The organism is Sediminicoccus sp. BL-A-41-H5 (assembly GCF_050632405.1).
Classification (GTDB): domain Bacteria; phylum Pseudomonadota; class Alphaproteobacteria; order Acetobacterales; family Acetobacteraceae; genus Roseococcus.
The window spans coordinates 2,392,318-2,503,001 of record NZ_CP192601.1 but is presented as its reverse complement, the minus strand read 5'-3'; the positions used below and the strand labels follow the sequence as shown (position 1 = coordinate 2,503,001).

Here is a 110,684-nt window from a genome sequence, read left to right as displayed (position 1 = left end):
GCCGCATCGGCGGGCGCGTGGCGCGGCTGGCGGCGGCGTTCGGCATGGATGTGGTGGTGCACGACCCCTATGTGGCCATGAACACGGTGAAGGGCGCCGGCTTCCGCTACGCCAGGACCATGCAGGAAGGCCTGGCCCAGGCGGATTGGGTGACGATGCATTGCCCCTCCAATGCCGAGAATCGCGGCATGGTGAATGCGGAATTCCTCGCCGCCATGAAGCCCGGCGCGCGCTTCGTGAACACGGCGCGCGGCACGCTGGTGCAGGAGCAGGCGCTGGCCGCCGCCCTGCGCAGCGGGCATGTCGCGGCGGCAGGGCTCGACGTGTTCTGGGATGAGCCGGTCACGAAGGACAACCCGCTGCTGGGCGTGCCCAATGTGGTGATGACGCCGCACACGGCGGCGGCCACGGTGCAGGGCATGCGGCGCATGGGCCTCTCCTGCGTGGATTCCATCATCCGCCACTTCAAGGGCGAGATCGACGTGGACATGGTCATCAACAAGGAAGTGCTGCGGAGCAACCGTTGAACCCGCTTCCCATCCTGGCCGAACACGCGGCCTCCTGGCGGACGGCGCCGCTCTCGGCCGAGGTGGAGCATGCGGCGCGCCGCGCGCTGATCGACTGGTTCGCGGCCCTGCTGCCCGGCTGCCGCCTGCCGCCCGCCACGCTGATGGCGCGCGCGCTGGGCGATGAGCGGGGGGCCGGCCGCGCCGTCTCCTATGTGGATGGCGCGCGGACGGGGCTGCGCCACGCCGCGCTGATCAACGGCACGGCGAGCCATATCGTCGAGTTCGACGACATCTGGCGCTGGGGCGTCTATCACCCGGGCTGCCCGACGGTGGCGGCCGCACTCGCCGCCGCGCAGGCGCGGGGGCGGGACATGGCGGCGCTGCTGCGCGCGCTGGTCGCGGGCTATGAGGTGTCCTGCCGGATCGCGCAGGCGGTGCAGCCCTCGCATTACGATTACTGGCACACCACCGGCACGGTCGGCACCTTTGGTGCTGCGGCGGCGGTGGCTGTCCTGCTGGATTGCGACGCGGATCAGACCGCCCATGCCATCGCCACCGCGGCCACCATGGCGGGCGGGTTGCAGCAGGCTTTCCGCGGCGATGGCATGAGCAAGCCGCTGCATCCGGGCCATGCGGCGGAGGCGGGTGCCTTGGCCGCCATGGCCGCGCGCGAGGGGATGACCGGCGCGCTCGACGTGCTGCACGGCCCGGCCGGCTTCGCGGCGGCGACGAGCGCGGATACGGGCCAGTGGGAGAAGGCGATCGCCGCCCTCGGCCAGCCGCTGACGATCACGCAGATGACGGTGAAGAATCACGGCTGCTGCGGCCATATCTTCGCCGCGCTGGACGCCACGCGCGACCTGCAGCGCGAGCACGGCTTCACCGCCGAGGATGTGGAAAGCCTGCATGTCGGCGGCTATGCGGCCACGAAGAACGTGTGTGACCGCCCGCACGCCCAGACGGAGCAGGAGGCGCGCTTCTCCACGCAGTTCACCATCGCGAGCATCATGCTCTATGGCGGCGTGCGGCTCGATGCCTTCCAGCCCGCGCGGCTGACCGACCCCGCGATCCGCGCCGTGATGCCGCGCATCACCGTCAGCCTGGATGCGGAATGCGAGGCCGCCTTCCCCGGCCGGCGCAGCGCCAAGGTGACGATCCGGCTGCGGGACGGGCGGGAGCTCTATCGCCACCAGCCGACGCGCAAGGGTGATCCGGACGCGCCACTCTCGGATGTCGAACTGGACGAGAAGTTTCTGGAGCTGGCCGGCCCGGTGCTGGGCGCGGCCGAGGCCAAGGCGTTCCTGGCGCAACTGCGCGGCAGCGCGGAACTGCCGGGCGAGCTGCGGATCAGGTAGAGCCTGATCCGCGGAGGCGGCACGCTGGAGCGGCGAATCAGTCTCTCCGCAGGAGCGAGACCGCGATCCCGCAGCGCGGGTCGCGGTCTGGGCGCTACTGCCGCGCCTGTATCTGCTGCAGCTGGCCGCGCATCGCCGTCAGCAGGGCGGAGACCTGGTTGCCGCCGCGCTGCACCACCGCGCTGTATTCGCTGCGCTGGGTGAGGCGGAGCGAGGTGCCCTCCGCCACCAGATCCACCACGCGCGGCTGGCCGTTCACATCGGCCACGCGCCAGTCGAGATTCACCGCCGGCGTGCCGGGGCGTTCCACGATGGTGGTGACCAGCACGTCTTCCTCGGTGCGCTGCTGGCTGCGGCCGAGCGTGAAGCGGACACCCTGGTACTCGCCGAGGCGCGTGGCGAGGTTGCGGATCAGCGTCTCCTCGAAGAGGCGCAGATATTCCTGCTGCTCGGCCGGCGTGGCCACGCGCCACCAGCGCCCGAGGATGAAGCGGCCCGTGCCTTCCATGTCCACCGCCTGGCGCAGGATGTTGCCCACGCGCTCGCGCCGCTGGGCGGCGTTCAGCGTGGTGCTGTTCAGCGCCTCGACCAGCGCGTTGCCGGTGGTCTGGATGAAGGCGACGGCCCGCGTCGCGTCCATCTGGGCGGCGGCGGGGCGGGGCAGGGCGAAGGGGGTGGCCAGCGCAAGGGCGGCCAGGAGGGCGGCGCGGCGACCGGCGGAGGGGGTGTTCATCGTGGGATCACTCAGCGGGAGGGTTGGGTTTCGGCCGGCGGCAGCCTCACGCCGAGGCCCACGCCGAAGCCCGTGCTGCCGGCGGCGTCGGGCGCCACCTGGCCGGTATTGGCGATTTCGCTCTGGCGGCGCTGGCGATAGGCGCTGCGCAGCGTCGAATAGGGATCGAGCGAGGTGGCGTAGAGCGTGTCCAGCGTGTCCAGCACACCCTCGCGCGCGTCGAGCACGGTCATGCCGGCGCGGACCCAGCGCAGCGCCTCGACCACCTCGCCCTGGCCGAACCAGAACCAGGGGCTCGCCACCGCATCCACGCCCGCGCCCGTCAGGTCACGGACATTGGAGGGGCCGAGGACGGGGATGAAGAGGTAGGGGCCTTCGCCCACGCCCCAGCTCGCCATGGTCTGGCCGAAATCCTCGCCATGGCCGGGGATGCCGAATTGCCAGGCGGCGACATCCACGAGGCCGCCGATGCCCAGCGTGGAGTTGATCAGGAAGCGCGCGGCGGTGCGGCCGGCGCGATCCATCTCGCCCTGCAGGATGTCATTCATCAGGATGGTGGGGGCGCGCAGGTTGCCCAGGGCGTTGCGCACGCCCTCGCGCACCGGCGGCGGCACGGCGGCGCGATAGACCACGGCGGCGGGGCGCAGCACGGCCGCGTCAATGACGTTGTTCACGTCATACATGCCGCGGTTCCACGGCTCGAGCGGATCGTTATTGGCCTCGAACTCGGCGACGGCTTCCGGATCGGAGGCATCGGGCCGGGTGGCACAGCCCGCGAGCCCGATCACGATCAGGGCGGAAGCCAGGAGAGGGCCGAAGCGCATGGGTTGAACCGGACCTTTCTTGACGGAACCGAAGGCGGGGGCCGAAAGCGGCGAAGGCCACATATCCCGGCGCACCGGCAATGGAGACCTAAAAAGCACAACCTGCCCCCTTCGGGCAAGTTGCTGGCGTGTCACGAAAAGTCACCAGGGGCGTGGCAAGACCCTTGCGAAAACCCGCCCTCGACGCCAAACCCTGCGGCATGGACACCGCCCCGAACAACACGCTGGAACGCTGGCTGACCGGCCCCCGCTTCGGCACCCTGCCCTCGCCCGCCAGCCTGCCGGCGCCGAAACTCTCCTTCGAGTTCTTCCCGCCGAAGAACGAGAAGCTGGAGGCGGACCTCTGGACCTGCATTCGCCGGCTTGAGCCGCTGGGCCCGCGCTTCGTGTCCGTCACCTATGGCGCGGGTGGTTCCACGCGCGCCCGCACGCATGACACGGTGGCGCGCCTGGCGCGGGAGACGAGCCTGACGCCCGCCGCCCACCTCACCTGCGTGGGCGCCACGCGCGAGGAGGTGGACGAGGTGGCCCGCGCCTATTGGGAGGCCGGCGTCCGCCACATCGTGGCGCTGCGCGGCGACCCGCCGGCGGGCGCCAGCCAGTACACCCCCCATCCGGGCGGCTATGCCCAGGCCGAGGATCTGGTGCGCGGCCTGCGCCGCATCGCTGATTTCGACATCAGCGTGGGCGCCTATCCCGAGGTGCACCCTGCCGCGCTCTCGGCCGATGCCGACCTCGACTATTTCAAGCGAAAGATGGATGCGGGCGCCAACCGCGCCATCACGCAGTATTTCTTCGACACGGATGTGTATCTGCGCTTCCTCGACCGCTGCCACGCGGCCGGCATCACCCTGCCCATCGTGCCGGGCATCATGCCGGTGACGAATTTCGCCAGCGTGAAGCGCTTCTCCGCCATGTGCGGCGCCTCGGTCCCGGCCTGGCTGGAAAAGCTCTTCGAGGGGCTGGACGAGGATGAGGGCACGCGGCGCATGGTGGCCGCGACGGTGGCGGCCGAGCAGGTGCGCATCCTGCAGGCCAATGGCGTGGACGAGTTCCACTTCTACACCCTGAACCGGCCGGACCTGACCTACGCCATCGCGCATATCCTGGGCGCGCGGCCGGTGGCGGCGGGCTGAAGCCGCCCGCCGGAGGGCGGCCTCAGAACTTGAGGCCGGCCAGCCAGAAGACGAACATCAGGAAGCTGAGGCAGGCGATGCCCGTCCCCCAGTAGGAAAGGGCCGATTGCGGCTCGTCCTGGATGCGCTGGCGGTGGGCGGCGTTGTAGGTCTGAGACATGATCGAACTCCTCTTCGGTTCGGGTCGTGCTCCATCCTTGCAGCCGCCGTGCCAGCGGCCGCACCCGCCGCGCCAGCGCCGATTCAGCCCCGCGCGGCGGCGATCAGCCCCTTCATGCGCGCGATGGCGCTGGGCAGCCCCTCGAAGACCGAGGTGGAAATCAGGAAATGGCCGATCGAGACCTCGCTGATTTCGGGGATCGCGGCGATGGGCGTGATGGTCTCGTAGCTCAGTCCATGTCCGGCATGGCACTGAAGATCCATGGTTTTCGCATATCGCGCCGCCTCGGCCAGCTTCGCCGCCAGCGCCGCTCGGGCCTCGGCCGGCGCCTCGGCATAGGTGCCGGTGTGCAGCTCGATGGCCTGGGCGCCCAGCTCGGCGGTCCTTGCAATTTGCAATGCATCGGGTTCGACAAAAAGCGAGACCTCGATGCCGAGCCCGGCGAGCCGCCGGATCGCCTCGGCCAGGAAGGGGCCGGCGCGCAGCACGTCGAGCCCGCCCTCGGTGGTCAGCTCGGCCCGCTTCTCGGGGACGATGCAGATGGCGGGCGGACGCAGCCGTTCGGCCAGCGCCACCATCTCCTCCGTCGCGGCCATCTCGAAATTGAGGCGGGTCTCCACCTCGGTCGCCACGCGCTCCAGGTCGCGGTCGCGGATGTGGCGGCGATCCTCGCGCAGATGCATGGTCACGCCGTCGGCGCCCGAGGCCATGGCGAGGCGCGCGGCCTCGACCGGGCAGGGGAAATGGCCGCCGCGGGCGTTCCGCAGCGTCGCCACATGGTCCACATTGACGGAGAGGCGCATCAGCGGCGGTTCCTTCGATGATCGGCAAGTTGGGCGGCGAGGCGGATGGCCGCGATCAGGCTCTCCGCGCCCGCGATCCCCTGCCCCGCGATGTCGAGCGCGGTGCCATGGTCGGGGCTGGTGCGGATGATGGAGAGGCCAAGGGTGACGTTCACGCCGCCCGCCATGTCCAGCGTCTTGATCGGGATGAGGGCCTGGTCGTGATAGAGGCAGATGGCGGCGTCATAGCGCGGCCGGGCCTGCGCCGTGAACATCGTATCCGGCGGCCAGGGGCCGGTGGCGGCGATGCCCAGCGCCTTCAGTCGCGCGACCGCGGGGGCGACGATGGCGTCATCCTCATGGCCCAGCGTGCCGGCCTCGCCCGCATGCGGGTTCAGGCCGGCCACGGCGAGGCGCGGGGCGGCGATGCCGAAATCCCGCACCAGCGCGTCATGCGTGATGCGCGCGTGTTCCACGATGAGATCCGGCGTCAGCCGCGCGATGGCGCGGGCCAGCGGCTCATGCACCGTGACGGGGACGACGCGCAGTTCCGGGCAGGCCAGCATCATCACGGGTGGCACGCCGGTGCCGGCCAGCTCGCCCAGGAATTCGGTGTGGCCGGGATGGGCGAAGCCGGCGGCGGTGAGGACGGATTTCTGGATCGGATTGGTGACGATGCCCGTGACCGCGCCGGATCGCGCCAGCGCCACCGCCTCGCGGATCGCGGCGAGGACGGCGGGCGCGGTGGCGGTGCTGGGCTTGCCCGGCGTGGCCGGCGTGGGCAGCGGGCGGTGCAGGACGGGCAGGGCCTCCGCGAAACGCGCCTCGGCCGGGTGCGTGATGCGCTGGATGGGGGCGCCGGTGAGCCGGTCGGCGTCGTCGATCAGCAGGAATTCGGGGCCGCTGGCGCGCAGCGCGTGCCAGGCCTTCACGGCGATCTCGGCGCCGATGCCGGCGGGTTCGCCCATGGTGAGTGCGAGCATTGCGCCGCTGTAGCAGAGCGCCGCGCTGGGCACGAGGGGCGCGGCTGCCGCATGATGCCTTTGCGGCGGCGCAAGGCCAGCCGACGCGGCAGGGGATAGACCGGGCACGTGCTCGCCAATTGCCTTCATGATCTGGCCGCCCTCGGGCCAGCCGGGATGCCCGCGCTGATGGGCGCGCTGTTCCTCGCCGGGTTGGCGGGGGGGCTCGCGCATTGCGCGGTGATGTGCGGGCCCTTCGTGCTGGCCCAGGCGGCGGCGACGGCGGATCAGAGCCTCGGCGGCGGCATGCTGCGGCGGCTCTCCGGCGCGGCGCTGCTGCCCTATCATCTGGGGCGCGGCCTTGGTTACGCGGCTTTGGGCGCGGTGGCGGGCGGCGCGGGGGCGCTGCTGGCGCAGGCGAGTGGGCTGCGCTGGCTGGCCGCGGCGCTGCTGGGGCTGGCGGCCCTGCTGATGCTGGCCCAGGCCTCGGCGCGATTGGCCGCGCTGCTGCCGAAGCTGCCCGCGCCGCGCCTGCCGCGCGTGCTGGAGGCGCAGCTTGGCGGGCTGCTCGCGGCACCCACCGGCTGGCGCGGCGTGCGGCTTGGGCTGCTGCTCTCGGCCCTGCCCTGCGGGCTGCTCTATGCGGCGCTGGCGGCGGCGGCGGGCTCGGGCAGCGCGCTGGCGGGCGGGCTGGCCATGCTGGCCTTCGTGCTGGGCACCGTGCCGGCGCTGGCGGGGGTCGCGCTGCTCGGCCGCTTCTTCGGGCATGCCGTGGGGCCGCGCTGGCGGGCGGTGGGGGGCCTGCTCTTCCTGCTGAACGCGGCCGTGCTGGCGGGCCTCGCGGTGCAGATGCTGGCCTAGCGGGCCGCGTCGGGGCGGCATCGCCGAAGCGCTCGATCATTCTCGCAGCACAGCCCAGGCCCTGATCCGCCGGCGGGGCGATTGATCCTCGCGGCAAACCCCCGATCGCGCTCGGGCCCGCTTCACGCTTGCTTCACCATGGGCGGGGCATCCTCCGGACGGGGCCGGACTGGCGCGGCCTGAAGCTGGAGGCAGGGACAGGATGTCGCGCATCACGGTCACGGGTTCGCTGCCCGGCTCGATCAACGAGGACACGCCCCTCTGGGACTGGATCGGCCAGCTGCAGATCAGCATTGATCCGGCATTGATCCGCTTCGTCGAGGTGGCCGGCTTCGGCGCGAATTTCTTCGACGTCTCCCTCAACCGCAGCACGGGCGCGCTCACCATCACGCCGCTCTCGCGGATCGACTTCGAATGGTTCGTGGCGAACAATATCTCGCCCAACATCAGCTTCTGGCTGCGGTTCTTCATGATGGACGGCAGCATCATGGACAGCGCCGGCACGTGGTCCGTCGGCTTGCTCAACCTGGATGACACGCCGCCGCAGGGGCTGCGCTTCCTCACCGGGGGCACGGTCGCCGCGGGCGCGGCGGGGGCCACCATCGGCCGCCTTCAGGTGGTGGACCCGGATTCCATCACGGGCTTCAGCTTCACCATCCGCGAGGATGACGACTGGCTCTTCATGATCGTGGGGGACACGCTGCGCCTGCGCCCCGGCCTGTCCATCCCGCTGGCCGACGGGCCGGAGCGCGAGGTGGTGATCACCGTCTCGGACGGGCGGCAATCCGCCGCGCTGACCGTCTCGATCGGCGTCACCGCGCTCGGCCTCAACAATGGCGGGACGGTGGACCTGCTGGAGAGCCATGAGGCGGCCAACGGCTTCCGCTGGGCCGGGCCGGGCAACCTCTTCTCCATGCGGATGAGCCACGAGATCTCCACGATCCGCGACTTCGGCTCGATCATCCACCTGCAGATGCGCGACGGCAGCGGCGTGACGGTGGAGCAGCCCTCGGTGATCGACCTGATGGACGGCTACATCACCTTCGCGGGGGATGGCCTGCCGGCCCGCGTCTGGGCGATCTACGAGACGGTGCTGAACCGCGACCCGCGGCATGGCGAGATGGCGGCCGGTGTCGCGCGGCTCGCCGCCGGCGGCACCACCCAGGCCCTGGCCAATGACCTGCTGGCGAGCGCGGAATTCGCCAGCCGCTTCGGTGGGCGCAGCAACACCGGCTTCGCGGAACTGATGTACACCAACAGCGTGGGCTGGACCGATGCCGGCGGCATCGGCTTCCATGCCGGGCGCCTCGACCAGGGGCGCAGCCGCGCCGCCCTGGTGGAGGATTTCGTGACCTGGCGCCTCGACTCGCTCGGCCATGGGCGGCAGCGGGCCGAGAATGGCGGCATCTTCGTCCCGCGCGACTGGGTGGATCGCCTGGATGACCTGTCACCCCGGCAGCTTGACGCCATGAGCTTCGGGAACTGGTGGGCGATCCAGATCCTCTCGGGTGACACCCGGATGCGCGAGATGCCGGATGTCTTCCACCAGGTGCAGGGCCCGCTGCCGCAGTTCACGCTGTTCAGCACCCTGCTGGAGCGCCTCTTCATGACCACCACCGCCGCGCCGGTCGCCTCGCGCTGGGCCGAGGCGCTGGGGGAGGAGCTCCTGAAGCGCGGCGCCTCCTCCTCGGAATACCTGCTCGACCTCGTCAAGGATCTCGATCTGGACGAGACGCAGGTGCACATGCTGCCGGGCGGGATCGCCTTCCAGGCGGGCTGGTAGACGCGCCGAACCTGCCGCGCTGCGTGAACGCGGCGCGGTCTAGGCTCGAGACTCATTCAGCACCAGCAGATGATTGCGGCTGCGATGGCGACGGCCGAGGCGCAGTTGTTGGCGAGCTTGTCGTATCTGGTGTGGATGCGGCGCCAGTCCTTCAGCCGGCTAAAGGTTCGCTCGATGGCGTTTCGCGCTCGGTAGGCAGTCTTGTCGAAGGGATGGAACCGCCTGCGGGTGGGGTTGTTCGGGATGACCGGCAGGGTGCCCCGCTCGGCGAGAAACGCACGCAGGCCGTTGCTGTCATAGGCCGCGTCGGCCAGGAGCTTGGCTGACGGGGGCAGGCGGGCGAGTAGGTCGTGAGCGGGGCGCATGTCGCCCATCTGGCCGGGCGTCACGACGAAGGTGAGAACGCGGCCCGTGCCATCGGTTACGAGGTGGATCTTGGTCCCGCGACCGCCGCGGGAGCGGCCAATGGCCTGGAACTCGGCCCCCCTTTTCCGCCCGCCGCCGCGCGCTGTGCCTTGGCTGTCGTGCTGTCGATCAACTGCAGACCACCTGGCGTCGCCTGTACCAGCGCGGTCAACATCTGCGTCCAGATGCCGCGCTGCGACCAGCGGTGATAGCGATTGTAGATCGTGGTGGGCGGGCCATAGATCCGAGGGCAATCCTGCCAGCGGCCGCCATGCTTGAGCATGTGCACGATCCCGCTGAGCACACGCCGGTCGTCCACCCGACGTGCCCCGGGCTGGTTCTGCGGCAGGAGCGGCGCGATCGCTTCCCACTGCCGATCCGTCAGCCAAAACCCATGCGCCATCCGCGTCGCCCCCCTGAACGAAGGCAGCGAATCACATCGCAACGTGTCGAAGCCAGACCTGATTGGGTTTGGAGCCTAGATGTTTGATCCCGGGTTTTGATGGTGCAGTCTTCTCCAAGGAATGGAAGGATGCGCTATGGGTCAAATTCTCCATGGGTGCGCCACAACGACAGAGGCGGTCCGTCGCGCGATCCAGCATAGTCAAGCGAGCCTGAGAGAACTCGCCAGGCGTTACGGCGTGAACCCCAAGACCATCGCCAAGTGGCGCAAGCGCACCTCGGTCACCGATCTGCCCACCGGGCCGCGAGACGCCCGCTCCTCCACGCTGTCACCCGAGCAGGAGGCCATCGTCGTCGCCTTCCGCCGTCACACCCTGCTGCCGCTGGACGACTGCCTCTACGCCCTGCAGGCCACTATCCCGCAGCTCACCCGCTCCGCCCTGCACCGCTGCCTGCAGCGTCACGGCATCTCGCGCCTGCCCGAGGTCGAGGGCGACAAGAAGTCCAAGGCCAAGTTCAAGACTTACGCCATCGGCTTCTTCCACATCGACATCGCCGAGGTGCAGACCGAAGAAGGCAAGCTCTATCTGTTTGTGGCCATCGACCGCACCAGCAAGTTCGCCTTCGTCCAACTAGTCGAGAGCGCCACGCGCGTCACGGCATCCGCCTTCCTAGAGGCCCTCATCGCCGCCGTGCCCTACCGCATCCATACGGTACTCACCGACAACGGAATCCAATTCCGCTTTGCCCCGCGCTACGCCGACGGCCCGACGGCGCGCTACATGACCCACATGTTCGCCATGCGGTGCCAGGAAAACGGCATCGAGCACCGCTTCACCAAGATCAATCATCCTTGGACGAATGGTCAGGTCGAGCGGATGAACCGCACCATCAAGGACGCCACAGTCAAGCGCTTCCACTACGACAACCACGAGCAGTTGCGACGACACCTCGACGACTTCGTCGCCGCCTACAACTTCGCCCGCCGCCTTAAGCGCCTCCGCGGCCTCACACCCTACGAGTTCATCTGCAGGACGTGGGCAGAAACGCCCGAACGATTCAACAAAAATCCGCACCACCAAATGCCGGGACTAAACACCTAGAGCGTGCTGCGTTCACTTCGCTCGCTCTAGGTTTTGCTGAGAGGATGATTCAGCGTTACGGCGATTCCGCCTCAACGCATCATGCTCTAGCGGGCCACCAGATCCTGGTAGGCGTGCCAGGTGGCATGGCCGATCAGCGGAAGCGCGATGACGAGGCCGAGGAAGAAGGGCACGAGCGCGAGGCCGGTGAAGACCACGATCAGCCCGGCCCAGAGCGCCATGGCGCGCCAGTTCTCCATCACCGCCTGGATCGAGACCGTCACGGCTTCCAGGAAGCTGCAACCCGGCCGGTCGAGCAGCATGGGCACCGAGATGGCGGCCACCGAGAAGGTGACGCAGGCGAGCACGAAGCCGAGGCCGGTGCCGATCACCAGGAAGGGGAACAGATCATCGCTGCGGAGCAGGGCGATGGGCAGCTCGGCGAGCGAGGGGGCGAAGTTGATCCCGAAGAAGAGCGCGAAGAGCAGCCCCGCCACCCGCACCCAGAAGAGGTGCAGCACCAGCAGCAGCACGCCGATCATGGCGATCTGCGTCGGGTTGCGGCGGAAGCCGCCCATCGCCTCGGCCAGCGTCGTGTGTTCGCCGAGCGCGCGGCGGCGGCTCGTCTCGTAGAGGCCGGTGGCGAGCAGGGGGGCGAGGATGAAGAAGCCCGCGGTGGCGGGCAGGATGGCCCAGGCGGTGCCGACCTCGAACATGAGCCAGGCGAAGATCCAGCCGCCAAGCGCCAGGACCGCGCCGTAGGAGAGGCTGACGGCCTTGTTCGCCATCATGTCCTGCCAGCCGAGCGTGAGCCAGGTCCAGGGCCGGTCGGTGCTGACATGGCGGATGCGGCTCACGGTGATGCCCGTGCCCTCGCCGATCGTTTCGCTGTTCATGCGTTCCCTCCCGTGCGGGTTTTGGGCGACCTTAACACCGCCCGATGCGGCGCGCGCAACTGAGCCTCGCTTTCCCGGCAACGCGCATTGATCCTGATCAAAGACGTTCCCCACTTGGGATGCTTCCGTCCGACCGTGGATTGGCGGGGCGTGGTGCGCCCGCTTGAGGAAGGACAAAGACCGATGGCCCTGGCAGGCGTCGCCCCATCTGGAGGAATGGCTGTACGCAGCCCCCCTGACTTCGTGGAGGCGCCGATCCGCGCCTTTGCCATCGCCACCATGTTCTGGGGCGTGGTGGGCTTCCTGGTGGGTGTGGTCATCGCCTCCCAGCTCGCCTTCCCGTTGCTGAACCTGGATCTGGAATGGACCAGCTTCGGCCGCCTGCGCCCCGTGCACACCAGCGCGGTGATCTTCGCCTTCGGCGGCAATGCGCTGATCGGCACCAGCCTCTATATCGTGCAGCGCACCTGCCGCGCGCGGCTGTTCGGCGGCGAGGAGATGGGCTGGTTCATCTTCTGGGGCTATCAGTTCTTCATCGTCACCGCCGCACTCGGCTACGTGCTCGGCGTCACGCAGGGCAAGGAATACGCGGAGCCCGAGTGGTTCGCCGACCTGTTCCTGACGGTGCTCTGGGTGATCTACCTGGTGGCCTTCGGCGGCACGCTGGTGCGGCGCGAGGAGCCGCACATCTATGTCGCCAACTGGTTCCTGCTGGCCTTCATCATCACCGTCGCCGTGCTCCACATCGGCAACAACATCTCCCTGCCGCTGAGCTGGGGCAGCACCTTCTCCTATGCCGCGCCCGCGGGCGTGCAGGGGGCGATGATCCAGTGGTGGTACGGCCACAACGCGGTGGGCTTCTTCCTGACCGCGGGCTTCCTGGGCATGATGTACTACTTCATCCCCAAGCAGGCGGACCGGCCGGTCTATTCCTACCGGCTGTCCATCGTGCACTTCTGGTCCATCATCTTCCTCTACATCTGGGCGGGGCCGCACCACCTGCACTACACCGCGCTGCCCGACTGGGCGCAGACGCTCGGCATGGTGTTCTCGGTGATGCTGTGGATGCCGAGCTGGGGCGGCATGATCAACGGAATCATGACGCTGAGCGGTGCGTGGGACAAGCTGCGGACCGACCCCGGCCTGCGCTTCTCGGTCACCGCCGTCGCCTTCTACGGCATGTCCACCTTCGAGGGGCCGGTCATGTCCATCAAGGCGGTGAACAGCCTCTCGCACTACACCGACTGGACGATCGGCCACGTGCATTCGGGCGCGCTCGGCTGGAACGGCTTCATCACCTTCGGCGCGCTCTACTGGCTGGTGCCGGTGCTGTGGAAGAAGCGCGCGATGTTCAGCGCGCGCCTCATCGAGTGGCACTTCTGGTTGGCGACGCTCGGCATCGTTCTCTACATCACGGCGATGTGGGTCTCGGGCATCATGCAGGGCCTCATGTGGCGCGCCTATGACGAGCTGGGCTTCCTGCAATACAGCTTCGTCGAGACGGTGGCGGCCATGCACCCGTACTACGTGATCCGCATGCTGGGCGGCCTGCTCTACCTGACGGGCGCGATCCTCATGGCCTGGAACATGTTCAAGACCATCACGAGCGAAGAGCTGCGCGTGCCCGCCCCGGCGAGCGTGCCGGCCGGCGCCGTGGCGGCCGAGTGAAGGAGGCTCCCATGCTCAAGAAATTCTCCCATGGCATGATCGAGCGGAACGTCGTCCTGCTCGGCGTGCTGACCCTCATCACCATCTCCATCGGCGGTCTTGCGCAGGTGGTGCCGCTCTTCACGGTGGAGAGCACGATCGAGCGCGTGCAGGGGGTGCGCCCCTACACGCCGCTCGAACTCATGGGCCGCAACATCTATGTGCGCGAGGGCTGCTACGCCTGCCACAGCCAGATGGTGCGCCCCTTCCGCGACGAGGCGGAGCGCTATGGCCATTTCAGCCTGGCGGCCGAGAGCATGTATGACCGCCCCTTCCAATGGGGCAGCAAGCGCACCGGGCCGGACCTGGCGCGCGTCGGCGGCAAGTATTCGGATGACTGGCAGGCCCAGCACCTGCGTGACCCGCGCTCGCTGGTGCCCGAGAGCATCATGCCGCCCTACAGCTTCCTCGACCGTCCGCTCGACTACCGGAACATCCAGTCGCACCTCAGGGCACAGCGCGCGCTGGGCGTGCCCTATAGCGAGGAGATGATCGCGAACGCGCGCGCCGACCTGGAAGCCCAGGCGCGGCCCGATGCGGATGCGGCGGGCTTCTCCTCCCGCTACGCCCGGGCGCGCCAGGGCGCCTTCGACGGCAACCCGGCCGTGGTCACCGAGATGGATGCGCTGGTCGCCTACATGCAGATGCTGGGCACGCTCGTGCAGTTCCGCGACGTGACGCCCGAACAGCTGCGGCAGCAGTGAGGAGGATGCGTCATGCATGACCTGCAATCCCTCTTCAACTCGCTCTGGGTCGCCTGGTTCTTCCTGCTCTTCGGCGGAATCCTGATCTGGACGCTGCGCCCCTCCAAGCGCGCGGAATGGCAACAACGCGGAAGCATGATCTTCCAGGACGATGAGAGCAGGAGGCGCTGAGACATGCCCACCAAGATCGAAAAGGACAGCGTCTCCGGCCAGATGACCACGGGCCATGAGTGGGACGGGCTGAAGGAGCTGAACACGCCGCTGCCCAAGTGGTGGCTGTACACCTTCTATGCCTGCATCGCCTTCTCGCTGGTCTGGGTCGTGCTCTATCCGGCGCTGCCCATCACGGGCGCCACCGGTCTGCTCGGCTGGACGGCGCGCGGGGCGCTGCCGGCCCAGCAGGCCGCCGAACGCGCGCGGATCGAGCCGATGATGGCGCGCCTGCGTGCCGCGACGCCCGAGCAGATCGCGGCCGACCCGGAGCTGCGCGCCTTCGCGCTGGCCGGCGGGCGCGTCGCCTTCGCCAACAACTGCGCCGGCTGCCATGGCGCGGGCGGGCAGGGGGCCCCGGGCGGCTTCCCGAGCCTCGCGGATGATGACTGGATCTATGGCGGCAGCTTCGACGCCATCCAGCACACCATCCAGCATGGCGTGCGCGCGAATGAGAGCGACGAGCAGCGCGGCGTGGCGATGCCGGCCTTCCAGGCGACGGGCATGCTGAACGCGGCGCAGGTGAGCGACACGGCGGAATTCGTGCTGAGCCTGACCAACCGCAGCACCGATCCGGCGGCCGTCACGCGCGGCGAGGCGCTCTATGCCGAGAACTGCGCGAGCTGCCACGGCGATCGCGGCGAGGGCAATCGGGACCTCGGCGCGCCTCGGCTGAATGACCGCATCTGGCTCTATGGCGGCGAGAAGGCGGACATCATGCGCAGCATCGCCAATAGCCGCGCGGGCGTCATGCCCTCCTGGCAGGGCCGGCTCGATCCCGCCACGGTCAACATGCTCACCGTTTATGTGCATGCGCTGGGCGGGGGGGAGTAGGCTTCCGTCATGTCCGTGATCCCGCCGCGCGCGCCCCAGATCGAGGAAGGCTCGCTCTACGCCTCGCACCAGAAGGTCTATCCGCGCGCGGTGCAGGGGGTGGTGCGGCGGGTGAAATGGGCCGTGCTCATCCTGCTGCTGGGGCTCTACTACATCGTGCCCTGGCTGCGCTGGGATCGCGGCCCGAACGCCCCGGATCAGGCGGTGCTGGTGGATATGGGCAATGCCCGCCTCTTCTTCTTCTGGTTCGAGCTCTGGCCGCAGGAGATCTACTTCCTGACGGGCATCCTCGTGCTCGGCGCCATCGGCCTCTTTGCCGTGACCTCGCTCTTCGGCCGCATCTGGTGTGGCTTCACCTGCCCGCAGACGGTCTGGACCGACCTGTTCCTATGGATCGAGCGGAAGGTCGAGGGCGACCGCAATGCCCGCATCAAGCTCGACCAGGGCCCGCGCAATTCCGCCTGGTGGCGCGCGAAGCTCAGCAAGCATGCCGCCTGGCTCGCCATCGCGATGGCGACCGGCGGCGCCTGGATCATGTATTTCAACGATGCGCCGACCGTCACCTGGGCCATGCTGACGGGCCAGGCGAGCCTCACCGTCTATGGCTTCTTCGCGCTCTTCACCGCGACGACCTATGTGCTGGCGGGTGCGGCGCGCGAGCAGGTCTGCACCTACATGTGCCCCTGGCCGCGCTTCCAGGGTGCCATGCTGGATGAGAACAGCCTGGTCGTGACCTATCGCGACTGGCGGGGTGAGCCGCGCGGCAAGCCGACCGACCCGGGCGCGGGCGATTGCGTGGATTGCAAGGCCTGCGTGCATGTCTGCCCGACGGGCATCGACATCCGCGACGGTCAGCAGCTCGAATGCATCGGCTGCGGGCTCTGCGTGGATGCCTGCGACGACGTGATGAAGAAGCTCGATCGCCCCACCGGGCTGATCGCCTTCGAGACCCTGAAGAACCTCGCCGCCAGCGAGGCCGCGACGAAGGGCATGGCGCCCGGGCCTGAGCGCCTGGCCCGCGGCATGGCGGTGCGGACGCGACAGAAGGTCGTCCGCCCGCGCACGCTGGTCTATGCCGGCGTGCTGACCTCCGTGATCGTCGTGATGCTGGGCGCCTGGCTGCTGCGCGAGACGCTGACGCTGACCGTGCTGCGCGACCGTGCGCCGCTCTATGTGCAGCTCTCCGACGGCGGCTTGCGCAACGGCTATACGCTGAAGCTCGCCAACAAGCTGCGGGGCGAGCTTTCGCTGCCGATGGTGCTGGAGGGGCCGGCCGGCCTGCGCCTCACCGTGCAGGATGCGGCGCTGGATGCCGAAGGGCGCCCGCTGCTGACGACGCGCGATGACGGCATCACGCAATGGCGCGCCTTCGTGACCGCGCCCGAGGGGATGCGGCTGCGCGGCAGCACGCCCATCACCTTCCGTCTGCTCGACGCGCAGGGCCGCACAATCCTTCGCCATTCCACCGTTTTCCTGGGACCCGACCGATGAGAGACATCCAAGCGCATGATCCCAATCGCGGCCGCTGGATCCCCTGGATCTTCGTCGGCGGCATGGCGGTGGTCGTGGCGGTGAACGCGGTGCTGATCACCCAGGCCATCGGCACCTTCACGGGCGTCACCGTGGGGCAGGCCTATGATCGCGGCCGCACCTACAACCACGTGCTGGCCGAGGCGGCGCGGCAGGATGCGCTGGGCTGGACGCTGAACACGCGGATGGAAGGCGGGCGCCTCGTCGTCAATGCGCGCGACCGCGGCGGCGCGCCGGTGCGGGGCGTGCTGGAAGGCCATATGCTGCGTCCGCTGGATGGGGAGCGGGTGGCGCTGACCGAAGCCGCCGGCGGCGGCCGCTTCACCCTGGAACTGCCCGAGCTGCGCGCGGGCCTCTGGGAGTTCCGCGGAATGCTCGTCTCCGAGCAGGGCGAGCGGCACGACATCCGGCAGCGCTTCACGCTTCCATGAGCCATATCGGCCGCCCTGTCTGCGCGCATTGTGGCGCGCCCAGCGCCACCCGCTTCTGCTGCACGGGGTGCGAAGGCGCGCATGCGCTGGTGCAGGGGCTCGGCCTCGATGCCTTCTATCGTCGGCGTGAGGGCGCGGAGGGGCAGCTCAAGCCGCTCGATCCGCCGAGCGCGGACTTTACCGGCCTCGCGCATCTGAACCGGGACGGCACCCGCACGCTGGAGCTGATGGTGGCGGGGCTGACCTGCGGCGCCTGCATCTGGTTGGTGGAGCAGGCACTGGCCGCCGAGCCGGATGTGACGCGGGCGCGGGCCAATCTCTCGACGCGCCGGCTTTCCGTGACGTGGCGCGGCGAGGCCACGCGCGGCAATGAGCTGGCGGCGCTGGTGGCGCGGCTGGGCTTCCGCGTCGCGCCCTTCTCGCCCGCCTGCCTGCGCGCCAGCGAGGACGCCGAGGGGCGCGAGCTGACGCGGGCGCTGGGCATCGCGAGCTTCGGCGCGATGAACGTCATGCTCGTCTCCGTCGCCGTCTGGGCGGGCAGCGACATGGGCCCCGACACGCGGCACATGATGCATTGGCTGGCGGCGCTGATCGGCATGCCGACCGTGGCTTATGCGGGGATGCCGCTGTTCCGCTCGGCCTGGCGGGGCTTGCGCGCCGGGCGGCTCAACATGGATTGCGCCGTCTCGCTCGGCATCCTCGCCACCACGGCCATGTCGCTCAGCGAGACGATGCGCAATGGCGACTTCACCTGGTTCGATGGCGCGACGGCGCTGCTGGCGCTGATGCTGGCCGGCCGCGTGCTGGACCGCGCGGCGCGGCGGCGGGCGCGGCAGAGTGCGGCCGAATTGCTCGCGCTGCAGGAAGGCAGCGTGACCGTGCTGGGCGAGGCGCATGCTGCCCCCTTGGCCGTGCCCATGGAGCGCGTGCCGGTCGGCGCGCGCATCCTGGTGGCGAGCGGCGAGCGGCTGCGCCTGGATGCGGTGCTGGAGGATGAGACGGCGCTGCTCGACACCGCCGCCACCACGGGCGAAAGCCTGCCGCGATCCTTCGCGCGCGGCGAAGCGCTGGCGGCGGGCGGGGTGAACATGGGCGCGCCCTTCACCGCGCGCGTGACGGCCGCGGCGAGCGATGGTTCCCTGGCCGCCATGGCGCGCATGCTGGAGCGGGCCGAACAGGCGCGCGGGCGCTACACCTCGCTCGCCGATCGGGCGGCGCGGATCTATGTGCCCATCGCGCATGTGGTCGCACTCTGCACCTTTCTGGGCTGGTGGTTTCTGGCCGGCGTGTCCTGGCAGGCGGCGCTGGTGCCGGCGGTGGCGGCGCTGATCATCACCTGCCCCTGCGGCCTGGCGATCGCCGTGCCGGCGGTGCAGGTCGTGGCCTCCGGCGCGCTGTTCCGGCGCGGCGTGCTGCTCTCCTCGCCCACGGGGCTGGAGCGGTTGGCGAGCGCCGATCATGTGGTGCTGGACAAGACCGGCACACTGACGGAAGGCCGCCCGCGCCTGCTGCCGGGTGGGTGGAATGACGCGGATCTGCACGTGGCGTCGAGCCTCGCCGCCACCAGCCGGCATCCGCTGGCGCGCGCGCTGACGCGCGCCTGCCCGGAGGTGGCGCCGGCCTCGGGGGTGGTGGAGGTGCCGGGCTCGGGGCTCATGCAGGGCGAGACGCGGCTGGGTTCGGCCGCCTTTCTGGGCCTGCCGGAGGATGCGGGCATGGCGCTGCATCTGGCGCGGCCGGGGCATGCGCCCGTCACCTTCCGCTTCGAGGATTCGCTGCGCGCCGACGCGGCCGCCGCCGTGCAGGCCTTCCAGCGCGCGGGCCTCGGCGTCGAACTGCTCTCGGGCGATGCGCCCGAGGTGGTGGAGCGCCTGGCGCGGGAAGCCGGCATCAGCGTCTTCACCGCGCGCGCGACGCCCGAGGCCAAGGCCGCGCGCATCGCGGCCCTCGCCGCGCAGGGCCGACGCGTGCTGATGGTGGGCGATGGCATCAATGACGCGGCGGCGCTGGCGGCGGCGCATGTCTCGGCGGCGCCGGCCGAGGGGACGGACCTCGCCCAGGCGGCGAGCGACTTCGTGCTGATGGGCGGCGGGCTGCTGCCGCTGGCCGAGGCGGTCACGCGCGCGCGGCGGGCGCAGCTTGCGGCACGTCAAAACATCGCACTGGCGTTTGGCTATAACCTCATCGCGGTGCCGGTGGCGGTGGCGGGCTTCGCCACGCCGCTCATCGCGGCCCTGGTGATGGCGACCTCCTCGCTCGCGGTCATCGGCAATGCTCTTCGGGTGGGACGATAGATGGACACGCTGGTCTGGCTGATTCCGCTGGCGCTCTTCCTGGGCGGGCTCGCGCTCTTCGCCTTCATCTGGGCGATGCGCTCCGGCCAATACGAGGATCTGGACGGCGCCGCCGCCCGCATCCTCTTCGACGACGACCTCAAGAAAGGAGGCTGACCCGATGCCGATCTCTTCCGGCTTTTTCATCGCCCTGTATCTGGTCTTCGCGCTGGTCGGCCTGTTCGGCGCGGCGCGGGCAGAGGGGTATCTCTACACCTTCTCGCTGCTGCTGCTGGCCTTCGGGCTGTGGATGGCGTTCAGCGTGGTGAAGCGCCATTACGACGCGAAGCACTCCCACTGATTCGCTGCGCGGTGATTCACCGCTTCGGCTGCGCCTCAGCGGATCAGGCTCTGGACCCCGCTGCGTTCACATGCGTTCACTTCGCCGGGTCCAGCCTTGGCCGAGAGGCTGATTCACCGCTTCGGCTGCGCCTCAGCGGATCAGGCTCTGGGTCACGCCGCCTTCGCCGGCTGCACGATGCGTCCATCCTCCATCGCGACGATGCGGTCGGCGATGTCGAGGATGCGGGGGTCATGCGTGACGAGCAGGATGGGCACGCCGCGCGTCTTGGCGAGGTCGCGCAGCAGGCGCACGACTTCCTGGCCGCTCACCTTGTCGAGGGCCGCGGTGGGTTCATCGGCCAGGATCAGGCCGGGTTCGCCGGCCAGGGCGCGCGCCACGGCCACGCGCTGCCGCTGACCGCCGGAGAGGCGTGAGGGCGGCTTTTCCGCGTGATCGGCGAGACCCACGGCGGAGAGCATCTCGCCCGCGCGGGTGAGGCGTTCGCCCTCGCTCATGCCGCCATGCAGTTCGAGCGACATGGCGACATTCTGCCGCGCCGTCAGGAAGCCCAGGAGGTTGTGGTTCTGGAAGATGAACCCGATGCGCCCGCGCAGCTTCACGCGGTCGCTTTCGGAGGCGCCCGAAAGTTCCTGCCCCAGCACCCGCGCCTGGCCGTCCTGCATCGCCCGAAGCGCGCCGATCAGCGTCAGCAGCGTGGTCTTGCCCGAGCCCGAGGGGCCGGTCAGCAGCACGATTTCCCCTGGCGCGATGGACAGGTCCACCTCCCGCAGCACCTCCCGCCGCAGCGCGCCTTCGCCGTAAGCGAAGGTGATGCCCGACAACTCGACAGGATTCACGACTCACCTCGCAGCGATCGAGACAAGAAAGAGAGGCCTGTGCCCTGCCCACTGGCCGCCCCCCGATCGGCGGCGTGGCTTAGCCACGCCAACCAGCCGACGCTTCCAGGACAAGCCCCAACCGGGGCCCTCGCGGCGACGCGAAGCGGCGTCGTGGGGAGAAAAATCAAAACATATCCGCCGGATTGGCGTCCCTCAGCTTGCGCATGGCGAGCAGGCCGGCCGCCGCGCACATGGTGAAGATCATCAGGAAGACGGTCAGCGCGCGCTCCGGATACATGGCGAGCGGCAGGAAGGTCGCCGCCCCCACCCAGTCGTAGAGCCAGGCGGAGAGCAGCAGGCCGGGGATGAAGCCGATGATGGCCAGGATGAAGGCCTCGCTCATCACGACGCGCGAGAGATAGCCGTTGGAATAGCCCATGGCCTTGAGCGTGGCGTATTCCGAGATGTGGCTCGCGATGTCGGAGAAGAGGATCTGGTAGACGATCACCATGCCGACCACGAGGCCCATCAGGCTGCCGAAGACGAAGATGAAGCCGATGGGCGTGCCGTTCTCCCAATAGCTGCGCTCATGCGCCACCAGTTCCGTGTGCGTCATCACCATCACGTCGCCCGGCAGCAATTCGCGCAGGCGGGCCTGGACGGCGCGCGGGTCGGCGCCCTCGTGCAGCTTCAGCGCCACGAGGTCGGTGTTGGAGACGCGGCGCTCGAAGACGCGGCGGAAATTGGTCTCGCTGAGAACCACGTTGCCGTCGGCGCCGAAGCTGGGGCCGATCTCGACGAGGCCGACGAGGCGCATCTCGCGATGGCCCACCTGCACCTGGAAAGGGCCGCGCTCGGCGAAGAGCTGGCCGATGGGGCCGAACTCAGGTCGGGAGCGCACGTCGAAGGCGACGGTGTCCGGCTGCTTCAGCGCCTCGACGAGCGGGGCGAGGCCCGTGAAGCCGACCGCGCCCGCCTCGGCATCGAGGCCGATGAGCTGGACGGCGCGGCGGCGGCCCGTCTCCGGATTCCGCCAGCTCGCCTGGGCCAGGTAGATCGGCACGGCGACGGCGACATCGGGGTCGGCCAGGGTCTGGAAGGCGCGGGCGCGGGGCAGGGGCTCGGGGCGGAAGCTCGCATCCGTCATGGGGTGCATGAGGAAGAGGTCGGCCCGCATCGCGCCCAGCATGTTGGTCGCGCTGTCGAAAAGCGCGCCGCGGAAGCCCAGCTGCATGAAGACCAGCACGCAGGCGAACATGACGCCGGCCATGGCGGCGAGCAGGCGGGACTTCTCCGCGCGGAGCTGCCGCCAGGCGAGGCGCAGCGGCAGCAGCAGGAAGGCGGCGGGGCCCGGGGCCACGCGCGGGCGGGGCGGGATGGGCTCGCCGGTGAGCTCCGGCGCCCAGGGGAGCAGGTTCTCGGTGCCGAGGGGGCTGATCTGGTTCATCGGGCGGCCACCGCGGGGTCCTGCGCGCGGATCGCGACCTGCACCTGCATGCCGGTGCGGCGGCGCAGCAGGGCGGCCCCTTCCTCGGAGAGGGCGAGGCGGACTTCGACGGTGCGGCTGTCCACCGCGGCCACCGGGTCGGTGCCCGCCTGGGTGGTGCGGCGTACCTGCCAGCCGATGTCGCGCAGCGTGGCGGTGACGCGCTGGCGCTCGCCAGGGACGAGGATCTCGGCCGTCATGCCGGGGCGGAGGCGGCCGAGATCGGTCTCGAAGACATCGGCCACCACATCCATGCGTGTCAGGTCGGCCAGTTCCATGAGGCCATCATTGCCCACCTGGTCGCCCGGGCGGGCGAAGATGCGCAGGATGGTGCCGGCGATGGGGGCGCGGACACGGGCCAGCTCGGCATCGGCGCGGGCCTTGGCGAGCGCGGCCTCGGCGCCGGCCACGCGCGCCTCGGCGAGGCGGAGATCCTCCTCGCGCGGGGTGGAGAGGGTCTGGAGGTCGGCCTCGGCCTGGGCGCGCTCGGCGGAGAGGCGGAGCAGCAGGAAGCGGTTGCGCTCGGCGGCCGCCTCGGAGCCGGCGCCGGAGGGGACCAGCCGGTCGGTGCGGGCGGCGTCGCGCCGGGCGATCTCCTCCTGCGCGGCCAGGGCGGCGATGCGGGCGCGCTGGGCGGCGACCTCGGTCGGGCGGCCGGCCTCGCGGACGCGGGCGAGCGCGGCGCGGAGTTCGGCGAGGCTCGCCTCGGCCTGCTGGGCGGCGGCGTCCTTCATCTCGGCATCGGCGAATTCGGCCAGAAGCTGCCCCTCGGTGACGAGGTCGCCCTCGGTGACGAAGACGCGGGCGAGGCGGGTCACGGCCATGCCACCCGGCTGGTTCAGCTTGCGGATGCGCGAGGCGGGCTCGACGCGGCCCAGCGCGCCGACGCCGAGCGGCACGGCGGGGGTGGCGATGACGGGCGCGGGCGGCGGGGGCGCGGCCTGGTTGGCGTAGACATAGTATCCGGCGCCGGCGGCGAGCATGGCGACGCCCAGGAGAAGCTTGCGGTTCATGCGCCGCCCTCCTGCACGAGGTATTCGAGCGCGGTGCGGATCGCCCGCTGGTCCTCCTCGGTCTGCTCGTACATGCCGAAGAGGCGGCCGAAGAAGAGGCCGTCGCTGCAGGCCATCAGGGCGAGCGCCCGGCCGGGAGGCAGCCTGTCGGCGCGCAGATGGTCGCGGATGCGGGCGAAGACGCCGCGGATGGGCGCCAGCATCGCGGGGTCATGGTGAAAGACGGCGAGGAAGACGGCGCCGGCGCGTTCATGTTCTTCGCAGACCTGCTCCGGGTGATCGAAGATCCAGGAGAGGATGGCGCGGCTGGCGGGCGCGGGGCCGGACTGGGCGGCGAGGATCGCCTGGAAATCCTGCTCCACGGATTCCGCGAGGCGGGCGACGAGGCCATTCAGCATCGCCTCCTTGGAGGCGAAGTGATAGAGCAGCCCGCCCTTGGAAATGCCGGCGGCGCGGGCCGCGGCCTCCAGCGTCAGGGCGGGGACGCCCTTCTCCTGCACGATCCGTTCGGCGGCATCGAGGATGCGGGTGCGGACATCGGGAATGGGTGGCGCATCAAGCATGCGCCAGAACTATACCGTCTGGACGGTTTGTCAAGAAATGACTGTACCGTCTGGACGGTTGGTGGCGTCACGGCCCCTCAGGGACCTTGGTCGAGCCCCGCGCGCAGCGCGCGGCCTTCCGCGCCATCCGGATCAATCAGGCCCTCGCGGAGAAACAGGTCGATCAGCACCAGGTTCACGTTGAACTTGATGCTCTCGGTCTCGCGCAGCGCCTCCAGCAGGCGGGGGGCGGGCCAGAGCTCGAAGGCCTCCACCTCGTCGTCATTGGGCCGGGGGGTGAAGCTCTCGGGCAGCTCCAGGTCGAAGACGTGCAGCACATCCCGCCGCAGCCCCTCCTCGGCGGTGAGGATATAGGAGATGCGCCCGCTGCGGCGGGCCCGGGCCACCAGCGCGGCGGGCAGGGAGGCCTCTTCACCGGCCTCCTTCATCAGGCATTGCTCGGCGTCCAGCCCGGCCGGGATGCCGCCGGCGACGAGGTTGTCGAGCCGGCCGGGGGCCACGGCCTTGTTGCGGGCGCGGATGCCGACCCAGACATGCAGCCCATCGGCCCGGCGCACCAGGCCGTTCAGGTGCACGCCCTGCCCGATCACGCCGAATTGCGGGATCATCCCGCGGTCCAGCGTGCCGAGCGCCGGGCCTTCCGCGGCGGCGCGGATGTCGAAGAGCTCGCCGCGGACGCGGCCGAAGCCCTGTTTCGCCAGCACGCGGGCGGCGGCGGCCAGCGCATCGCTGCGCTGGGCGGCGCCGCGCAGGCGCCCGGTCATGGCGACGCCCTTGCCGTCGAAATGGAAGTCGCGCGGCAGGAAGGTGAGCGCCTGGGCGAGGTCGGGCGTCACCCAGCCCACCTGTTCCTCCCCGAAGCGGAAGGGCAGGAGATGCGCGGGGGAGGGCGTGTTGTTGCAGGCCTCGATGTGGCGGAACAGCGGTTTGCTCATCGCTGGCATGTGGCAGGGACCGGGCCGGGCGGGAAGGCCCGTGGTTCCCAAAACCCTTGGCGCGGGCCACATGTTGCATCATGAGCGCGAAGCAGCCGACGAACCACCTCCGCACCGTGCGGAGCATCCTTCCCTATCTCTGGCCGGAGGGGGAGCGCGAACTGAAGATCCGTGTGGTGCTGGCGGTGCTCTGCCTCATCGCGGCCAAGGCGGCCAATGTGCTGGTCCCCATCATCTACGCGCGGGCGGTGGATGCGCTGGCGCCGAAGGAAGGCGTGGGGGCGATGCTCGCCATCCCCGTGGCGTTGGTCATCGGCTACGGGCTCCTGCGCGTCATGTCCTCGGCGCTGGCGGAATTGCGCAACGCCGTCTTCGCCAAGGTGCAGGCGCGGGCGGCGCGGCGTGTGGCGCTGAGCGTCTTCCGGCACATGCATGCGCTCTCGATGCGGTTTCACATGGACCGCGCGACGGGCGGGCTGTCGCGCGTGATCGAGCGCGGCACGCGCGGCATCGCGGTCGTGCTGAACTTCATGCTGTTCAACATCCTGCCGACCATCGTGGAGATCTTCCTGGTCGCCGCCATCCTGTGGTGGATGTTCGCGCTCAGCTTCGCGCTGACCATCCTGCTGACGATCGGCTCCTACATCACCTTCACGCTGCTGTTCACCAACTGGCGCCTCGCCTTCCGGCGGGTGATGAACGACACGGACCAGGAGGCGAACACCAAGGCGGTGGACAGCCTGCTGAACTACGAGACGGTGAAGTACTTCAACAATGAGCGGCACGAGGCGCGGCGCTACGATGAGAGCCTGACGCGCTACGAGGGCGCCTATGTGCGCTCCGAGACCACGCTGAACATGCTGAACGCCGGCCAGGCGACCATCATGGCGGCCGGCCTCACCATCGTCATGCTGCTGGCCGGGCGCGGGATCGCGGCGGGCGAGATGACGGTGGGCGATTTCGTGATGGTCAACGCCTATCTGATCCAGCTCTATCTGCCGCTGAACATCCTCGGTTTCGCCTATCGCGAGATCAAGCAGGGCCTGACCGACATGGAGGAGATGTTTCTCCTGCTCGACGTGCCCGCCGAGATCGCGGATGCGCCCGATGCGCCCGACCTCGTGGTGAGCCAGGGGACGGTGCGCTTCGAGGATGTGCGCTTCGCCTACCGGCCGGACCGCGAGATCCTGAAGGGCGTCAGCTTCGAGGTGCCGCCGGGGCGCATGCTCGCCATCGTCGGGCCAACGGGGGCGGGGAAATCCACCATCTCCCGCCTGTTGTTCCGCTTCTATGACGTGACGGGCGGCGCGGTGCGGATCGATGGTCAGGATGTGCGCAGCGTGACGCAGGACAGCGTGCGGCGGGCCATCGGCGTCGTGCCGCAGGACACGGTGCTGTTCAATGACACCATCCGCTACAACATCGCCTATGGCCGGCCGGCCGCCACGGATGAAGAGGTGGAGGAGGCCGCGAAGCTCGCCCAGGTGCATGACTTCGTGCTGAAGATGCCGGACGGCTACAGGACGCGCGTGGGCGAGCGTGGCCTCAAGCTCTCGGGCGGCGAGAAGCAGCGCGTGGCCATCGCGCGCACCATCCTGAAGGACCCGCGCATCCTCATCCTGGATGAGGCGACGAGCGCGCTGGACACGCGCACCGAGCAGGAGATCCAGGCCGCGCTGCGCGATGTCTCGCGCGGGCGGACCACGCTGGTCATCGCGCACCGGCTTTCCACCGTGGTGGAGGCGGATGAGATCATCGTGCTGGAGGAGGGGCGCATCGCCGAGCGCGGGACCCATGCGGCGCTGATCGCGGCCGATGGCCTCTATGCCGAGATGTGGCGCCGCCAGTCGGAGGCGGTGGCGGCGGCGGAAGCGGCCGCGCTGGCCCAGGCCCAGGCGGAGTTCGGCACCGGCGTGAGTGCGCGCGCCGCGGGCGAGAGAGCCTGATCGCCTCCGGTGGACTCACCGGAGGCGTGAATCAGTCTCGGGGTGGTGCGCCTGATCGGCTCCGGTCGACTCACCGGAGGCGTGAATCGGTCTCGGGGCGGTGAGCCTGATCGGCTCCGGTGGACTCACCGGAGGCGTGAATCAGTCTCGGGGTGGTGCGCCTGATCGCCCGCTCCCCGCATGCATGACAAAGCCTTAATCTTGATGCTCTTCCCTGGCTGGGCTTCAGGCCCCATCTGTCTGGAAAGACTGGAGTTGCCGGACAATGCAAGCTGCGCACGGGGATGCCCCCGAGGATCTGAGCCACGCGGGCTCGGTGGTCGACAAGGCCATCGAGTACATGCTGGAGCAGCAGATCGCCCCGATTTCCGCCGCCTCGGCCCTGCTGGGCGGGGCGCTTGGGCTGCTCGCGCGCAGCATGGATGACCGCTCGATCGCCGGCGTGCTGCGCCAGGCGCTGGCGAGCGTGGAGGCGGGCGAGCTCAGGCAGTTGCCGACGCTGCCGAAGGGCTGACGTCCGCGGCGTGCATGGCGCGTGCGCTTGACTCGCGCGCTGACCTGCCGCAAAAGCCGCGCTCCGATTTACCGCCGCGCCGGGGGAACCCTTGCGCGCCCAGTTTGCAGGATCATCACCATGGCTCGCCGCTGCGGCATCACCGGCAAGGGCGTTCAGTCTGGCAACAATGTCAGCCACGCGAACAACAAGACCCGCCGGCGCTTCCTGCCCAACCTGCAGGAAACCTCCTTCTACTCCGACGTGCTGGCGACCTCGATCCAGCTGCGGCTGACGACGGCGGGCATCCGCACCATCGAGCACAATGGCGGCATTGACGCCTTCCTGCTCACCACCAAGCCGCGCAACCTGCCGCCCGAGGCGGCGGTGCTGAAGCGCCGCATCCTGCGCGCCCAGGCCAAGAAGGCCGCCGCGGCCTGAGAAGGCCCGCCCGGGGCATCGCCCCGTGCTGCATCCACAATGCCGCGAATCGGGCAAATGCCCGATTCGCGGCATTTGTGTTTCTGGGGGCCGACGCGGGATCTGCGACGTGAGACGCCGGTAAATCGTTATGTTTCCGGACCATAAAGGCCGAGAACCAACGTCAGGCAAGCTTTTCGGGATTCGTCGCCGGGTCATTTTAACCGGGCGTTAACCGAATCGGCGCGAGAATCATTCGCATGATGACCGACGCCCTCCCCGAAGCTTTCACCTCCGCCCTTCCTGCTGTCCTGGTCGTGCTCGCGGCCGCGGGTGGCCTCGCCGCCCTCGCCGGGCTTGGCCGGGCATCGCGCCTCGCGGCGGAACTGGCCACGCTGCGCGGCCTGGCCGAGGGAAGGCGCCGCAGCTTCGGCCTGCTCTCGCGCGACCTCAACAGCCTGGGCCTGGCCCTGCTCGGCCGCGCCCAGCTTCTGAGCGCACAGTCCGGGGGAGAGGAAGCCGGCCGCGCCTTCGAGGGGGAGGCGCGGCACCTCCTCGCCCTGGCGGACGCCGCCGCCGAGGAGGCGGGCGGCGCCGTGCCGGCGCGCGGTCTTCAGGAGGAACGCTTCCCGCTGGCTCCCATCCTGCGCGAGGCGGTGGCGATCGCCAGCGCGCAGCTGGGGCCGGGCAAGCGGCATTGGCGCATCGCGCCCGCCATCGAGAACCTGGCCGTGACGGCGGACCGGCGGGCGCTGCGCGGTGCGCTGGTGCAGGTGCTGGGGCGTGCCGCCCGCGCCACGGCCGAGGCGGATGTGATCGAGATCCGCGCCGACCTGCGGCCGCATGCGGCCTCCATCATCGTCGAGGATGAGGGGGTGGGGCTCGCGATCGAGGATCTCGCGCCCATCGCCCATGATGGCGGCGCCGATCGCTCGCGCGGGCTGGGCTTCGGGCTTTCGCTGGCGCGCTCGCTGCTGCGCGCGCATGGCGGTGAACTGGTGATCGAGGCGGCGCCGGGGATCGGGGCGCGCGCCTTCCTGTCCTTGCCGCCGGAGCGGATGGCGGCGGTCGCCTGAGGTCAGGCTACCAGTGGCGGTGCGGTCCGCCGCGCCAGGGCCGCCCGTGATAGCCGCGCGGCGGGCCGTAATAGACCGGCGGCGCGTAGTAGCGCGGCCGGGGTGGCGGCACGAAGACCACCGGCGGCGGCACGAAGAGCGGACGGGGCGGCGCGTAATAGACCGGGGGCGGCGGGGCATAAACATAGCCCGGCTTGTCCCAGTACTGCGCCTGGGCGCCGCCCGGGAGCAACGCGCCCAGGGCCAGGGCGCCGGCGATGATCAGCTTGTGGAACGAACGCATCGGAGAGACCTCCTTCACTCGTCACAGGGAACTCCGCCAGCATGGCCGAAGCATGGCGGCATCAAGGCGTGATCTTCAGCGCCAGCCGCCATAGGGGCCGCGATAAGGGCCACGATAGGGCCCGCGATAAGGGCCGCCATAATAGCGTGGCGGGCCGTAGTAGCGGGGCGGCGGCACATAGACGCGCGGCGGCGGCGGGGCCACGTAGTAGCGCGGGACCGGCGCGTAGTAGCGCGGCGCGGGGGCCACATAGGCGGGGCCGACATAGCCGCCGCCATAGACCGGGGCGCAGGCGGCGAGCGATGCCGCCGCCCCCAGGATCACGCCCGGCTTGAGCCAACGCATGGCAGGTTCCTCCGCCGTGGCGGGGGCCACGGCCAACATCTGATGTGGGGCGACCGGTCTGCCAACGAGCGATGCTGCGTCCGGTTGCGGCCTCGCGCCATGAGGCGCCCGGCTCGTGGCGGAAGCAAGGCGAAAGCGGGGTGATTTGAGGCCGGCTCAGAACCCGCCAGGCGGGACGATGAGGCGCGGCGGCTCGGGCCGCATCGCCGCGCGCAGCAGCGTGTCCAGTTCGGAGAGGAAGCGCGAGCGGTCCTGCTGGGTCATCCCCGAAGGGCCGCCCGTGCGCGCGCCGGTGGAGCGCAGATGCTCGGCCACGGCGCGGCCGGCCAGGGCATGGCCGATATTCTCCGTCGTCCAGCGATGGCCCTTGGCGTTCAGTGCGCGCGCGCCCTTCTCCAGGCAGCGCGCGGCGAGCGGGATGTCCTGCGTCACGCAGACATCCTGCGCGGTGATGCGCTCGGCGATCCAGTCATCCGCCACATCCGCGCCCTCGGTGACGATGACGCGGTGGATCAGCGGGCTTTCCGGCAGCAGGATGCCGCGCGCGCCGTTGGAGACGACATGCGTGTGCACCTGCAGCCGCGCGGCCACCCGGAACGCCTCCTCGCGCACCGGGCAGGCATCGGCGTCGATGTAGAGCGCCGTCACGCGGTTCCGAAGACGCGGGCGAAGATGGTCTCGACATGGCGGAAGTCGAGCTGCGGGTCCATCACGCGCGAGAGTGTGGCCGCATCCATCACCGCCGCCACCTCGGGCCGCGCCAGCAGGTTTTCCGCGAAGCTCTTCACATCCGGCTGGCCGAGCTTCAGCCAGGTCGCCATCGCGGCCTGCTGGACCGCGGCGTAGCTGTCCTCGCGCGAGAGGCCGGCCTGGGTGAGCGCCAGCAGCACCTTCTGCGAATGCACGACGCCGCCGAGGCCTTCCAGGTTCTCCGTCATGCGGACGGGATAGACCGTCAGCTTCTCCATCATGCCGGCGAGACGCATCAGCGCGAAGTCGAGCGCGATGGTGGCATCCGGGCCGATCACGCGCTCCACGCTGGAATGGCTGATGTCGCGCTCATGCCAGAGGGTGATGTTCTCGAGCGCCGGCATGGCATAGCCGCGCACGAGGCGGGCGAGGCCGGTGATGTTCTCGGAGAGCACCGGGTTGCGCTTGTGCGGCATGGAGCTGCTGCCCTTCTGCCCGGCGTGGAAGAACTCCTCCGCCTCGCGCACCTCGGAGCGCTGCAAATGGCGCACTTCGGTGGCCAGCCGCTCGATGGCGCCGGCGACGACGGCCAGCGTGGCGAAGAAGGCGGCGTGGCGGTCGCGCGGGATGACCTGCGTGCTGACGGGCTCGATGGCGAGGCCGAGGGACTTCGCCACATGCGCTTCCACGCGCGGGTCCACGCTGGCGAAGGTGCCGACGGGGCCGGAGATGGCGCAGGTGGCGACTTCGGCGCGGGCGGCGATCAGGCGCTCGCGGTTGCGGGCGAATTCGCAGTAGTGGCCGGCGAGCTTCAGGCCGAAGCTGGTGGGTTCGGCATGGATGCCGTGGCTGCGGCCGATGGTGGGGGTGAACTTGTGCTCCATGGCGCGCATGCGCAACGCGGCCATGACGGCTTCGACATCCGCGATGAGCAAATCTGCCGCGCGTGTCATCTGGACGGCGAGGCAGGTGTCCAGAACGTCACTGCTCGTCAGGCCCTGGTGCATGTAGCGCGCATCCTCGCCGATGCCCTCGCCGAGCCAGGTGAGGAAGGCGATCACGTCATGCCGCGTGACGCGCTCGATCTCATCAATCCGCTCGACATCGGCGGGGCCCATCGCGGCGACGCGAGGCGCGCCGCCCTGGCGGATGGAAACGGCCGCGGAGGCAGGGATGGTGCCGATCTCGGCCATGGCCTCGGCGGCCAGCGCCTCGATTTCGAACCAGATGCGATACCGCGTCTCGGGGGACCAGATCTCGGCCATGGCGGGGCGGGAATAACGGGGGACCATCGGAGCCTCTCAACAACGCTGGGCGGTGGTTTGCCGCCTGCGGCAAATCCGGACAAGCGGGCTTGGCGCGCGCCGCGTCCTCTGTCAAAGAAGCATGGATGCCAAGAAAGTCCTTGGATTACAAATAGTTTATTTAGAAGGGCGCGCCCATGCCGGATTGGTTCGTACCACTCATGCAGGTCCTGATGATCGACATCGTCCTCGCGGGGGACAATGCGATCGTGGTCGGCATGGCCGCCGCCGGCCTCCCGCCGGACCAGCGCAAGAAGGCCGTGCTCTGGGGCATCGCCGCCGCGACGGTGATGCGCATCGCCTTCGCCAGCGTGACGGTGCAGCTGCTCGCCATCACCGGCATCACGCTGGCCGGCGGCGTGCTGCTCGCCTGGGTCTGCTGGAAGATGTATCGCGAGCTGCGTGAGGGTGGCAGCCATGAGGCGCCGGCCGAGGGCTTCGACGAGTCGACGACCAACCCCGACGGCTCGCCGAAGAAGACCATGCGCCAGGCCATCACGCAGATCCTGATCGCCGACGTCTCGATGAGCCTGGACAACGTGCTGGCCGTGGCGGGTGCCGCGAAGGACCATCCCTATGTGCTGATCGTGGGCCTCGCCATCTCGGTCATCCTGATGGGCGTCGCCGCCACCTTCATCGCGAACCTGCTGAACAAGCATCGCTGGATCGCCTGGGTCGGCCTGCTGATCATCGTCTATGTCGCGGGCGACATGATCTGGTCGGGCACGCATGAGGTCGCGGACAAGGTGCCCGGCTCCTACGCCTTCCTGCTGCTGCCGCTGGGCTATCTGGCCCTGCCGGGCGTCTTCCCCGCCTGGATCTGGGCCGGCGCCACGCTGCTGCAGGTCGCGGTGATCACCGCGCTCGCCGCGCTGATCGTCGAGGCGGTTCTGCGTGCCCGCCGCGGCGGCGCCGAGGCCGAGAGCCACGGGCAGCACCACAAGACGAAATGACCGGGCGTCCATCCCGGCGCGCTGAATGACGCAGGCGGAATGACAGGCGAATGACCATTCCGCAAAGACAGGTGAGGGCGGCGCAGTCTAGTTTTCGAGCAATCCCCGTTGAGGAAAGCACGAAAACATGGATCTCGCCGCCTTCATGGCCGATTGGAACTGGGTCGTCCTGACCGAGATCCTCGGCGTCAATCTCATCCTCTCCGGCGACAACGCCGTGCTCATTGCGCTCGCCGCGGCGGGGCTTCCCGCCGAGCAGCGCTCCAAGGCCATCCTCTTCGGCATGGTGCTGGCGGTGGTGCTGCGCATCGTGCTCAGCCTCGGCGCCGTCTATCTGCTGGCCATTCCCGGCATCATGCTGGTGGGCGGGCTCGTGCTGCTCTGGATCGCCTATGGCTTCTTCAAGGAGCTGCGGCAGAAGGACAAGGACGAAGCCGCCGGCCACGAGGTCGAGGTCGAGGCCAAGACCATGGCCGTGGCGCTGCGGCAGATCGTCATCGCCGATGTCTCCATGAGCCTCGACAACGTGCTGGCCGTGGCGGGTGCCGCGCATGGCAACATGTCCATGCTGATGATCGGCCTGCTGGTCTCGATCCTGCTGATGGGTGTGGCCGCCACGCTGATCGCGCGGCTGCTCGAGAGCTTTCCGGTCGTCGCCTATATCGGCGTCGCGCTCATCGTCTACATCGGCGTCGAGATGGTCTATGAGGATGTCCATCGCTTCATGAGCGGGGGCGCCGCGCATGGTGAATATCGCGAGGCGCCCACGCCGCTGATACGGATGGGTTGATGCGCAAACTTTCTCTCCTGATGTTGGCGGGCCTCGCGGCTTGCGCGACCGAAGGCGCCGATGCGCCGGCGACGGCACCCGCGGTGCCCGTCGTCTCCGCGCCGCAACGCCTGGCGGAGCGGCTGCCGGCCCAGGCGGGCGCCTTCCAGCGCGGCACGACGGCGAATATCGACCAGCCGCTGCCGGGCGTCGAAGTGCCCTACGCGACGGCCGGGCGCACGGCGGCCGGCTTCGTGCAGGTGCTGCGGCCGCCTTCCGTCGCGCCGCCGGACGGGCCGAACAGCCTTGTCGTGCAGGATGAGTACCAGCGCGTTTTGGCGGCGGCGCAACGCGGCGCGGGCCCGCATCGCCGCCTGCGCCTGGTGCAGGAGAGCGACCAGCCGCAGGGCGCGCCGCTGTTCCGCTGCGCCGACCTCGAAGGCGCCTATGGCCGGACGGCGGTTACGAGCACCACCTGCGTGGGTGCGGCGGGGGGGCAGTTGCTGCGGCTGCGCGTCTCCATGCCCCGGCGCGACCCGCCGGTGGCCGATCCGCGCGCCTTCATCCGCGACATCAGCGAGGCGCTGCGGCGCGGAGGCTGAGGAGGGCGACCTCCCCAACCTTTCCGGCCGCACAGCGGCCGGCGCCGCCAAACCGGGCGCGGAGCGCGCGCCCGGCGCTTGAGGGCGGACCTATCACCAGCTCCTGATCCGCTCGTAGAGCGGCTTCAGGAGGAAGGGGCTGAGAAACAGCGGGAACTGGCAGAGCACGCAGAAGAGCAGGATGCCGGGATCGGTGTTCGCGGGCAGCACGGCGAGATACAGCGCCATGTTGCGGTTGCCAGCCAGCAGCCCGGCGGAGAGCGCGAGCCTCTGCCCGAAGCCGGTGAAGGCCAGCGCCGTCATCGCGTTCATCGCCAGCATGCCGCCGAAGGCCATGGCGACGCCGGTGAGGATGAAGCCCGGCTCGCGCAGCAGGCGGTCCAGCACGCCATCCATCACGCCGAAGCCGTAGAACACCACCAGCAGCACCACCGCGCCATCCACCGCGCGGCCCCAGTGGTTCAGCTGCGCGGGCGCCACCACGCGGCGGATCACCATGGAAATCAGCAACGGCAGCAGCACGACGAGGCCGAGCCGCAGCATCAGCCCCGTCATGGAGATGGCGAGGTCGATGCCGAGCAGGCCGAGCGCCAGCGGCGGCGCCGTGAGCGGGATCAGCAGGATGGAGAGCACGGCGACGACGAAGGCGATCTCGCCATCGAGCCCCACCATGCGCGCGAAGGCGGGCGAGGAGGTGGCGGCGCAGCCGGTGGCGACGATGACGAGGCCATTCGCCAGCGGCCCGGTGATGCCGAGCGCCGTCAGCAGCGCCCAGGCCAGCAGCGGTGTCGCGATCAGCAGCCAGGCGAGCAGGGCCGCCACCAGCAGCGGGCGGCGCAGATAGGCGATGACCTGCGCGGGGTCCACCCGCAGCAGCACCAGCACCATCAGGATGAACACCACGGGCGTGATCACGTCCCGGAACAGGGCGGCGAGCGGGGGGATGAACAGCCCCGCGAAGATGCTGCCGGCCAGCAGCGCCGCCCCATGCAGGGCGGACCATTCCAGAAAGCGGCGCAGGGCGTTCAAGGGGCAGGCCGTGGTTGGTGGCGTTCGCCGGATGTTCTATAGGCCTTGGCGTGTCCGCACCATACGCCCCCCCTCCCGAATACCTCGCCCGGCTGAACCCGGAGCAACGCGCCGCCGTGGAGACGCTGGACGGGCCGCTGCTGGTCCTGGCCGGCGCCGGCACCGGCAAGACGCGCGTGCTGACCACGCGATTCGCGCATCTGCTGATGACGGGCCGCGCGCAGCCGCACCAGGTGCTGGCCGTGACCTTCACCAACAAGGCGGCGCGCGAGATGCGCGAGCGGCTGGGCGCCATCCTGAACCGCCCGGTGGAGGGGCTCTGGCTCGGCACCTTCCACGCGCTGGCCGCGCGCATGCTGCGGCGCCATGCGGAGCTGGTGGGCCTGACCTCGAGCTTCACCATCCTCGACACGGATGACCAGACGCGGCTGCTGAAGCAGGTGATGGAAGCGGAGGGCGTGGACCTGAAGCGCTGGCCGCCGAACGGCCTCATGGGCATCATCCAGCGCTGGAAGGATCGCGGGCTGACGCCGGATCGCATTCCGGTGGCGGAGACCTCGGACTATGCGAACAACCGGGCCGAGAAGCTCTACGCGGCCTATCAGGCGCGGCTGATTGCGCTGAACGCCTGCGACTTCGGCGACCTGCTGCTGCATGTGACGGAGATCCTGCGCACCAACCCCGAGGTGCTGGCGAGCTACCACCGCCTGTTCCGCTACATCCTGGTGGACGAGTACCAGGACACGAACCTCGTTCAGTATCTCTGGCTGCGGCTTCTCGCGCAGGCGCACAGGAACATCTGCTGCGTGGGCGATGATGACCAGTCCATCTACTCCTGGCGCGGCGCCGAGATCGAGAACATCCTGCGCTTCGAGCGCGACTTCCCGGGCGCCGTGGTGGTGCGGCTGGAGAGCAATTACCGCTCCACGCGGCCCATCCTCGCCGCGGCCGCGGGGCTGATCGCGCGCAATGAAGGCCGCCTGGGCAAGACATTGCGACCGGGGCGCGCGGATGCGTCCGGCGAGCGCGTGCGCGTCGTCTCGCTCTGGGACAGCGAGGAGGAGGCGCGCATGGTGGGCGGCCGCATCGAGGAGGCGCGGCGGGACGGCGTGCAGCTCGGTGAGATCGCCATCCTGGTGCGTGCCGGCTTTCAGACCCGCGCCTTCGAGGAGCGGCTGATCACGCTCGCCATTCCCTATCGCGTCTTCGGCGGCGCCAAATTCTACGAGCGGGCCGAGATTCGCGACGCCATCGCCTATTTCCGCGCGATGTCGCAGCCGGCGGATGACCTCGCTTTCGAGCGAATCGTGAACACGCCCAAGCGCGGCCTGGGCGATACGGCGCTGGCCGCGCTGCACGGGCTCGCGCGCGAACAGCAGATGCCGCTGCGGGTCGCGGCCGAACGCCTCTGTCAGACCGATGCGCTGCGGCCCCGCCCGCGCGCGGCGCTGCGCGAATTGCTGGAGAACCTGACGCGCTGGAATGCGGGGCTGGAGAGGGAGGGCCACGTCGTCATCGCCGCGCAGGTGCTGGAGGAGAGCGGCTATATCGAGATGTGGAAGAACGACCGCAGCATCGAATCCGCCGGCCGCCTCGACAACCTGAAGGAGCTGGTGCGCGCGATGGGCGATTTCGCGACACTCGGCGCCTTCCTGGAACACATCGCCCTCGTCATGGAGAATGACGACAATTCCGAGGGGCAGAAGGTCAGCATCATGACCCTGCACGCGGCCAAGGGCCTGGAATTCGACATGGTCTTCCTGCCGGGCTGGGAGGAGGGCCTCTTCCCCTCGCAGCGCAGCCTGGATGAGGGCGGGGCGAAGTCGCTGGAGGAGGAGCGGCGCCTCGCCTATGTCGGCATCACGCGGGCGCGCAGGCATTGCATCATCAGCCATGCCGCCAACCGGCGCATCTACGGCAATTGGGTCAGCTCCATCCCCTCGCGCTTCCTGGATGAGCTGCCGGAGGGCGAGGTGCTGCGCGAGGGCGGCGTCACGCAGGCCCCGCGCATGCCCGCCAGCGTGTTCTCGGCCGGGCTGCCGCTGAGTTCGCAGCGCCGGCCGCGCGTGATCGAGGCCGGCGCCTGGGAGGTGGACCAGCGGCCGGAGCGGGAGCGCGCCTTCGCGCGCGGCGCGCGCGTCTTCCACCAGAAATTCGGCTATGGCCGCGTGCTGGACGTGGATGACGACAAGCTGGAGATCCAGTTCGAGAAGGCGGGCGTGAAGCGCGTGCTGGATCGCTTCGTCGAACCGGCCTGAGCTCGCTTCTGCGCGGATGCTTCACCGCCTCGGCCCTGCGGCCTCGGCGGATCATGCGCGGGGCGTCACCCGAACTTCTTCTCGCCGTTCACCCAGGTCTCGCTCACCTTGATGGCGGCGATCTTGGTCGGATCCACCGTCAGCGGGTTGTCCTCCAGGATGGTGAAATCGGCCCATTTGCCGCGCTCCACCGTGCCCACGCGATCCTCGAGGCCAAGCTGGCGTGCGGCATCCACCGTCACCGCCTCCAGCGCGCGGCGCACCGGCACGGCCTGGTCGGCGTTGATGACGGAATTGTCCACCGTGCAGATGCGCGTCACCGCCGTCTGCACCAGGCGCAGGCTACCGATGGGCGAGCACGGGCTGTCCGTGTGGAGCGTGAAGCGTACGCCCTCGCGCATGCAGTCGCCGGCGGGGTCGGCGATGGCGGTGCGCTGCGGGCCGAAGATCTGGTCGCGATAGGCGGCGCCATAGAGCGTCACGTGGTTCATCAGGAAGCTCGGCTCGACGTTGAGCCGCTTCATGCGCTGGATCTGGTCCCGCCGCAGGATGGTCGCATGCTCGATGCGGTTGATGCCGCTGGCGGTGGAATTGCCGTAGGCGGCCTCGATCGCGTCGAGCGCGAAATCGATCGTCTTGTCGCCATTGCAATGGATCAGCACGGGCATGCCGGCGGCCTTCACGGTCGCCACCATCTCCTTCATCTGATCGGCGTTGAAATTGGGCGTGCCCGCATCGGTCCCGCCCAGATAGGGCTGGGTCTGGCCGCCGGTGCGGGTCTGGTTGGAGCCGTCGCCCACGATCTTCACGCCGTAGAGCATGAGCAGCGTGTCGGGCAGCTGCAGCGCGCGTGCCCCCATGCCGAGGCTGCGATAGGTCGCGAAGCCCGCCATGTCCTCGTACATCATGCTGGCGCTGAGGCGCAGCGGCGCCGTGGCCGCGATCTGCCGGAAGCCCTCGATCCATTCCGCCTTCATCGTGCCGGGCTCGTGCAGCAGCGTGTTGCCGGTGGCCGCCGCGGCCTGCATGAAGCGGTTGACCGCCTGGATCGCGATCTGCGGGGTGATGCGCGGAAGGCCGGCCTGCACGATGCGCAGCAGGGCGCTCATCTCATAGACGCGGCCATCCAGCCTCCCATCCGGCCCGCGCCCGAAACGGCCGCCGCCGGGCAGGGTGCCGATGTCTTCCGGGATGTTAGCCGCGCGCAGCGCCGGGCTGTTCACCGCCGCGTCATGCCCGTTGGTGTACCAGACGAAGATGGGCCGCGTGGTGGAGATGGCGTCCAGCTCGGTGCGCGAGAGGTCGCCGCCCTGGAGCAGGTTGTCGAAGTTCGACACCAGCACCCACTGGCCTTCCGGCGTATTGGCGACGAGCTGGCGGAGATTGGCCAGCAGGTCCGCCCGGGTGCGGTTCTTCATGTAGCCGATATCGGTCAGCAGCTCGAGATAGAGCGAGGAGAGGGCGGTGTGGTTGTGCGGATCGATCAGGCCCGGCAGCAGCGTCCGGCCCTGCAGGTTCACGATCCGCGTCGCGGGCGTGGCGAGCGCCATGACATCCGCCGTGCTGCCCAGCGCGGTGATCCGGCCCCCGGTGACGGCGACGGCCTCGGCCGTCGTGTCGCCGGCCATGGTGACGATGTTGCCGCCGCGGAAGATGGTCTCGGGGCCGCTGGGGGCGGGCGCGTTGGCCGGCGCATTGGCCCAGGGCATGGTCTGCGCCCGGGCGGCGCCGGTGCCGGCGAGCGGGGCCGCGGCGGCGGCCGAGACGGCGGTCGCCATGAAGGCGCGCCGGGTGGGCGGCTTGAACAGGCCGGCGAGGCCACCCGGCTGCGTGAAGAGCGAGGGATGGGCGATCAGCGGGCTGACGCAGGCGCGACACATGGCAGTGGCTTTCCTTTGGCGGGCCTGTGGACAGCCCGCTCCGCGGGCAACCTAGGTGCCGCGGCATAGGGCGCGCAACACTTGCCTGACATCCAATGTGTCCGCGTTTTGTGACAGGTTCGTCACGAAGCGCCGCGCCCCGTGCGAAACCAAGGCATGGCGCATGTCCGGATCGCCCGGCGCACACAAAATTCTACAAACGGCGCGCGGTTTGGGGCTGGCGGCGAATGGGTGTAGCGAGGACGCTTCTGCCCCCTGGAATGCCCGATGAAGAAACAGCCCGCGCCGCTCGAAACCCTGGTGCTGGACCAGCTGCCGGATGATGCCATGCCGGCCTATGAGGCCGCGCTGGTCTCGGTCAGCGCCACCGTCGCCCTCTTCCTGGACGAGGAGACGGGCAACTGGCGCATCGAGGCGGTGCGCGAGGCGTTGGCCGACCAGGATGCCTTGCAGGCGGCGCTGGCGCTCGCCGCCGGCCTGACGGGGCATGAGGCGGAGTTGACGCGCCACGCGACGGAATCCGAGGGCTGGCTCGCCCGCACGGTGGAGGCCTTCCCCGAGCAGGAGATCGGCCGCCGCTTCCTGATCCGGCCGACCCATGTGGAACCGCGCCCGACCTATGGGCGCGTCGCGCTGACGCTGGATGCGGGGCTGGCTTTCGGCTCGGGCGAACATGCCTCGACCCAGGGCTGCCTGATGGCGCTCGAAGGCTTGCCGCGCAAGGCGCGGCGCGTGCTGGATGTGGGGACGGGCAGCGGCATCCTCGCCATGGGCGCGGCCAAGCTCTGGCATGTCGGCGCGCTGGCGAGCGACATTGATCCGTGGTCCGTGCGCGTGACGCGGGAGAATGCGGAGCTGAACGGGCTGAAGCCCCGGCTGCGCGCGGTGCTGGCGACGGGCTACGCGCACCATGCCATCACGCGCGGCGCGCCCTATGACCTGATCTTCGCCAACATCCTGGCGCGGCCGCTCTGCGCCATGGCGAAGGACCTGGCCGCGCATCTGCGCCCCGGCGGGCGGGCGATCCTGGCCGGGCTGCTCGGCCGGCAGGTGCGGATGGTGCTGGCCGCGCATCGCCATGCCGGGCTGGTGCTGGAGCGGCGGATCAGCCTCGATCCCTGGGCCACGCTGGTGCTGCGGAAGCCGGGTTGAGGGAGACGCGCGCATGACGACCCACACCCACACCGTCACCTGGGAAAGCCTGGACGGCCCCTCCCCTTACGCCGGCCTGCCGGGGCTGGAGGCGATGCAACGCTCCATCGCGGATGGCGTGCAGCGCAGCCCGATGTTCGCGCTGATGGGCATCCGCCTGGTGCGCGCGGAGGAGGGCCTCGCCGTGATGGAGGGCGAGATCGGCGAGCAGTTCTACAACGGCATCGGCATCGCCCATGGCGGCTATGCGGCCACCATCCTCGATGCGGCGCTGTGGAACGCGGTGCGGACGGTGATGGAGGCAGGCAAGGCGCACACCACGCTGGACCTCAAGGTCAACTACGCCCGTCCGCTGACGGTGGCCTCGGGCCGCGTCTCCTGCGAGGGGCGCGTGGTGCATCGCGGCGGCCGCACCGCCATCGCGGAGGCGCGGCTGACGGGGGATGGAGGCGCCAGGCTCTACGCCCATGGCACCTCCACGCTGATGATCCTCTAGCGAGGGCGGCTCACGCCTTCGTCAGCCATTTCTTCGCGATGCGGCAGGCCACCGTATAGGCCGGGTTGAACACGTTCCCGACATCGTAGCGCACCACCATGCCCATCAGATGCGCGGCGGCGCGGGGATCGAGGCCGTAATCCTCGCCCAGCCAGGCCTGCATCTCCGTCGTCGCGTGCTGCAAGGCCTGGTCCAGCGGGCGCGCATTGCCGAGGGTGATGATCTCCTCGGCCGTCTCGGCGCGCGGCCACTTGATCCGGCGCTTCAGCACCGAAAGCCGCACCTCCATCTCGAAGGAGGTCTCGATGCCGGTGCCGGTGATCTCGCCATCGCCCTGCGCGGCATGGCCGTCGCCCAGGTAGAAGAGCGCGCCGGGGACGGCCACGGGGAACCAGGCGGTCGTGCCGGGCGCGAAGCGGCGATAATCCATGTTGCCGCCATGCGGGCCGCTGGTGGCGGTGGAGATCGCCTCGCCGCCCGCGGGTGCGACGCCGAAACAGCCGATCATCGGCGCCAGCGGCGGCGTGAAGCCGGCCAGCGCGGCGGGCGCGTCCTGCAGGCGGACGGTGCCTTCGTTGGCGTTGATCTCCCAGATGGCGCGCTCCTGCTTCGGGCGCTCCAGGATGGCGGCGGGGTCGAGCACGGTCAGCGCCAGGGGCGAATAGGTCCAGCCCGTGCGGCGGTTGGGGGTGAGGCGGAGGATTTCCACGGCCAGCGTGTCGCCGGGCTCGGCGCCCTCCACGAAGAAGGGGCCGGTCATCGGGTTGGGGCGGCTCGCCACCGGCTTTTCATGGGCATCCAGGCCGGAGGCGTCCACCGTCTCGGCGACGATGATGTCGCCATCGGCCACGCGCAGGCAGGGTTCGGCGGTGCCGAGGGTGTTGTGGTAGCGGGTCGGGCGGAAGATGTGGCGGGCCATGCTGTCCTCGGGCGATGTGCCGGGAGAGGCTAGGCGCACATCGCGCCGGAGGGAACGGCGGCCCGGAGGGGACGCCTTCCCGCGGCGGGACTCAGAAATGCTCGGCGCGGAGCACCTGGCAATCGGTGATGTTCACGATGGCCGGACGCGCGCCCAGCAGTTCCTCGCGCGCCTCGATCACGCGCTCGGCGACGGTCGCGCCGCAGATGCAGATGATCACCACATTGTCGAGCACGCCCGAGAGGTCGCCGCCGCGGCGCACGCCCTGGCGGCCGCGCCCGGCGAGGACGGGAAGCTGCGTCCACCCCGTCGCACCGAGGCGGTCCAGCAGGTCCGTCACCTCGGCGGCGCGGACGGCCTCCACCACGATTTCGATGCGCTTGCGCTGATGCGTCATGTTCCCACCCCGGCGAGGCGAATCCACAGCGGGATGCCCACCAGGATATTGAAGGGGAAGGAGATGGCGACGGAAAGGGTGACGTAGATGCCCGCGTCGGCGCGCGGCAGGGCGAGGCGCATGGCGGCCGGCACGGCGATGTAGCTGGCCGAGCCGGCGAGGACCGCCAGCAGCGCGACGCCGCCGGTGGAGAGCCCGATGAACTGGCCGGTGACGAGGCCCGCCGCGCCGCCGATCAGCGGCATGAGAAGCCCGAAGATGATGAGCGCCACCGGCAGCCCCTTGCCGCTGGCGCGAAGCTGCCGCACCGCCATCAGCCCCATCTCCAGCAGGAAGAGGCAGAGCGCGCCCGGGAACAGCGCCTCGGTGAAGGGGGCGAGCTGGCGGCGGCCCGGCTCGCCCGCCAGGTAGCCGATCAGGAAGCTGCCCATGAGCAGCACGACGGGGCCGTTCAGCAGCACCTCGCGCGCCAGCTTGCGGGCGTTGAGCTTGGGCGCGTCGGCGCTGCCGCCCAGGCGTGCCAGCAGCAGCGCGGTCAGGATCGCGGGCGTCTCCATCACGGCCAGCACGGCGGGCATGAACCCCTCCTGCGGCACGCCGAGCGTGACCAGCGTGCCCGAGGCGGCGGCGAAGGTGACGACGCTGACCGAGCCGTAATGGCCGGAGACGGCGGCGGCCGTCTCGCGGTCGAGCTTCGTGCCCAGGCGCAGCAGCAGGAAGGCCGGCAGCGGCAGCAGGAAGGAGAGCAGGATGCCGGCGGTGAGCGCGGCCCAGAGCCCTTCCGAGGCGCCGGGCATCGCCAGCGCCGCGCCGCCCTTCAGGCCGATCGCGACCATGAGGTAGAGCGAGAGGCTGCGCGCCAGCGCCTCGGGCACGGAGAGTTCGGCGCGGACGGCCCCGGCCCCGAAGCCGAGGGCGAAGAACATGACGGGGGGCGGGATCAGGGAGAGGAAGCTCGACACGCGCTGCGTCTAGAGCAGGACAGGCCGGGGTGGAAACGCCGGGCGTTGATTTCTTGCATTTTCTTCATCTTGATGCATATCGAGTCGGATGCGAAAAGGTTGACCCTGGAGCAAGGCGCGGCAGAGCATGCTGCCCGGGCCCCATGGTCAAGTTACGTGGGTCCGCCACGACACCGGAGGAAACCATGCCCGATGCGGGCCTGACGCTCTCACCTGAAGCCATGCGCCAGCAGGCGCTGGAGACCCTCGCCTCGCTCGTGGGGGGCACCTTCTGGGAGAAGATGCGGATCGAGGCCGCGGCGCGGATCATCGTCACCGCCCGGCGCGTGGCGCTGCTGGCCGAGGGCGGGGCGTTGGAGGGGCCGCCGCCGGCGGGCGTGATCCTGCCCATCGCCGCGCGCTGGGATGCGGTGGCGATGACCGCCAATGAATATGCCGAGACGCTGGAGACGGCGGAGGTCGTCGCCATCCTGGAGGAGGCGCCGGCCTGGTCCGAGGGGGTCTGGTCGCAGACCGGGCTCTCCGAGCGGGAGAAATCGCGCCTGCTGCAGCGGGTCTAGGGCATGATGCGTTGAGCCGGAATCGCCGAAGCGGTGGATCATCCTCTCAACGAGGCCAGACCGTGATCCAGCGATAGCGGATCACGGTCCAGGCCGGGTCAGCCCGCCGGCAGCACGCGCCCCCGGCATTCGCCGAAGCCGATGGGCACGAACCCTTCGCGCCGGGCGATGGCGCGCAGAATCACCTCGTCCCCATCCTCCAGGAAGCCGCGCTCCTCGCCGGAGGCGAGCTTCAAGGGCTCGCGCCCGCCCTGGGTCGCTTCCAGCAGGCTGGCATAGCCCTCGCGCCCGGGGCCGGAGATGGTGCCGGAGCCGAAGAGGTCGCCCGGGTTCAGGTTGCAGCCGTTCGAGCTGTGATGCGCCACCATCTGCGCGACGGTCCAGTACATGTGGCGCGCATGGCTGTCGGCGATGCGGTGCGGCGGCAGGCCCTGCGCCGCGAGGCCGGGTGTGACCAGCCAGGCCTCGAGCGCGAGGCCGAGGCCGCCTGAAGCCTGGTCGGCCGCGTCCCACAGATAGGGCAGGGGGGGAGGGTCGCCCGCCGGGCGGGGCGGCTGGGGAATGCGGAAGGGTTCCAGCGCCTCGGGCGTCACGATCCAGGGGCTGATGCTGGTGGCGAAGCTCTTGCCCAGGAAGGGGCCGAGCGGCTGGTACTCCCAGGCCTGGATGTCGCGGGCCGACCAGTCGTTCAGCAGGCAGAAGCCCGCGATGTGATCGGCGGCGTGCGCGATGGGGATGGGCGCGCCCTGGGCGTTGCCCGGGCCGATCCAGATGCCGAGCTCCAGCTCGTAGTCCAGCTTCTCGCAGGGGCCGAAGACCGGGCCGTCGGGCCGGGGCAGCTGGCCCGTGGGGCGGCGGAAGGGCGTGCCCGAGGGCAGGATGGAGGAGGCGCGGCCGTGATAGGCGATGGGGACGTGCCGGTAGTTGGGCAGCAGCGGGTTGTCCGGCCGGAAGAGCTTGCCCACCGCCGTCGCGTGATGGATGCCCACGTAGAAATCCGTGTAGTCGCCGATGCGGGCGGGCAGGTGCAGGGTGCAGGCGGCGGCCTCATGCAGGCGGGGGGCGAGGCGGGATTGCGCGGCGCTGCCCTCGGCCAGCTCCTCCGAAAGGCGGGCGCGCAGCGCGCGGCGGAAGGCGGCCCCCTGGGCCAGCAGCGCGTTCAGCGTGCCGTCGGGCGGCGCCTCCTCCAGCTCCAGGATGGCGTCGCCGATGGCGACCCCGGCGCGCGGCGCGCCCCCGCCCGGGGGCGTGAAGAGGCCGAGCGGCAGGTTCTGGATGGGGAAGTCGGGATGGCCATTGGCGGAGGCGACCCAGCTCCGGCGGGCGGGGTCATGCGTGGCATCGGGCATGGGCGTCTCCTCTGGCCAGGGCCATTTCGCGCAAGCGGGCGCGGGCCTGGGGATGTGTCGTCACACATGGTCCGGCGCGCCAGGCGAAGCCGCCTCGCCTGAAGCACGCCGGCGGCGAGTCTGGCCCGCTTCGTGCGTCGCGCCAATGGCGCGCGGGTGGATATGCGCCAATGGCGCGCGGGTGGATATGCGCCAATGGCGCGCGGGTGGATATGCGCCAATGGCGCGCGGGCGGATACGCGCCAATGGCGCGCGGGTGGATATGCGCCAATGGCGCGCGGGTGGATATGCGCCAATGGCGCGCGGGCGGATACGCGCCAATGGCGCGCGGGCCGATATGCGCCAATGGCGCGCGGTCAGGCGGGCGCCGGCGCCGCCACCACCGCCACCGGCAGGCGGATCTCCGCCTCGGCGCCGCCCTCCGGGTGGTTCCCCAGGGTCACGGTGCCGCCGAAGCCCGTTACCGTGCCATGGATGATGGAAAGGCCGAGGCCGGTCCCCTTGCCGACCGGCTTGGTGGTGAAGAAGGGCTCGAAGCCGCGCTCCTGCGCCTCGCGCGCCAGGCCCATGCCGTTGTCGCGGACGCGCAGCACGACGAAGGCGCCATCCTCCGTCACCTCGGCGGAGATGCGGACCCGGCGCTCCTCCGCGGGGATTTCCTCCATGGCATCGCGCGCATTGACCAGCAGGTTGACCAGCACCTGTTCCAGCGCGATCAGGCTGCCACGCACCGGCGGCAGGAGGGAGGGCAGCGCCGTCTCGACCCGCACCTCCGAGGCCGCCATGGTGCCGCCCGCGATGGTCAGCGCGCCGGCCAACGCCTGGGCCCAGTCCACCGCCGTCTCGCCGCCCTGGTCCACCCGCGCGAAGAGACGGAAGTGATCGATCACGCTGCGCATCCGGAGCGTCTGGCGGGCGATCTCGTCCAGCCGCCGCGCGGCGGAGGTGGTCCGCTCCTCGCCACCCTGTGCCAGCTCGAGCGCCGCGAGGTCGGCCGCGAGGGTGATGGCGGCGCAGGGCTGGTTCAGCTCATGCGCGACGCCGGCCGCCATCTCGCCCAGGGTCGCCAGCCGCGCGGCGGAAAGCGCCTGCGCCTTGAGCTGCCGCTCGGCCGTGATGTCGGTGATGAGGCCCACCACCTCGACGCAGCCATCGGGCAGGGCGCTGATCACGCGGCAATCGTCACGCACCCAGATCGGGCCGGCGGCGCCGTAGAGGCGGTATTCCATCGTGCCGTGCCCCGCCTGCCGCACCGCGAGGAAGAAGCCGTGGAGTCCGTGGCGGAACTCCGGCTCGATGATCGCGTTGTAGGAGCCGGCGGGGGCGAAGCGCTCCAGCGGCCAGCCGGTGATGCGGGCGATGGCGGGCGAGAGATGCAGCCGCCTCAGCTCGCCCTCCGGGGAGAGAAGGCTGCGATAGGCCGCGCCCGGCAGGCCGTTCAGCAGGCGGCTGATCTCGGCGCGCGAGGCCTCCACCGCCGCCATCGTCTCGCGGGCGGCGCGGCGGGCGCGCAGCTCGATCAGCAGCAGGCCGCCGATCGCCACGGCGGCGAGCGCCACCACCAGAAGGACGTAGAGATCCTGCGCGTGGCGGGCAGAATCCTGCATCGCCGAAGCGGAATCGATCGCGAAGGTGACGGCGAGCGGCCAGCCGGCGATCTGCCGCCAGGCGAGGAAGATGGCCCGGCCGGAGATCGGCCCCTGGGTGATCTTCTGCCCGACGGGCTCTTCCTGGATGCGCGGCAGGTCCGGCCCCGCGCGCAGCACGCCCAGCATCTCGGCCGTCTGCTGGCTGCGCGCCAGCACGATGCCGTCCCGGCGCAGCAGGTTCACGGTGACGCCGGCGGCGAATTGCAGCTCCCCCATGCTGGCCGAGAGCAGCATCGGGTCCACCGAGACCACGGCCACGCCCACGAAGCCGCCATCCGCATCGCGGATCCCGCTGGTGATGTTGAGGCTCCAGCGTCCCGAGGCGCGGCCGATGAGCGGCACGCTGACGAAGGCGCCTTGCCAGCCATCCAAATGGACGCGGAAATGCTCGCGGTCGGCCAGGTCCACGCCCACGAAGCCCGCTGCGGTGGACCAGGCGAGGTATCCGTCCCGGTCGATCAGCGCGACCTGCAGGATGCCGAAGCGGCCCTGTGTCGCGACATCGCGCAGCAGGCCCTCGATCACGCGCCGCTCCGGTGCGCCCGGCTCGGCGTAGCTGAGGGCGAGCGAGGCGGCGAGGCTCTGCATGGAGCTCACCGCCTCCAGCGTCTGGCGCAGGCCATGCGTGGCGGCCTGGGCACCGACGGCGACGAGGCGGAGATTCTCGGCCTCGGCCGTGTGCTGCAGCCGCATCGCCTCGCTGCGCACCAGCAGGAAGCCGCCGACGCCCAGCATCATCAGCACGCCCAACAGGACCGCATAGGCCCCGCCGCGCAGCCGGCGCCCCTCGGCGCGGGCCTCCGTCACAGCCTCAATGCGAGGCGGATCGCCATGCGGCCCGGACCGCCATTCCAGGAGGTGAGCCGCCCGCCATGCTGCTCGGCGATGCGGCGCGCGATGGCGAAATGCAGCGATTCCTGCGTGCGCGCATGGGCCGAGCCGGTGACGGGGAGGGCGATGCCGGGGGGCGGCGGTTCCAGCCCGTCGGCCGGGCCGGCCAGCAGCGTGACCAGTGCCCAGGCCGCGCCCGCTTCCTCGTGCCGCTCGAGCTGGGCGAGCACGTCGCCGCCCTCGGCGCACCAATCCACCGCGGCGACCACGCATTGCTCGACCGCGCGGCGCAGGCGGGAGGGGATGCCGCCGGCGGAAAGCTCCGGCAGGACGGGCGCGGCGCCGAAGCGCAGGCGCTTCGCATCGGCCATGGGCCGCGCCGCTTCCACCGCCGCGCGAAGCACGGCGGCGAGGGGCACGGCGGCGGGGGCCTCGCCGGTCGTCGGGCGCTCCATGCGGTGCAGCTCCTCGACCAGCTCCACGGCCTGGACCACGCGCTGCACGCCGCCGCGCAGCATGTCATGATACTCGGCCTCATGGGTGGGCGAGAGGCCGCCATGGGCCAGCAGCTCCGCGCCGCCCGAGATGGCGATGAGCGGCGTGCGCAGCGCGTGGGAGATGGCGGCCATGTCGCGCTCGATCGCGGCGGTCGCGGCGGCGGGGGCGGATTGCGCGGCCAGGCGCTCGCCCAGTTCGCGCATGCGCTCCAGCAGGGCGGCGCGTTCCTGCTCCATGCTGGCCAGGCGGTCGCTCACCGCGGCGCGCTCGCTCGCCTGCGCGCGATGCGCGACGACCCGCGCCATGGCCTTGGTCACGGCCTGCACGGCCTCGGCCAGGCGGAAGGGCTTGCGGAGGAAATCGGCCACGCCGGTGCGGACGGCGGCCGTCGCGTCGTCGATCGTCGCGTGGCCGGTGATGATGATCACCTCCACCGCCGCGCTGGCCGGGCGCTGGGAGAGGATCTTCTGCGCGAGGCCGAGGCCGTCGCCGCCGGGCATGCGGATGTCGGTCACCACCACGCCGATTCCGGGGTCGGCATCCAGGCGGGCCAGGGCGTCGGTCGCGTTGTGGACGAAGCCGGTCCGCAGGCCGTGCGCGGCGAGGCCTTGGGCGAGCTGCTCGGCCACCACCGGCTCGTCATCCACGACGAGCACGCCGATCGCCGCGCCATTGGCCCAGGTGATGGAGCCCGGGCTGGTGGCTTGCGACATGCTGCTCCTCCTCCGGCGGGATCGTCTGGCAGCCGCGGGATGCGGTCTTCCCGGTGGTGCAATCAACCACAAAGGGCGGGCGAAGTCACGCCGGGCCAGGGGAAGTCCGGGGCGTGCCAGGCCGGGCCGAGTGATGCTAGAATGTTCCATCACGAGGGATGGTCCCGCCGCGTGCCAGTCCGATCGCCCGAGACGCCGAGCGCCCGAGCCCGCCCCGCCGGGCGGCGGAGCATGGGCATGGCGCTGCTGGCCCTGCTGCCGCTGCTGCTTCTCGCGGGCTTCGCCGTCACCGAGGCGGTCCGCGCCTATCGCGAGGCAGAGAATGAGCGCATGCGCGACACTGCGGCCCTGGTGGCGGCGGCGGTGGATGCGCGCCTGGGCGCCTATGTGGCGGCGATGACCACGCTCTCCCTCGCGCCCTCCCTGCTGCGGGACGACAACCACGCGAGCTTCCATGCCCGCGCCCGGGCGGCGGCGCAGCTGATGGGCGGGGATGTGCTTCTGCTGGGCCCGCCGCCCGCCTTCGATCTCCATGCCGCGAGCGACGTGCCGCTGACCGCGCCGCTGCCGGTGCACCCGCGGCCCGATGAGCGCCAGACCTTGCTGCGCGCGGCAGCGCGGGCGGCGGCGGAGCGGCGGCCGGTGATCTCCGACCTCTTCCTCGACTATTCCAGCGAGCAGAGCATCGCCGTGGTGGCGCCGGTGATGAGCGGGGACCAGCCGGTGTTCATGGTGGTGTTCCGCTTCCCGCCCGAGAACCTGCTGCAGGCCATCGTGCCGCTCGGCAGCGGCCAGGCCGAGTTCGTGGCCGTCACGGACAGCCGGGGGCACATCGCGATGCACACGCGGGGTGCGGCGGGCCCGCCGCTCGGCACGCCGAGCCCGCCCGATGTTCTGGCCAGCACGCAGGGGCGGCAGCGCGGCATCATCGTTGCCGCGCGGGTGGACTGGCAGGTGACCACCTTCGCCTTCGAGCGGCTGACCCAGGTGCCGGACTGGATGGTCTTCGTCGGCCGCACCCGGGTGGGGCAGGCGATCGCCGCCAGCGTCATCATCGGCTGGTCCCTGGCCGCCGTCGTGGCGCTGGCCGTCGCCATCGGCCTGCTCGCCCTCGCGCACCGGCGCGAGGCGCTGCGCGTGGCGCGGCAGGAGGCGGCGGCGCTGCGCGCGGGGCGGGATGAGATCGAGCGCCTTCTGGGCGGCCTGCCGGCCGTGATCTTCCTGCGCGATGTGGCGGCGGATGGGCGCTCCCGCCTGCTCTATCGCGCGGGCGACATCGCGGTGGTGACCGGCTGGCCGACCGCGCAGCTGCGCGACCATGATGACCGGAGCCCGCTCTACGCGCCCGGCGTGACGGCCGAGAGCTTCTTCGCCGCCGTGATGCGCGACGGCAGCGGGACGACCGACTGGCAGATGATCCAGCCCGATGGCCACCACCGCGCCATGCGCACGCATGCGCGACGCCTGACGCTGCGCGCCGATGGCGGGGGCGAGATGGTGGGCTATGTGCTGAACGTGGAGGCCGAGCTGCGCGCGGCCGCGCGGGCGGCGGCGGCGGGGCGGCTCTCCTCGCTGGGCGAGATGGCGGCGGGCATCGCGCATGAACTCAAGCAGCCGCTGCAATCCGTCTCGCTGCTGGCCGAGAACGCGCTGATCTCGGCCGCGCATGGCGCGCCGGTGGCGGAGCGGCTGGACCGCATCATCGAGCAGGTGGCCCATGCGGCCGACATCATCGAGAACCTGCGGCGCTTCGCGCGTGGCACGCCCGAGGGGGCGGCGCCGCGGCCAGTGGACCTCGGCCATGTGGTGCGGCAGACGTTGGCGCTGGCCGATGCCGCGCTGCGCGATGCCGCGGTGCGCGTGGAGGTGGATCTCGGCCAGCCGGCGCCGGTGGTGATGGGCCATGCGGTCGGCATCGAACAGGCGCTGCTGAACCTCGTGATCAATGCGCGTGACGCGATGCGGGCCCTGCCCGCGGGTGCCACGCGGCGCATCCGCATCACGGCGGAGCCGCTGGAGGGCGAGCGCGTGGCGCTCACCCTCGCCGATACCGGCGGCGGCATCCCGGCCGAGGTGCTGGCCCGGATCTTCGAACCCTTCGTGACCACCAAGGGGCCGGAAACCGGCACGGGCCTCGGCCTGTCCATCTCGCACGGGCTGATCCAGGCGATGGGCGGGACGATCGAGGCGCGGAACTCGTGCGACGGCGCGGTCTTCACGCTATGTCTGCCGGCCGCGGCGCCGGCGCTGCGGCCGGTGAACCTGGTTTAGCCCCCTCAGGCGCCGGGCGCCGGCTCCGGCCGCTTGGCTTCGCCGCGCCACGGTCGCGCCGGGCCCAGAGCCCTGTTGGGCGGCGCCGCGCGCCTTGCGCGCGGAGGAGTCTGGTGGGCTGCCCCTCAGGGCCCCCCCCCTCAGGGCTTCGTCGGGTCGAAGTTGCGCTTCAGCGCCGCGCCGTAGCTCGGGTAGTCCTGCTGCAATTGCGCCACGCCCGCCGCGAAGGCGGTGACGCGCTGCGGGAAGCGGGTTTCGAACATGAAGGCGAGCGTGCCGGTGAGCTTGTGCGGCTTGAGTTCCGCGCGGCTCGCCGCCTCGAAGGCGTCCATGTCCGGGCCGTGCGGCAGCATGGTGTTGTGCAGCGAGAAGCCGCCAGGCGCGAAACCGCCGCCGGTCTTGGCGTCATAGATGCCGTAGATCAGGCCCATGAACTCGCTCATCACGTTCATGTGGTACCAGGGCGGGCGGAAGGTGTTCTCCGCCACCATCCAGCGCTCGGGGAAGATCACGAAGTCGATGTTCGCCGTGCCCGGCGTCTCGGAGGCCGAGGTCAGCACGGTGAAGATGCTGGGGTCCGCGTGATCAAACAGCAGCGGGCCGACGGGCGAATAGCGCCGCAGGTCGTATTTGTAGGGCGCGTAATTGCCGTGCCAGGCGACGACGTCGAGCGGCGAATGGCCGATCTCCGTCGCCCAGAGGCTGCCGCCCCATTTCACCATCAGCTTCGTGGGCGCGTCGCGGTCCTCATAGGCGGCGACGGGGGTGAGGAAGTCGCGCGGATTGGCCAGGCAATTGGCGCCGATCGGGCCGCGCTCGGGCAGGGTCAGGCCGCCGCCGTAATTCTCGCAGATATAGCCGCGGGCGGGGCCGTCGGGCAGCTCCGCGCGGAACTTCACGCCGCGCGGGAGGACGGCGATCTCGCCCGGGGCCGCGTCGATCACGCCGAATTCGGTGACGAGACGGAGCGCGCCCTGCTGGGGCACGATGAGCATCTCGCCATCGGCATTGTAGAACACCTCATCCGCCATGGAGCGCGTGGCGAGGTAGATGTGGGCCGCCATGCCCGCCATCGCGCCCGCATCGCCGGCGGTGGTGATGGTGTGGATGCCCTCGATGAAGGAGAGGCTCTCGCCGGGCAGGGGCAGCGGGTCCCAGCGCAGCGGCGCGGGGGCCATCGCGACCTCGGCGCAGGGCGCGGTGCGCCAATGGCGCGTGTCCATCGGCTGGAAGCGGCCCCAATGGGCCACGGTGGGGCGGATGCGGTAGAGCCAGGAGCGCTCGTTCGTCGCGCGCGGCGCGGTGAAGGGCGAGCCCGAAAGCTGCTCGGCATAGAGGCCATAGGCGCAGCGCTGGGGCGAGTTGCGGCCGATGGGAAGTGCGCCGGGCAGGGCCTCCGTCTCGAAGCCATTGCCGAAGCCGCTCATGTAGCCTTGGTTCATGCGGTCAGCTCCGCTGCGCGGCCGTCAGCCGCTGAAGGGTGGCGAGGTCCACGGCGCCGGGGATGAGCGTGGTGCCGGCGATGAGCGCCGGCGTCCCCTGGATGCCGAGGGCGCGGGCCAGCTCCAGGTTGCGCTCGATGCGGGTTGTGGTGGCGGTGTCGTCCATGTCGCGGCGCAGCCGGGCCCAGTCGAGGCGCAGGCGCTCGGCCTCGCGGCGCAGCACGGGCTCGGTCGGTTCCTCGCGCAGGCGCATCAGCGCGTCATAGAGCGCGCCATACTGGTTCTGGCGCTGGGCCGCGATCAGCGCGCGGGAGGCGGCGATGGAATTGGGGCCGAGGATCGGCATGTCCTTCATCACCACCCGCACGTCGCGCTCGCGCTGGAGGAGCTGCTCCATGGTCGGGTGCAGCTGCTTGCAGAAGCCGCAGCGCGCGTCGAAGAACTCGACGATGGTGACGCGGCCCTGCGGGTTGCCCTTCACCGCGTCCCGCGGGTCACGGAAGAGGGCCTCGGCGCGGCTCGCAATGGCGCGGGTCTGGGCCGCGGCGCGCTCCGTCTCCTCGGCCAGTTCGAGGCCGGAGAGGGCGTCGCGCAGGATGGAGGGGTCCTGGCGGAGCGAATCGCGCAGGATCTGCACCACCTCGGCCCGCTGCTCGGCCGTGAGGGGTTGCGCCAGGGCCGTGCCCGGGACCAGCGCGGCGAGCGCCAGGAGGCCGCGCCGCTTCACTGTTGTCTTCATGCCCTGTCAGGCTCCTCTTCCGGGGCATGTTATAGCCGATCCGGGCGGCGGCGTCGCGCCCAGGGTCGGGAAGCCAGGGGCAAAAAACGGGTGCGGCGTTGCTTGGGGGGGCGAAGGCGTCTATCCCAGGTGACCCGCCGGGAGGGTCCGGCCGCTTGAGGAACAGAGCGTCGAACGCATGAGCAACACCCCGCGGCACATGAAGAGTCCGATCCGCCTGATGGCCCTGGTGCTGGGCGGCCTCACGCTGGCCGGCTGCGACGCCACGCGGAACGCCACCAATTCGCTGCTGGGTGCCCCCGCCGTGCCCGCGGGCACGCCGGGCCATGTGCGCGGCTTCCTGGGCGGTGTGGCGGCCGAGGAACCCGTCGCGGCCGCCGTGGCGCGGGACATCCTCTCGGCCGGCGGCAATGCGGCGGATGCGGCGGTGGCGGCGGCCTTCACCATGACGGTGACGCTGCCCTCGCGCGTCGGCCTCGGCGGCGGCGGGGCGTGCATCCTCTATGACGTGCGCCGCAACGACCCGGAGGCGCTGGTCTTCCTGCCCGGGCCGCGCGCCGGCATCCCGCCCAACGCGGACCGCCCGGCCGCCGTGCCGCTGATGGCGCGCGGGCTGTTCGCCGTGCAGGCGCGCATGCCGCGCGGCCGGCCCTTCGAGGAGCTGATCGCGCCGGCCGAGCAGCTGGCCCGCTTCGGCGCGCCCATGTCGCGCGCGCTCTACAATGACCTGGTGGCGGTGCAGGCGCCGCTCTTCGCCGACCCGCAGGCGCGGGCGGTGTTCGGCACGCCCGATGGGCGGGCCATCGCGGTGGGGGACCGCTTCCAGAACCCGGCGCTGGGCGGCACGCTGACGGCGCTGCGCGTGGCCGGCGTGGGCGATCTGCACCAGGGTGCCCTGGCGCGGCGCATCGAGGAGGCGACGGGCCAGATCGGCGCCGGGACCATCAGCGTGGGCGAGATGCGCGCGGCCCTGCCCGAGGTGGTGCGCCCGGTCTTCATCAATGCGCGGGGTGGCGACCGGATCGCCTTCCTGCCGCCGCCGGCCGATGGCGGCCTGGCCGCCGCCGCCGCCTTCCAGGCGCTGCAGGCGAACGAGCGGCTGGAGGAGGCGGAGGCCCGCGCGCTGGCCGTGGCCGCCGCCTGGCGCCAGCGCGGGGGCGACCCGCAGGCCCTGCTGAGCGAGGCCGGGCTGCCGGGCGGGCTGCCGGGCAATCTGCCGGCCAGCGCGGGCCTCATGGTCTATGACAAGGACGGCAACGCGGTGACCTGCGCCTTCACCATGAACAACCTTTTCGGCACGGGGCGCATCGCGCCGGGCATGGGCTTCCTGATGGCGGCGGCACCCAATATCGGCCGTGTGCAGCCGCCGTTGCTGGCCGCCGCCGTGGGCTGGAACCCCAATCTGCGCGCCTTCCGCATGGCGGCCGCGGGCTCGGGCCAGGAGGGGGCGGCGATGGCGGTCGCCGGGCCGATGGCGGCCCAGATGCTGCGCGATGCGGGGGCCGAGGCGGCGGTGCAGATCGTCCCGGAGCCGGGACGCTCGCAGCTGGGGATGTGCCCGCGCTACCTGCCGGGCTGGCCCTCGCTCTGCACCACGCTGTCGGATCCGCGCGGCACGGGTGTCGCCATGGGCGCCACCGACAGGTGAGCCTGAAGCCAATGGGGCTCAAGGTTGGCCGGGGGGCGGAGGCGCCGCCCTTCCTGGTGATGGATGTGATCGCCGCCGCCAATGCGCGCGCCGCGAGCCTGCCCCCGGGCGCGCCCGGCATCCTGCGCATGGAGGTGGGACAGCCGGGGACGGCCGCACCCGCTGGCGCGGTCGAGGCCGCCATGGAAGCCCTGCGATCGGGCGCGCCGCTGGGCTATACCGAGGCCTTCGGCCTGCCGGGGCTGCGCGAGCGGATTTCGCGCCATTACGCGGAGCATTACGGGCTTTCCGTGCCGGCCGCGCGCATCGCGGTGACGGTGGGGGCGTCCGGCGCCTTTCCGCTGGCCTTCCTGGCGGCCTTCGACCGGGGCGACCGGGTGGCGATGGCCGCCCCCTTCTACCCGCCCTATGCGAATATCCTGACGGCGCTCGGCATGGAGCCGGTGTTGCTGGAATGCGGGCCCGAGACACGCTTCCAGCCGAGCCTCGCCATGCTGGAGAAGCTCGACCCGCTGCCGGAGGGCCTCGTGATCGCGAGCCCGTGCAACCCGGCCGGCACCATGCTTTCGCCCGAGGAACTGGCGGCGATCGCGGCCTGGTGCCACGCGAAGGGGGTGCGGCTGATCTCGGATGAGATCTATCACGGGCTTTCCTGGGGCAGCGTGGCGGAGAGCAGTGCCGCGGCGTTTTCCGAGAGTGCGGTCATCGTCAACAGCTTCAGCAAATACTGGTGCATGACGGGCTGGCGCATCGGCTGGCTGGTGCTGCCGGAGGATCTGGTGCGGCCGGTGGAGTGCCTGGCGCAGAACATGTTCATCTCGGCCCCGCATGTGGCGCAGGTGGCGGCCCAGGCGGCGATGGATTGCGTCGAGGAACTGGAAGGCAAGAAGGCCGCCTATGCCCGCAGCCGGGCGCGCCTGCTGGAGGGGCTGCCGCGCGCCGGGTTCGACCGGATCGCGGCGGCGGATGGGGCGTTCTATCTGTGGTGCGACGTCTCGCACCTGACCAATGACAGCGTGGAATTCGCGGCGCGGATGCTGGGGGGCGCCGGCATCGCGGCCACGCCCGGCGTGGATTTCGACCGCACGCGCGGCGCGCGCTTCCTGCGCTTCAGCTATTGCGGGGATGAAGCCGCGATGGCGGAGGCGCCGGGGCGGCTCAAGGGGTGGCTGGCGAGGTAGTCCGCCGGCAGGAGCCGCTACAGCCCCCGTGCCTCCTCGCGAGCCACATCGAAGATCGTGCACATGGAGAGCCCATCCCAGAAGACATCCGGGATGTTGTGGCGGATGAGGGTCTCCTCGCCATGATGGCGGACCGAGTAGGCCCTGTAGGGGCTGAAGTCGAACAGAGGCTCGAATTGCTGTTCGAGGTCGTCCGCGCCGAAGCGGCGGACATGGTTCACCTGGCCAAACCGCTGCTTGAAGCTGCGGCGGTTTTCCGCCGTCCGGGGCGTCAGGTCTTCCGCGTATCTGCCGGGAAGGATGGGGATCGCGAAGATCTGTCGCCCTCCGGGGCGTAGAAGGCGAAAGAGCCGCCGCAGGACATCCTGATGATTGCAGGGCAGATGCTCAAGGACGTGGGAGTGGATGATGTAGTCGAATGAGCCCTCGATCTCGATCGCGGGCGCGCACAGTTCGATCTGTTTGAAGTTGATGGAGAAGTCATAGCGTTCGTCGTCAATGTCGGCGCACAGGTAGTTTTCGCGGCCGACAAGCCTGAGCAGGTGGTGCATCAGGCTCGGCTCCGGCGCGAAATGCAGGATCCGGGCCGTCCGGGACAGGTTCAGCTTGTCGAGATGGAGCTTCATGAGCCGCGCTCGCTCCAGGCTTCGGCACCCGGGGCGCTCGCACATCACATGAGGGCGGACGGAGCGCGTGAGCCATCGCAGGCCGTTGCAGAAGTTGCACTCATAGACAACGCGGTCGGCGTATTTCCTGTGGAAATCGACGAAGGGCAGAACCTCCTCGACCTGCGCCCGGCGCGAAGCCGTCGGCCGACTGGCGAGGATCTGCCGCCAGAGTGACGCCGCCGTCACCCAATCCCGCCGCGCCGTCGCGAAATGCGCATCGAGAAGCAGGCGGTCCGCGGCCTTGACCTCGATTTGACGGATAACCTCTTCTGCCGCCTCAAATTTTCCGGATCGGATCAGCGTGATCGCGTTCCGCCTGTCCATCGCGATGCCCCTCGCATTTCAATCATGTCATGCATGATCCATGTTGCGCGGGGCGGCAACCTATTATTTTCTATGGCATGTTTGACCGGCCAGCGCCTGGGTGGAGAGGTCCTCTGAGCGCCGCGCAGTTCAAGATTTCTGGCCGCTCCTGCCATGTGGGCCGGCAGCCTCGTCCGGGGCGCCTGGCGGGGTGGCTGGCGCGCGGGAGGCGCGAGCGCCGCATCATCCGCCCGGGCCCCGTGCTTCCCTTGCGGCGTTGCCCCATTGCGTTTCTGATGCGCGTGGCGACGCCCATCTGACCGCACCGGGAGATGACACCATGGCCGACCCCTTCCTGCCCGCCAGCCGCCGCGCCCTGATCGCCGGCCTCGCCGCCGCGCTCGTGGCAAGCGAGGCGGCCGCGCAGGAGGCGCCGCCGCGCGATCCGCTGCCCTCCTGGCGGGACGGGCCCGTCAAGCGCGCGATCCTCACGACCATCCGCCGCACCGCGCGGGCGGGCAGCCCGGATTTCGTCCCCCCGGCCGAGCGCGTCGCCGTCTTCGACAATGACGGGACGCTCTGGGTCGAGCAGCCCCTCTACCCGCAGCTCGCGCTCTCCGTGGAGCGGCTGAAGGAGATCACCGCGCGCGACCCCGCGCTGCTGCAGCGCCCCGTGGTGAAGGCCGCGGTCGAGGGTGACCTCGCCACCGTCCTGTCGAGCGGGGAGCGCGCCCTGGCCGAGCTGGCCGCTCTCGCCTCGGCCGGCATGTCGCAGGTCCAGTTCAACCGCCTCGTCACGCACTGGCTTTCGACGACGCCGCATCCCCGGTTCAACCGCCCCCATATGCGGCTGATCTACCAGCCCATGCTGGAGGTGATGCGCCTGTTGCGGCGCGAGGGCTTCGCGGTCTGGATCGTCACCGGCGGTGAGCAGGAATTCGTCCGCGCCTTCAGCAATGCGACCTATGGCGTGCCGATCGAGCGCGTGGTCGGCGCCGTCACGCTGACGGAGTTCCGGCTGGACGGCGCGCGCAGCTCGGCGCTGTACCGCCTGCCGGCGATCGATGGCGTGGATGTCGGGCCGGGCAAGCCCATCGGCATCGGCCGCTTCATCGGCCGCCGGCCGCAGATCGCCTTCGGCAATTCCGACGGCGACATCGAGATGCTGCAATACGCGACCTCGGCGCCCGGCGCGCGGCTCGGGATGCTGGTCCATCATGATGATGGCGCGCGCGAATACGCCTATGACCGGGACAGCCATGTGGGCCGGCTCGACCGCGGCCTGGGGCTGGCGCAGCAATGGGGCTGGCCGCTCATCTCGATGAAGAATGACTGGCTGCGGGTCTTCCCGGCGGGCTGAGGGCCGGTGTCCCGGGGTCCGGGGCCTTTCGGCCCCGGCGGGTCCAGGGCGGAGCCCTGGTCTTATCAGTCGGCGTATTGCCCCGCCGCCACGATCAGCGGCCTGAGGCGCGTGATTTCGCTCGCCAGGAAGCTCGCGTGGTAGTCCGGGTTCACCTCGTTCTCGGCGGCGACGGTGGTGAGCGTCTCGGCGTAGCGGGCGCGCAGGCGTTCCTCGCGGAGTGCGGCGCGCATCGCCTGGGCGAGGCGGGCCTGGATCTCGGGGGGCGTGCCGGCGGCGGCGTAGAGGCCGTGCCAGGCGGACATGATGAGGTCCACGCCCTGTTCGCGCGCGGTGGGCAGGTCGAGGCCCGGGATGCGCTCGGGCAGCGTGACGGCGTAGCCCTTGATGCGGTTGTCGCGCACGAAGGGGGCGGCGACGGTGGCCTGTTCGCAGCTGATGTCGAGGCGCCCGGCCATCATCTCCGTCATGGCCGGCGCCGAGCCGCGGAAGACGATGGTGGTGGCGCTGCGCCCCGCCGCGTGCTGCAGCAGCATGCCGCAGAGCTGGTTGGAGCCGCCCAGGCCGCTATGGCCGAGGTTCAGCGCATCGCCGCGCTCGCGCAGCAGGGCGATGTAGCCGCGCAGGTCATTCGCCGGGAAATCCGGGCGGGCCACCAGCGTCATGCCCGTGTGGGAGACGAGGCCCAAGGGCGCGAGCCCGCGCTCGATGCTGAAGGGCAGCTGGCGGTAGAGGGTCGCGGCGGCGGCCAGGCCGATGTGATGGATCAGCAGCGTGTGGCCATCGGGGCGGGAGGCGGCGACGCGGGCCGCGGCGATGGTGCCGCCCGCGCCGGTCACGTTCTCGGCCGCCACGGGCTGGCCGAGTTCCTTGGACATGCCCTCGGCCATGAGGCGGGCGATCATGTCGGTGGGGCCGCCCGCGGCGAAGGGGATCATGATGGTCAGCGGCCGATTGGGGAAATTCCCCTGGGCGAGCGCGGGCGTGGCGAGAAGCGGCAAGGCCAAAGCGGCGCGGCGCGTGATCATGGAGGTGCTCCCGGGGTGTGAACTATTGGTTATCCGCACGGATAGCCTCGACCACCGCCGCCGTCACGTCCTTTGTGGTGGCCGTGCCGCCGAGGTCGGGCGTCAGCACGCCCTTGGCCGTCGCCATCTCGATGGCGCGCATGAGGCGGGCGGCGGCGGGCTTCTCGCCGAGGTGCTCCAGCATCATGCAGGCGGTCCAGAAGGTGGCGATGGGGTTGGCGATGCCCTTGCCCGTGATGTCGAAGGCCGAGCCATGGATCGGCTCGAACATCGAAGGGCGGTGGCGGGAGGGGTCCAGGTTCGCGGTCGGCGCCACGCCCAGCGAACCGGCCAGCGCGCCGGCCAGGTCGCTCAGGATGTCGGCGTGGAGGTTGGTGGCGACGACGGTATCGATGCTGGCGGGCTTGCGGACCATGCGGGCGGCCATGGCGTCCACCAGCTCCTTCTCCATGGTCACGTCGGGGAAGTCCTTCGCCACCTCGGCGGCGATCTCGTCCCAGAAGACCATGCCATGGCGCTGCGCGTTGGACTTGGTGACGACCGTCAGCAGCTTGCGCGGGCGGGACTGCGCGATCCGGAAGGCGGTGCGCATGATCCGCTCCACGCCGACACGGGTGAAGATGGAGGTCTCGGTCGCGATCTCGATGGCATGGCCGCGATGGGCGCGGCCGCCATGGCCGGCATATTCGCCCTCGCTGTTCTCACGGACGATCACCCAGTCCAGCCCGCCGGGGGCCAGATGGCGCAGGGGGGATTCGAGGCCGGGGAGGACGCGCGTCGGGCGGATATTCGCGTATTGGTCGAAGCCCTGGCAGATGTTGAGGCGCAGGCCCCAGAGGGTGAGGCTGTCGGGCAGATGCGGATCGCCGACCGCGCCGAAATAGATGGCGTCGAAGCCTTCCAGGGTCTTCAGCCCGTCCTCGGGCATCATGCGGCCGGTGGCGCGGTAGAAATCGCTGCCCCAGGGGAATTCCTGCACGTCCAGCTGGAAATCGCCGGCGCGTTCGGTCAGCGCGCGCAGGACTTCCAGGCCGGCGGGGATGACTTCCTGGCCGATGCCATCACCCGGGATGGCGGCGATCTTGTGCGTGCGCATGGTCGGTTTCCTTCTGCTGGGGTTACTGGTATGGAATCTGGTATGGAAGTCAAGCCCTCCCCCTTGCGCGTCACCGCGACGGCCCCCGCGCCCCAGCGCGAGAAGCTGGCCGATGCGGCCTATGCCGCGCTCAAGGCCAGCATCCTGGAGGGGCTTCTGCCGCCGGGCGTTGAGACGGCCGAGCAGGCCATCGCGGACCAGCTCGGCATGAGCCGCACGCCTGTGCATGAGGCGGCGCTGCGGCTGCAGCATGAGGGGATGCTGCTTGTGCTGCCGCGCAAGGGTGTGCGCGTCCTGCCGCTGGACCCCGAGGATCTGCGCCAGACCTATGAGGTGCTCATCGCGCTGGAGGGCGCGGCGGCCGCGCTGCTGGCGGGGCAGGCGCAGCCTTCAGCCCTGGCCGCGATGGAACGCGCCACGGCCGAGATGGGCGTGGCGCTCACGGCCGGCGACCGCGCGGCCTGGGCGGCGGCGGATGACCGCTTCCACCGCGCGCTGGTGGAGGGCTGCGGCAACCCCAAGCTCGCGCGGCTCGCCGCCACCGCGACGGACCAGGCGCAGCGGGCCCGGGCGCTGACCGCGGCGCGGCGGCCGGAGCCCGTGCTTTCCGCCGAGGAGCATGGCGCCATCCTGGCGGCACTCCGGGCTGGCGATGCCGAGGCCGCCCGTGCCGCCACCGCCGCGCATCGGGCGCGGGCAAGCGCGGAAATCCTGGCGGTGCTGAAGGGGTGAACGAGAGAGGGCCGCCGGCGGCTGGGGCCTCAGGCCCCAGACCCCTTTCGTCAGAAGGGCTGCGCGGAGAGGCCGGGTGCCGTCCCAAGGAAATGGGGTCTGGGGCCCATGGCCCCAGCCGCCGGAGGCCTGTTTTTCTTCCGCTTTCGCGCCATGATGGCGCAAAGGACACGCCCATGACCCATTGGACCGACGCCACCGCCACCGCCGCGCTCAGCGACCTCTATGCCGCCGCGGTGCGCGCGGCCGATCCGCTCGCCGTGCTGGCCGCGCACCTGCCGGAGCCGCCGAAGCAGGGCCGCGTCATCGTGGTGGGCGTGGGCAAGGCGGCGGCCAAGATGGCGCAGGCGGTGGAGGCGGCCTGGGCGCATCTGCCGCTCACCGGGCTGGTCATCGCACCGCATGGGGCGGGGCTGCCGCTGGAGCGGATCGCGCTGCGCTTCGGCAAGCATCCGACGCCGGATGCGGGCGGGGCGGAAGCGGCGGCCGAGATGCTGGCCATGGTCCAGGGGCTGACGGAGCAGGATCTGGTGCTGGCGCTGATCTCGGGGGGCGGGTCCTCGCTCTCCACGCTGCCGGCGCCGGGGCTTTCGCTGGAGGACCTGATCGCGACCAACCAGGCGCTGCTCGCCTCGGGCGCGGTGATCGGGGAGATGAACTGCATCCGCAAGCATCTCTCGGCCTTTTCGGGCGGGCGGCTGGCGGCGGCGGCACATCCGGCGCGGGTGGTGACTTTGGCCATCTCGGACGTGCCGGGGGATGACCCGGAGGTGATCGCCTCCGGCCCCACCGTGGCGGACCCCTCCACCTTCGCCGAGGCCCGGGCGATCGTCGCCCGCTACGGGATGGAGTTGCCGCCGGCGGTGGCGGCGCATCTGGCGGCCGGCGCCGAGGAATCACCCAAGCCGGGCGATGCGCGGCTGGTCCGGGCGGAGTTCCGGATGATCGCGACGCCGATGATGGCGCTGGCCGCCATGGCGGAGGCGGCGCGGGGCATGGGCCTCACCCCCCTCATCCTGGGGGATGCGCTGGAGGGCGAGGCGCGGCATGTCGGCACGGTGCTGGGCGGCATGGCGCGCAGCGTGGCGGCGCATGGCCTGCCGCTGGCCGCGCCCTGCGTGCTGCTCTCGGGCGGGGAATGCACGGTCACGCTCGCGAAGGGGACGGCGGGGGCCGGGGGGCGGAACACGGAATGCCTGCTGGGCATCACGCTCGCGCTCAACGGCGCGCCGGGCATCTGGGCCCTCTGCGCCGATACGGACGGGATTGACGGCAAGTCCGAGCATGCCGGCGCCATCGCGGGGCCCGGCACACTGGCGGCGGCGCGGGCGGTGGGGCTCGATCCGCAGGGGCTGCTGGCGGCGCATCGCAGCCTGGATGTCTTTGCCGCGGCCGGCGGGCTGCTGACCCCGGGGCCCACGCTGACCAATGTGAATGACGTGCGCGCGATCCTGATCACTTAGCAATACTAAGCAACGAAAGCGTCACTGGCGCATGATCTTAACTCGTGTAAGTTAAGCCCATGCGTGACCCCACCCTCGAGGATATCCTCGCCCGCCGCGGCGCCGTCACCCGGATCGCCTCCGCCCTCAACATCTCCACCGCCGCCGTCAGCCAATGGAAGCGCATCCCGCCGGATCGCGTGGCCGATGTCGCGCGCCTGTTCAACCTGCCGCCCGAGCGGCTTGCCACGGCCGGCGCCACGCCCGCCCCGGCCCCGGAAGGATTGCCCCGCATGGCCAACCGCATCGCGCTGCGCCGCCACCGCCGCACCAAGATCATCGCCACCCTCGGCCCGGCCAGCGCCACGGTGGAGATGATCGAGAAGCTGTTCCGCCAGGGGGCGGACGTGTTCCGGCTCAATTTCAGCCATGGCAGCCATGAGGATCACGCGGCCCGCATCCAGATGATCCGCGAGGTGGAGCGCAAGACGGGCCGCCCCATCGGCATCCTGGCCGATGTGCAGGGCCCCAAGCTGCGCGTGGGCAAGTTCGCCGCCGGGCGCGTCCAGCTCTCCACCGGCGCGCGCTTCCGCCTCGACCTCAACCCGACGCCGGGCGATGTGAAGCGGGTGAACCTGCCGCATCCCGAGATCATCAACGCGGCGCGCATCGGCACCACCCTGCTGCTCGATGACGGCAAGCTGAAGCTGCGCGTGGTGCGCCAGGTGGAGAATGACCACCTGGAGACCGAGGTCGTCGTCGGTGGCGCGCTGTCGGACCGCAAGGGCGTGAATGTGCCGGACGTGGCGCTGCCCATCCCGGCGCTCACCGAGAAGGACCGCGCGGATCTCGATTTCGTGCTGCCGCTCGGCATCGAATATGTCGGCCTCTCCTTCGTGCAGCGGCCGGAGGATGTGGCGGAAGCGAAGGCGATCGCCGATGGCCGCGCCTGGATCATGGTGAAGATGGAGAAGCCCCAGGCGGTCGAGAACCTCGATGCCATCCTGGAGCTGTGTGACTGCGTGATGGTGGCGCGCGGCGACCTCGGCGTGGAAATGCCGACGGAGGAGGTGCCGCTGGTGCAGAAGCGGATCGTCCGCGCGGCGCGGCAGCTCGGCAAGCCGGTCGTCGTCGCCACCCAGATGCTGGAGAGCATGATCACCGCGCCCTCGCCGACGCGCGCCGAGGCGAGCGACGTCTCCAACGCCGTCTTCGACGGGGCGGATGCGGTGATGCTCTCGGCCGAGACGGCGGCCGGCCAATATCCGCTGGAAGCCGTGAACATCATGGACCGCATCGTCGGCCGGGTGGAGCAGGACCCGGGCTGGCGCGCGCAGACCGACGCGAACCGGCCGGCGCCGGAGCCCACCAGCGCCGGCGCCATCGCGGCCGCCGCGGCCCAGGTGGCGCACACCGTGCATGCCCAGGTCATCGCCACCTTCACCAGCACCGCCTCCACCACGTTGCGCGTGGCGCGCGAGCGGCCGGACTGCCCCATCCTCGGCCTGACGCCCGAGTTGCGCTCCGCCCGGCGGCTGGGCGTGGTCTGGGGGGTGCATCCGCTGGTGGTCCAGGATATCCATTCGATGACGGAGATGGTGGCGCGCGCCAGCCGGGCCGCGCAGCAGGAGGGTTTCGCCCGCCTGGGCGATGAGCTGGTGGTGACAGCGGGCGTGCCCTTTGGCACACCGGGCACCACCAATGCGCTCAGGGTGGCCACGGTGAAGTGAGCCGCCCCAACGGAGACGAGGCTGAATGACGCGTATCTTCCTGGCCGCCGGCCTCGCCCTCTCGCTGGCCGCCGCCCCGGCCCAGGCCCAGCGCAGCGGCACCTATGACGTCACGGGCACCAATCCGGACGGCACGCAATACACCGGCACGCTGGTGCTGGAGCAGATCGGCCTGCTCTCCTTCCGGCTGCAATGGACCATCGGGCCGGATGTGATCGAGGGGGTGGGGATGGTGAGCGGCCTCAGCTTCGCCACCGCCTTCAGCCTGGGCGGCGGCAACACCCCCAGCATGGGCGTCTATGAGCTGCGGCCCAACGGGCAGCTGGTGGGGCAGTGGACGACCATCGGCGCCTTCGCGGCGGGCCAGGAGACGGCGACGCCGAGGTGATGTTGTGCCGCCCTCAAGCGCCGGGCGCGCGCTTCGCTTCGCGCCGCGGCGGGTGCGCTGGCGGTAAGGGCGGTCCGGGCGCACTGGCCGCGTTGCGGCCGGATGTTCCAAGGGCTGCGATGAACCTGATCGGGCCCGCCCATGCAGGTGGGTGCGGCGCCCGCTACCCCAGGGCCCAGCTCGGCTTGCGCTTTTCGCGGAAGGCGGCGATGCCCTCGGTGGCTTCGGGGCCGGCGGCGGTGCGGCCAAAGGCGGCGGCGCCCGCTTCGGCATAGCCCTCGGGTGAGAGCGGGCCGAGGGCGGCCAACAGCTTCTTCGTCTCGGCGAGCGCGCCGGGCGCGCCCTCCAGCAATTGCGCGATGCTGACCTCCACCAGCGCGTCGAGGGCCGCGCGGTCGGCCGCCACCTCATGCACCAGGCCGCGGCGGGCGGCTTCGGCGGCGGTGATCACGCCGCCTTCCAGCACCATCCGCGCCGCGTTCGGCCGGCCCATGCGGCGGGCGAGCCAGGGGAGGATCTGGGCGGGGACCAGGCCGCGCCGCGCCTCAGGGGCGGCGAAGCGGGCATCGGCGCTGGCGAAGGCGATGTCGGCGCTGCACAGGAAGCCGAGGCCGCCGGCATGCGCCGCGCCCTCGACGGCCGCGATCACCACCTGCGGCAGGAGCGAGAACTCCTCATACCGCGCGCCGAGGCGGCGGTTGCGGGCCTGCATGGCGGCCAGCCGCTCCTCCGGCGTGCCGGTGACGACCTCGGTCAGGTCGAGACCCGCGCAGAAATGCCCGCCGGCCCCGCGCAGCACCACGACGCGGGCCGTGGCATGGCCGCGCAGCTCGTCGAGCAATTCGTCCAGCGCCTCGCCCATCCCGCCGCCGATCGCGTTGCGGCGGGCGGGGCGGTTCAGCGTGACGTGAACCACCGGGCCCTCGCGGCGGACGAGGACCGGGGGCTCGGCCTGGCTCACCGCTTCCACCAGCCGCCACGGCGGGGCGCGGCGGCGGCCACTTCCTCGACCGTCTTGGGCAGGATGGCGGGGCCGATCACCGGCTCGGCCGGGGTGGGCGCGGGGTCCGGCTCGGGCGCGGGTTCCGGGGCGGCGGCGACGGGCGCGGGTTCCGGTGCGGGTTCCGGCGCGGCCACGGGCTCGGGCGTGACGGCCTGAGGCTCAGGGGCCGCCTGGGTGGCGGGCGCGGCCTGCGCCGGCTCGGGCGTCGCTTCCGGCGCCGGGCGGTGGCGGGCGGCGGCGGCGGCCTCGGCGGCGGCTTCGGCGGCTTCCATGGCCGCCATCAGCGAATCGGGGGCGCCACCGAAGGGGTCGGCCGGGGTGGGGCCGGCATAGGCGGGGGCGGGGCCGGGCGCGGGCTCGGCGGCGTCCTCACCCTCGCCCATGGGGGCCTCGGTGCTGGGCTCGCCCTCGCGCCGGCGGCGGCCGCCACGGCGACCGCGGCGGCGCGGGCCGCGCTCCTCGCCCTCGGCCGGCTCGGCGGCGGGGGCTTCGGTCTCCTCTGCCGCGGAGGGATCGGCTTCCGCCTCGCCTTCGGCTTCCGGGCCCTCGGACTCACCGCGCTCGGATTCGGCGCTTTCGGATTCGCCGCGCTCGGAATCGCCGCGCTCGGAATCGCCCCGCTCTGGCGCACCACCCTCGCGGCGGCCGTTGCGGCCCCGGCGGCGGCGGCGCGGACGGCGGGCGCGTTCCTCGGCGGTGCCGCCCTCGGCGGCGTCGGCCGCGGCCTCCTCGAGCGCGTCCTCGGCCTGGTCCTCGGCCTCCTCCTCGGCATAGTCCATGCGGAGTGCCGCGGGGCGCTCATTCACCGGGGCGGGCGGCGCCTTGCTGCGCTCGATGCGCGTCTCCGCGCCGTGCAGCGTGTCATCCGGATCGAAGAGGACGGTCACACCCCAGCGGCTTTCGATATCGGCCAGGCGGTCGCGCTTCTTGTTCAGCAGGTAGAGGGCAGCGGGCGAGTTCACGCGCACCGTGATCTCGGCGGCGCGGCGCTTGGCGCATTCCTCCTCGACGGCGCGCAGCACGGCAAGCGCGCTGCTCTCCAGGCCACGCACGGTGCCACGGCCCAGGCAATGCGGGCAGGTGACGAAGGTGGTCTCGGCCAGCGAGGGCCGCAGCCGCTGGCGCGACATCTCCAGCAGGCCGAAATGGCTGATGCGGCCCACCTGGATGCGCGCGCGGTCATTGCGCAGCGCATCCTTCATGCGCTTCTCCACCATCGCGTTGTGGCGGTTGGCGTCCATGTCGATGAAGTCGACGACGATGAGGCCGGCCAGGTCGCGCAGGCGGAGCTGGCGGGCGATCTCCTCCGCCGCTTCCAGATTGGTCCGCAGCGCCGTGTCCTCGATGTTCCGCTCGCGCGTCGAGCGGCCGGAGTTCACGTCGATGGCGACCAGCGCCTCGGTCTGGTTGATGACGATATAGCCGCCGGAGCGCAGCTGCACCGTGGGCTCATGCATCGCGTCGAGCTGCGCCTCGGCGTTGTAGCGCGAGAAGAGCGGCACGGTGCCGTCGCGATAGGCCTGGATCTTGCGGACATGCTCGGGCATGAGCATCCGCATGAATTCGCGGGCCTGGGAATAGGCGTCGTCGCCCTCGACCAGGATCTCGTCCATGTCGCGCGCATAGCCGTCGCGGATGGAGCGCTTGATGAGGTCGGCTTCCTCATAGATCAGCGCGGGCGCGGTGCTGGCGAGCGTGCGCTCGCGGATGTGGTTCCACAGGCCCAGCAGGTATTCGCAGTCGCGCCGGATCTCGGGCTTGGGCCGCTGGGCGCCCGCGGTGCGGACGATGAGCGACATGCCCGGCGGCATGTCCAGCTCGTCGATCACTTCGCGCAGGCGGCGACGGTCGGAGCTGGAGGTTATCTTGCGGGAGACGCCGCCGCCGCGCGGGCTGTTCGGCATCAGGACGGAGAAGCGGCCGGCGAGAGAAATGTAGGTGGTGAGAGCCGCGCCCTTGGTGCCGCGCTCCTCCTTCACGACCTGGATGAGGATGATCTGCCGGCGGCGGATGACTTCCTGGATCTTGTAGTTGCGCAGGAAGCGGGGCGTGGGGCGGCGCTCGCGCAGGCGTTCCTCGGTGTCGGCCTCGGTCTCGCCATCGGGGGTGCCGACCAGCTCGGGGGCGGGGGCGGGGGGCTCGTCGCCTTCGGGGTCGGCATCGCCTTCGGCGGCGGCGGATTCGGCCTCCCGGGCGGCCTCCTCGGCGCGGGCGGCCTGCTCGGCCTCCAGCTCGGCGGCGAGGTCGGCCGCGATCTCGGCGGCGGTGGGGGCGACTTCGCCGGCGAGGTCCTCGGGCGCTTCGAGGACGGCGTCATCCTGCACATCCCGCGGGTCGGCCTCCTCGGCCTCCTCGGCGGGGGCGGGCTGGCCGGCGCGGGCGGCGGCGGCGGCCCGGGCGGCCTGGGCTGCGGCCTGCGCCTGGGCGCGGCGCTCATCCTCGCGGGCTTCGGCCTCGGCCTCCTCGCGGGCTTCCTGCTGCTGCGCCTCGATCAGCCTCTGCCGGTCGGCGACGGGGATCTGGTAGTAGTCGGGGTGGATTTCCCCGAAGGCGAGGAAGCCGTGGCGGTTGCCGCCATATTCCACGAAGGCGGCCTGGAGGCTGGGCTCCACCCGGACCACGCGGGCCAGGTAGATATTGCCCTTCAGGGGGAGGCGGTTGGCGGCCTCCAGGTCGAATTCATCAACCCGGTGACCATCCATCACGACCACCCGGGTTTCTTCCGGATGGGCCGCGTCGATCAACATGCGCTTGGTCATGCAAGGAACACTCCGCACCGCGGCGGGGACGGGCAGGGCCCGATTCCGGCCGGCGGCGGAAAAGAGAGAGGGAATCCGCGTGGGGGCCGATCGGCGGCGATGTCGGTGACATGCGCTTTCGTCCTCACTCGGGGGCGTGGCGCCCGCTGGAACCTGCGCCCAATGGGGCGGCAGGGGCGGGGCGTCTTGCCCAATGGCTCCACCCCCACGGATGTGCGCCCTTCACGGGCGGGCGATATCGCGGCAGTCCAGGGGCGCGGAGGTCGTGGAACGACGCGGGCCGGGCTGCACCGCTGGCGCGCTGGCGAAACCGGCCGGCGGACCGCCAGGTGCCACCCAAGGGGGCGTCCATCCGGCGGGGTTCGACCAGGGCCGGGCGCGAACCACACGCGCCTGCGGCCCCTGTTCCGCCCGCAGCGCCTATCGCTGGGGCATCCCACCCTACGCGGAAAGGGGGGTGCTCACAACCCGGCTGTTACGATATGTCGCCCCGGTTGCAGCCCCGAATGGCCGATCATGGCGCCGCGCTGCCCAAGCGGATGGCACGGAATGCTGGATTTTCGTGCGAATTTCGGTAGAAGGGGCGCGTCGCGGTGGGGGTCGCGGCCGAATGCAGGGGTTCCATCGTCGTTCATTTTTTATGGGGATCGCCGGGCTTGGCCTGTCGGCCCCGGCACACGCACAGGTTGCGCGATCCAGATCGCAGCTACCCCTGGTGGTGCTCGACCCCGGGCATGGCGGGGCCGATCCGGGTGCCATCGGGCCCGGCGGCACGCAGGAGAAGCGCGTCACCCTGCCCATCGCGCTCGAGCTGAAGCGGCTGCTGGAGCAGTCCGGCCGCTGCCGTGTCGCGCTCACCCGCACGCGGGATGTCTTCGTGCCGCTCGCCCGCCGCGTCCAGCTGGCGCGGGACCGTGAGGCGGCGCTGCTGCTCTCCATCCATGCCGATGCCATGCCGGCCGGGCAGAATCAGGGGCTGCGCGGCGCCTCGGTCTATACCCTTGCCGAGACCGCGACGGACCCGCTGGCCGCCGCCCTCGCCCGGCGCGAGAACCTGGCCGACCGCGCGGGCGGGCTGCGCCTGCCCTCCGTCTCGCCCGACGTGCAGCGCATCCTGCTCAGCCTCATGCGGCAGGAGACGCGGGCGGGCTCGGAGCGCCTCGCGCGGCTCACGGTGAATGCGCTGGATGGCGACGTGCCGCTGCTCAACCAGCCGCTGCGGCGGGCCCAATTCGTCGTGCTGAAAGCGCCGGACGTGCCCTCGGCGCTGGTCGAATGCGGCTTCCTCTCCAATCCGGCGGAGGAGGCGCTGCTGCGCCGGCCGGAGCACCGCGCGCGGATCGCCGGCGCGCTGGCGGAGGCGGTGAACGGGTTTCTCGGGCGGCGGGTGGCGGCGTAGCGCCTGATTTCAATTCCCCGCGAGAACCTGCGCGATCCGCTCCCGCAGCGCCTTGGGGCGCAGCTGCGCATCATAGGGCAGGCCGCGCGTGAGCTGGCCGTCGCGCCGCGCCACGGCGGGCTCCTGCACCAGCCAGGAATCGCGGTCGGTCAGGCCCCAGGTGAGGATGCTGCGCGCGCCCCCCTCCAGCGCCGCGCGGAGGAATTGCCCGGCGTAGTCGGCCACCGCGGCGTCCCGCTGCGCCAGCGTCGGCGGCAGGACGTCCGGCTCGCGCACATCCAGCTCGGTGATGAGGGTGGCGAGGCCGAGGCCGCGCAATTCCTGCAGGAAGGCGATGAAGGGCTCGGGCCGGAAGGGCTCGCGCATCTGCAGATGCGCCTGGATGCCGATGGCGTCCAGCGGCGCGCGGCGGTCCAGCAGGCCGCGCACCACGCGCAGCAGACGGGCGCGCTTGGTCGCGGCGGCGGGCGTGTCGGCCTCGACGCCGTAGTCGTTCATCGTCAGCCGCAGAGTGGGGTCCACGGCGCGCGCGATGCGCAGCGCGCGTTCGGGGTAGGAGGGGCCGAGCGCCGTGAGCCAGGGCGTGGGGCGGAGGTCCCCATCGGTCGGGTCCGGATTGTCGCTGCCGGGCGGGTTGCTGATGATCTCGTTCAGCACATCCCAGTCGCGGATGTTCTCGCGCGTTTCGCGGAGCACGGTGGTGATGTGCTCCTCCAGGATGGCGTTGGCCTGCTGCGGGCCCTCGGCGATGGCGGGCGCCAGCCAGGCCGGCATGGCGATGTGCCAGAGCAGCGCATGGCCACGGACGCGCTGGTTGTTCGCCTGGGCGAAGCGGAGGATGGGGCGGAGGTGGCTGAAGTCGAAGCGGCCGCGCTCGGGCTGGAGCGCGTCCCACTTGCCCTCCCATTCGGGGACGATGACATCGGCCTCGCGCGCCACCAGGGCGGCCAGCGCGGGGTCTCTCTCCAGCACCTGGCCGCGCACGGCGGTGCCGAAGCTCAGGCCCCGCGCGCGGGCGATCTGCCGCAACGGCTGCGCGGGTTGGGCCCGCGCTGCGACGGGCGCCAGCAGGGAGGCGGCCAGCAGCGGGCGGCGGGGCGTCCTCACGCCGCGCGGGCGTAGGCGGGCTGCGCCTCGCGCGCCAATTGCTGGCGGAATTTCTCGCGCCGCCAGCAGAGCAGGCGCCAGGCGCCGCGCGCGGCGAGGTCCGACATGCGGCCGCGCGGCTCCAGGCCGATCGCCTTGAAGATCATGCCCATGCTGCGCTCGATGTGGTGCTGGCGGTAATAGCCCATCGCCCGGCCCATGTAGCCGGCCGAGCAGCGGGCGTGTTCATAGGCGAGGCCCGGCGGGTCATTGCTGCAATGGAAGGCGAAGGCGAGCTCGTCATCCTCCGTCTCGCCGACGCGGCCGAGGGCGACCCGCAGGCGGCGCGGGAAGGAGAGTTTCTCGCGGCTCAGGTAGCGCTTCATGTGGTCGTAGAAGAGCTTGAAGTGGCGGTATTCGTCGGCGGCGATGAGGCGGCAGATCTGCTTGAGGACGGGCTCCTCGGAGGCTTCGCCGAGCGCGGTGTAGTAGGAGGAGGTGCCCGTCTCGACCATGCAGCGGGCGATGAGCTCGCCCGTGCGGGAGCCACGGATGGAGGCATCGGCCTTCACGTCGATCTTGTAGCCCTCGCGGTAGCGGGCGAAGGATTCCATGTAGTTGAAGCTGGGGTCGGCCAGCATGGCCCAGCGGCCCAGCGCATCGCCGTGCTGGTTCTCCTCGACCGCCCAATTGTCGGCGGCGGCCTGGAAGTCCGGGTCGTCATGGAAGACGGATTTGAGATAGGCCGCATAGTCGTCGCCATTGCGCTCGACCATGGCGGCGGCCTTCACGAGGGGGATGACCTCGGGCTCGACCTTGGACGGGTCGAAGCTGTCCCAGGCGATCTGCTCGATATGCCAATGCTTCATCGCTGCGTCGCGGCCTCCATGGGCCAGACATGCGCGCCTGGGGGCATGAGATCAAGCGGCATGCGGCGGAAAAGACACGGGTTGTGGCGCGGGGGACGCGGGCCGCAGCACCAACTTGCCATTGTCGGAATTGCCCCGCGAGGATCCGGCCGCAGGCGCGGCCGGCGGAATGCTTCAGCATTCCGAAGCCAGGCGCGGCGGAGGCCGCGCGCCCGGCGTTTGAGGGGCGCGAAGGCTCCGCCTTCGCGCCGTTGGATCAAGCCGCCTCGGCGACCTCGCGCATGGCGCGCATGGCGAGCAGCGTGGCCATGGCGGCGTCGCGCTTCTCGGGGGTGTCCATCGCGGCGGCGTTGTAGGCGGCTTCCGCGCTGGCAATGCGGCGATCGGCCTCGGCCTTGGAGAGTTCGGCCACGGGGGTGGCTTCATCGGCCAGGACGGTGACGCGCTCGGGCGTCACTTCGGCGAAGCCGCCGGCAACGAAGAGGCGATCGGTCTCGCGCCCGCCCTCGGTCACGCGGATGGTGCCGCCACGCAGGGCGACGATCATCGGCGCATGGCCGGGCAGCACACCCATCTCGCCCTCGGCGGCGGGAATGACGACCATCTCCACCGGGCGGGAGAGCAGGAGCTTCTCCGGCGAGACGAGTTCAAGCTGAAACGTGGCCATCAGAGCATCCCCAAACAAACCGGCGCGCGCCCAGCAGCCAGAAGCAGCGCCACCCTGGGAGAATCCGGCCGCGAACGCGGCCGGCGCCGCCCAACTGAGTTACCAACCCGCGCAACAGAAGCGCGGCGAAGCCAAGCGGCCGGAGGCCGCGCCCGGCGCCTGAGGGCGCCAGACAATAATGATTGAAGAGGCCGCTTACGCCGCCTGCTTCAACGACTCGGCCTTCTTCGCGGCCTCTTCGATCGTGCCGACCATGTAGAAGGCGGCTTCCGGCAGGTGGTCATACTCGCCGTTGCAGATGGCGGCGAAGCTGCGGATCGTGTCCTCCAGCTTCACGAAGACGCCCGGCGTGCCGGTGAAGACCTCGGCCACGTGGAAGGGCTGGCTGAGGAAGCGCTGGATCTTGCGCGCGCGCGCCACGATCAGCTTGTCCTCTTCCGAGAGCTCGTCCATGCCCAGGATGGCGATGATGTCCTGCAGCGACTTGTAGGTCTGCAGGATCTTCTGCACTTCGCGGGCCGTCTTGTAGTGATCCTCGCCCACGATGCGCGGGTCCATGGCGCGCGAGGTGGAGTCGAGCGGGTCCACCGCCGGGAAGATGCCCAGCTCCGCGATGGAGCGGTTGAGCACTGTCGTCGCATCCAGGTGCGCGAAGGAGGTGGCGGGGGCCGGGTCGGTCAGGTCGTCGGCGGGCACGTAGATGGCCTGCACCGAGGTGATCGAGCCCTTCTTGGTGGAGGTGATGCGCTCCTGCAGGGCGCCCATGTCCGTCGACAACGTGGGCTGATAGCCCACCGCCGAGGGGATGCGGCCCAGCAGCGCGGACACTTCGGCGCCGGCCTGGGTGAAGCGGAAGATGTTGTCGATGAAGAAGAGCACGTCCTGGCCCTGCTCGTCGCGGAAGTATTCCGCCATCGAGAGGCCGGAGAGGGCGACGCGGGCGCGGGCACCCGGCGGCTCGTTCATCTGGCCATAGACCAGCGCCACCTTGGAGCCGTCCGTGTTGCCGTCGCCGAGCTTGATGACGCCCGCGTCGATCATCTCGTGGTAGAGGTCATTGCCCTCGCGCGTGCGCTCACCCACGCCGGCGAAGACGGACACGCCGCCATGGCCCTTGGCGATGTTGTTGATGAGCTCCTGGATGGTGACCGTCTTGCCCACGCCGGCGCCGCCGAAGAGGCCGATCTTGCCGCCCTTCAGGTAGGGGGCGAGGAGGTCGATCACCTTGATGCCGGTGACGAGGATTTCGGCGCTGGTGGCCTGCTCCTCGAAGGCCGGGGCCTCGCGGTGGATCGGGTAGAAGGTGGTGGAGGGGACCGGGCCACGCTCGTCGATCGGCTCGCCGATCACGTTCAGGATGCGGCCGAGCGTGCCGGGGCCGACGGGGACGGAGATGCCCGCGCCCGTGTCGGTCACTTCCGTGCCGCGCACCAGGCCGTCCGTCGTGTCCATGGCGATGCAGCGCACCGTGCGCTCACCCAGGTGCTGCGCCACTTCGAGGACGAGCTTCTGCTCGCCGATCTGCAGCGTCAGCGCGTTCATGATGGCGGGAAGCTCGGCGGGGAACTGCACGTCCACCACGGCGCCGAGCACCTGCGTCACCTGACCAACGTTGTTCTTCATGGCAGTGATTCCTTCAAGACGTCTGTTGATGCGATTCACGTTCCGCGCCTGTGGCGCTCCACGATCGCATCAGAGGGCTTCAGCGCCGGAGATGATCTCGATCAGCTCGCGGGTGATATTGGCCTGACGCGTGCGGTTGTAGTTCAGCGTCAGCTTGTTGATCATCTCGCCCGCGTTGCGCGTGGCGTTGTCCATCGCGGTCATCTGGCTGCCGTAGAAGCCGGCCGCGTTCTCGAGCAGCGCGCGATACAGCTGGATGGCGAGGTTCTGCGGCAGGATGCGCGCGAGAATCTCCTCCTCCGTCGGCTCGAACTCGTAGAGCATGCCGCCATCGCCCTGCGCTTCCGGGAGCGGCGCGGGGATGAGCTGCTGGCCCACGGGGGTCTGGCTGATGACGTTCTTGAAGCGGTTGTAGATGAGGGTGCAGACGTCGAACTCGCCCGCATCCAGCATCTCGCTGATGCGCGACGTGACCTCGGCCGCGTCCTCGAAGCCGATGCGCTTCTTGTTGGCGAAGCTGTATTCGCCCACGAAGCGGCTCGCGAATTCGCGCTTCAGGTAGACGGCACCCTTGCGGCCGACGGTGATGATCTTCACCGTCTTGCCCTCGGCCTCCAGCGCGCGGACCGTGGTGCGCGTGAAGCGGCCGACATTGGTGTTGAAGCCGCCGCAGAGGCCACGCTCGGCCGTCACGACGACGAGCAGATGGACCTTGTCCGCGCCGGTGCCGACCAGCAGCTTGGGCGCATCGGGCGAACCCGCGACCGAGGCGCCGAGCGAGGCCAGCATGCGCTCCATGCGCTCGGCATAGGGGCGGGCGGCCTCGGCCTGGGTCTGCGCGCGGCGCAGCTTGGCGGCGGCCACCATCTTCATGGCCTGCGTGATCTTCCGCGTGGATTTCACGCTGTTGATGCGCAGGCGCAGGCTTTTCAACGTGGCCATGTCAGGGGCTCAGCCGAAGGTCTTCACGAAGCCGTCGAGGAAGGCCACCAGCTTCGCTTCCGTGTCCTTCTTGATCTCGCGATCATTGCGGATGCTGGCGACGATGTCCGGCGCGGTCGCCTTCAGGTCGCTCAGCAGGCGGCTCTCGAACTCGCCGACCTTGTTCAGCGGCAGCTTGTCCAGATAGCCGCGCGTGCCGGCGAAGATGGCGATCACCTGCTCCTCGACCGGAACCGGCTTGAACTGCGGCTGCTTCAGCAGCTCGGTCAGGCGGGCGCCGCGGTTCAGCAGGGCCTGGGTGGAGGCGTCGAGATCCGAGGAGAACTGGGCGAAGGCCGCCATCTCGCGGTACTGCGCCAGTTCCAGCTTGATCTTGCCGGCCACCTGCTTCATCGCCTTGATCTGCGCGGCGGAACCGACGCGCGAGACCGAGAGGCCGACGTTCACGGCGGGGCGGATGCCCTTGAAGAAGAGCTCCGTCTCCAGGAAGATCTGGCCGTCCGTGATCGAGATCACGTTGGTCGGAATATAGGCCGACACGTCACCGGCCTGGGTCTCGATGACCGGCAGCGCGGTGAGCGAGCCGTTGCCGGCCTCGTCGCCCATCTTCGCCGCGCGCTCGAGCAGGCGGGAGTGCAGGTAGAACACGTCGCCCGGATAGGCCTCGCGGCCCGGCGGACGGCGCAGCAGCAGGGACATCTGGCGGTAGGCGACGGCCTGCTTGGAGAGGTCGTCGTAGAAGATGACCGCGTGCATGCCGTTGTCGCGGAAGAACTCGCCCATGGCGCAGCCGGTGTAGGGCGCCAGGAACTGCATCGGCGCCGGGTCGGAGGCGGTGGCGGCCACGATGATGGAGTACTCGAGCGCGCCCTGCTCCTCCAGCGTCTTCACGAGCTGGGCGACGGTGGAGCGCTTCTGACCGATGGCGACGTAGATGCAGTAGAGCTTCTTGCTCTCGTCATCGCCGGCGTTGATGGTCTTCTGGTTGATGATGGTGTCCACGATCACGGCGGTCTTGCCGGTCTGGCGGTCACCGATGATCAGCTCGCGCTGGCCACGGCCGATGGGGATCAGGGCGTCGATCGCCTTGATGCCCGTCTGCATCGGCTCGTGCACCGACTTGCGCGGGATGATGCCGGGCGCCTTCAGCTCGGCGCGCATGCGGACCACATCGGTCAGCGGGCCCTTGCCGTCGATCGGATTGCCGAGGCCGTCCACGACGCGGCCGAGCAGGCCGCGGCCCACGGGAACGTCCACGATGGCGCCGGTGCGGCTGACCGTGTCGCCCTCACGCACGGAGAGGTCGGAGCCGAAGATCACGACGCCGACATTGTCGGTCTCGAGGTTCAGCGCCATGCCCTTCACGCCGGAGGCGGGGAAGTCCACCAGCTCGCCGGCCATCACGTTCTGCAGGCCATAGACGCGGGCGATGCCGTCACCCACGGTCAGCACGGTGCCGACCTCGGCCACGTTGGCGGAAGCGTCGAAGCCCGCGATCTGCTGCTTCAGGATTTCGGAAATTTCGGCCGGACGGATTTCCATCTCAGGCGGCTCCCTTCATGGCATATTGCAAACGCTGCAGTTTCGACTTGAGGCTGTTGTCGTAGAGCCGCGATCCGATGCGGACGATGAGCCCGCCCAGGATGGTGCTGTCCACGATCTCGGCCAGCTTGACGCCCGAGAAACCGGCCTCGGTCAGGCGCGCGGTGATCTGCGCGCGCTGCGTGTCGGTCAGCGGGAAGGCGGTGGTGACGGCGGCGACCTGCTGGCCGCGGCGCTCGGCGAGCTTGGCGCCGAAGGCGGTGGCCACGTTCGGGAACTGCGCGAGGCGGCGATTGGCGATGAGCACGCCCATCAGCTTGCGCACCTCGGCGCCGATGCCGGCACTCTCGATGATGGCGAAGATGGTCGCCTGCTGGACGGCGGCGCCATTGCGCGGATCGGCCAGGAAGGCGCGGAAATCAGCGTCGTTCTGCCAGAGGGAGAGAAGCCCCTCGACATCGGCGGCGATGCGGTCCACGGCAGACGGGTCGCTCGCGCGCGCATCATCGGCGATGCTGAGGAGAGCGAGCGCGTAGCGCTCGGCAACTCCACCGGTCTGGTGGGCGTTCAAGGAAATGGTTTCGGCAGCCACCTGGGGTCCCGGTCCTGTTCCTGGGGTTAGCCGCCAAGAGCATCCTGGCAAGGCGAGGGCGCACTACCACAGGCTTTTCCGCACCGCAACCAAGCGGGGCGCGGATTCAGCGCGGTTGCGCGGCGTTATTTTGCGGGTTTCTCATCACGCCGCAAAAGGCCGCGCACCAGGCCCCAACCGCCGCGCAGCGCCTGCCCGGCTTCCGCCGCCAGGCCCGGTGCGGCCGCTTCCTCCAGCAGGCGCTCATGGCGCGAAAGCCGGGCCGCATCCTGCGCCGCGAGAAGCGCGGCCCAGAGGCGTTCCAGGCCGCCGATCGGCAGGGCGAGGGGGATCACGCTCTCCTCCGGCACGGCCAGGCTCTCGGCCAGCGCCACGGCCGTCGCCTGGGGGGCGAGGTCGGTGCGGGTCATGGCCACCAGCAGGGGCGGCGGGCGCAGGCGGGGCTTCTGGCCGGCCCATGTGGCCAGCGCCGCCAGCGCCGCCTGATCGGGCGCGCGGTCGGGCGCATCGGCGGCGGCGACGTAGAGGATGACATCCGCCCGAACCGCCTCGCGCAGGAAGGCGGCGGGCGTGGTGAGCGAGGGCATGTCGGCGATGTTCAGCGGCGGGCGGCCGGGCGACTCGACGCGATGCTCCTGCACGCGCTTGCCCGGGCGGGCGCGGGGCGTGCCGGCCAGGGCGTTGAGCAGCGCGGATTTGCCCGCGCCCACCTGCCCGGCCAGCAGGACGCGCAGCGGCGCCTCGGGCTCCGCATCCGCCGCATCGGCCCGGGCCAGGGCCGCGAGTTCGCTGGCGGAAAGGCGCAGGCGGCCGGAATAGAGATCAATGGCCGCGCGGCCGGTTTCCTGGATCAACTGGGTGGTGGCGCGGCGGCGCATGTTCTCGCTGAGGAAGCTGCCGGTGGTGCCGGCGGCGTAGCGCGCGGCCTCCTGCGCGGCCGCCTGCAGCGGGTTCACCATGCGCCCCACGCGGTAGATCGTCTCGCCGATATTGTAGACGGCGCGCGCGCCCGCGCCGTAGCGGTCCACCATGCGCTGGGCCCAGAGCGCGTCGCTGATGCGAATCCGCCGCGCGCCGGGCCATTGGATGACCCAGCGGCGCAGGCGCCCGGCCACCTGCTCGGTCAGCAGCAGGGCCTCGGGCAGGGTGACGCGGGCCATGGGGTCTGGCAGGCCCGGGTGGAAATGGTTGGCCACCAGCTCCACCACCTCCCAGGCCAGGGCCTCCGCGCGGGCGCGGTCATCGAGGTCGAGCGGCTCGGTGCGGCGGGCCAGCGCCTGGACCTTGGCCCAGGCTTCGGTTTCCTCGGTGTTCCAGGCGTCGGTGGGGAAGGCGTCCTCGGCCTTCATTTCCGCGAGGCGGCGCTCGGCGCGGCGGCGGACGAGGATGCGCAGCGGCACGCCGAGGATGCCGAGCGCGGCCGCCGCCAGCGCCCATTCGATGACCCGGCCATTCTGCCAGAGCCAGAGCGAGCCCAGGCCGAAGAGCGACAGCCAGGGCAACGCCAGCAGCGTCGCCAGCGTCACCTCCAGCCAATAGCGCCTCAGCCAGGCCATGGGCGGTTCAGGCGTGGAAATCCGCCTCGGTCTTGGCGCGGAGTTCGTCCAGCGTCACCTCGGGGGCGAGCTCGATCAGGCGCATGCCGGCATCGCCGCGGCGGTCGATCGAGAAGACGGCGAGCTCGGTCACCACCATGTCCACCACGCGCTGGCCGGTGAGCGGCAGCTGGCAGGCCTTCAGCAGCTTGGGCTTGCCGCCGGCGGTGTGCTCCATCAGCACGATCACGCGCTTCACGCCGGCGACGAGGTCCATGGCGCCGCCCATGCCCTTCACCATCTTCCCCGGGATCATCCAGTTCGCGAGGTCGCCATTCTGGGCCACCTGCAGCGCGCCGAGGATGGAGAGATCGATGTGGCCGCCGCGGATCATCGCGAAGCTGTCGGCGCTGCTGAAGATGCTGGTGGTGGGCAGCATGGAGACGGTCTGCTTGCCCGCGTTGATGACGTCGGCGTCCTCGGTGCCTTCCTCGGGGAAGGGGCCGATGCCGAGCATGCCGTTCTCGCTCTGCAGCTGCACGGAGATGCCGGGCGGGATGTGGTTGGCCACCAGCGTCGGGATGCCGATGCCGAGATTCACATAGAAGCCGTCCTGCAATTCACGGGCGGCGCGGGCGGCCATCTGGTCACGGGTCCAGGGCATGTGTGTTCTCCTTTTGCCGGATCAGGCGGTGGCGCGGGGGCGGACGGTGCGATTCTCGATCAGCTTCTCGTAGCCGCTGGGCAGGGCCACGATCCGCTTCACGAAGACGCCGGGGGTGATGATGTGGTCGGGGTCGATCTCGCCCGGCTGCACCAGGTGCTCGACCTGCGCGACCGTCACCTTGGCGGCGGTGGCCATCATCGGGTTGAAGTTCCGCGCGGTGCGGCGATAGACGAGGTTGCCCTCGGTGTCGCCCTTCCAGGCATGGACGAGGGCAAGGTCGGCCACGATGCCGCGCTCCATCAGATAGGTCTCGCCGTCGAAGACCTGGGTGGGCTTGCCCTCGGCCACCGCGGTGCCGACGCCGGTCTTGGTGAAGAAGGCGGGGATGCCCGCACCACCGGCGCGGATGCGCTCGGCCAGGGTGCCCTGCGGGTTGAACTCGATCTCGAGCTCGCCGGCCAGGAACTGGCGGGCGAATTCGGCGTTCTCGCCCACATAGCTCGCGATCATCTTCCTGATCTGGCGGGTGCGGAGCAGCTTGCCGAGGCCCACATCGTCAATGCCGCAATTGTTGGAGACGATGGTGAGATCCTTCACGCCGGATTCCTTCACGGCGTCGATCAGCAGGGCGGGGATGCCGCAAAGCCCGAAGCCGCCGGAATGGATCACCATCCCGTCGCGCAGCAGCCCGGCCAGGGCGGCCGTGGCGTCGGCATAAACCTTTCGCATCGTCACTTCCTCATCTGTGGTCGGGGTCGTCTCGCCCGGCTGCACCAGGTGCTCGACCTGCGCGACCGTCACCTTGGCGGCGGTGGCCATCATCGGGTTGAAGTTCCGCGCGGTGCGGCGATAGACGAGGTTGCCCTCGGTGTCGCCCTTCCAGGCATGGACGAGGGCAAGGTCGGCCACGATGCCGCGCTCCATCAGATAGGTCTCGCCGTCGAAGACCTGGGTGGGCTTGCCCTCGGCCACCGCGGTGCCGACGCCGGTCTTGGTGAAGAAGGCGGGGATGCCCGCACCACCGGCGCGGATGCGCTCGGCCAGGGTGCCCTGCGGGTTGAACTCGATCTCGAGCTCGCCGGCCAGGAACTGGCGGGCGAATTCGGCGTTCTCGCCCACATAGCTCGCGATCATCTTCCTGATCTGGCGGGTGCGGAGCAGCTTGCCGAGGCCCACATCGTCAATGCCGCAATTGTTGGAGACGATGGTGAGATCCTTCACGCCGGATTCCTTCACGGCGTCGATCAGCAGGGCGGGGATGCCGCAAAGCCCGAAGCCGCCGGAATGGATCACCATCCCGTCGCGCAGCAGCCCGGCCAGGGCGGCCGTGGCGTCGGCATAAACCTTTCGCATCGTCACTTCCTCATCATGGGGTGGCCGCAAACTAGCTTCGCCGCGAGAGGCGCGAAAGGGCACAGGGGAGGCATGCGAAAAAGCGCGGGGGGGTGGGTTGCGGCCCGCGCGCGGGGTGGTTATACGGCCGCACTCCCGACGGGGTGACTTCCGCAAGGAAGCCTTGGGGGGCCATAGCTCAGTTGGTAGAGCGCTTGAATGGCATTCAAGAGGTCGGCGGTTCGATTCCGCCTGGCTCCACCAAACAAACCGCCGCTTTCCGAGAAATCGGGGCCGGCGGTTTTTTTGTGCCTGGAGCTACGCCTGATGGCGTTCCCGGTTCCATCAGTCGAGCCTGGGTTCGCCGCAGTTCTGCGCGCTTTGGGCGGGCGGCGGGGCGAGGCTGTGGCCCTAACGCCCGGCCTCGTCTTTCCTTGCTGTGACGAGACGCAGGGCATTTGGCGCTGGCCCCGGGATCTTAGGGGAGACGCGCCAGGCGACGCCTTGCCCACCCTGCTCGGCATGCTCCACCAGGGTGGGCCAAAGAAACAGTAGCCGGCGCGACAGTTCGGCAAGTGGCAGGTTTCCCCACTGCTTGCCCAGAATGAAGATGGTAACGCCGGATTCGCGCCACGCCTGACGCTGGATCAGCGGCTCAAGCATGCGGCCATCTCGCGCCACCAGCGCAAAGCGCCCGCGTGCGCCCAACTGCCTGAGAAGGTCCGGATCGAGGGTGCCCGGCGCTATTCCCTGGGCTGGCAGGTCGGTGACGCGGTCATAACCGAGCGCACGACAAGCACGGACGGCTGGCAGAAAGCCGGCCGTGTTCTCGTCCAGAACGAAGGTCAAGCCGCTGTGCGGGATCGCCATTGGGCCTCTGCCGCCACGGCATCGCGTACTTGCTCGCGCGTCAGGCCATACCAGTTGGCGGCTGCCAATTCGGCCGCCTCGTCGCCGCCCTCGGCCTGCACGGTGTCGGCCACAACATCGGTTCGTACCCCCGTGCCAGCCAGGTGTGGAGCGCCAAGGGCGCGGTCAGGCCGCACCACGACCGCATGGTCCTGGCCGATCGGATACCACTCGCCCGGAACGTTGCCGGCGAACACGACGTCCTTGAACAGCGAGGGCTCAACCACCTGGACAAACTGCTGTTGGCCAGTCAAGGCGTGGACAAGCACCTGCTCATCAGGGCGGATGGCACCCTGCTGCTCCAGCTCAATGAAGACCTGCCGGCCATCGGTACGAAATGCCTTGGTGACAAAAGGGTTTGCGAGACCATACTTGGTCGCCGCCGCCTGTGCCGCACGCTTAATTGTGGGCAAGCCCAGTCCGTGCTGACGGAAGCCGCGCACAAGGCGTAGCGTGAGCAATTCTTCGAAACTCAACAGGTCATTGGCGGGAGCCGCAGGGGGTGCGGGCACGACGGGTTCGGAGCGCCGTCGCTGCCCGTTGTGAACGAAGTCGTATCCCCGCAACCAGCGACGCGCCGTCATCGGATCAAGCCCCGCCAGCGTCGCCGCGTAGGCAACGGGATAGATCAGCTCCCTTGTCTTTGTCGCGGTCGGCATGGCTCGAATCTAGGTGGAGATGCCGCCAGGCACAAGGAATCGCTGTGACGGTGGTTGGCCAGGGTTACCCGCAAAGATGCAATAAGCGCTTGGCTGCGTCGAATGCCATGGGCCTTAGTCGGGCGTCCCAGGCGCGTCAGCGCAGCCCGAAGAAGCTCAAAATGGCGATGACGATCACCACCGCGCCGACGATGTAGACGATGTTGTTCATGGGAACCTCCCTGGGGTTGCCGGGTGAGAACGCGCGGGGGCCGCGAAGGTGACGCGGCCGCGATTCCGCTGGAATGGGTGGGGCGGCGGGGGGTATCTTGGGAGCATGCGTACCCCGATCCCCCTGGCCCAAGCCCAGGCCGCCGAGATCGAGAGGCTGCTGGATTCCGGCGCCTGCGCCGATCCAAGCGAGGTGGTCGATGCGGGCCTGAAGGCCTTGGCGGCGGAGATGGACGACTGGCTGCGGCGGGAGGTTTTGCCCGTCGCCCAGGCCATGGAGCGTGATCCTTCGCGGGCCATGTCGGCCGAACAGGCCTTCGCGGAACTGCGGGCTCACCATCAGCGGCGGCTTCGCGAGGGCTGATCTGACCCATTGATCGCAGGGGTTTGGGGAGCCCGTGGCTCCCCAATTTCCTTGACTTTTGCGGGTAATTAGGACTATTTTCCCCGTTTTTCGGAGTGTGGTCATGCAGCAGCGCGTCCCCTTCACCGCCCTCTCCGACCGCCAGTGGGAGGCGCTGCGCCCCTATGTACTGGCGCAGAAGGCCAGCCCCGCCGGCCGCAAGGTCCTGGACCTCCGCGAGCGGATGAACGCCATCCTCTTCCTGCTCTCCACCGACGCGCCCTGGCGGGAGCTGCCGGAACGCTATGGCTCCTCCGTGACCGTCTCCCGCCATTTCCGGCGGCTGTGCCATGGCGGGCTTTGGGAACATCTTCTGGAAGCCCTGCACGACCTCGGCCCCCGCCACCCGCTCCAGCAACTGAGGCGCGTGATCTTCCGGGGGGCCAGACGGGCCGCGAAACTCGTCGGACTCGGCATCATTGTGCTGGCGCGACGGTTGCAGCTTCTCGAAGCCCTGCCTGGGCCGCCCTGGCTGCTGCCCGACCCGGATTTGTCCAAAACCCTGGTGGGCATCTTCCAACGCGAATTCGAAGATCCGGACCCCAGCCGTTTCCGCCGCTGGTGGCGCCGGATGGGCCGCACCTACACCAGGCTCTTCGCCGCCGCGACCGGCCGCGCCCATATCCCGCGCTGCGTCAGGCTGGCCATGCCGTGAGGCGGCTGGACAAGCCGCCCGCCCCGCCCGACAAACGCCGGATGACAACCGACCGCGTTCCCCCTTTGGCGCCCGAGCGCGCCGCCCAGCTCGCCGGCGAATTCGGCCTGAAGCCGGATGAATACCAGCGCGCGCTCGCCATCCTCGGCCGCACGCCGACGCTGACCGAGCTCGGCATCTTCTCGGTGATGTGGAGCGAGCATTGCTCCTACAAGTCGAGCCGCGTCTGGCTGCGCGAGCTGCCGACCAAGGCGCCCTGGGTGCTGGTGGGGCCGGGCGAGAATGCGGGCGTGATCGCCATCGGTGAGGGTCTGGCCGCCGTCTTCAAGATGGAAAGCCACAACCACCCGAGCTTCATCGAGCCTTACAACGGCGCGGCGACAGGCGTCGGCGGCATCCTGCGCGATGTCTTCACCATGGGGGCGCGGCCGATCGCGAACCTGAACGCGCTGCGCTTCGGCGATCCGTCCCTGCCGCGCACGCGGCGCATCCTGGATGGCGTGGTGCGGGGCATTGGCGGCTATGGCAATTGCGTGGGCGTGCCGACCGTGGGCGGCGAGGTGAATTTCCACCCGGCCTATAACGGCAACCCGCTGGTGAATGCCATGACGGTGGGTATTTTGAAGGAGGACCGGATCTTCACGGCGGCCGCGACCGGCGTGGGCAATCCGGTGGTCTATGTCGGCTCCAAGACGGGGCGCGACGGCATTCATGGCGCCACCATGTCCTCCACCGAGTTTTCCGCGGATTCCGAGGAGAAGCGGCCCACGGTGCAGATCGGCGATCCCTTCGCCGAGAAGCTGCTGATCGAGGCCTGCCTCGAATTGATGGCGACGGACGCCATCGTCGCCATCCAGGACATGGGCGCGGCGGGGCTGACGAGTTCGGGCGTCGAGATGGCCGGCAAGGGCGGCATGGGCATCGAGATGGACATGGGCGCCGTGCCGCAGCGCGAGACCGGCATGACCGCCTATGAGATGATGCTGAGCGAAAGCCAGGAGCGCATGCTCATGGTGCTGAAGCCCGGCCGCGAAGCCCAGGCCGAGGCCATCTTCCGCAAGTGGGAGCTGGATTTCGCGGTGGTGGGGCGGCTCACCGATACGGGGCGCATCGTCATCACCCATCACGGGAAGATCGAGGCGGACATCCCGCTGGCGCCGCTGGAATCCGAGGCGCCGCTCTATCGCCGCCCGACCGCCGAGACGCCCAAGCTGCCGGTGCTCAAGGCCAGCGAGATCGCGGACCCCATCGGACCGATCGCCGCGCTGGAGAAGCTGGTGGCGAGCCCCGATCTCTGCTCGCGCCGCTGGATCTGGGACCAGTATGACGCGCAGGTGGGCGGGCAGACGGCCAAGCGCCCCGGCCAGGCGGATGCCGCCGTGGTGCGGATCGAGGATCATGTGCGGGCACTCGCGATGACGACGGATTGCACGCCGCGCTATTGCCAGGCGGACCCGCATGCGGGCGGCATGCAGGCGGTGGCGGAGGCCTGGCGGAACATCACCGCCGTCGGCGCCCTGCCGCGCGCGATCACGGACAACATGAATTTCGGCAATCCGGAAAAGCCCGAGATCATGGGGCAGTTCGCTTCCGCCGTGCGCGGCATGGCGGCGGCCTGCACCGCGCTCGACTTTCCGGTGATCAGCGGCAATGTCTCGCTCTACAATGAGACGGAGGGCCGCGCGATCCTGCCCACGCCGGCCATCGGCGGGGTGGGCGTGCTGGAGGATGTGGCCCAGGCGGTGGGGCTGGCCATGCCGCAGGGGGCCAGCATCATCCTGGTGGGCGAGACGGAAGGCTGGCTCGGCCAGTCGCTCTGGCTGCGCGAGATCGCGGGCCGGGAGGAGGGCGCGCCGCCGCCGGTGGATCTGGCCGCCGAACGCCGCAACGGCGATTTCGTGCGCGGGCAGATCCTGGGGGGCGCGGTGCGCGCCTGCCATGACTGCGCGGATGGGGGCCTTCTCGTGACGGTGGCCGAGATGTGCATGGCCTCGGGCGTCGGCGCCACGCTGGACGGGGCCGGGGACCACGGCTTCTGGTTCGGCGAGGACCAGTCGCGCTACGTCGTGGCCGTCACGGATGCGGCCGCCTTCCTGGCCGCCGCGAAGGCCGCGGGCGTCCCGGCGCGCAAGCTCGGAGAATCGGGCGGTGGGGACTTGGTTCTGAGCGGAAAGGGGACCATATCGGTCTCCAATCTGGTGGCGGCGCATGAGGCGACGCTGCCGCGCTTGATGGAGGGGGTCTGACACCATGCCGATGCAACCGGCGGAAATCGAGGCGCTGATCAAATCGGCCCTGCCCGATGCCCAGGTGACGATCGAGGATCTGGCCGGCGATGGCGACCACTACGCCGCCAAGGTGATCTCCGAGAGCTTCCGTGGCGTCTCCCGCGTCAAGCAGCACCAGATCGTCTATGCCGCGCTGCAAGGCCGCATGGGCGGCGTGCTGCATGCCCTCGCGCTGCAGACCAGCGCGCCCGATTGAATGAACCGCGAAAAGGAACTTCCAGGATGAGCGACGACGTCACCGCGCGTATCGAGGCGGACATCAAGTCCAACCCCGTGGTGCTCTACATGAAGGGCACGCCGGTCTTTCCGCAGTGCGGCTTCTCGGCCCGGGTCGTGCAGATCCTCAGCCATGTGGGCGCGCCCTTCAAGGGCGTGAACGTGCTGGAGGACATGGAGATCCGCGAGGGGATCAAGGCCTACACCAACTGGCCGACCATTCCGCAGCTCTATGTGCAGGGCGAGTTCGTGGGCGGCTGCGACATCGTGATGGAGATGTTCCAGTCGGGCGAACTGCAGGCGATGCTGAAGGAAAAGGGCATCGCGACCAAGGCCGAGGCTTGATTTAAGCCCTCAAACGCCGGGCGCGCGCTCCGCCGGCCGCACGTGCGGCCGGATTCTCGGTAGGTGGCATTTTGCTGGGCGCGGCGCAGGGTTTTGCGCCGGCCGCGCCACTCACATCTTGCTGACCTGCGGCGCGCCCAGCGCCCCGCGGAGAAGGACGATCTCGTCCAGCGGGTCCGTGAAGGCGATGCCTTCCTGCTCGGAGATCACGCGCGCGCGCAGGTAGCGATGGACGCCGCGCGTCTGGGCCAGCTCCATCTCGGGGAAGGGGCCGGGCGGCGGGCCTTCCACCAGGGCGATGGTCACCAGGATGACGCCGCGGGCCGAGCGGTCGAGCATGTCGGCCGTGTCGGCGAAGGTGCTGGCGCTGTTCGCGTTCTCCTCCACCACCTGGAGCAGCAGCTTGCCGTGCAGGCCACGCAGCGCCTCGCGGAAACGCAGGGTCGCGCGCTCCAGGCTGGCATAGCCGGTGGGCTCCGAGGGGTCATAATGGTGGAAGATCGTCTCGCCATAGAGCTCCGACAGGCGCATGTGCCGGCAGAGATGGCCGTCGCTCTCGGGCGGGCGGTCCTCGGGGGCGATGGGCTCGTATTCCGAGGCCATGAGGAGGCCGGCGCAGTCATCCACGATGGAGTCGCGCACCGCTTCGGCCGGGATGGTCATCCAGTCGAAGGGGCCGGCCCAGCGGCGCAGCCCGGCGCGCTTCAGCATGCCGGCCACGCGGGGCGTGCAGCCCGCGCCGATGCAGGCGAGCGGCGAAGGGCGGGTGGCGAGGCCGGGGGCGATGATCGCCTCCATGCCGCGGCCGCCCAGCGTCTTCATCAGCCGGTTCTGCGCCTCGGGGCTCGTATAGATGATGCGGATGAAGTCGGTGACGACCTCATCCAGCGATTCCGTGGCGCCGCGGCGCAACAGCTCATCGGTGAAGGCGGCGAGCCAGGTGTGATCCACCGAGCGGCCGAGGAAGCTGACATGGGTCGCGCGGACGAGCGCCTCGATGACGTCGCGCTGCGGAATCTGCTGCGGAATGGGCATGGGGAAGCGTGTGCCGCCGAAGCGGGGGCCGCGTCAACCGCCGCGGCGCGAACGGGCGGAGGCCATGGCCCCCGCCCGGGCAGTCATCAGCGCGAGTAGAACTCGACGACCAGGTTCGGTTCCATCTGGACCGGGTAGGGCACGTCGCTGAACTTCGGCGTGCGCAGGATGCGGCCGCGCATCGCGCGGTGATCCACCTCGATGTATTCCGGCACGTCGCGCCCGGCTTCCTGGGCGGCGTCGAGCACCATGGTCAGCTGCTTCGACTTCTCCTTCACCTCGATGGTGTCGGTGTCGCGCACGCTGTAGCTCGGGATGTTCACGCGCTTGCCGTTCACGAGCACATGGCCGTGGTTCACGAACTGGCGGGCGGCGAAGGGGGTCACCGCGAACTTCATGCGGTAGATGATGGTGTCGAGCCGGCGCTCCAGCAGGTCGATCAGGTTCTCGGAGGTGTCGCCCTTCCGGCGCACGGCCTCGTCGTAATACTTGCGGAACTGCTTCTCGCCGATATTGGCGTAGTAGCCCTTCAGCTTCTGCTTCGCCATCAGCTGGATGCCGAAGTCGGTCGGCTTGTTCTTGCGGCGCTGGCCGTGCTGGCCGGGGCCGTAGGTGCGGGCGCCCTGCTCGCCCTTGCGGGCCTTGACGACCGGGCTCTTGGCGCGGCCCCAGAGGTTCTCGCCCAGGCGGCGGTTGATCTTGTACTTGCTGGCAAGGCGCTTGGTCATGCGCGGCTTTCCGGCGCCATTGAGGCGTCCGGCCTTCTTCATCATGCGGGGCCATTCTCAGCCCAGCGGGTTGTCCCGGTAGTCTTGACGGCTGGCGCCGAAAAGCGGGCGCACGCCCCGAAGGCGTGTCCTCGTTCCCAGGAATGGGCGGGGTCTAGGTCCTTGCGCGGCCCTTGTCAAACCGCCCGTGCAACCCCTAGTCGGGCGCATGGCGACACGCGAAGAAATCCTGGTCCTGGGCCTGACGGCCGGCGTGGTGGGGAGCCTGGTGGGCGGGCTGTTGCTCGGCCTCGGCTTCATCGCGATTGCGCAGGGGGTGCATATGGGCTGGCTGCTGGTCCTGCCCGCAGGGCCCATCGGGGGTGGCCTGGGCTACCTGCTGGCCCGCAAGCTGGCGAAGAAGGCCTGAGCACCGCTACCCTTGCGCGCGCCCAGGGACTAAGACTTTCCCCCATGCGCTATGTCTCCACCCGTGGCGAAGCCGCCCCGCGCGGCTTCGAGGATGTCCTGCTCGCCGGCCTCGCCGAGGATGGCGGGCTCTTCCTGCCCGAATCCTGGCCGCAACTCTCGCCCGCCGAATGGCGCGAGCTGCGCGGCCTGCCCTATGCCGAGCTTTCGGCCCGCATCCTGCACCGCTTCGTGGGCGATGCCCTGACGCTGGAGGAGCTGCGCGGCCTGACCACCGCCGCTTATGCCAGCTTCCGCCACCCGGCGGTGGTGCCGCTGGTGCAGCTCGGCCCGCGCGACTTCGCGCTGGAGCTGTTCCACGGGCCCACGCTCGCCTTCAAGGATGTGGCGCTGCAACTGCTCGGCCGCCTGTTCGATCACGTGCTGGCCAAGCGCGGCGAGCGCATCACCATCGTGGGCGCGACGAGCGGCGACACCGGCTCCGCCGCCATCGAGGCCTGCCGCGACCGCGCCGCGGTGGACATCGTCATCCTCCACCCCGAGGGCCGCACCAGCGAGGTGCAGCGCCGGCAGATGACGACGGTGCTCTCACCCAACGTCGCCAACCTCGCCATTCAGGGCAGCTTCGACGACTGCCAGGACCTGGTGAAGGCGATGTTCGTGGACGCGCCCTTCCGCGGCGAGATGAAGCTTGCCGCCGTCAACTCCATCAACTGGGCGCGCATCGCGGCGCAGATTCCCTACTACGTCGCGGCCGCCCTGGCGCTCGGCGCGCCGGACCGCGAGGTGGCGGTGAGCGTCCCCACCGGCAATTTCGGGAATGTGCTGGCCGCCTGGGCCGCGAAGCGGATGGGCCTGCCCATCGCGAAGTTCATTGTGGCGTCCAACCGCAACGACATCCTGACGCGCTTCCTCGTTTCCAACGACATGAGCGCGCGCGCGGTGGAGCCCTCGCTCTCGCCCTCGATGGACATCCAGGTGAGCAGCAATTTCGAGCGCCTGCTGTTCGAGCTGCTGGGCCGCGATGCCAAGGCCACCGCCGCGCAGATGCAGGGCTTCCGGGCCACCGGCCGCATGCCCATCCCGGATGCGGCATGGCGTGAAGCGACGCAGCACTTCCAGGGCTTCATGCTCGATGATGCCGGCACGCTGGCCGAGATCGCGCATCTGCATCAGGCCGCCGGCTACCTGGCCGATCCGCATACCGCGATCGGCACCGCCGCCGCGCGGGCCTGTGCGCCCGCCGATCCGCACATGCCGGTGATCATCGCCGCCACGGCGCATCCGGCGAAGTTCCCGGATGCGGTGCAGCGCGCCACCGGCGTGCATCCCCCGCTGCCGGCGGCGCTGGCCGACCTCTATGAGCGCGAGGAGCGCTTCACCGTCCTCCCCAATGAACTTGCCGCCGCGCAGGGCTTCGTGCGCACGCACAGCCGCCGCAACGCCGCTTGAAACCCAGGAACCGCATGACAGAAACCGTCCGCCTCACCCGCCTGCCCAGCGGCCTGATCGTCGCCAGCGAGCACATGCCCCGCGTCGAGACCGTCTCGATCGGCGCCTATGTGCATGCCGGCACGCGCAACGAGACGGCGGAGGAGAATGGCGCCTCCCACTTCCTCGAGCACATGGCCTTCAAGGGCACGGCGCGGCGCGACGCGCCCGCCATCGCGCGCGAGATCGAGAATGTGGGCGGTCACATCAACGCCTACACGGCGCGTGAGAACACCGCCTATTACTGCAAGGTGCTGAAGGAGGATGTGGGCCTCGCCACCGACATCATCGGCGACATCCTCTGCCACTCGACGCTCACCGCCGAGGAGCTGGAGCGCGAGCGCGGCGTGATCCTGCAGGAGATCGGCCAGGCGAACGACACGCCGGACGACATCATCTTCGATCACTTCCAGCATGCCTGCTTCCCCGACCAGGCGATGGGCCGCCCCACGCTCGGCACCGAGGACATCATCGCGAAGATGCCGCGCGAGGCGCTGACGCAATACATGGCGCGGCACTACGGCCCCTCGCGCATGGTGGTCGCCGCCGCTGGCGCCGTGGATCACGACGCGCTGCTGGAAATGGTGGGCGAGCATTTCCGCGATCTGCCCGCGGTCACGCCCCATGCGCCGGAACCCGCGCGCTATGCCGGCGGCGAGTTCCGTGAGGAGCGCGAGCTGGACCAGGTGCACCTGGTTCTGGGCTTCCCATCCACGCACTACACCGACCCGGATCACTATCCGGCCATGCTGCTCTCCACCCTGCTGGGTGGCGGCATGTCCTCCCGCCTCTTCCAGGAGATCCGCGAGAAGCGCGGCCTCGTCTATTCCATCTATTCCTTCGCGCACCCTTACGATGATGCGGGCATCTTCGCCCTCTATGCCGGCACGGGCGAGGACCAGGTGGCGGAGCTGCTGCCGGTGGCCATCGAGGAACTCCGCCGCGTGCAGCTCGACGTGAACGAGGATGAGCTGAACCGCGCCAAGGCGCAGTTGCGCGCCTCGCTGCTCATGTCGCTGGAATCCACGGGCTCGCGCTGCGAGCAGATCGCGCGGCACCTGCAGGTGCATGGCCGCATCATCCCGACCGAGGAGACGAAGCAGCGCATCGCCGCCGTCACGGTGGAGGATGTGCGCCGCGCCGCCACCCGCATCTTCCGCGGCAAGCCGACTCTCGCCACCATGGGGCCGATCGGCAAGGTGATGCGGCTCTCCGAGATCGCGGAGAGGATGGCGGCATGAGCAACCAGGCGGTTCTGAACGCCCTGCTGGAGGCCGCGCGCCGCGCCGGCGCCGAGCAGGCCGATGCGCTGCTGGTGCATTCCGCCTCGCTCTCGGTGCAGCGCCGCCTGGGCGCCATCGAGGAGCTGGAGCGGGCGGAGAGCACGGATCTCGGCCTGCGGGTTTTTATCGGCAAGCGTGTCGCCATCGTCAGCGGAACGGATGCCTCGCCCGCCGGCTTCGCGGCGCTGGCCGAGCGCGCCGTCGCCATGGCGCGCGTGGTGCCGGAGGATGCGATGGCGACCCTGCTGGATGCGCCCGCGCCCGGCATCACGCTCGACCTCGGCGATGCGCTGGAGCCGGACGCGGATTCGCTGCTGGCCCGCGCCGCGCTGGCCGAGGAAGCGGCGCTGGCCGTGCCGGGTGTCACGAACAGCGAGGGCGCCTCGGCCGGCTGGTCGCGCGGCACGCGGGCGCTGGCCACCTCGCGCGGCTTCTTCGGGGAATATACCCGCGCCTCGCATTCCATCTCGGCCACGGCGCTGGCCGGCACGGGCACGGGCATGCAGCGCGACTATGACTATGCCAGCGCCGCCCATCTGGCTGACCTCGATGACGCGGCGCTGCTGGGGCGCCGCGCGGGCGAGCAGGCGGTGGCCCGGCTCAACCCGGTGCGCGCGAAGAGCGCGCGCCTGCCGGTGCTGTATCACCCGCGCGTGGCGTCTTCGCTGATCGGGCACCTCGTGAACGCGATCAACGGCGCCTCCATCGCGCGCGGCACCTCCTTCCTCAAGGATGCGCTCGGCCAGCAGATCCTGCCGCGCGGCATGTTCGTGATGGATGACCCGCTGCGTCCGCGTGGGCCCCGCTCCCGCCCCTTCGACGGCGAGGGTCAGCCCGGCCAGCGCCGCGCGCTGATCGAGGATGGCGTGCTCACCACCTGGCTGCTGGATGGCCGCAGCGCGAAGCAGCTCGGCCTCGCCACCACCGGCCACGCATCGCGCGGCACGGGCGGCCCGCCCTCGCCGGCGCCGACCAATCTCTGGCTGGAGCCGGGCGCGATCACGCCGGAGGCGCTGATGGCCGACATCCAGGAAGGCCTCTACGTCACGGAGCTCATCGGCATGGGCGTGAACGGCATCACCGGCGATTACTCGCGCGGGGCCGCCGGCTTCATGATCCGCGACGGGAAGCTGGCCGAGGCGGTGGGTGAGATCACCATCGCCGGCAAGCTGCCCGAGATGTTCCTCGCGATGCGCGCCGCCAATGACCTGGAATTCCGCCGTGGCAGCGATGCCCCGACGATCCGCGTGGATGGGATGACGCTCGCGGGCGCCTGATGCAGGCGCAGGCCGCGCCGGGGTCATCGGCGCTTCCGATCGGCGCCTTCGGCGCTGCCGGCTTGGATGCGCGCCGCGAATTCCGCAACATCCGGCCGGTCAACGGAGGCTGTCCATGAAGAACCTCATCGCCCTCGCCCTTTTCGCCAGCCTGCCCGGCCTTGCCCAGGCGCAGACGACGTGGACGGGCCAGAATCTCAGCATCAGCGGCAATCGCACGAATGGCTGTGACCTGCGCATCGTGGAGGTCACGCATGGTGGCAGCATGCTGAGTTCCCTCCGCTTCGTGGTATTCAACCGTGCCACGACCGCGGTGCGTGTGAATGCCGATGTCACCATGACCGGGAACAACCAGCGCAAATCGGGCCCCATCACCGGTGTGATCGGCGCCAACCAGCAGGCGGCCCTGCAGGGCTTCTATCCCTTTGGCGGTTCGCTGGCCGGCAGCACCGTGGCCATCCGCTTCACCGGGTGCTCGTTGACGTAGGGACCGGCCCTCCGCTCAGCCCAGCAGCAGATCCCGCGCCTCGTTCACGCGGCTGGCCAGCCAGTCGCTGCCGCCGCGATCCGGGTGCGCGGATTGCATCAGCCGGCGATGCGCGGCGCGGATCTGCTCCTCGCTCGCACCCTCGGCCAGCCCAAGCACGGAGAGCGCCTCGGCCCGCGTCATCTTGCCCCCCGATGCAGGCGGGGGAGGGGGCGCCACGTCCCTCCATTCCGGGTCGGTGCGGTCCAGCCAGGCCTCGATCAGCGGCACGCTTTCCGCATCCATCGCCTGGCAGTCGCTGAGCAACGTCATCAGTTCGGCGCGGTCCATGGAGGCGAGGTCGCGCCCCTGGAACACACCGCGCCGCACCCGGCCGGACATGGCGCCGCTCCCGAGATCGAGGCGCATCTCCAGCGTCTCGGTCTCCACGCCGCTCGCCTCGCCGTTCTCGGCCGGGCGGCCGAAGGTCTGCCGCGCACGCCAGCCGCGCCAGGCCTGCATCAGCGCGGGCCCGAACATGATCAGCGCCCAGAGCGCATTCGCGCCGCGCCCGGTCAGCAGCATGGCGGTGACGCCGACGGCGCCGAGCGTGCCCAGGCCCCAGACCAGCGCCGCCTTCACCGCCGCCGGCCGGGCATGGGCGAAGGCATAGAGCAGGACCAGCACCGCCAGCAGGATGGCGGCGCCGAGTGCCACGGCGAACATGGGCCTAGCCCTTGGGCGCGGGCAGCTGGCCCGCGATGCGCTGCGCCTCGCGCCCCGGCAGCCGGGTCAGCGCCGCGCGCCCGCCGGCGGCGAAGACGGCCACGGCGCGCAGCAGCGCGCGCAAGGCCTCGGCGCTGGCGGCATCGAAGGGCGCCCAGGCTCCGCCCGAGAGCTTGGCGATCTGGCGGAAGCCGAGCTCCGCCACGCGGTCATTCCCCTCCTGGAAGCAGAAGATGGGCGTGCCGTGCAGGCCCAATTGCCCGGCCAGGTGGCAGATCGGGTCCACCGCCTCCTCCAGCGCGTCGCCCACCAGGACCAGGGCGTTCACGCGCTCGGCCTTGGTTTCGCGCAGCGCATGTTCCAGCACGCGCAGCACCTGGGTCTGGCCGCCCAGGACGGTGACGCCGGACATGCGGCGCGCGAGTTCCGCCGTATCGCTCAGGAAGGGTGTGGCCGCGAATTCCATGTAGCCGCGCCAATAGGCGAGCTGGACGGCGAGGCCGCCGAGATCCCGCGTGGCGGAGAACATCTCGGATTGCAGGTGGCAGGCCGTGTCCCAGGCGGGCTGGCGCGAGGCGGTGGCATCCACCGCGAAGATCAGCCGGCCGCGCCGGGCGGAGACGGGGCGCACGGCCGGCATCGCCGCCACCTTGGCGAGGAAGGCGGCGACGGCGGCATTGCTGGGCTTGGCCGGAAGCTGGCTCATGCACCTCAGATGGGCCGTGCGCGCCGGTTTCGCCAGGGGCGCTTGCGCCGCTCCGCGGCGGGCTTTGCAAAGGCCGCTGGCGCGGGGCCGGAGGGCCGCGCTAGCCTTGCGTCATGCGCAAGATCCTTCTGCTCGCCCTCCTCAGCCTCGCGCCTGGCCTGGCCCGCGCGCAGGAGCCTGCCGCCGTCACGCAACTCCGCCGCATGCTGGGCCCGGATGTGACACTGACCTTCGACCGCGCGACCGCGACGGATGTCGCCGGCAGCGCCGTGCTGAACGGCGCCGTGCTGCGCCGGCGCGAGGAGACGATCCGCATCACCGAGGCGCGGCTGGAGGGCTTGCGCGAGGACGGCATCGCCCGCCTCTCCCTGCGCGGCGTGGCGCTGGAGGGCGGCGATCTGCCGCTGACGCTGGACCGTCTGGACCTGGAGGGCGTGACCGTGCCACGCCCCGCCGCCGGCAAGACACTGATGCCCCATGATGTGCGGGTGGATCTGCTGCGGCTGGAGGGCTGGCGCAGCGCGGGCGATGTGCCGGTGAACATCGGCGCCATCGCCATCGAGAATTTCGGTGGTGGCCGCACCGGCCAGGCGAGCCTGACCGCGATCGAGGTGCGTGCGGGCATGGGCATCGCGGATCGCCTGACCATCGCGCGCGTCGCCTATGCCGGGCTGGACGCGGCGGATCTGCTGACGGCCAGCATCGAGCAGCGCGCGCCGCGCTGGGAGGCGGGGCGGCAGAGCCTGGAGATCGAGGGCGTGGCCCTCAACCAGGGCGGCGAAGCGGTGGCGCGGCTCTCCGGGCTCACGCTGCGCGGCGAGATCGCGGCGGACCGCGCCCATTCGGGCGAGGTGGCGCTGCGCGGGCTGGAAGTGATGCCGGCGCCGCCGCATGCCGAATGGATGGAGCGCCTGGGCTACTCCACCGTAGCGGCCGAGGCGCGGCTGCGCGGCGCGCATGACGTGCAGCGCCAGCTGTTGGAGCTGCGCGAACTGGACATCGAACTGCGGGACGTGGGCGAGCTGCACCTGGATTTCCGCGCCGACCGCGTGCCCGAGGGCATGGGGGTGGCGACGGCACCGAATGCGCGGCTGCTCGGTGCCCGGCTGCGCTACGCCGATCTCTCGCTGTTCCGCCGCTGGGTGGCGACGCAAGCCGCGCAGGAGCGGATCAGCGAGGCGGTGCTGCGCCGGCGCCTGACCGAGCAATCGGCCGCCCTGCTGCCCGGCCCGGCGCTGGCCGAGGCGCGGGCGGCGCTGGCGCGCTTCATCCGCGGCGAGGCGACGGTGCTGGAACTGGCCGCCCGGCCACGCGCGCCGTTGGCCTTCTCCATGGTCACGGCCAAGCCGCAATCCAGCCTGGAGGGCTGGCGGGACATGTTCGGGCTGAGCCTCACCGCCCGCTAAGCGCGGGCTAGCCCGCCCCGAACATCGCCAGCACGGCGGCGATCGCCAGCATCTGCACGAGATTGGCAAGGACGGAGAGCCTGTGCATCCGGTCGAACTCGCGCTTGGCCGCCGCATCGCCGGCCTGGGCGAGGTCGGAGGCGCGGTTGATGCGGATCATCAGAACTTGGCGCAGCCAGAAGGTGAGGCCGGCCGAGGCCGCCATGATGCCCGCCGCCTCATTTGCCAGCGGAAACAGCGCCACGGCGGCGGCGGCCGAGCAGGCCAGCACCCAGAGGTAGTAGTTGGGGAAGAGGGCGCGGATGAAGCGCCCCGCATGTTCGAAGGGCAGCTTGGTGAAGACCATGGGCGCCACCACGGCGGCGAAGAACACCATGCCGCCCAGGGCGAGCGAGAGCGAGAAGAGCGCGATGAGCGCGAGCGTCGTTTCCATGGCCGCCACCTGGGGTGATTCATGAAAAGAAAAAGGGCGCGCCCCTTCCGGAAGCGCGCCCCTGATTCAGAACCCGTAAGGGCTCAATAACGATACGCCTCGGCCTTGAAGGGGCCCGAGGCCGGCACGCCGATATAGCTCGCCTGGTCGGCGCGCAGCTTGGTCAGCTTGGCGCCCACCTTCTCGAGGTGCAGCATCGCCACCTTCTCGTCCAGGTGCTTGGGCAGCACGTAGACCTTCTTCTCGTAGGCGCCCGGCTTCGTCCAGAGCTCGATCTGCGCGAGGGTCTGGTTGGTGAAGCTGGCCGACATCACGAAGGAGGGGTGGCCCGTCGCATTGCCGAGGTTCACGAGGCGGCCCTCGGAGAGCAGGATGATGCGCTTGCCGTCGGGGAACTCGATCTCGTCCACCTGCGGCTTCACATTGTCCCACTTGTAGTTGCGCAGCGCGGCGACCTGGATTTCGCTGTCGAAGTGGCCGATGTTGCAGACGATGGCGCGGTGCTTCATCGCGCGCATGTGGTCGGCGGTGATCACGTCCACATTGCCCGTCGCCGTCACGAAGATGTCGGCGCGCGGCGCGGCATCTTCCATGGTGACGACCTCATAGCCCTCCATCGCGGCCTGCAGCGCGCAGATCGGGTCGATCTCCGTCACCTGCACGCGGCAGCCGGCATTGCGGAGCGAGGCGGCGGAGCCCTTCCCCACATCGCCATAGCCGCAGACGACGGCGACCTTGCCGGCCATCATCACGTCCGTGCCGCGGCGGATGGCGTCCACCAGCGACTCGCGGCAGCCATAGAGGTTGTCGAACTTCGACTTGGTGACGCTGTCATTCACGTTGATGGCGGGGAAGAGCAGCTTGCCCTCCTTCGCCATGTTGTAGAGGCGGTGAACGCCCGTCGTCGTCTCCTCGGAGACGCCCTTGATCGCCTTGGCGAGCTTGGCGAACCAGCCCGGCTTCTCGGCCAGGCACTTCTTGATCAGCGCGAAGAAGACGGTCTCTTCCTCGTTCGTCGCCTTCTCCAGGAAGGCCACGTCGCCCTGCTCGGCGCGCAGGCCGTAATGGACCAGCAGCGTCATGTCGCCGCCATCGTCCAGCAGCATGTTGGGCTCGCCGCCATCACCCCATTCGAGGGTCTTGCGGACATAGTCCCAGTATTCCTCCAGCGTCTCGCCCTTCTTGGCGAAGACCGGCACGCCCGCGGCGGCGATGGCGGCGGCGGCGTGGTCCTGCGTCGAGAAGATGTTGCAGGAGGACCAGCGGACATCGGCGCCCAGCGCCGTCAGCGTCTCGATCAGCACGCCGGTCTGGATGGTCATGTGCAGGCAGCCGGCGATGCGGGCGCCCTTGAGCGGCTGCGAGGAGCCGTATTCCGCACGGGTCGCCATCAGGCCGGGCATCTCGTCCTCGGCCATGTTGAGCTCCTTGCGGCCCCAATCGGCGAGCGAGAGATCCTTGACGATGTATTCAGCGGCGACCGGCATGCGGTGCTCCTCATCTGGCAGTGTTCGGGTGCGGCGGGCCGTAGCATGGCCCGCCCCCGCTGCCTAGAGGCATAAGGATATCTTTATGCCTTCTTACTCCAGCCGCGTGCCGGAGACCCGCACCAGCTCCGCATGCCGCCGGATCTCGGAATCCAGCAGCGTCGTCAGCCGGTCCGGCGCGCCGCCGATGATATCGAGGCCCTGGGCGGTGAAGCGCGCCCGGCTCTCCGGCTCGGCCAGGATCTCGTTCACCAGGGCGTTCAGCGCCTGGACGATGGGCGCGGGCGTGCCCTTGGGCAGCATCAGGCAGAACCAGCTGCCGAATTCCATGCCGGGCATGCCCAGCTCCGCCATGGTCGGCACATCCGGCAGCACGGCGGAGCGCTGGTCGCTGAGCACCGCGATCGGCGTCACCTGCCCCGCCCGCACCTGGGGCGCGGCCCCCGTGACCAGGTTGAACATCACCTGGATGCGGCCCGTGAACAGGTCCGTGAAGCCCTGCTGGATGCCGGCATAGGGGATATGGACCATCTCCGTCCCCGTCGCCTGGCGGTACAGTTCCCCCGCCAGATGCATGGAGCTGCCATTGCCGGAGGAGCCGAAGGAAAGCCGCCCCGGATTGGCCCGCACATAGGCGGTGAAAGCCGCGAGGTCGCGGATGCCGAGGCTGTTGTTCACCACCAGGATGTTCGGGACATTGCCCAGCAGGATCACCGGCTCGAAATCGCGCTGCGGGTTGAAGGCGAGGTCGCGATACAGCGCGGGGCTGGTGGCCATGGTGCCGGCCCAGGTGAAGAGGATGGTGTGCCCATCGGGGGCCGAGCGCGCGGCCGCCGTGGCGCCCACATTGCCGTTGGCGCCCGGGCGGTTGTCCACCAGCGTGCGCTGCGGCAGGCGCTTGTCCATCTCCTGCGCCAGGATGCGGGCCAGGGTATCCGCCGTGCCCGCGCCGCCGGCGGCGGGCAGGATGATGCGCAGCGGCCGCTCGGGCCAGCCGGCGGGGAGCGTGACATTGGCAAGGGAAGTGCCACTGGGGACCACGCCAGGCATTGCGGCGAGACCGGTGAGCATGAGGCGGCGCGACGGAAAGGGCATGGCGGATGAAATCCCCTGGGATGATGGCGAATTCATGGGGGGAGGCCATCTTTCCGCAGATCCGCGCCCGGCGCCACATGGACAGCGCACCGGGCGGGTGACACCATCATTTCCGCAATGCAGCAAAGTGGCGCCGCATGAACCAGATCATCCCGAAAGGCCCCCCCTTGGGTCTCGCCCGGCACGAGGCGCAGGTGGCGCGGGACCTCGAGACGCTGAACCTCCCGCCCCGCAACTGGGTGCCGCCGCTGGCGCGGGACGGCGTGGCGGTGCGGGATGTGGTGGTGATCGGCGCCGGCATGAACGGCATCGCGGCCGCAGGCGCGCTCATCTTCAAGGGCATCCGCAACATCGCCGTGCTGGAGGAAAGCGCGCCGGGCCATGAAGGCCCCTGGGTGACGACGGCGCGGATGGACACGCTGCGCTCGCCCAAGACGCTGCCCGGCCCCTGCTTCGGCCTCCCCTCGCTCACCTTCCGCGCCTGGTACGAGGCGAGCTTCGGCACCGAGGCCTGGGAGGCGCTCTACAAGATCCACAACGCCACCTGGCAGGATTACCTGAGCTGGCTGCAGCGCGTGCTCGGCCTGCCCATCACCCATGGCGTGCGCGTGACGCGCATCAGCCCGGCCGAGGGCCTGCTGCGGCTGGCGCTGTCCGATGGCCGGAGCCTCCTCGCCCGCCGCGTCGTGATGGCGACCGGCCGCGCCGGCGCGGGCGGGCTGCACATGCCGGACTTCGTGGCGAAGGACCTGTTACCGGACCTGGCCGCGCTGGCCCCGACACCCATCGATTTCCAGGCGTTGCGCGGCAAGAGCCTCGGCCTGATCGGCGGCGGCGCCTCCGCCTGGGACAATGCGGCGACGGCGCTGGAGCGCGGCGCGGCCGAGGCCCACATGTATGTGCGCCGCGCCACCCTGCCGCAGATCAACAAGGGCCGCGGCAGCGCCGGCCCCGCCTTCCACATGGGCTGGGATGCACTCAGCCTGGAGGAACGCTGGAACCTCATCGTCTACATGCATGACGCCCAGGCGCCGCCCCCGCATGAGACGGTGCATCGCGCGCTGAAGCTGCCCGGCTTCCACATCCACCTCTCCAGCCCGACCCGGGCCGCGCGGCGCGGCGGGAAGAGCGTGATCATCGAGCTGGCGGATCGCGAGGTCACGCATGACTTCCTGATCGTCGGCACCGGCTTCGTGGTGGATATGGACCGCGTGCCGGAGCTCACGGATTTCGCGCCCCATATCGCCCGTTGGCAGGACCGCTACACCCCGCCCGAGGCGCTGCGCCGGCCTGAGATGGCGGCCTTCCCCTTCCTCGGCCCCGGGCTGGAGCTGCTGCCGCGGGATGCCGCGGCCCCGCCGGAGCTCGGGCTGATCCACCTGATGAATTATGGCGCGCACGCCACCCATGGCGGCATCGCGAGCGACATCCCGGGCGTTATGGTGGCGGGCGAGAAGGTCTCCACCGCGATCCTGCGCCATCTGTTCCAGGCCGAGATCGGCGCGCTGCGGCGCGAGCTGGAGGCCTTCGACGAGCCGGAGCTGGAAGGCACGCCCTTCTTCGTGCCGCGATAACAAGAGGAAGTGTCCATGCGGGATCTCATTGACGAGTTGGCGGGCATCGCGCCCGGCAGCAGGTTGGACGGGCTGCGCGCGCTGCGCCCCGATGTGCGCGGCAGCCTTGCCGGCTACGAGGCCGCGATCTTCCAGGGCGAGAGCGGGCTTACCGCCGCCGAGCGGCACGCGGTGGCGCGCCATGTGGCCGAGCTGAACGCGGAAGCGGCGCTGGCCATCCATCATCAGGCCCGCGCCGGGGATTCGCCGCGTCTGCCCGTGCTGCTCGACTACGCGACGCTGATCACGCGCACGCCGGACCGCGCCTCGCCCGAGGCGATCGAGACGCTGATGGCCGCGGGCCTCGCGCCGCGCGATGTGGTGATGCTCGGCCAGCTCATCGCGCATGTGAACATGCAGGCCCGGCTGCTGGCCGGCCTTCGCCTTTTGGAGGCGTGACCATGAAAAGCACTCACGATTTCGGCTTCCCCATGCAGAGCCTGAACTGGAAGGCCTGGGCGCCCGTTCTCGACATCGCCAAGGCCACGCCGGACGAGATCAAGGTGCTGGAGGAGAGCCACGCGAAAGCCAAGGAGAACCCCTACTACCTGCTGCTGGTACAGGAGGCGGAGGTGCTGCGCCAGCGCTCCAAGCTCTTCAACACCATCATGTATGGCCCGCGCGGTGCCTCCCGCGCCGAACGCGAATTGGCCGCCACCGCCGAATCCCGCCTGAACGGCTGCCCCTATTGCGCCAGCGTGCATGCGCTGCGCTACGTGCAGATGAAGGGCGATGCCGATCTGATGCAGCGCCTGATGAAGGATGGCGTGGAGGTCGAGATGCCGCCCCGCCCGCGCGCCATCGTGGATTTCTCCGTCAAGCTCGCGGCCACGCCCTCCGCCGCCACGAAGGAGGACGTGCAGCGCCTGCGCGACCAGGGGATGGAGGATGTGGAGATCCTCGACATCATCCTCTCGGTCGCCATGTTCGCCAACGCCAACCGCCTGATGCAGACGCTGGGCGAGGCGGTGATGCCGTGAACGAACTCACTCAGATCGCGCATCGCGTCCTGCCCGCCGGCCATTTCGGCAATCTCGCGAGCGACCTCGCCATGGTGCGCGGCGAGGGCGCGCATGTCTGGGACAGCGAGGGCCGCGAATACATCGACTACCTGCTGGGCTCCGGCCCCATGTTCGTGGGCCATGCGCATCCGGACGTCACGGCGGCGGTGATGGCGCAGGTGCCGCTCGGCACCACCTTCTTCGCCAACAACCCGGCCGGCATCCAGCTCGCCGCGCGCATCGTGGATGCGATGGCCTGCGCCGACCAGATCCGCTTCGTCAGCTCCGGCTCCGAGGCGGACATGTATGCGATGCGCCTGGCGCGCGCCTTCCGCGGGCGGGAGAAGATCCTGAAGTTCGAGGGCGGCTATCACGGCATGAGCGACCACGGGCTGATGAGCCTCTCGCCCAAGCGCCCGGCCAATTTCCCGACCGCCATCCCTGACAGCGCCGGCATCCCCGCCCGCGTGCGGGACGACATGCTGGTGGCGCCCTACAACGATGCCGCGCATGCGGTGGCGCTGATCGAAGCGCATCACGATGAGTTGGGCGGCGTCATCGTCGAGCCCTTCCAGCGCCTGCTGCCACCCGCGCCCGGCTTCCTGGAGGCGCTGCGCGAGGTGACGGCGCGCTTCGGCATCCCGCTCATCTTCGACGAGGTCGTGACCGGCTTCCGCTTCGCCTATGGCGGCGCGCAGGAATATTATGGCGTGACGCCGGACATCTGCACGCTCGGCAAGATCATCGGCGGCGGCTTCCCGCTCGCCGCCATCGCGGGCCGCGCCGACATCATGGCGCATTTCGACCGCGGGCGCGTCGGCGATGACGGCTTCCTGATGCAGGTGGGCACGCTCTCGGGCAATCCCATCGCCTCGGTCGCGGGCCTCGCCACGCTCGACATCCTGGCCCGCCCCGGCGCCTATGAGGGCGCCTTCGCCACGGGCCGCAGCCTGATGGAGGGGCTGACGCGCATGCTGCGCGATGCCGGGCTGCCCGGTCAGGTGGTGGGCGAGCCGGTGCTCTTCGACGTGGTCTTCGCGGAGGGCGAGATCCGCAACTATCGCGACATGCAGCGGGCCGATGCGAAGCTGGCCGGCCATTTCAACCGGCACCTCCGTGAGGCCGGCATCCTGAAGGGCGACAGCAAGTACTACATCTCGCTCGCGCACACGCCGGAGGATGTCGCGGCGACGCTCGACGCCTTCGCGGGGGCGATCCGCACTCTTTGATGGGATGCAGGGACCGCGAAAACCACGCAGGTTTTCGCCCCTGCCGGGGAGTGTGAGGGGCAGCGCCCCTCACTTCAGCAATTCGGCGAGCAGCGGATTGGGAAACCGCCGGCTCCGCGTGATCGCATAAAAGCCCTCCACCAGCCCCGGCACGCGGCAGCGCTCCACCAGCAGGCCCGAGCGCAGCTCGTCGCGCACCACCACGGGCGGCACCAGCGCGACACCCGGGCTTTCGCGCGCGAGCAGGCGCAGCATCGCCATGTCATCCACCTCGGCCAGGATGGTGGGGCGGATGCCGGCCTGGTCCATCAGCAAATCGAAGCCCGCGCGGATCGAGCTGCCGAGCGCGGGCAGCAGGATCGGCGTCTCGCGCAGGTCGTCGGGGAAGCGGAAGGCCGGCGCGCGCCGGGGCTTGCGGCCGACCAGGCTCACCGGCTGCTCATCCAGCAGGCGGCTGGTCCAGTCCTTCTCCGCATCGCGCGCGACCGGCGCGTTGGAGAGCACGGCATCCAATGTGAGTGCGTCGAGCTGCGCCAGCAGGTCGCGCAGATGGCCTGAATGGACCACCAGCTCCACATCGCCGCGTCCGATCAGCGGGCGCAGCAATTCGAGCTGGAAGTTGCGGGAGAGGGTGGTGATGGCGCCGATGCGCAGCACGCGCCGCGCGCCGGGGCCGCGGCCCTGCAGCGTGTCCAGCAGCTCATCGCCGGTGCGGAAGATGGTCTCGGCATGGTCGAGCGCGATGCGCCCGGCCTCCGTGAGTTCCAGCCGTTTGCCCACGCGCGTGAAGAGCTTCTGGCCGAGCTGCGCCTCCAGCGCCGAGAGCTGGGTGGAGAGTGCCGATTGCGCGACATTGAGGCGCTGCGCCGCGCGCGTCAGCCCGCCCTCGCGCGCGATGGCCCAGAAATAGCGCAGGTGGTGGTAGTTCAGGCCGGCCATGGATCATTCTCCTGAACCGAACGATACCATCCAATCTTTGAATTTTCCAGAAGCATTGCATCCAGTTAACGAGAGCCCCGTCTGCTTTCGGAGTCCTCCCGCATGCCCTGGATCGCCGCCCTGGCGCCACTCCTGCTCGTCCTCGCCGCCGCCCTGCCGGGCGATTCGCGACGCCACGTCGTCCTCGCCGCCATGGGCGCCTTCGCGGCCGCCGCCACGGTGGCGCTCGCCCTGATGTTCAACGGCGGCGCCAGCGGCTTCCTCGTGCATCTCGACGCCGTCTCGGGTGTCATGTTCCTGCTGGTGGCCTTCATCGGCCTGATCGTCACGCTCTACAGCCGGCGCTATCTGGATGGCGATCCGGGCCAGGCGCGCTTCTTCCGCTGGCTGGGCTATACGCTGGCCGCGGTGCTGGCGCTCACCATCTCGGGCAACCTGCTCTTCTTCGCCGCCGCCTGGGTGGCCACCAGCATGTGCCTGCATCGGCTGCTGGTCTTCTACCCCGAGCGGCATGGCGCGCAGCTCGCCGCCCGCAAGAAATTCGTGGCCAGCCGGTTGGGCGATGTCGCGCTGATCGCGGCGCTGCTGCTCATCCTCGGCCGCTTCGGCACGCTCGAATTCGGCGAGATCTTCGCCGCGACGCGCCTGCTCTCGGGCAGCGATGATCCGGGTATCGCCATCCACCTCGCCGCCGTGCTCATCGCCTTCGCGGCCGTGGTGAAATCCGCGCAATTCCCGCTGCATGGCTGGCTGCCCGAGGTGATGGAGACGCCGACGCCGGTCTCCGCCCTGCTGCATGCGGGCATCATCAATGCCGGCGGCTTCCTCGTCGTCCGCATGGCGGATCTGGTCGCGCTCTCGGCCCAGGCGCTGGACCTGCTGCTGGTGGTGGGGGCCGCGACGGCCATCTTCGGTGCGGCGGTGATGCTGACGCAGACCAGCGTGAAGGTGGCGCTCGCCTGGTCCACCGTCGCGCAGATGGGCTTCATGATCCTGCAATGCGGCCTCGGCGCCTTCGCCGCCGCCATGCTGCACATCGTGGCGCATGCCATGTACAAGGCGCACGCCTTCCTCTCCGCCGGCTCCGTCATCACCGAGCGCAAGCCCGGCGCGCAGCCGCCGCTGCCGTTGCGCATGCTCATCCCCGCACTGGGCGCGGCCGTGCTGATGGTGCTGGTGGTGGGCGCGCTTTTCGGCATGCCCTTCCTGGAGAAGCCGGGCGTCGCCGTGCTCGGCGCGACCCTGATGATGGGCCTGACGCCCATGCTGGCCGGCGCGCTGATGGCGCGCGATGAGGCGCGCTTCGTGGCGGTGCGCGTCGGCGGCTTCGCGCTCGCCGTCTGCGTCGCCTACTTCGCGTTGCAGGCGGGTGCCGAATGGCTGCTGGCCGCGGCCCTGCCGGAGCAGACCGTGCCGCGCGGGCCCTTCGCCCTCTTCTGGGCCGGCCTGACGGTCTTCGCCTTCGCCACGCTGCTGGTGCTGAACGTGCTGCGCCGGCGTGGCCAGCCAGGGCCCGGGCTGCAGGCCTTCTACGTCCATCTCTTCAACGGGTTCTACGTCAATGCCTGGTGCAACCGCCTGGTGGCGAGGCACTGGCCGCTCAAGCAGGGAGGCGTGTGATGACTATGATGATCACCCAGTTGCGGCAGGCCGCGAACCGCATCGCGCCCGTCTGGCCACTCGCCGATTTCGTCGCGGTGAACCCCTTCCTCGGCCTCGCCGAGCTGCCCTTCGGCGAGGCCCAGGCGATGCTCGGCCAGGTCAGCGGCCGCCCCGCCCTGCCGGAGCGCGGCCTCTTCGCCGCGGCCATCGCGCGGGGCCGGATCACCGAGGCCGACCTCGCCGCAGCCATCGCGGCGGCGGGCGCGAGCATCACGCCGGAGGAACTGCGCGCCATCGCGCAGCAGCCGCGCCCGGCCGCCCCCGTCTCCCCTGCCGCGATGACGGTGAGCGATGTGCTGGACTCCACGCTCGGCACGGGCTGGACGCGCCTCGCCACCGAGGAGATCGCGAAATGGCTCGCCGCCTGGGCCGATGACGGCCAGGCGAGCTGGGCCATGCCCTGGCGCGGCCAGCCACTCTACGCCGCCTGGCGGGCCGCCGCGAAGCATGACCGCGCGCCGGAGGTGGCGGGGCTGACGGGCTTTCGCGCCCTCATCGCGACGCTCCCGGCCGATGCGGCGGAAAGCAGCGCGGCGAGCCTCGCGGCGCTCGGCATTGTCTCGCCCGCCGCCTATCTGCACCGCGCGCTGATCGGCCTCGCCGGCTGGGGCGCCACGCTCAGGCAGCGCGGCTGGCTGAACGAGCTGGGCGGCGAGGCGAATGACGGTGTGATCGAGCTTCTCGCCATCCGCCTCGCCTGGGAGCAGGCGCTGCACGCGCATCACACGCAGCCCGCCTTCCACGCGGCCTGGCAGGAGCGCCTCATGGCGCCACCGGCCGAAGCGCCGGACCTCACGGCCGATCTCCTGCTGCTCGACGCCTATGAGCGCGGCTACCGGCGCGAACTGGGCGGCAAGCTCGCGCAGCGCAAGGCGCGCAGCGCGCCCGCGCCGCTGGTGCAGGCCGCCTTCTGCATCGATGTCCGCTCGGAAGTCTATCGCCGCGCGCTGGAGGAGGTGACGCTGCAGGCCGAGACCATCGGCTTCGCCGGCTTCTTCGGCTTCGCCCTGGAATATGTGCGCCTGGGCGATACGAAGGGCGCCGAGCAATGCCCCGTGCTGCTCAAGCCCGGCCTGCTCATCTGCGAGGCGGTGCAGGGCGCGAGTCCGGAGGAGGAGGCGCAGATCGCGGCCCAGCGCGGCCTGAAGCGCCGCGCGGCGGATCTCTGGAACAACTTCCGCAACTCCGCCGTCTCCTCCTTCGCCTATGTCGAGACGGCGGGCTTTCTCGCCGCGCCCGCGCTGGTGCGCGGCACGCTCGGCAAGCGGGAACCCCTTGCGGCCGATGGCCTCGATCCCGCGCTGCTCGGCCGCCTCGGGCCCACCCTGGAGGCGCGGCCCTGGCAGTCCCGCGCGCATGGCTTCGCCAGCGAGAAGCGGTTGGATGCGGCGGAGGGCGTGCTGCGCGCGCTCTCGCTCACGCATGATTTCGCGCCGATCGTGCTGCTCGCCGGCCATGGCAGCAGCACGGTGAACAACCCGCATGCGGCCGGCCTCGATTGCGGCGCCTGCGGCGGCCATACGGGCGAGAGCAATGCGCGCGTCGCGGCCGCCGTGCTGAATGACCCCGCGGTGCGCGCGGGCCTCGCGCCGCGCGGCATCGTGATCCCGCCCGCCACGCGCTTCGTGGCCGCGCTGCATGACACGACGACGGACGAGGTCGCGCTCTATGACGCCGACATGACGGACCCCAACATACGCCAGCTGCGCGGCTGGCTGGACGAGGCGTCCCGTCGGGCGCGGCGTTTCCGGGCCGGCAGCCTCGGCATCAGCGGCGCGCCGGATGCCGCCATCGCGCGGCGCAGCACGGACTGGTCCGAGGTGCGGCCGGAATGGGGGCTGGTGAACAACGCCGCCTTCATCGTCGCACCCCGCAGCCGCACCCAGGGGCTCGACCTCGGCGGGCGGAGCTTCCTGCATTCCTATGCCTGGCAGGAGGACAAGGGCTTCGGCGTGCTGGAGCTGATCATGACGGCGCCCATGGTCGTCGCGAACTGGATCAACCTCCAGTATTACGGCTCGACGGTGGACAATGCCGCGATGGGAAGCGGCAACAAGGTGCTGCACAACGTCACCGGCCGCTTCGGCGTGCTGGAGGGGCAGGGGGGCGACCTTCGCACCGGCCTGCCGATGCAGTCCCTGCATGACGGCGCGTCCTGGCGGCATGAGCCGATGCGCCTGCACGTCGTGATCGAGGCGCCGGAAGACGCGATGGAAGACATCCTCCGGAAGCATGCCGGCGTACGGCAGCTGGTGGAAAATGGCTGGCTGCACCTCTTCTCGCTGGAGGGCGAGAGCGGCGCGATGCGGCGCTACCACGGCCCCGGCCGCTGGCTGGCGGAGTAGGATTGGCGCCCCCGGGGCCGCTTGCCCCGGGGGGCGGTGCGGGGCATAGGCAGCGGCACCCATGCCGGCCTCGCTCCTCCTCACCCATCTCTTGCTGGTCCTGCCGCTGGTGGGTCTGTCCGCGCTGATCGTCCGCGCGATGATCCGCTGGCCGATCCTGGACGTGCCCAATGCGCGCAGCGCGCATAGCGTCGTCACGCCCCGCGGCGGCGGCCTCGGCCCCGTGCTGGCCTTCGTGGTGGGCATGCTGGCGCTCTACCAGATGGCGGATTTCGCGCGCATCGCGGAGCGCCAGTTCATCGGCGTGATCCTCGCCGCCATCGCCATCGCGGCCGTCGGCCTGGTGGATGACATGCGCGACCTTTCGGCCCGGCTGCGCCTGGCCTGCCAGTTCGGCGCCGCGATGGTGGCGGTGCTGAGCGGCCTGGTGCTGCACCGCCTCTCCTTGCCCGGGATTGGCGTGGTGGAGCTGAGCTTCCTGGGCACGCTCATCACGCTCTTCTGGATCATGGGCTGCACCAATGCGGTGAACTTCATGGACGGGCTGGACGGGCTGGTGGCGGGGACAGTGGTCATCGCCTGCGCGGCGCTGGCCGCCATCGCGCTCAGCCTCGGCGGCGGCTTCATCTACGCGGCGTCGCTCTTCATGGTCGCCGGCTTCCTGGGCTTCCTGCCCTTCAACCTGCACCGCGCGCGCATCTTCATGGGCGATGTGGGCAGCCAGTTCGCGGGCTTCATGCTGGCCGTGCTCGGCGTCGCCGCCGCCGGCTTCGAGCAGAGCCAGGTGAGCTTCCTCATCGTGCCGCTTCTGATCTTCGGCCTGCTCTTCGATGCCGGCTTCACCCTGCTGCGCCGCGCCCTGATGGGCGAGCGGGTGGCGGCCGCGCACCGCACGCACCTCTATCAGATGGCGCAGCGCGCGGGCGTGCCGGTGCGCGTGGTGGCGGGCGTGCATTGGGGCTTCACGCTCTTCCATGCGGGCCTGGCCGTCTGGTTCCTCAATGTCCCGGCCGAGATGAAGCCCTGGGTGGGCGCGCCCGCGCTCGCCATGCAGCTGCTCTGGGCGGGCTATGTGATGCATCGCATGCGCCGCGCGGGTCTCGGCTGGCGCGGCTGAGGATTCATGCCTTAGCCTGCCCCCCCACGACGCGGAGGGTTCAAGGCATGGCAGAAACGATTTCCCCGAAGGCGACCCATCCGCTCGATCCGCTGACGCCGGAGGAGATCCGCCGCGCCTCGGCCGCGGTCCGCGCCGCGCATGACCTGGGTGCCGGCATGATGTTCGAGACCATCATGCTGGAGGAGCCGGCCAAGGCGGAACTGGCCGCGGTGGAGACCTGCCCCCGCATCGCCTTCGTCTGCGCCTTCGATCGCACGGATGGCCGCGTCTTCGAGGCGCGGGTGGACCTCCGGGCCGATCGCGTCCTGTCCTGGACGCCGCGGCCCGGCGTGCGCCCGCGCATCCTCTTCGACGACATCCTGCTGGTCGGCCGCGTCGCCCGTGCCGATCCGCGCTTCCTGGCCGCACTCGCGCGGCGTGGCATCACCGATGTGGACCTCGTACAGGTGGACCCCTGGTCCGCCGGCAATTACGGCCTGCCGGACGAGGAAGGGCGCCGCCTCTCCCACACCTTCTGCTGGCTCCGCACCAGCCCCGATGACAATGCCTATGCCCACCCGATCGAGGGCCTTTGCGCCGTCATCGACCTCGACCGTGCCGAGGTGCTGCGCGTGGATGATTACGGCGCCGCCCCCGTCCCGATGGGCGACCGCAACTACGCGGCGAAGTTCCGCGATAGCTTCCGCACCGACATCAAGGCGCTCGACATCACCCAGCCCGAGGGGCCGAGCTTCACCGTCACGGGCAACGAGGTGCAGTGGCAGAAATGGTGCTTCCGCGTCGGCTTCAACGCGCGCGAGGGGCTGACGCTCCATGCCATCACCTATGCGGGCCGCCCCGTGATGCATCGCGCGGCCCTCTCGGAAATGGTGGTGCCCTACGCCCATCCCGGCGGCGGCCATTTCCGCAAGAACGCCTTCGATGTCGGCGAATACGGCTTCGGCGTGCTGGCCAATTCGCTCACGCTCGGCTGCGACTGCCTGGGCGCCATCCGCTACTTCGACGCCTGGCTGAATGACAGCAAGGGCGACCCCTATCGCATCGAGAACGCCATCTGCCTGCATGAGGAGGATCACGGCATCCTCTGGAAGCACACGGACCTGTTCACCGGGAAGGTGGAGGTGCGGCGCGCAAGGCGGTTGGTGATCTCCTCCATCTCCACCATCGGCAATTACGAATACGGGCTCTTCTGGTACTTCCACATGGATGGCTCCATCCATTTCGAGGTGAAGGCCACCGGCATCATGAACACGGCCACGCTGATGCCGGGCGAGCAGCCGCGCTTCGGCACCATGGTGGCGCCTGGCGTCTATGCGCAGCTGCACCAGCATGTCTTCAACATGCGGCTCGACATGGATGTGGACGGAACGGCGAACCGCGTGGTGGAGCTGGACACGGTGGCTCTCCCCATGGGCGCGGAAAACCCCCACGGCAACGCCTTCCTGGTCGAGGAGAAGGTTCTGGCGCGCGAGAGCGAGGCGCAGCGCATGGCCAATTTCAACACCTGCCGCAGCTGGCGCATCGAGAGCACGACGGCGCGCAACGAGATGGGCGCGCCCACCGCCTACCGCCTGCTGGCGCGCGACGTGCTGCCCACCTTCTCCCACCCCGAGGCCATGGTGACGCGCCGCGCCGGCTTCATGACGCGGCACCTCTGGGTCACGGCCTTCGACGGCGAGGAACTCTTCGCCGCCGGCCGCTATCCGAACCAGAGCGCAGGCGGCGACGGCCTGCCGGCCTATGTCGCGGCGGACCGCCCCCTGGACGGCGAGGATGTGGTGATCTGGCACAGCTTCGGCCTGCACCATATCCCGCGCCCCGAGGATTTCCCGGTGCAGCCCGTCATCACCTGCGGCTTCACCCTGCACCCGGACGGATTCTTCGACGAGAACCCCGCGCTGGACGTTCCGCCCTCGATGAGCAAGACGAGCTGCTGCGCCGGCTGAGGCGATTGCATGACGCTCCGGGGCCAGCGACACTCGGCCCCGGGGAGAACCATGAATGACCAGCCCGGGCAGTATCGAGACCCGCTATTCCTGGGTGATCGCGGGCGCCACGCTGGCCATGCTCTCGCTGGCCGCGGGCGGGCCGATGACGGTGGTGATCGGCCTCGTTCCCATCGCCGAGACGCTGGGCTCCGGCCGTTCGCTCCCCTCGCTCGCCACCTCGCTCG

The 110,684-nt window shown here is 70.2% G+C and carries 105 protein-coding genes, 1 tRNA gene and 2 pseudogenes (2 of these 108 only partly in view); 56 read left to right on the top strand and 52 right to left on the bottom strand.

Annotated features, from left to right (window positions below):
- A protein-coding gene (locus tag ACQ860_RS12280; protein ID WP_431303639.1) for an NAD(P)-dependent oxidoreductase crosses the window boundary here: on the top strand, positions 1 to 527 show its 3' portion. Its footprint begins 448 nt before the window's first position; 527 of the gene's 975 nt are visible here — the last part of the coding sequence; the start codon falls outside the window, past its left edge; the stop codon is at positions 525 to 527.
- Positions 524 to 1,864, top strand: a complete 1,341-nt coding sequence (locus tag ACQ860_RS12275; protein ID WP_431303638.1) for an MmgE/PrpD family protein — start codon at positions 524 to 526, stop codon at positions 1,862 to 1,864. The genes ACQ860_RS12280 and ACQ860_RS12275 overlap by 4 nt, the downstream gene beginning before the upstream one ends.
- 94 nt (positions 1,865 to 1,958) lie before the next feature.
- Here ACQ860_RS12275 and ACQ860_RS12270 read toward each other — a convergent pair whose 3' ends face one another.
- Both ACQ860_RS12270 and ACQ860_RS12265 read right to left on the bottom strand, forming a co-directional pair.
- Positions 1,959 to 2,597 (bottom strand): MlaC/ttg2D family ABC transporter substrate-binding protein, encoded by a 639-nt coding sequence (locus ACQ860_RS12270; protein ID WP_431303637.1) that lies wholly within the window; start codon positions 2,595 to 2,597, stop codon positions 1,959 to 1,961.
- Between the two features lie 11 nt (positions 2,598 to 2,608).
- Positions 2,609 to 3,421: an MlaA family lipoprotein gene (locus ACQ860_RS12265; protein WP_431303636.1), complete on the bottom strand. Its 813-nt coding sequence runs from the start codon at positions 3,419 to 3,421 to the stop codon at positions 2,609 to 2,611.
- 200 nt (positions 3,422 to 3,621) lie between these two features.
- Between ACQ860_RS12265 and metF the strand changes: the two genes are divergently transcribed.
- Positions 3,622 to 4,557, top strand: coding sequence for a methylenetetrahydrofolate reductase [NAD(P)H] (gene metF / locus ACQ860_RS12260; RefSeq protein ID WP_431303635.1), 936 nt, complete (start codon positions 3,622 to 3,624; stop codon positions 4,555 to 4,557).
- 22 nt (positions 4,558 to 4,579) lie between these two features.
- On the opposite strand, the gene ACQ860_RS12255 is transcribed toward metF, so the two are convergent.
- The 3 genes from ACQ860_RS12255 to pdxA all read right to left on the bottom strand — a co-directional run bounded on the left by ACQ860_RS12255 (position 4,580) and on the right by pdxA (position 6,482).
- Entirely contained in the window at positions 4,580 to 4,717 is a 138-nt protein-coding gene (locus tag ACQ860_RS12255; RefSeq protein WP_431303634.1) for a hypothetical protein, read from the bottom strand.
- 83 nt (positions 4,718 to 4,800) lie between these two features.
- Positions 4,801 to 5,520, bottom strand: coding sequence for a pyridoxine 5'-phosphate synthase (locus ACQ860_RS12250; protein WP_431303633.1), 720 nt, complete (start codon positions 5,518 to 5,520; stop codon positions 4,801 to 4,803).
- The gene (pdxA, locus tag ACQ860_RS12245; protein ID WP_431303632.1) at positions 5,520 to 6,482 is read right to left on the bottom strand and encodes a 4-hydroxythreonine-4-phosphate dehydrogenase PdxA; all 963 of its coding nucleotides are present in this window, start codon (positions 6,480 to 6,482) and stop codon (positions 5,520 to 5,522) included. Before pdxA ends, ACQ860_RS12250 begins: the two co-directional genes overlap by 1 nt.
- Positions 6,483 to 6,590: 108 nt before the next feature.
- Here pdxA and ACQ860_RS12240 point away from each other — a divergent pair, with 108 nt between their 5' ends.
- The gene (locus tag ACQ860_RS12240; protein ID WP_431303631.1) at positions 6,591 to 7,322 is read left to right on the top strand and encodes a sulfite exporter TauE/SafE family protein; all 732 of its coding nucleotides are present in this window, start codon (positions 6,591 to 6,593) and stop codon (positions 7,320 to 7,322) included.
- Positions 7,323 to 7,524: 202 nt separating this feature from the next.
- Entirely contained in the window at positions 7,525 to 9,105 is a 1,581-nt protein-coding gene (locus tag ACQ860_RS12235; RefSeq protein WP_431303630.1) for a hypothetical protein, read from the top strand.
- A gap of 56 nt (positions 9,106 to 9,161) precedes the next feature.
- Here the strand turns inward: ACQ860_RS12235 and ACQ860_RS12230 are convergent, their stop codons facing one another.
- Entirely contained in the window at positions 9,162 to 9,764 is a 603-nt protein-coding gene (locus tag ACQ860_RS12230) for an IS5 family transposase (protein ID WP_431303342.1), read from the bottom strand.
- Positions 9,743 to 9,913 (bottom strand): annotated as a pseudogene (locus ACQ860_RS12225) (transposase); the annotation flags it as partial. The pseudogene ACQ860_RS12225 and the gene ACQ860_RS12230, both read right to left, overlap by 22 nt.
- A 136-nt stretch (positions 9,914 to 10,049) precedes the next feature.
- Here ACQ860_RS12225 and ACQ860_RS12220 point away from each other — a divergent pair.
- Positions 10,050 to 11,015 carry an IS481 family transposase gene (locus ACQ860_RS12220; protein WP_431301893.1) on the top strand — a complete coding sequence of 322 codons (966 nt, stop codon included), beginning with the start codon at positions 10,050 to 10,052 and terminating at the stop codon, positions 11,013 to 11,015.
- 86 nt (positions 11,016 to 11,101) lie between these two features.
- Here ACQ860_RS12220 and ACQ860_RS12215 read toward each other — a convergent pair whose 3' ends face one another.
- Positions 11,102 to 11,890, bottom strand: coding sequence for a DUF2189 domain-containing protein (locus tag ACQ860_RS12215; protein WP_431303629.1), 789 nt, complete (start codon positions 11,888 to 11,890; stop codon positions 11,102 to 11,104).
- 216 nt (positions 11,891 to 12,106) lie between these two features.
- On the opposite strand from ACQ860_RS12215, the gene ccoN reads away from it, so the two are divergent.
- From ccoN to ACQ860_RS12170, 9 genes are read left to right on the top strand one after another with little or no spacing between them, the layout of a single operon-like run.
- Positions 12,107 to 13,558: a cytochrome-c oxidase, cbb3-type subunit I gene (gene ccoN, locus ACQ860_RS12210; RefSeq protein WP_431303628.1), complete on the top strand. Its 1,452-nt coding sequence runs from the start codon at positions 12,107 to 12,109 to the stop codon at positions 13,556 to 13,558.
- A gap of 11 nt (positions 13,559 to 13,569) precedes the next feature.
- The gene (gene ccoO, locus ACQ860_RS12205; protein ID WP_431303627.1) at positions 13,570 to 14,301 is read left to right on the top strand and encodes a cytochrome-c oxidase, cbb3-type subunit II; all 732 of its coding nucleotides are present in this window, start codon (positions 13,570 to 13,572) and stop codon (positions 14,299 to 14,301) included.
- A 12-nt stretch (positions 14,302 to 14,313) separates the two neighbouring features.
- Positions 14,314 to 14,472, top strand: coding sequence for a cbb3-type cytochrome oxidase subunit 3 (locus ACQ860_RS12200; RefSeq protein WP_431303626.1), 159 nt, complete (start codon positions 14,314 to 14,316; stop codon positions 14,470 to 14,472).
- 3 nt (positions 14,473 to 14,475) lie between these two features.
- Positions 14,476 to 15,345 carry a cytochrome-c oxidase, cbb3-type subunit III gene (gene ccoP, locus ACQ860_RS12195; RefSeq protein ID WP_431303625.1) on the top strand — a complete coding sequence of 290 codons (870 nt, stop codon included), beginning with the start codon at positions 14,476 to 14,478 and terminating at the stop codon, positions 15,343 to 15,345.
- Between the two features lie 9 nt (positions 15,346 to 15,354).
- Positions 15,355 to 16,836, top strand: coding sequence for a cytochrome c oxidase accessory protein CcoG (gene ccoG, locus ACQ860_RS12190; RefSeq protein ID WP_431303624.1), 1,482 nt, complete (start codon positions 15,355 to 15,357; stop codon positions 16,834 to 16,836).
- Positions 16,833 to 17,306, top strand: coding sequence for a FixH family protein (locus tag ACQ860_RS12185; RefSeq protein ID WP_431303623.1), 474 nt, complete (start codon positions 16,833 to 16,835; stop codon positions 17,304 to 17,306). Before ccoG ends, ACQ860_RS12185 begins: the two co-directional genes overlap by 4 nt.
- Complete coding sequence (locus tag ACQ860_RS12180) at positions 17,303 to 19,600, top strand: heavy metal translocating P-type ATPase (RefSeq protein ID WP_431303622.1); 2,298 nt, start codon at positions 17,303 to 17,305, stop codon at positions 19,598 to 19,600. Before ACQ860_RS12185 ends, ACQ860_RS12180 begins: the two co-directional genes overlap by 4 nt.
- Positions 19,601 to 19,756, top strand: coding sequence for a cbb3-type cytochrome oxidase assembly protein CcoS (gene ccoS / locus ACQ860_RS12175; protein WP_431303621.1), 156 nt, complete (start codon positions 19,601 to 19,603; stop codon positions 19,754 to 19,756).
- A gap of 4 nt (positions 19,757 to 19,760) precedes the next feature.
- Entirely contained in the window at positions 19,761 to 19,940 is a 180-nt protein-coding gene (locus ACQ860_RS12170) for a hypothetical protein (RefSeq protein ID WP_431303620.1), read from the top strand.
- A 152-nt stretch (positions 19,941 to 20,092) separates the two neighbouring features.
- Here the strand turns inward: ACQ860_RS12170 and ACQ860_RS12165 are convergent, their stop codons facing one another.
- The 5 genes from ACQ860_RS12165 to ACQ860_RS12145 form a co-directional block, all read right to left on the bottom strand.
- Positions 20,093 to 20,764 carry an ATP-binding cassette domain-containing protein gene (locus ACQ860_RS12165; RefSeq protein ID WP_431303619.1) on the bottom strand — a complete coding sequence of 224 codons (672 nt, stop codon included), beginning with the start codon at positions 20,762 to 20,764 and terminating at the stop codon, positions 20,093 to 20,095.
- A 181-nt stretch (positions 20,765 to 20,945) separates the two neighbouring features.
- The gene (devC, locus tag ACQ860_RS12160) at positions 20,946 to 22,208 is read right to left on the bottom strand and encodes an ABC transporter permease DevC (protein WP_431303618.1); all 1,263 of its coding nucleotides are present in this window, start codon (positions 22,206 to 22,208) and stop codon (positions 20,946 to 20,948) included.
- Entirely contained in the window at positions 22,205 to 23,260 is a 1,056-nt protein-coding gene (locus tag ACQ860_RS12155) for an HlyD family efflux transporter periplasmic adaptor subunit (RefSeq protein ID WP_431303617.1), read from the bottom strand. The genes devC and ACQ860_RS12155 overlap by 4 nt, the downstream gene beginning before the upstream one ends.
- On the bottom strand, positions 23,257 to 23,823 hold the full coding sequence (locus ACQ860_RS12150; protein ID WP_431303616.1) for a TetR/AcrR family transcriptional regulator: 567 nt from the start codon (positions 23,821 to 23,823) through the stop codon (positions 23,257 to 23,259). Before ACQ860_RS12150 ends, ACQ860_RS12155 begins: the two co-directional genes overlap by 4 nt.
- A 77-nt stretch (positions 23,824 to 23,900) precedes the next feature.
- On the bottom strand, positions 23,901 to 24,758 hold the full coding sequence (locus ACQ860_RS12145; protein ID WP_431303615.1) for a DUF4743 domain-containing protein: 858 nt from the start codon (positions 24,756 to 24,758) through the stop codon (positions 23,901 to 23,903).
- An 80-nt stretch (positions 24,759 to 24,838) separates the two neighbouring features.
- On the opposite strand from ACQ860_RS12145, the gene ACQ860_RS12140 reads away from it, so the two are divergent.
- The 4 genes from ACQ860_RS12140 (at position 24,839) to ACQ860_RS12125 (ending at position 28,693) form a co-directional block, all read left to right on the top strand.
- Complete coding sequence (locus tag ACQ860_RS12140) at positions 24,839 to 26,704, top strand: ABCB family ABC transporter ATP-binding protein/permease (protein ID WP_431303614.1); 1,866 nt, start codon at positions 24,839 to 24,841, stop codon at positions 26,702 to 26,704.
- 265 nt (positions 26,705 to 26,969) lie between these two features.
- On the top strand, positions 26,970 to 27,218 hold the full coding sequence (locus tag ACQ860_RS12135; RefSeq protein ID WP_431303613.1) for a hypothetical protein: 249 nt from the start codon (positions 26,970 to 26,972) through the stop codon (positions 27,216 to 27,218).
- 120 nt (positions 27,219 to 27,338) lie between these two features.
- The gene (gene rpmB, locus ACQ860_RS12130; protein ID WP_213612136.1) at positions 27,339 to 27,638 is read left to right on the top strand and encodes a 50S ribosomal protein L28; all 300 of its coding nucleotides are present in this window, start codon (positions 27,339 to 27,341) and stop codon (positions 27,636 to 27,638) included.
- 242 nt (positions 27,639 to 27,880) lie between these two features.
- On the top strand, positions 27,881 to 28,693 hold the full coding sequence (locus ACQ860_RS12125) for a sensor histidine kinase (RefSeq protein WP_431303612.1): 813 nt from the start codon (positions 27,881 to 27,883) through the stop codon (positions 28,691 to 28,693).
- Positions 28,694 to 28,700: 7 nt separating this feature from the next.
- On the opposite strand, the gene ACQ860_RS12120 is transcribed toward ACQ860_RS12125, so the two are convergent.
- The 4 genes from ACQ860_RS12120 to purB all read right to left on the bottom strand — a co-directional run bounded on the left by ACQ860_RS12120 (position 28,701) and on the right by purB (position 31,303).
- Entirely contained in the window at positions 28,701 to 28,976 is a 276-nt protein-coding gene (locus ACQ860_RS12120; RefSeq protein WP_431303611.1) for a hypothetical protein, read from the bottom strand.
- A gap of 75 nt (positions 28,977 to 29,051) precedes the next feature.
- Positions 29,052 to 29,321, bottom strand: a complete 270-nt coding sequence (locus tag ACQ860_RS12115; protein ID WP_431303610.1) for a hypothetical protein — start codon at positions 29,319 to 29,321, stop codon at positions 29,052 to 29,054.
- Positions 29,322 to 29,477: 156 nt separating this feature from the next.
- Positions 29,478 to 29,969, bottom strand: a complete 492-nt coding sequence (locus tag ACQ860_RS12110) for a YaiI/YqxD family protein (RefSeq protein ID WP_431303609.1) — start codon at positions 29,967 to 29,969, stop codon at positions 29,478 to 29,480.
- Complete coding sequence (purB, locus tag ACQ860_RS12105; RefSeq protein ID WP_431303608.1) at positions 29,966 to 31,303, bottom strand: adenylosuccinate lyase; 1,338 nt, start codon at positions 31,301 to 31,303, stop codon at positions 29,966 to 29,968. Before purB ends, ACQ860_RS12110 begins: the two co-directional genes overlap by 4 nt.
- Positions 31,304 to 31,452: 149 nt before the next feature.
- Here purB and ACQ860_RS12100 point away from each other — a divergent pair.
- From ACQ860_RS12100 to ACQ860_RS12090, 3 genes and pseudogenes are all read left to right on the top strand, one after another.
- Positions 31,453 to 32,067: pseudogene (locus tag ACQ860_RS12100) on the top strand (TerC family protein); the annotation flags it as partial.
- A gap of 328 nt (positions 32,068 to 32,395) precedes the next feature.
- Positions 32,396 to 33,058 carry a TerC family protein gene (locus ACQ860_RS12095; protein WP_431303607.1) on the top strand — a complete coding sequence of 221 codons (663 nt, stop codon included), beginning with the start codon at positions 32,396 to 32,398 and terminating at the stop codon, positions 33,056 to 33,058.
- Positions 33,058 to 33,639, top strand: a complete 582-nt coding sequence (locus ACQ860_RS12090) for a hypothetical protein (protein WP_431303606.1) — start codon at positions 33,058 to 33,060, stop codon at positions 33,637 to 33,639. Before ACQ860_RS12095 ends, ACQ860_RS12090 begins: the two co-directional genes overlap by 1 nt.
- Before the next feature lie 93 nt (positions 33,640 to 33,732).
- On the opposite strand, the gene ACQ860_RS12085 is transcribed toward ACQ860_RS12090, so the two are convergent.
- Entirely contained in the window at positions 33,733 to 34,668 is a 936-nt protein-coding gene (locus tag ACQ860_RS12085; RefSeq protein ID WP_431303605.1) for a hypothetical protein, read from the bottom strand.
- Positions 34,669 to 34,718: 50 nt separating this feature from the next.
- Here ACQ860_RS12085 and ACQ860_RS12080 point away from each other — a divergent pair, with 50 nt between their 5' ends.
- A complete protein-coding gene (locus tag ACQ860_RS12080) occupies positions 34,719 to 36,926 on the top strand; it encodes an ATP-dependent helicase (RefSeq protein ID WP_431303604.1) in 2,208 nt (735 codons plus the stop codon).
- 65 nt (positions 36,927 to 36,991) lie between these two features.
- Here ACQ860_RS12080 and ACQ860_RS12075 read toward each other — a convergent pair whose 3' ends face one another.
- Entirely contained in the window at positions 36,992 to 38,806 is a 1,815-nt protein-coding gene (locus ACQ860_RS12075) for an amidohydrolase (protein ID WP_431303603.1), read from the bottom strand.
- Positions 38,807 to 39,061: 255 nt separating this feature from the next.
- Here ACQ860_RS12075 and ACQ860_RS12070 point away from each other — a divergent pair, with 255 nt between their 5' ends.
- Both ACQ860_RS12070 and ACQ860_RS12065 read left to right on the top strand, forming a co-directional pair.
- Positions 39,062 to 39,958, top strand: a complete 897-nt coding sequence (locus ACQ860_RS12070; protein WP_431305750.1) for a 50S ribosomal protein L11 methyltransferase — start codon at positions 39,062 to 39,064, stop codon at positions 39,956 to 39,958.
- 13 nt (positions 39,959 to 39,971) lie between these two features.
- Positions 39,972 to 40,454 carry a PaaI family thioesterase gene (locus ACQ860_RS12065; protein WP_431303602.1) on the top strand — a complete coding sequence of 161 codons (483 nt, stop codon included), beginning with the start codon at positions 39,972 to 39,974 and terminating at the stop codon, positions 40,452 to 40,454.
- Positions 40,455 to 40,464: 10 nt separating this feature from the next.
- Here the strand turns inward: ACQ860_RS12065 and ACQ860_RS12060 are convergent, their stop codons facing one another.
- The 3 genes from ACQ860_RS12060 to ACQ860_RS12050 all read right to left on the bottom strand — a co-directional run bounded on the left by ACQ860_RS12060 (position 40,465) and on the right by ACQ860_RS12050 (position 42,732).
- Complete coding sequence (locus ACQ860_RS12060) at positions 40,465 to 41,373, bottom strand: acetamidase/formamidase family protein (protein ID WP_431303601.1); 909 nt, start codon at positions 41,371 to 41,373, stop codon at positions 40,465 to 40,467.
- A 91-nt stretch (positions 41,374 to 41,464) separates the two neighbouring features.
- Positions 41,465 to 41,770: a P-II family nitrogen regulator gene (locus tag ACQ860_RS12055; protein WP_318649777.1), complete on the bottom strand. Its 306-nt coding sequence runs from the start codon at positions 41,768 to 41,770 to the stop codon at positions 41,465 to 41,467.
- Positions 41,767 to 42,732, bottom strand: a complete 966-nt coding sequence (locus tag ACQ860_RS12050) for a sodium-dependent bicarbonate transport family permease (RefSeq protein ID WP_431303600.1) — start codon at positions 42,730 to 42,732, stop codon at positions 41,767 to 41,769. Before ACQ860_RS12050 ends, ACQ860_RS12055 begins: the two co-directional genes overlap by 4 nt.
- Before the next feature lie 185 nt (positions 42,733 to 42,917).
- Here ACQ860_RS12050 and ACQ860_RS12045 point away from each other — a divergent pair, with 185 nt between their 5' ends.
- Entirely contained in the window at positions 42,918 to 43,292 is a 375-nt protein-coding gene (locus ACQ860_RS12045; protein ID WP_431303599.1) for a hypothetical protein, read from the top strand.
- Between the two features lie 98 nt (positions 43,293 to 43,390).
- Here ACQ860_RS12045 and fahA read toward each other — a convergent pair whose 3' ends face one another.
- The 3 genes from fahA to ACQ860_RS12030 all read right to left on the bottom strand — a co-directional run bounded on the left by fahA (position 43,391) and on the right by ACQ860_RS12030 (position 48,332).
- On the bottom strand, positions 43,391 to 44,641 hold the full coding sequence (gene fahA / locus ACQ860_RS12040) for a fumarylacetoacetase (RefSeq protein ID WP_431303598.1): 1,251 nt from the start codon (positions 44,639 to 44,641) through the stop codon (positions 43,391 to 43,393).
- A 356-nt stretch (positions 44,642 to 44,997) separates the two neighbouring features.
- On the bottom strand, positions 44,998 to 47,097 hold the full coding sequence (locus tag ACQ860_RS12035) for an ATP-binding protein (protein WP_431303597.1): 2,100 nt from the start codon (positions 47,095 to 47,097) through the stop codon (positions 44,998 to 45,000).
- Positions 47,094 to 48,332: a response regulator gene (locus tag ACQ860_RS12030; protein WP_431303596.1), complete on the bottom strand. Its 1,239-nt coding sequence runs from the start codon at positions 48,330 to 48,332 to the stop codon at positions 47,094 to 47,096. The genes ACQ860_RS12035 and ACQ860_RS12030 overlap by 4 nt, the downstream gene beginning before the upstream one ends.
- Before the next feature lie 237 nt (positions 48,333 to 48,569).
- On the opposite strand from ACQ860_RS12030, the gene ACQ860_RS12025 reads away from it, so the two are divergent.
- On the top strand, positions 48,570 to 50,603 hold the full coding sequence (locus ACQ860_RS12025) for an ATP-binding protein (protein WP_431303595.1): 2,034 nt from the start codon (positions 48,570 to 48,572) through the stop codon (positions 50,601 to 50,603).
- Positions 50,604 to 50,743: 140 nt separating this feature from the next.
- Here the strand turns inward: ACQ860_RS12025 and hmgA are convergent, their stop codons facing one another.
- Both hmgA and ACQ860_RS12015 read right to left on the bottom strand, forming a co-directional pair.
- Complete coding sequence (gene hmgA, locus ACQ860_RS12020) at positions 50,744 to 52,045, bottom strand: homogentisate 1,2-dioxygenase (protein WP_431303594.1); 1,302 nt, start codon at positions 52,043 to 52,045, stop codon at positions 50,744 to 50,746.
- 4 nt (positions 52,046 to 52,049) lie between these two features.
- A complete protein-coding gene (locus tag ACQ860_RS12015; RefSeq protein ID WP_431303593.1) occupies positions 52,050 to 52,784 on the bottom strand; it encodes a DsbA family protein in 735 nt (244 codons plus the stop codon).
- A 199-nt stretch (positions 52,785 to 52,983) separates the two neighbouring features.
- Here ACQ860_RS12015 and ACQ860_RS12010 point away from each other — a divergent pair, with 199 nt between their 5' ends.
- Positions 52,984 to 54,432: a gamma-glutamyltransferase gene (locus ACQ860_RS12010; protein ID WP_431303592.1), complete on the top strand. Its 1,449-nt coding sequence runs from the start codon at positions 52,984 to 52,986 to the stop codon at positions 54,430 to 54,432.
- A gap of 11 nt (positions 54,433 to 54,443) precedes the next feature.
- Positions 54,444 to 55,613, top strand: coding sequence for a pyridoxal phosphate-dependent aminotransferase (locus tag ACQ860_RS12005; RefSeq protein WP_431303591.1), 1,170 nt, complete (start codon positions 54,444 to 54,446; stop codon positions 55,611 to 55,613).
- Positions 55,614 to 55,630: 17 nt separating this feature from the next.
- Here ACQ860_RS12005 and ACQ860_RS12000 read toward each other — a convergent pair whose 3' ends face one another.
- Positions 55,631 to 56,605 (bottom strand): methyltransferase domain-containing protein, encoded by a 975-nt coding sequence (locus ACQ860_RS12000; RefSeq protein WP_431303590.1) that lies wholly within the window; start codon positions 56,603 to 56,605, stop codon positions 55,631 to 55,633.
- A 319-nt stretch (positions 56,606 to 56,924) separates the two neighbouring features.
- Here ACQ860_RS12000 and ACQ860_RS11995 point away from each other — a divergent pair, with 319 nt between their 5' ends.
- Entirely contained in the window at positions 56,925 to 57,944 is a 1,020-nt protein-coding gene (locus ACQ860_RS11995; RefSeq protein ID WP_431303589.1) for an HAD family hydrolase, read from the top strand.
- Positions 57,945 to 58,009: 65 nt separating this feature from the next.
- Here the strand turns inward: ACQ860_RS11995 and ACQ860_RS11990 are convergent, their stop codons facing one another.
- Both ACQ860_RS11990 and ACQ860_RS11985 read right to left on the bottom strand, forming a co-directional pair.
- Positions 58,010 to 58,972 carry a tripartite tricarboxylate transporter substrate-binding protein gene (locus ACQ860_RS11990; RefSeq protein ID WP_431303588.1) on the bottom strand — a complete coding sequence of 321 codons (963 nt, stop codon included), beginning with the start codon at positions 58,970 to 58,972 and terminating at the stop codon, positions 58,010 to 58,012.
- Between the two features lie 22 nt (positions 58,973 to 58,994).
- Positions 58,995 to 60,068, bottom strand: coding sequence for a tartrate dehydrogenase (locus tag ACQ860_RS11985; protein WP_431303587.1), 1,074 nt, complete (start codon positions 60,066 to 60,068; stop codon positions 58,995 to 58,997).
- 42 nt (positions 60,069 to 60,110) lie between these two features.
- Here ACQ860_RS11985 and ACQ860_RS11980 point away from each other — a divergent pair, with 42 nt between their 5' ends.
- From ACQ860_RS11980 to ACQ860_RS11965, 4 genes are all read left to right on the top strand, one after another.
- Positions 60,111 to 60,800, top strand: a complete 690-nt coding sequence (locus ACQ860_RS11980) for a GntR family transcriptional regulator (protein WP_431303586.1) — start codon at positions 60,111 to 60,113, stop codon at positions 60,798 to 60,800.
- Positions 60,801 to 60,976: 176 nt separating this feature from the next.
- The gene (locus tag ACQ860_RS11975; protein ID WP_431303585.1) at positions 60,977 to 62,263 is read left to right on the top strand and encodes a glycerate kinase type-2 family protein; all 1,287 of its coding nucleotides are present in this window, start codon (positions 60,977 to 60,979) and stop codon (positions 62,261 to 62,263) included.
- Between the two features lie 59 nt (positions 62,264 to 62,322).
- Positions 62,323 to 63,972, top strand: coding sequence for a pyruvate kinase (gene pyk, locus ACQ860_RS11970; RefSeq protein WP_431303584.1), 1,650 nt, complete (start codon positions 62,323 to 62,325; stop codon positions 63,970 to 63,972).
- A gap of 25 nt (positions 63,973 to 63,997) precedes the next feature.
- Entirely contained in the window at positions 63,998 to 64,360 is a 363-nt protein-coding gene (locus ACQ860_RS11965; protein ID WP_431303583.1) for a hypothetical protein, read from the top strand.
- A 163-nt stretch (positions 64,361 to 64,523) separates the two neighbouring features.
- Here the strand turns inward: ACQ860_RS11965 and ACQ860_RS11960 are convergent, their stop codons facing one another.
- Positions 64,524 to 65,321, bottom strand: a complete 798-nt coding sequence (locus ACQ860_RS11960) for an enoyl-CoA hydratase/isomerase family protein (protein WP_431303582.1) — start codon at positions 65,319 to 65,321, stop codon at positions 64,524 to 64,526.
- Entirely contained in the window at positions 65,318 to 68,122 is a 2,805-nt protein-coding gene (locus ACQ860_RS11955; protein ID WP_431303581.1) for an Rne/Rng family ribonuclease, read from the bottom strand. The genes ACQ860_RS11960 and ACQ860_RS11955 overlap by 4 nt, the downstream gene beginning before the upstream one ends.
- Positions 68,123 to 68,837: 715 nt before the next feature.
- On the opposite strand from ACQ860_RS11955, the gene ACQ860_RS11950 reads away from it, so the two are divergent.
- Positions 68,838 to 69,521 (top strand): N-acetylmuramoyl-L-alanine amidase family protein, encoded by a 684-nt coding sequence (locus ACQ860_RS11950; protein WP_431303580.1) that lies wholly within the window; start codon positions 68,838 to 68,840, stop codon positions 69,519 to 69,521.
- A gap of 9 nt (positions 69,522 to 69,530) precedes the next feature.
- Here the strand turns inward: ACQ860_RS11950 and ACQ860_RS11945 are convergent, their stop codons facing one another.
- The 10 genes from ACQ860_RS11945 to ACQ860_RS11900 form a co-directional block, all read right to left on the bottom strand.
- On the bottom strand, positions 69,531 to 70,628 hold the full coding sequence (locus tag ACQ860_RS11945; RefSeq protein ID WP_431303579.1) for an endo-1,4-beta-xylanase: 1,098 nt from the start codon (positions 70,626 to 70,628) through the stop codon (positions 69,531 to 69,533).
- Positions 70,625 to 71,476 carry an acyl-ACP desaturase gene (locus ACQ860_RS11940; RefSeq protein WP_431303578.1) on the bottom strand — a complete coding sequence of 284 codons (852 nt, stop codon included), beginning with the start codon at positions 71,474 to 71,476 and terminating at the stop codon, positions 70,625 to 70,627. Before ACQ860_RS11940 ends, ACQ860_RS11945 begins: the two co-directional genes overlap by 4 nt.
- A 256-nt stretch (positions 71,477 to 71,732) precedes the next feature.
- Complete coding sequence (gene atpC, locus ACQ860_RS11935; RefSeq protein WP_431303577.1) at positions 71,733 to 72,143, bottom strand: ATP synthase F1 subunit epsilon; 411 nt, start codon at positions 72,141 to 72,143, stop codon at positions 71,733 to 71,735.
- 195 nt (positions 72,144 to 72,338) lie between these two features.
- Positions 72,339 to 73,766: a F0F1 ATP synthase subunit beta gene (gene atpD, locus ACQ860_RS11930; protein ID WP_431303576.1), complete on the bottom strand. Its 1,428-nt coding sequence runs from the start codon at positions 73,764 to 73,766 to the stop codon at positions 72,339 to 72,341.
- 69 nt (positions 73,767 to 73,835) lie between these two features.
- Positions 73,836 to 74,708 (bottom strand): F0F1 ATP synthase subunit gamma, encoded by an 873-nt coding sequence (locus ACQ860_RS11925; protein ID WP_431303575.1) that lies wholly within the window; start codon positions 74,706 to 74,708, stop codon positions 73,836 to 73,838.
- Positions 74,709 to 74,717: 9 nt separating this feature from the next.
- Positions 74,718 to 76,250, bottom strand: coding sequence for a F0F1 ATP synthase subunit alpha (gene atpA / locus ACQ860_RS11920; RefSeq protein ID WP_431303574.1), 1,533 nt, complete (start codon positions 76,248 to 76,250; stop codon positions 74,718 to 74,720).
- A gap of 1 nt (position 76,251) precedes the next feature.
- On the bottom strand, positions 76,252 to 76,821 hold the full coding sequence (gene atpH, locus ACQ860_RS11915) for an ATP synthase F1 subunit delta (RefSeq protein ID WP_431303573.1): 570 nt from the start codon (positions 76,819 to 76,821) through the stop codon (positions 76,252 to 76,254).
- A gap of 146 nt (positions 76,822 to 76,967) precedes the next feature.
- Positions 76,968 to 78,398 (bottom strand): hypothetical protein, encoded by a 1,431-nt coding sequence (locus tag ACQ860_RS11910; RefSeq protein ID WP_431303572.1) that lies wholly within the window; start codon positions 78,396 to 78,398, stop codon positions 76,968 to 76,970.
- 7 nt (positions 78,399 to 78,405) lie between these two features.
- Positions 78,406 to 79,041, bottom strand: a complete 636-nt coding sequence (locus ACQ860_RS11905; RefSeq protein ID WP_431303571.1) for a CoA transferase subunit B — start codon at positions 79,039 to 79,041, stop codon at positions 78,406 to 78,408.
- Positions 79,042 to 79,062: 21 nt separating this feature from the next.
- Positions 79,063 to 80,397 (bottom strand): CoA transferase subunit A, encoded by a 1,335-nt coding sequence (locus tag ACQ860_RS11900; RefSeq protein WP_431303570.1) that lies wholly within the window; start codon positions 80,395 to 80,397, stop codon positions 79,063 to 79,065.
- Between the two features lie 167 nt (positions 80,398 to 80,564).
- Between ACQ860_RS11900 and ACQ860_RS11895 the strand changes: the two genes are divergently transcribed.
- Positions 80,565 to 80,640 (top strand) — tRNA-Ala (locus ACQ860_RS11895).
- A 147-nt stretch (positions 80,641 to 80,787) separates the two neighbouring features.
- Here the strand turns inward: ACQ860_RS11895 and ACQ860_RS11890 are convergent.
- Together ACQ860_RS11890 and ACQ860_RS11885 are read right to left on the bottom strand one after the other, a co-directional pair.
- Positions 80,788 to 81,225, bottom strand: a complete 438-nt coding sequence (locus ACQ860_RS11890) for a hypothetical protein (protein WP_431303569.1) — start codon at positions 81,223 to 81,225, stop codon at positions 80,788 to 80,790.
- On the bottom strand, positions 81,222 to 81,944 hold the full coding sequence (locus ACQ860_RS11885) for a DUF433 domain-containing protein (RefSeq protein WP_431303568.1): 723 nt from the start codon (positions 81,942 to 81,944) through the stop codon (positions 81,222 to 81,224). Before ACQ860_RS11885 ends, ACQ860_RS11890 begins: the two co-directional genes overlap by 4 nt.
- Positions 81,945 to 82,260: 316 nt before the next feature.
- Between ACQ860_RS11885 and ACQ860_RS11880 the strand changes: the two genes are divergently transcribed.
- The 5 genes from ACQ860_RS11880 to grxD all read left to right on the top strand — a co-directional run bounded on the left by ACQ860_RS11880 (position 82,261) and on the right by grxD (position 86,061).
- A complete protein-coding gene (locus ACQ860_RS11880) occupies positions 82,261 to 82,518 on the top strand; it encodes a ribbon-helix-helix domain-containing protein (RefSeq protein WP_431303567.1) in 258 nt (85 codons plus the stop codon).
- A 103-nt stretch (positions 82,519 to 82,621) separates the two neighbouring features.
- On the top strand, positions 82,622 to 83,212 hold the full coding sequence (locus tag ACQ860_RS11875) for a transposase (RefSeq protein ID WP_431303566.1): 591 nt from the start codon (positions 82,622 to 82,624) through the stop codon (positions 83,210 to 83,212).
- Between the two features lie 41 nt (positions 83,213 to 83,253).
- Entirely contained in the window at positions 83,254 to 85,458 is a 2,205-nt protein-coding gene (purL, locus tag ACQ860_RS11870) for a phosphoribosylformylglycinamidine synthase subunit PurL (RefSeq protein ID WP_431303565.1), read from the top strand.
- A gap of 4 nt (positions 85,459 to 85,462) precedes the next feature.
- The gene (locus ACQ860_RS11865; RefSeq protein WP_213616283.1) at positions 85,463 to 85,696 is read left to right on the top strand and encodes a BolA family protein; all 234 of its coding nucleotides are present in this window, start codon (positions 85,463 to 85,465) and stop codon (positions 85,694 to 85,696) included.
- Between the two features lie 26 nt (positions 85,697 to 85,722).
- On the top strand, positions 85,723 to 86,061 hold the full coding sequence (gene grxD / locus ACQ860_RS11860) for a Grx4 family monothiol glutaredoxin (protein ID WP_318649810.1): 339 nt from the start codon (positions 85,723 to 85,725) through the stop codon (positions 86,059 to 86,061).
- Positions 86,062 to 86,172: 111 nt separating this feature from the next.
- Here the strand turns inward: grxD and ACQ860_RS11855 are convergent, their stop codons facing one another.
- Both ACQ860_RS11855 and rpsD read right to left on the bottom strand, forming a co-directional pair.
- On the bottom strand, positions 86,173 to 87,096 hold the full coding sequence (locus ACQ860_RS11855) for a hypothetical protein (RefSeq protein ID WP_431303564.1): 924 nt from the start codon (positions 87,094 to 87,096) through the stop codon (positions 86,173 to 86,175).
- An 86-nt stretch (positions 87,097 to 87,182) separates the two neighbouring features.
- Positions 87,183 to 87,824, bottom strand: coding sequence for a 30S ribosomal protein S4 (gene rpsD, locus ACQ860_RS11850; RefSeq protein WP_213616291.1), 642 nt, complete (start codon positions 87,822 to 87,824; stop codon positions 87,183 to 87,185).
- Positions 87,825 to 88,032: 208 nt separating this feature from the next.
- Here rpsD and ACQ860_RS11845 point away from each other — a divergent pair, with 208 nt between their 5' ends.
- The 5 genes from ACQ860_RS11845 to ACQ860_RS11825 all read left to right on the top strand — a co-directional run bounded on the left by ACQ860_RS11845 (position 88,033) and on the right by ACQ860_RS11825 (position 92,770).
- Positions 88,033 to 88,233: a hypothetical protein gene (locus ACQ860_RS11845; protein ID WP_213616293.1), complete on the top strand. Its 201-nt coding sequence runs from the start codon at positions 88,033 to 88,035 to the stop codon at positions 88,231 to 88,233.
- A 44-nt stretch (positions 88,234 to 88,277) separates the two neighbouring features.
- Complete coding sequence (gene thrC / locus ACQ860_RS11840; protein ID WP_431303563.1) at positions 88,278 to 89,684, top strand: threonine synthase; 1,407 nt, start codon at positions 88,278 to 88,280, stop codon at positions 89,682 to 89,684.
- A 14-nt stretch (positions 89,685 to 89,698) separates the two neighbouring features.
- Entirely contained in the window at positions 89,699 to 90,964 is a 1,266-nt protein-coding gene (locus ACQ860_RS11835; RefSeq protein WP_431303562.1) for a M16 family metallopeptidase, read from the top strand.
- Positions 90,961 to 92,283 carry a TldD/PmbA family protein gene (locus ACQ860_RS11830; protein ID WP_431303561.1) on the top strand — a complete coding sequence of 441 codons (1,323 nt, stop codon included), beginning with the start codon at positions 90,961 to 90,963 and terminating at the stop codon, positions 92,281 to 92,283. Before ACQ860_RS11835 ends, ACQ860_RS11830 begins: the two co-directional genes overlap by 4 nt.
- A gap of 115 nt (positions 92,284 to 92,398) precedes the next feature.
- Positions 92,399 to 92,770 (top strand): hypothetical protein, encoded by a 372-nt coding sequence (locus ACQ860_RS11825; RefSeq protein ID WP_431303560.1) that lies wholly within the window; start codon positions 92,399 to 92,401, stop codon positions 92,768 to 92,770.
- 15 nt (positions 92,771 to 92,785) lie between these two features.
- Here ACQ860_RS11825 and ACQ860_RS11820 read toward each other — a convergent pair whose 3' ends face one another.
- Both ACQ860_RS11820 and ACQ860_RS11815 read right to left on the bottom strand, forming a co-directional pair.
- Complete coding sequence (locus ACQ860_RS11820; RefSeq protein WP_431303559.1) at positions 92,786 to 93,475, bottom strand: hypothetical protein; 690 nt, start codon at positions 93,473 to 93,475, stop codon at positions 92,786 to 92,788.
- Positions 93,476 to 93,479: 4 nt separating this feature from the next.
- On the bottom strand, positions 93,480 to 94,181 hold the full coding sequence (locus tag ACQ860_RS11815) for a VWA domain-containing protein (protein ID WP_431303558.1): 702 nt from the start codon (positions 94,179 to 94,181) through the stop codon (positions 93,480 to 93,482).
- Positions 94,182 to 94,294: 113 nt separating this feature from the next.
- Between ACQ860_RS11815 and ACQ860_RS11810 the strand changes: the two genes are divergently transcribed.
- Complete coding sequence (locus ACQ860_RS11810; RefSeq protein ID WP_431303557.1) at positions 94,295 to 95,587, top strand: hypothetical protein; 1,293 nt, start codon at positions 94,295 to 94,297, stop codon at positions 95,585 to 95,587.
- A gap of 7 nt (positions 95,588 to 95,594) precedes the next feature.
- Here the strand turns inward: ACQ860_RS11810 and ACQ860_RS11805 are convergent, their stop codons facing one another.
- The 3 genes from ACQ860_RS11805 to ACQ860_RS11795 form a co-directional block, all read right to left on the bottom strand.
- On the bottom strand, positions 95,595 to 96,020 hold the full coding sequence (locus tag ACQ860_RS11805) for a DUF4149 domain-containing protein (protein ID WP_431303556.1): 426 nt from the start codon (positions 96,018 to 96,020) through the stop codon (positions 95,595 to 95,597).
- Positions 96,021 to 96,103: 83 nt separating this feature from the next.
- Positions 96,104 to 97,507 (bottom strand): adenosylhomocysteinase, encoded by a 1,404-nt coding sequence (gene ahcY, locus ACQ860_RS11800; protein WP_431303555.1) that lies wholly within the window; start codon positions 97,505 to 97,507, stop codon positions 96,104 to 96,106.
- Between the two features lie 93 nt (positions 97,508 to 97,600).
- A complete protein-coding gene (locus tag ACQ860_RS11795) occupies positions 97,601 to 98,557 on the bottom strand; it encodes a Bug family tripartite tricarboxylate transporter substrate binding protein (protein WP_431303554.1) in 957 nt (318 codons plus the stop codon).
- A gap of 182 nt (positions 98,558 to 98,739) precedes the next feature.
- On the opposite strand from ACQ860_RS11795, the gene ACQ860_RS11790 reads away from it, so the two are divergent.
- From ACQ860_RS11790 to ACQ860_RS11775, 4 genes are read left to right on the top strand one after another with little or no spacing between them, the layout of a single operon-like run.
- On the top strand, positions 98,740 to 100,176 hold the full coding sequence (locus tag ACQ860_RS11790) for an NAD(P)-binding domain-containing protein (protein WP_431303553.1): 1,437 nt from the start codon (positions 98,740 to 98,742) through the stop codon (positions 100,174 to 100,176).
- Between the two features lie 15 nt (positions 100,177 to 100,191).
- Positions 100,192 to 100,614, top strand: coding sequence for a hypothetical protein (locus ACQ860_RS11785; RefSeq protein WP_431303552.1), 423 nt, complete (start codon positions 100,192 to 100,194; stop codon positions 100,612 to 100,614).
- A 2-nt stretch (positions 100,615 to 100,616) separates the two neighbouring features.
- The gene (locus ACQ860_RS11780) at positions 100,617 to 101,195 is read left to right on the top strand and encodes a peroxidase-related enzyme (RefSeq protein WP_431303551.1); all 579 of its coding nucleotides are present in this window, start codon (positions 100,617 to 100,619) and stop codon (positions 101,193 to 101,195) included.
- Positions 101,192 to 102,445 (top strand): aspartate aminotransferase family protein, encoded by a 1,254-nt coding sequence (locus ACQ860_RS11775; RefSeq protein ID WP_431303550.1) that lies wholly within the window; start codon positions 101,192 to 101,194, stop codon positions 102,443 to 102,445. The genes ACQ860_RS11780 and ACQ860_RS11775 overlap by 4 nt, the downstream gene beginning before the upstream one ends.
- A gap of 69 nt (positions 102,446 to 102,514) precedes the next feature.
- Here the strand turns inward: ACQ860_RS11775 and ACQ860_RS11770 are convergent, their stop codons facing one another.
- On the bottom strand, positions 102,515 to 103,384 hold the full coding sequence (locus ACQ860_RS11770; RefSeq protein WP_431303549.1) for a LysR family transcriptional regulator: 870 nt from the start codon (positions 103,382 to 103,384) through the stop codon (positions 102,515 to 102,517).
- A 102-nt stretch (positions 103,385 to 103,486) separates the two neighbouring features.
- Between ACQ860_RS11770 and ACQ860_RS11765 the strand changes: the two genes are divergently transcribed.
- The 5 genes from ACQ860_RS11765 to ACQ860_RS11745 all read left to right on the top strand — a co-directional run.
- Positions 103,487 to 105,004, top strand: a complete 1,518-nt coding sequence (locus tag ACQ860_RS11765) for an NADH-quinone oxidoreductase subunit L (RefSeq protein ID WP_431303548.1) — start codon at positions 103,487 to 103,489, stop codon at positions 105,002 to 105,004.
- Complete coding sequence (locus ACQ860_RS11760; RefSeq protein WP_431303547.1) at positions 105,004 to 107,391, top strand: YbcC family protein; 2,388 nt, start codon at positions 105,004 to 105,006, stop codon at positions 107,389 to 107,391. Before ACQ860_RS11765 ends, ACQ860_RS11760 begins: the two co-directional genes overlap by 1 nt.
- A 61-nt stretch (positions 107,392 to 107,452) precedes the next feature.
- The gene (locus ACQ860_RS11755; RefSeq protein ID WP_431303546.1) at positions 107,453 to 108,508 is read left to right on the top strand and encodes a glycosyltransferase family 4 protein; all 1,056 of its coding nucleotides are present in this window, start codon (positions 107,453 to 107,455) and stop codon (positions 108,506 to 108,508) included.
- A gap of 47 nt (positions 108,509 to 108,555) precedes the next feature.
- Positions 108,556 to 110,457: a primary-amine oxidase gene (locus ACQ860_RS11750; RefSeq protein WP_431303545.1), complete on the top strand. Its 1,902-nt coding sequence runs from the start codon at positions 108,556 to 108,558 to the stop codon at positions 110,455 to 110,457.
- A 55-nt stretch (positions 110,458 to 110,512) separates the two neighbouring features.
- Positions 110,513 to 110,684: the start of an MFS transporter gene (locus tag ACQ860_RS11745; RefSeq protein WP_431303544.1), read on the top strand. The gene runs 1,040 nt beyond the window's last position; only the first 172 of its 1,212 coding nucleotides appear in the window; its start codon is at positions 110,513 to 110,515; its stop codon lies beyond the right edge, outside the window.

Bases quoted from the DNA above. Each gene is read 5' to 3' on its own strand.
- ACQ860_RS11770 (WP_431303549.1), bottom strand. From the start codon at position 103,384: ATGGCCGGCCTGAACTACCACCACCTGCGCTATTTCTGGGCCATCGCG.
- ACQ860_RS12045 (WP_431303599.1), top strand. From the start codon at position 42,918: ATGCCCGATGCGGGCCTGACGCTCTCACCTGAAGCCATGCGCCAGCAG.
- ACQ860_RS11750 (WP_431303545.1), top strand. From the start codon at position 108,556: ATGGCAGAAACGATTTCCCCGAAGGCGACCCATCCGCTCGATCCGCTG.
- ACQ860_RS11855 (WP_431303564.1), bottom strand. From the start codon at position 87,096: ATGCCCATTCCGCAGCAGATTCCGCAGCGCGACGTCATCGAGGCGCTC.
- ACQ860_RS12220 (WP_431301893.1), top strand. From the start codon at position 10,050: ATGGGTCAAATTCTCCATGGGTGCGCCACAACGACAGAGGCGGTCCGT.
- ACQ860_RS11830 (WP_431303561.1), top strand. From the start codon at position 90,961: ATGAGCAACCAGGCGGTTCTGAACGCCCTGCTGGAGGCCGCGCGCCGC.
- fahA (WP_431303598.1), bottom strand. From the start codon at position 44,641: ATGCCCGATGCCACGCATGACCCCGCCCGCCGGAGCTGGGTCGCCTCC.
- devC (WP_431303618.1), bottom strand. From the start codon at position 22,208: ATGAACCAGATCAGCCCCCTCGGCACCGAGAACCTGCTCCCCTGGGCG.
- ACQ860_RS11795 (WP_431303554.1), bottom strand. From the start codon at position 98,557: ATGCCTGGCGTGGTCCCCAGTGGCACTTCCCTTGCCAATGTCACGCTC.
- ACQ860_RS11790 (WP_431303553.1), top strand. From the start codon at position 98,740: ATGAACCAGATCATCCCGAAAGGCCCCCCCTTGGGTCTCGCCCGGCAC.
- ACQ860_RS11875 (WP_431303566.1), top strand. From the start codon at position 82,622: ATGCAGCAGCGCGTCCCCTTCACCGCCCTCTCCGACCGCCAGTGGGAG.
- ACQ860_RS12265 (WP_431303636.1), bottom strand. From the start codon at position 3,421: ATGCGCTTCGGCCCTCTCCTGGCTTCCGCCCTGATCGTGATCGGGCTC.
- ACQ860_RS11955 (WP_431303581.1), bottom strand. From the start codon at position 68,122: ATGACCAAGCGCATGTTGATCGACGCGGCCCATCCGGAAGAAACCCGG.
- thrC (WP_431303563.1), top strand. From the start codon at position 88,278: ATGCGCTATGTCTCCACCCGTGGCGAAGCCGCCCCGCGCGGCTTCGAG.
- ACQ860_RS12125 (WP_431303612.1), top strand. From the start codon at position 27,881: ATGACCGACGCCCTCCCCGAAGCTTTCACCTCCGCCCTTCCTGCTGTC.
- ACQ860_RS12065 (WP_431303602.1), top strand. From the start codon at position 39,972: ATGACGACCCACACCCACACCGTCACCTGGGAAAGCCTGGACGGCCCC.
- ACQ860_RS12150 (WP_431303616.1), bottom strand. From the start codon at position 23,823: ATGCTTGATGCGCCACCCATTCCCGATGTCCGCACCCGCATCCTCGAT.
- metF (WP_431303635.1), top strand. From the start codon at position 3,622: ATGGACACCGCCCCGAACAACACGCTGGAACGCTGGCTGACCGGCCCC.
- ACQ860_RS11820 (WP_431303559.1), bottom strand. From the start codon at position 93,475: ATGTTCGCCGTGGCACTCGGCGCCGCCATCCTGCTGGCGGTGCTGGTC.
- ACQ860_RS11900 (WP_431303570.1), bottom strand. From the start codon at position 80,397: ATGCGAAAGGTTTATGCCGACGCCACGGCCGCCCTGGCCGGGCTGCTG.
- ACQ860_RS12030 (WP_431303596.1), bottom strand. From the start codon at position 48,332: ATGTCGCAAGCCACCAGCCCGGGCTCCATCACCTGGGCCAATGGCGCG.
- ACQ860_RS12235 (WP_431303630.1), top strand. From the start codon at position 7,525: ATGTCGCGCATCACGGTCACGGGTTCGCTGCCCGGCTCGATCAACGAG.
- pyk (WP_431303584.1), top strand. From the start codon at position 62,323: ATGCGTGACCCCACCCTCGAGGATATCCTCGCCCGCCGCGGCGCCGTC.
- rpsD (WP_213616291.1), bottom strand. From the start codon at position 87,824: ATGACCAAGCGCCTTGCCAGCAAGTACAAGATCAACCGCCGCCTGGGC.
- ACQ860_RS12135 (WP_431303613.1), top strand. From the start codon at position 26,970: ATGCAAGCTGCGCACGGGGATGCCCCCGAGGATCTGAGCCACGCGGGC.
- ACQ860_RS12200 (WP_431303626.1), top strand. From the start codon at position 14,314: ATGCATGACCTGCAATCCCTCTTCAACTCGCTCTGGGTCGCCTGGTTC.
- ACQ860_RS11990 (WP_431303588.1), bottom strand. From the start codon at position 58,972: ATGATCACGCGCCGCGCCGCTTTGGCCTTGCCGCTTCTCGCCACGCCC.
- ACQ860_RS11835 (WP_431303562.1), top strand. From the start codon at position 89,699: ATGACAGAAACCGTCCGCCTCACCCGCCTGCCCAGCGGCCTGATCGTC.
- ACQ860_RS12250 (WP_431303633.1), bottom strand. From the start codon at position 5,520: ATGCGCCTCTCCGTCAATGTGGACCATGTGGCGACGCTGCGGAACGCC.
- ACQ860_RS11940 (WP_431303578.1), bottom strand. From the start codon at position 71,476: ATGAAGCATTGGCATATCGAGCAGATCGCCTGGGACAGCTTCGACCCG.
- ACQ860_RS12090 (WP_431303606.1), top strand. From the start codon at position 33,058: ATGCGCAAACTTTCTCTCCTGATGTTGGCGGGCCTCGCGGCTTGCGCG.
- ACQ860_RS11980 (WP_431303586.1), top strand. From the start codon at position 60,111: ATGGAAGTCAAGCCCTCCCCCTTGCGCGTCACCGCGACGGCCCCCGCG.
- ACQ860_RS11815 (WP_431303558.1), bottom strand. From the start codon at position 94,181: ATGAGCCAGCTTCCGGCCAAGCCCAGCAATGCCGCCGTCGCCGCCTTC.
- atpC (WP_431303577.1), bottom strand. From the start codon at position 72,143: ATGGCCACGTTTCAGCTTGAACTCGTCTCGCCGGAGAAGCTCCTGCTC.
- ACQ860_RS11965 (WP_431303583.1), top strand. From the start codon at position 63,998: ATGACGCGTATCTTCCTGGCCGCCGGCCTCGCCCTCTCGCTGGCCGCC.
- ccoP (WP_431303625.1), top strand. From the start codon at position 14,476: ATGCCCACCAAGATCGAAAAGGACAGCGTCTCCGGCCAGATGACCACG.
- ACQ860_RS12120 (WP_431303611.1), bottom strand. From the start codon at position 28,976: ATGCGTTCGTTCCACAAGCTGATCATCGCCGGCGCCCTGGCCCTGGGC.
- ACQ860_RS11910 (WP_431303572.1), bottom strand. From the start codon at position 78,398: ATGGCCTGGCTGAGGCGCTATTGGCTGGAGGTGACGCTGGCGACGCTG.
- atpA (WP_431303574.1), bottom strand. From the start codon at position 76,250: ATGGAAATCCGTCCGGCCGAAATTTCCGAAATCCTGAAGCAGCAGATC.
- ACQ860_RS12155 (WP_431303617.1), bottom strand. From the start codon at position 23,260: ATGAACCGCAAGCTTCTCCTGGGCGTCGCCATGCTCGCCGCCGGCGCC.
- ACQ860_RS12180 (WP_431303622.1), top strand. From the start codon at position 17,303: ATGAGCCATATCGGCCGCCCTGTCTGCGCGCATTGTGGCGCGCCCAGC.
- ahcY (WP_431303555.1), bottom strand. From the start codon at position 97,507: ATGCCGGTCGCCGCTGAATACATCGTCAAGGATCTCTCGCTCGCCGAT.
- atpD (WP_431303576.1), bottom strand. From the start codon at position 73,766: ATGAAGAACAACGTTGGTCAGGTGACGCAGGTGCTCGGCGCCGTGGTG.
- ACQ860_RS12145 (WP_431303615.1), bottom strand. From the start codon at position 24,758: ATGAGCAAACCGCTGTTCCGCCACATCGAGGCCTGCAACAACACGCCC.
- rpmB (WP_213612136.1), top strand. From the start codon at position 27,339: ATGGCTCGCCGCTGCGGCATCACCGGCAAGGGCGTTCAGTCTGGCAAC.
- ccoN (WP_431303628.1), top strand. From the start codon at position 12,107: ATGGCTGTACGCAGCCCCCCTGACTTCGTGGAGGCGCCGATCCGCGCC.
- ACQ860_RS11925 (WP_431303575.1), bottom strand. From the start codon at position 74,708: ATGGCCACGTTGAAAAGCCTGCGCCTGCGCATCAACAGCGTGAAATCC.
- ccoO (WP_431303627.1), top strand. From the start codon at position 13,570: ATGCTCAAGAAATTCTCCCATGGCATGATCGAGCGGAACGTCGTCCTG.
- ACQ860_RS11905 (WP_431303571.1), bottom strand. From the start codon at position 79,041: ATGCCCTGGACCCGTGACCAGATGGCCGCCCGCGCCGCCCGTGAATTG.
- ACQ860_RS12075 (WP_431303603.1), bottom strand. From the start codon at position 38,806: ATGTGTCGCGCCTGCGTCAGCCCGCTGATCGCCCATCCCTCGCTCTTC.
- ACQ860_RS12015 (WP_431303593.1), bottom strand. From the start codon at position 52,784: ATGAAGACAACAGTGAAGCGGCGCGGCCTCCTGGCGCTCGCCGCGCTG.
- ACQ860_RS11845 (WP_213616293.1), top strand. From the start codon at position 88,033: ATGGCGACACGCGAAGAAATCCTGGTCCTGGGCCTGACGGCCGGCGTG.
- ACQ860_RS11755 (WP_431303546.1), top strand. From the start codon at position 107,453: ATGCCGGCCTCGCTCCTCCTCACCCATCTCTTGCTGGTCCTGCCGCTG.
- ACQ860_RS11885 (WP_431303568.1), bottom strand. From the start codon at position 81,944: ATGCCGACCGCGACAAAGACAAGGGAGCTGATCTATCCCGTTGCCTAC.
- ACQ860_RS11785 (WP_431303552.1), top strand. From the start codon at position 100,192: ATGCGGGATCTCATTGACGAGTTGGCGGGCATCGCGCCCGGCAGCAGG.
- ACQ860_RS11810 (WP_431303557.1), top strand. From the start codon at position 94,295: ATGCGCAAGATCCTTCTGCTCGCCCTCCTCAGCCTCGCGCCTGGCCTG.
- ACQ860_RS11825 (WP_431303560.1), top strand. From the start codon at position 92,399: ATGAAGAACCTCATCGCCCTCGCCCTTTTCGCCAGCCTGCCCGGCCTT.
- ACQ860_RS12060 (WP_431303601.1), bottom strand. From the start codon at position 41,373: ATGGCCCGCCACATCTTCCGCCCGACCCGCTACCACAACACCCTCGGC.
- ACQ860_RS12185 (WP_431303623.1), top strand. From the start codon at position 16,833: ATGAGAGACATCCAAGCGCATGATCCCAATCGCGGCCGCTGGATCCCC.
- ACQ860_RS11765 (WP_431303548.1), top strand. From the start codon at position 103,487: ATGCCCTGGATCGCCGCCCTGGCGCCACTCCTGCTCGTCCTCGCCGCC.
- ACQ860_RS12010 (WP_431303592.1), top strand. From the start codon at position 52,984: ATGAAGAGTCCGATCCGCCTGATGGCCCTGGTGCTGGGCGGCCTCACG.
- pdxA (WP_431303632.1), bottom strand. From the start codon at position 6,482: ATGCTCGCACTCACCATGGGCGAACCCGCCGGCATCGGCGCCGAGATC.
- grxD (WP_318649810.1), top strand. From the start codon at position 85,723: ATGAGCGACGACGTCACCGCGCGTATCGAGGCGGACATCAAGTCCAAC.
- ACQ860_RS12270 (WP_431303637.1), bottom strand. From the start codon at position 2,597: ATGAACACCCCCTCCGCCGGTCGCCGCGCCGCCCTCCTGGCCGCCCTT.
- ACQ860_RS11865 (WP_213616283.1), top strand. From the start codon at position 85,463: ATGCCGATGCAACCGGCGGAAATCGAGGCGCTGATCAAATCGGCCCTG.
- ACQ860_RS11780 (WP_431303551.1), top strand. From the start codon at position 100,617: ATGAAAAGCACTCACGATTTCGGCTTCCCCATGCAGAGCCTGAACTGG.
- purL (WP_431303565.1), top strand. From the start codon at position 83,254: ATGACAACCGACCGCGTTCCCCCTTTGGCGCCCGAGCGCGCCGCCCAG.
- ACQ860_RS11880 (WP_431303567.1), top strand. From the start codon at position 82,261: ATGCGTACCCCGATCCCCCTGGCCCAAGCCCAGGCCGCCGAGATCGAG.
- ACQ860_RS12255 (WP_431303634.1), bottom strand. From the start codon at position 4,717: ATGTCTCAGACCTACAACGCCGCCCACCGCCAGCGCATCCAGGACGAG.
- ACQ860_RS12140 (WP_431303614.1), top strand. From the start codon at position 24,839: ATGAGCGCGAAGCAGCCGACGAACCACCTCCGCACCGTGCGGAGCATC.
- ACQ860_RS11975 (WP_431303585.1), top strand. From the start codon at position 60,977: ATGACCCATTGGACCGACGCCACCGCCACCGCCGCGCTCAGCGACCTC.
- ACQ860_RS11805 (WP_431303556.1), bottom strand. From the start codon at position 96,020: ATGGAAACGACGCTCGCGCTCATCGCGCTCTTCTCGCTCTCGCTCGCC.
- ACQ860_RS12005 (WP_431303591.1), top strand. From the start codon at position 54,444: ATGGGGCTCAAGGTTGGCCGGGGGGCGGAGGCGCCGCCCTTCCTGGTG.
- ACQ860_RS11995 (WP_431303589.1), top strand. From the start codon at position 56,925: ATGGCCGACCCCTTCCTGCCCGCCAGCCGCCGCGCCCTGATCGCCGGC.
- ccoG (WP_431303624.1), top strand. From the start codon at position 15,355: ATGTCCGTGATCCCGCCGCGCGCGCCCCAGATCGAGGAAGGCTCGCTC.
- ACQ860_RS12055 (WP_318649777.1), bottom strand. From the start codon at position 41,770: ATGACGCATCAGCGCAAGCGCATCGAAATCGTGGTGGAGGCCGTCCGC.
- ACQ860_RS12095 (WP_431303607.1), top strand. From the start codon at position 32,396: ATGGATCTCGCCGCCTTCATGGCCGATTGGAACTGGGTCGTCCTGACC.
- ACQ860_RS12025 (WP_431303595.1), top strand. From the start codon at position 48,570: ATGGCGCTGCTGGCCCTGCTGCCGCTGCTGCTTCTCGCGGGCTTCGCC.
- purB (WP_431303608.1), bottom strand. From the start codon at position 31,303: ATGGTCCCCCGTTATTCCCGCCCCGCCATGGCCGAGATCTGGTCCCCC.
- ACQ860_RS12215 (WP_431303629.1), bottom strand. From the start codon at position 11,890: ATGAACAGCGAAACGATCGGCGAGGGCACGGGCATCACCGTGAGCCGC.
- ccoS (WP_431303621.1), top strand. From the start codon at position 19,601: ATGGACACGCTGGTCTGGCTGATTCCGCTGGCGCTCTTCCTGGGCGGG.
- ACQ860_RS11760 (WP_431303547.1), top strand. From the start codon at position 105,004: ATGACTATGATGATCACCCAGTTGCGGCAGGCCGCGAACCGCATCGCG.
- ACQ860_RS12170 (WP_431303620.1), top strand. From the start codon at position 19,761: ATGCCGATCTCTTCCGGCTTTTTCATCGCCCTGTATCTGGTCTTCGCG.
- hmgA (WP_431303594.1), bottom strand. From the start codon at position 52,045: ATGAACCAAGGCTACATGAGCGGCTTCGGCAATGGCTTCGAGACGGAG.
- ACQ860_RS12115 (WP_431303610.1), bottom strand. From the start codon at position 29,321: ATGCGTTGGCTCAAGCCGGGCGTGATCCTGGGGGCGGCGGCATCGCTC.
- ACQ860_RS11985 (WP_431303587.1), bottom strand. From the start codon at position 60,068: ATGCGCACGCACAAGATCGCCGCCATCCCGGGTGATGGCATCGGCCAG.
- ACQ860_RS12000 (WP_431303590.1), bottom strand. From the start codon at position 56,605: ATGGACAGGCGGAACGCGATCACGCTGATCCGATCCGGAAAATTTGAG.